At 71.3% G+C, this 114,303-nt stretch carries 98 protein-coding genes, 2 tRNA genes and 4 pseudogenes (2 of these 104 cut by a window edge); 58 read left to right on the top strand and 46 right to left on the bottom strand.

The window, feature by feature from the left end; all coding sequences use genetic code 11:
- Both C1N81_RS23060 and C1N81_RS23055 read left to right on the top strand, forming a co-directional pair.
- Positions 1–388: the end of an amidohydrolase family protein gene (locus tag C1N81_RS23060; RefSeq protein ID WP_394432024.1), read on the top strand. The gene continues 839 nt to the left of window position 1, outside the view; only the last 388 of its 1,227 coding nucleotides appear in the window; its start codon lies beyond the left edge, outside the window; the stop codon is at positions 386–388.
- A 176-nt stretch (positions 389–564) separates the two neighbouring features.
- Positions 565–1,518 carry an FkbM family methyltransferase gene (locus C1N81_RS23055; RefSeq protein ID WP_394432022.1) on the top strand — a complete coding sequence of 318 codons (954 nt, stop codon included), beginning with the start codon at positions 565–567 and terminating at the stop codon, positions 1,516–1,518.
- 35 nt (positions 1,519–1,553) lie between these two features.
- Here C1N81_RS23055 and C1N81_RS23050 read toward each other — a convergent pair whose 3' ends face one another.
- The 4 genes from C1N81_RS23050 to C1N81_RS23035 form a co-directional block, all read right to left on the bottom strand.
- Positions 1,554–2,315: a glycosyltransferase family 2 protein gene (locus C1N81_RS23050; protein WP_394432020.1), complete on the bottom strand. Its 762-nt coding sequence runs from the start codon at positions 2,313–2,315 to the stop codon at positions 1,554–1,556.
- A 136-nt stretch (positions 2,316–2,451) separates the two neighbouring features.
- Positions 2,452–2,525, bottom strand: a tRNA-Pro gene (locus C1N81_RS23045).
- A gap of 52 nt (positions 2,526–2,577) precedes the next feature.
- Positions 2,578–3,327, bottom strand: coding sequence for a Pr6Pr family membrane protein (locus C1N81_RS23040; RefSeq protein ID WP_394432018.1), 750 nt, complete (start codon positions 3,325–3,327; stop codon positions 2,578–2,580).
- A gap of 45 nt (positions 3,328–3,372) precedes the next feature.
- Positions 3,373–4,368 carry a metallophosphoesterase gene (locus tag C1N81_RS23035; RefSeq protein WP_394432015.1) on the bottom strand — a complete coding sequence of 332 codons (996 nt, stop codon included), beginning with the start codon at positions 4,366–4,368 and terminating at the stop codon, positions 3,373–3,375.
- A gap of 77 nt (positions 4,369–4,445) precedes the next feature.
- On the opposite strand from C1N81_RS23035, the gene C1N81_RS23030 reads away from it, so the two are divergent.
- Positions 4,446–4,910 carry a GatB/YqeY domain-containing protein gene (locus C1N81_RS23030; RefSeq protein ID WP_394432012.1) on the top strand — a complete coding sequence of 155 codons (465 nt, stop codon included), beginning with the start codon at positions 4,446–4,448 and terminating at the stop codon, positions 4,908–4,910.
- A 102-nt stretch (positions 4,911–5,012) separates the two neighbouring features.
- Here the strand turns inward: C1N81_RS23030 and C1N81_RS23025 are convergent, their stop codons facing one another.
- Positions 5,013–7,322 carry a transglycosylase domain-containing protein gene (locus C1N81_RS23025; RefSeq protein WP_394432010.1) on the bottom strand — a complete coding sequence of 770 codons (2,310 nt, stop codon included), beginning with the start codon at positions 7,320–7,322 and terminating at the stop codon, positions 5,013–5,015.
- A gap of 515 nt (positions 7,323–7,837) precedes the next feature.
- On the opposite strand from C1N81_RS23025, the gene C1N81_RS23020 reads away from it, so the two are divergent.
- Positions 7,838–8,182 (top strand): WhiB family transcriptional regulator, encoded by a 345-nt coding sequence (locus C1N81_RS23020; RefSeq protein WP_394432008.1) that lies wholly within the window; start codon positions 7,838–7,840, stop codon positions 8,180–8,182.
- Positions 8,183–8,213: 31 nt separating this feature from the next.
- Here the strand turns inward: C1N81_RS23020 and C1N81_RS23015 are convergent, their stop codons facing one another.
- Complete coding sequence (locus tag C1N81_RS23015; protein WP_394432006.1) at positions 8,214–9,560, bottom strand: ArsA family ATPase; 1,347 nt, start codon at positions 9,558–9,560, stop codon at positions 8,214–8,216.
- Complete coding sequence (locus tag C1N81_RS23010; RefSeq protein WP_394432004.1) at positions 9,557–10,573, bottom strand: ArsA family ATPase; 1,017 nt, start codon at positions 10,571–10,573, stop codon at positions 9,557–9,559. Before C1N81_RS23010 ends, C1N81_RS23015 begins: the two co-directional genes overlap by 4 nt.
- A gap of 153 nt (positions 10,574–10,726) precedes the next feature.
- On the opposite strand from C1N81_RS23010, the gene C1N81_RS23005 reads away from it, so the two are divergent.
- From C1N81_RS23005 to C1N81_RS22990, 4 genes are all read left to right on the top strand, one after another.
- Entirely contained in the window at positions 10,727–10,891 is a 165-nt protein-coding gene (locus C1N81_RS23005) for a DUF4177 domain-containing protein (protein ID WP_107498797.1), read from the top strand.
- Complete coding sequence (locus C1N81_RS23000; RefSeq protein WP_394432002.1) at positions 10,888–11,355, top strand: RidA family protein; 468 nt, start codon at positions 10,888–10,890, stop codon at positions 11,353–11,355. The genes C1N81_RS23005 and C1N81_RS23000 overlap by 4 nt, the downstream gene beginning before the upstream one ends.
- A gap of 96 nt (positions 11,356–11,451) precedes the next feature.
- Positions 11,452–12,381: an NUDIX hydrolase gene (locus C1N81_RS22995; RefSeq protein ID WP_394432001.1), complete on the top strand. Its 930-nt coding sequence runs from the start codon at positions 11,452–11,454 to the stop codon at positions 12,379–12,381.
- The gene (locus C1N81_RS22990) at positions 12,381–13,226 is read left to right on the top strand and encodes an MBL fold metallo-hydrolase (RefSeq protein ID WP_394431999.1); all 846 of its coding nucleotides are present in this window, start codon (positions 12,381–12,383) and stop codon (positions 13,224–13,226) included. The genes C1N81_RS22995 and C1N81_RS22990 overlap by 1 nt, the downstream gene beginning before the upstream one ends.
- Before the next feature lie 124 nt (positions 13,227–13,350).
- Here the strand turns inward: C1N81_RS22990 and C1N81_RS22985 are convergent, their stop codons facing one another.
- Both C1N81_RS22985 and C1N81_RS22980 read right to left on the bottom strand, forming a co-directional pair.
- Positions 13,351–14,274, bottom strand: a complete 924-nt coding sequence (locus C1N81_RS22985) for a sigma-70 family RNA polymerase sigma factor (RefSeq protein WP_394431997.1) — start codon at positions 14,272–14,274, stop codon at positions 13,351–13,353.
- Positions 14,275–14,390: 116 nt separating this feature from the next.
- Positions 14,391–15,065: a Crp/Fnr family transcriptional regulator gene (locus tag C1N81_RS22980; RefSeq protein ID WP_016642758.1), complete on the bottom strand. Its 675-nt coding sequence runs from the start codon at positions 15,063–15,065 to the stop codon at positions 14,391–14,393.
- A gap of 380 nt (positions 15,066–15,445) precedes the next feature.
- Here C1N81_RS22980 and nth point away from each other — a divergent pair, with 380 nt between their 5' ends.
- The 3 genes from nth to C1N81_RS22965 all read left to right on the top strand — a co-directional run bounded on the left by nth (position 15,446) and on the right by C1N81_RS22965 (position 18,612).
- Entirely contained in the window at positions 15,446–16,324 is an 879-nt protein-coding gene (nth, locus tag C1N81_RS22975; protein ID WP_394431994.1) for an endonuclease III, read from the top strand.
- A 302-nt stretch (positions 16,325–16,626) separates the two neighbouring features.
- A complete protein-coding gene (locus C1N81_RS22970; protein WP_394438165.1) occupies positions 16,627–17,283 on the top strand; it encodes an NUDIX hydrolase in 657 nt (218 codons plus the stop codon).
- Positions 17,284–17,412: 129 nt separating this feature from the next.
- Complete coding sequence (locus tag C1N81_RS22965; RefSeq protein WP_394431993.1) at positions 17,413–18,612, top strand: MarP family serine protease; 1,200 nt, start codon at positions 17,413–17,415, stop codon at positions 18,610–18,612.
- 440 nt (positions 18,613–19,052) lie between these two features.
- On the opposite strand, the gene C1N81_RS22960 is transcribed toward C1N81_RS22965, so the two are convergent.
- From C1N81_RS22960 to C1N81_RS22940, 5 genes are all read right to left on the bottom strand, one after another.
- Complete coding sequence (locus tag C1N81_RS22960) at positions 19,053–20,006, bottom strand: alpha/beta fold hydrolase (protein WP_394431991.1); 954 nt, start codon at positions 20,004–20,006, stop codon at positions 19,053–19,055.
- A complete protein-coding gene (locus tag C1N81_RS22955; protein WP_394431988.1) occupies positions 20,003–20,521 on the bottom strand; it encodes a phage holin family protein in 519 nt (172 codons plus the stop codon). The genes C1N81_RS22960 and C1N81_RS22955 overlap by 4 nt, the downstream gene beginning before the upstream one ends.
- Positions 20,522–20,586: 65 nt before the next feature.
- The gene (gene nhaA / locus C1N81_RS22950) at positions 20,587–21,990 is read right to left on the bottom strand and encodes a Na+/H+ antiporter NhaA (protein WP_394431986.1); all 1,404 of its coding nucleotides are present in this window, start codon (positions 21,988–21,990) and stop codon (positions 20,587–20,589) included.
- Between the two features lie 228 nt (positions 21,991–22,218).
- Positions 22,219–24,234: an acetate--CoA ligase gene (gene acs, locus C1N81_RS22945; RefSeq protein ID WP_394431984.1), complete on the bottom strand. Its 2,016-nt coding sequence runs from the start codon at positions 24,232–24,234 to the stop codon at positions 22,219–22,221.
- Between the two features lie 146 nt (positions 24,235–24,380).
- Positions 24,381–26,837 carry a SulP family inorganic anion transporter gene (locus C1N81_RS22940; protein WP_394431982.1) on the bottom strand — a complete coding sequence of 819 codons (2,457 nt, stop codon included), beginning with the start codon at positions 26,835–26,837 and terminating at the stop codon, positions 24,381–24,383.
- A gap of 277 nt (positions 26,838–27,114) precedes the next feature.
- On the opposite strand from C1N81_RS22940, the gene C1N81_RS22935 reads away from it, so the two are divergent.
- The gene (locus C1N81_RS22935) at positions 27,115–28,431 is read left to right on the top strand and encodes a polysaccharide deacetylase family protein (RefSeq protein WP_394431980.1); all 1,317 of its coding nucleotides are present in this window, start codon (positions 27,115–27,117) and stop codon (positions 28,429–28,431) included.
- A gap of 6 nt (positions 28,432–28,437) precedes the next feature.
- On the opposite strand, the gene C1N81_RS22930 is transcribed toward C1N81_RS22935, so the two are convergent.
- Positions 28,438–29,424: an ATP-binding protein gene (locus C1N81_RS22930; RefSeq protein ID WP_394431978.1), complete on the bottom strand. Its 987-nt coding sequence runs from the start codon at positions 29,422–29,424 to the stop codon at positions 28,438–28,440.
- A gap of 101 nt (positions 29,425–29,525) precedes the next feature.
- Here C1N81_RS22930 and C1N81_RS22925 point away from each other — a divergent pair, with 101 nt between their 5' ends.
- The gene (locus tag C1N81_RS22925; RefSeq protein ID WP_394431976.1) at positions 29,526–30,350 is read left to right on the top strand and encodes a Fic family protein; all 825 of its coding nucleotides are present in this window, start codon (positions 29,526–29,528) and stop codon (positions 30,348–30,350) included.
- A 453-nt stretch (positions 30,351–30,803) separates the two neighbouring features.
- Here C1N81_RS22925 and C1N81_RS22920 read toward each other — a convergent pair whose 3' ends face one another.
- Positions 30,804–31,655 (bottom strand): HAD family hydrolase, encoded by an 852-nt coding sequence (locus C1N81_RS22920; protein ID WP_394431974.1) that lies wholly within the window; start codon positions 31,653–31,655, stop codon positions 30,804–30,806.
- Between the two features lie 668 nt (positions 31,656–32,323).
- Here C1N81_RS22920 and ssd point away from each other — a divergent pair.
- The 7 genes from ssd (at position 32,324) to C1N81_RS22885 (ending at position 37,510) form a co-directional block, all read left to right on the top strand.
- Positions 32,324–33,394: a septum site-determining protein Ssd gene (ssd, locus tag C1N81_RS22915; protein ID WP_394438163.1), complete on the top strand. Its 1,071-nt coding sequence runs from the start codon at positions 32,324–32,326 to the stop codon at positions 33,392–33,394.
- 64 nt (positions 33,395–33,458) lie between these two features.
- The gene (locus C1N81_RS22910) at positions 33,459–34,622 is read left to right on the top strand and encodes a TadA family conjugal transfer-associated ATPase (RefSeq protein ID WP_394431972.1); all 1,164 of its coding nucleotides are present in this window, start codon (positions 33,459–33,461) and stop codon (positions 34,620–34,622) included.
- 71 nt (positions 34,623–34,693) lie between these two features.
- Positions 34,694–35,539 (top strand): type II secretion system F family protein, encoded by an 846-nt coding sequence (locus tag C1N81_RS22905; RefSeq protein WP_394438161.1) that lies wholly within the window; start codon positions 34,694–34,696, stop codon positions 35,537–35,539.
- Between the two features lie 418 nt (positions 35,540–35,957).
- On the top strand, positions 35,958–36,410 hold the full coding sequence (locus tag C1N81_RS22900; protein ID WP_394431970.1) for a type II secretion system F family protein: 453 nt from the start codon (positions 35,958–35,960) through the stop codon (positions 36,408–36,410).
- 36 nt (positions 36,411–36,446) lie between these two features.
- Positions 36,447–36,713, top strand: coding sequence for a DUF4244 domain-containing protein (locus C1N81_RS22895; RefSeq protein ID WP_394431967.1), 267 nt, complete (start codon positions 36,447–36,449; stop codon positions 36,711–36,713).
- A 76-nt stretch (positions 36,714–36,789) separates the two neighbouring features.
- The gene (locus C1N81_RS22890; RefSeq protein ID WP_394438158.1) at positions 36,790–37,128 is read left to right on the top strand and encodes a TadE family type IV pilus minor pilin; all 339 of its coding nucleotides are present in this window, start codon (positions 36,790–36,792) and stop codon (positions 37,126–37,128) included.
- A gap of 73 nt (positions 37,129–37,201) precedes the next feature.
- A complete protein-coding gene (locus C1N81_RS22885; protein WP_394431965.1) occupies positions 37,202–37,510 on the top strand; it encodes an Rv3654c family TadE-like protein in 309 nt (102 codons plus the stop codon).
- A gap of 16 nt (positions 37,511–37,526) precedes the next feature.
- Here the strand turns inward: C1N81_RS22885 and C1N81_RS22880 are convergent, their stop codons facing one another.
- Positions 37,527–40,289: a DEAD/DEAH box helicase gene (locus C1N81_RS22880; RefSeq protein ID WP_394431964.1), complete on the bottom strand. Its 2,763-nt coding sequence runs from the start codon at positions 40,287–40,289 to the stop codon at positions 37,527–37,529.
- Positions 40,290–40,371: 82 nt separating this feature from the next.
- Between C1N81_RS22880 and bldG the strand changes: the two genes are divergently transcribed.
- The 6 genes from bldG (at position 40,372) to C1N81_RS22850 (ending at position 46,921) form a co-directional block, all read left to right on the top strand.
- Positions 40,372–40,713, top strand: coding sequence for an anti-sigma factor antagonist BldG (bldG, locus tag C1N81_RS22875; RefSeq protein WP_003975386.1), 342 nt, complete (start codon positions 40,372–40,374; stop codon positions 40,711–40,713).
- Between the two features lie 151 nt (positions 40,714–40,864).
- Positions 40,865–41,299 carry an ATP-binding protein gene (locus C1N81_RS22870; protein ID WP_394431962.1) on the top strand — a complete coding sequence of 145 codons (435 nt, stop codon included), beginning with the start codon at positions 40,865–40,867 and terminating at the stop codon, positions 41,297–41,299.
- Between the two features lie 376 nt (positions 41,300–41,675).
- Positions 41,676–44,078, top strand: coding sequence for a sodium-translocating pyrophosphatase (locus C1N81_RS22865; protein ID WP_394431961.1), 2,403 nt, complete (start codon positions 41,676–41,678; stop codon positions 44,076–44,078).
- 272 nt (positions 44,079–44,350) lie between these two features.
- Entirely contained in the window at positions 44,351–44,935 is a 585-nt protein-coding gene (locus C1N81_RS22860; RefSeq protein ID WP_394431959.1) for a small secreted protein, read from the top strand.
- A 115-nt stretch (positions 44,936–45,050) separates the two neighbouring features.
- Positions 45,051–46,607, top strand: a complete 1,557-nt coding sequence (locus C1N81_RS22855) for a DUF7059 domain-containing protein (protein ID WP_394431957.1) — start codon at positions 45,051–45,053, stop codon at positions 46,605–46,607.
- Positions 46,608–46,723: 116 nt separating this feature from the next.
- Positions 46,724–46,921 (top strand): hypothetical protein, encoded by a 198-nt coding sequence (locus tag C1N81_RS22850; RefSeq protein ID WP_394431956.1) that lies wholly within the window; start codon positions 46,724–46,726, stop codon positions 46,919–46,921.
- Positions 46,922–47,060: 139 nt separating this feature from the next.
- Here C1N81_RS22850 and C1N81_RS22845 read toward each other — a convergent pair whose 3' ends face one another.
- The 3 genes from C1N81_RS22845 to C1N81_RS22835 form a co-directional block, all read right to left on the bottom strand.
- Entirely contained in the window at positions 47,061–47,345 is a 285-nt protein-coding gene (locus tag C1N81_RS22845) for a TM2 domain-containing protein (RefSeq protein WP_324775358.1), read from the bottom strand.
- A gap of 244 nt (positions 47,346–47,589) precedes the next feature.
- The gene (locus tag C1N81_RS22840) at positions 47,590–47,988 is read right to left on the bottom strand and encodes a DUF2752 domain-containing protein (RefSeq protein WP_394431954.1); all 399 of its coding nucleotides are present in this window, start codon (positions 47,986–47,988) and stop codon (positions 47,590–47,592) included.
- Entirely contained in the window at positions 47,988–48,449 is a 462-nt protein-coding gene (locus tag C1N81_RS22835) for a TM2 domain-containing protein (RefSeq protein WP_394431952.1), read from the bottom strand. Before C1N81_RS22835 ends, C1N81_RS22840 begins: the two co-directional genes overlap by 1 nt.
- Positions 48,450–48,864: 415 nt before the next feature.
- On the opposite strand from C1N81_RS22835, the gene topA reads away from it, so the two are divergent.
- Positions 48,865–51,687, top strand: coding sequence for a type I DNA topoisomerase (gene topA / locus C1N81_RS22830; protein WP_394431950.1), 2,823 nt, complete (start codon positions 48,865–48,867; stop codon positions 51,685–51,687).
- Between the two features lie 205 nt (positions 51,688–51,892).
- On the top strand, positions 51,893–55,168 hold the full coding sequence (gene tmk, locus C1N81_RS22825) for a dTMP kinase (RefSeq protein WP_394431948.1): 3,276 nt from the start codon (positions 51,893–51,895) through the stop codon (positions 55,166–55,168).
- Positions 55,169–55,272: 104 nt separating this feature from the next.
- Here tmk and C1N81_RS22820 read toward each other — a convergent pair whose 3' ends face one another.
- Positions 55,273–55,764 carry a GNAT family N-acetyltransferase gene (locus tag C1N81_RS22820; RefSeq protein ID WP_394431946.1) on the bottom strand — a complete coding sequence of 164 codons (492 nt, stop codon included), beginning with the start codon at positions 55,762–55,764 and terminating at the stop codon, positions 55,273–55,275.
- A gap of 81 nt (positions 55,765–55,845) precedes the next feature.
- Here C1N81_RS22820 and C1N81_RS22815 point away from each other — a divergent pair, with 81 nt between their 5' ends.
- The 3 genes from C1N81_RS22815 to C1N81_RS22805 all read left to right on the top strand — a co-directional run bounded on the left by C1N81_RS22815 (position 55,846) and on the right by C1N81_RS22805 (position 59,014).
- On the top strand, positions 55,846–57,051 hold the full coding sequence (locus C1N81_RS22815; protein WP_394431944.1) for a DNA polymerase III subunit delta': 1,206 nt from the start codon (positions 55,846–55,848) through the stop codon (positions 57,049–57,051).
- 195 nt (positions 57,052–57,246) lie between these two features.
- On the top strand, positions 57,247–58,824 hold the full coding sequence (locus C1N81_RS22810; protein WP_394431942.1) for an alpha/beta hydrolase: 1,578 nt from the start codon (positions 57,247–57,249) through the stop codon (positions 58,822–58,824).
- A 116-nt stretch (positions 58,825–58,940) separates the two neighbouring features.
- Positions 58,941–59,014: transfer RNA gene (locus C1N81_RS22805), tRNA-Thr, on the top strand.
- A gap of 115 nt (positions 59,015–59,129) precedes the next feature.
- On the opposite strand, the pseudogene C1N81_RS22800 reads toward C1N81_RS22805, so the two are convergent.
- A pseudogene (locus tag C1N81_RS22800) lies at positions 59,130–60,637 on the bottom strand (tyrosine-type recombinase/integrase).
- A 195-nt stretch (positions 60,638–60,832) separates the two neighbouring features.
- Between C1N81_RS22800 and C1N81_RS22795 the strand changes: the two are divergent.
- The gene (locus C1N81_RS22795; RefSeq protein WP_394431940.1) at positions 60,833–62,128 is read left to right on the top strand and encodes a DNA cytosine methyltransferase; all 1,296 of its coding nucleotides are present in this window, start codon (positions 60,833–60,835) and stop codon (positions 62,126–62,128) included.
- A 43-nt stretch (positions 62,129–62,171) separates the two neighbouring features.
- Here C1N81_RS22795 and C1N81_RS22790 read toward each other — a convergent pair whose 3' ends face one another.
- From C1N81_RS22790 to C1N81_RS22770, 5 genes are all read right to left on the bottom strand, one after another.
- Positions 62,172–62,573, bottom strand: coding sequence for a very short patch repair endonuclease (locus C1N81_RS22790; protein WP_394431938.1), 402 nt, complete (start codon positions 62,571–62,573; stop codon positions 62,172–62,174).
- Between the two features lie 104 nt (positions 62,574–62,677).
- Positions 62,678–63,631 (bottom strand): NaeI family type II restriction endonuclease, encoded by a 954-nt coding sequence (locus C1N81_RS22785; protein ID WP_394431936.1) that lies wholly within the window; start codon positions 63,629–63,631, stop codon positions 62,678–62,680.
- A 286-nt stretch (positions 63,632–63,917) separates the two neighbouring features.
- Positions 63,918–65,738 carry an SNF2-related protein gene (locus C1N81_RS22780; RefSeq protein ID WP_394431934.1) on the bottom strand — a complete coding sequence of 607 codons (1,821 nt, stop codon included), beginning with the start codon at positions 65,736–65,738 and terminating at the stop codon, positions 63,918–63,920.
- Positions 65,739–67,160, bottom strand: coding sequence for a transcriptional regulator (locus C1N81_RS22775; RefSeq protein WP_394431932.1), 1,422 nt, complete (start codon positions 67,158–67,160; stop codon positions 65,739–65,741). It lies immediately after the preceding gene.
- Positions 67,161–67,225: 65 nt separating this feature from the next.
- Positions 67,226–67,906 (bottom strand): hypothetical protein, encoded by a 681-nt coding sequence (locus C1N81_RS22770; RefSeq protein ID WP_394431930.1) that lies wholly within the window; start codon positions 67,904–67,906, stop codon positions 67,226–67,228.
- Positions 67,907–69,085: 1,179 nt separating this feature from the next.
- Between C1N81_RS22770 and C1N81_RS22765 the strand changes: the two genes are divergently transcribed.
- From C1N81_RS22765 to C1N81_RS22755, 3 genes are all read left to right on the top strand, one after another.
- Positions 69,086–69,334, top strand: coding sequence for a hypothetical protein (locus C1N81_RS22765; protein WP_394431929.1), 249 nt, complete (start codon positions 69,086–69,088; stop codon positions 69,332–69,334).
- A gap of 382 nt (positions 69,335–69,716) precedes the next feature.
- Positions 69,717–70,229, top strand: a complete 513-nt coding sequence (locus tag C1N81_RS22760) for a SigE family RNA polymerase sigma factor (protein ID WP_394431927.1) — start codon at positions 69,717–69,719, stop codon at positions 70,227–70,229.
- Between the two features lie 61 nt (positions 70,230–70,290).
- Positions 70,291–71,571 carry a hypothetical protein gene (locus tag C1N81_RS22755; protein WP_394431925.1) on the top strand — a complete coding sequence of 427 codons (1,281 nt, stop codon included), beginning with the start codon at positions 70,291–70,293 and terminating at the stop codon, positions 71,569–71,571.
- A 15-nt stretch (positions 71,572–71,586) separates the two neighbouring features.
- Here C1N81_RS22755 and C1N81_RS22750 read toward each other — a convergent pair whose 3' ends face one another.
- Complete coding sequence (locus C1N81_RS22750; RefSeq protein ID WP_394438156.1) at positions 71,587–73,290, bottom strand: bifunctional 3'-5' exonuclease/DNA polymerase; 1,704 nt, start codon at positions 73,288–73,290, stop codon at positions 71,587–71,589.
- 113 nt (positions 73,291–73,403) lie between these two features.
- Between C1N81_RS22750 and bla the strand changes: the two genes are divergently transcribed.
- The 3 genes and pseudogenes from bla (at position 73,404) to C1N81_RS22735 (ending at position 78,422) form a co-directional block, all read left to right on the top strand.
- Positions 73,404–74,408: a class A beta-lactamase gene (gene bla / locus C1N81_RS22745; RefSeq protein ID WP_394431923.1), complete on the top strand. Its 1,005-nt coding sequence runs from the start codon at positions 73,404–73,406 to the stop codon at positions 74,406–74,408.
- A pseudogene (locus C1N81_RS22740) lies at positions 74,405–75,515 on the top strand (DUF2786 domain-containing protein). The gene bla and the pseudogene C1N81_RS22740 overlap by 4 nt, the downstream one beginning before the upstream one ends.
- A gap of 708 nt (positions 75,516–76,223) precedes the next feature.
- Positions 76,224–78,422 carry an FUSC family protein gene (locus C1N81_RS22735; RefSeq protein WP_394431921.1) on the top strand — a complete coding sequence of 733 codons (2,199 nt, stop codon included), beginning with the start codon at positions 76,224–76,226 and terminating at the stop codon, positions 78,420–78,422.
- 56 nt (positions 78,423–78,478) lie between these two features.
- On the opposite strand, the gene C1N81_RS22730 is transcribed toward C1N81_RS22735, so the two are convergent.
- Positions 78,479–78,973 (bottom strand): hypothetical protein, encoded by a 495-nt coding sequence (locus C1N81_RS22730; protein WP_394431919.1) that lies wholly within the window; start codon positions 78,971–78,973, stop codon positions 78,479–78,481.
- 143 nt (positions 78,974–79,116) lie between these two features.
- Between C1N81_RS22730 and rpmG the strand changes: the two genes are divergently transcribed.
- Both rpmG and C1N81_RS22720 read left to right on the top strand, forming a co-directional pair.
- Positions 79,117–79,281, top strand: a complete 165-nt coding sequence (rpmG, locus tag C1N81_RS22725) for a 50S ribosomal protein L33 (RefSeq protein ID WP_324770702.1) — start codon at positions 79,117–79,119, stop codon at positions 79,279–79,281.
- Between the two features lie 2 nt (positions 79,282–79,283).
- Positions 79,284–79,532 (top strand): type B 50S ribosomal protein L31, encoded by a 249-nt coding sequence (locus C1N81_RS22720; protein WP_394431917.1) that lies wholly within the window; start codon positions 79,284–79,286, stop codon positions 79,530–79,532.
- Positions 79,533–79,570: 38 nt separating this feature from the next.
- On the opposite strand, the gene C1N81_RS22715 is transcribed toward C1N81_RS22720, so the two are convergent.
- Entirely contained in the window at positions 79,571–81,037 is a 1,467-nt protein-coding gene (locus tag C1N81_RS22715; RefSeq protein WP_394431915.1) for an aldehyde dehydrogenase family protein, read from the bottom strand.
- A 113-nt stretch (positions 81,038–81,150) separates the two neighbouring features.
- The gene (locus C1N81_RS22710; protein ID WP_394431913.1) at positions 81,151–82,017 is read right to left on the bottom strand and encodes a helix-turn-helix domain-containing protein; all 867 of its coding nucleotides are present in this window, start codon (positions 82,015–82,017) and stop codon (positions 81,151–81,153) included.
- Positions 82,018–82,271: 254 nt separating this feature from the next.
- Between C1N81_RS22710 and C1N81_RS22705 the strand changes: the two genes are divergently transcribed.
- Positions 82,272–82,754, top strand: coding sequence for an ATP-binding protein (locus C1N81_RS22705; protein WP_394431911.1), 483 nt, complete (start codon positions 82,272–82,274; stop codon positions 82,752–82,754).
- Between the two features lie 13 nt (positions 82,755–82,767).
- Here C1N81_RS22705 and C1N81_RS22700 read toward each other — a convergent pair whose 3' ends face one another.
- Positions 82,768–83,010, bottom strand: coding sequence for a DUF397 domain-containing protein (locus C1N81_RS22700; RefSeq protein WP_394431909.1), 243 nt, complete (start codon positions 83,008–83,010; stop codon positions 82,768–82,770).
- A 230-nt stretch (positions 83,011–83,240) separates the two neighbouring features.
- Here C1N81_RS22700 and C1N81_RS22695 point away from each other — a divergent pair, with 230 nt between their 5' ends.
- Positions 83,241–83,777, top strand: a complete 537-nt coding sequence (locus tag C1N81_RS22695) for a DinB family protein (RefSeq protein WP_394431907.1) — start codon at positions 83,241–83,243, stop codon at positions 83,775–83,777.
- Positions 83,778–83,803: 26 nt separating this feature from the next.
- A complete protein-coding gene (locus C1N81_RS22690; RefSeq protein ID WP_394431905.1) occupies positions 83,804–84,421 on the top strand; it encodes a PadR family transcriptional regulator in 618 nt (205 codons plus the stop codon).
- Positions 84,422–84,473: 52 nt separating this feature from the next.
- Here C1N81_RS22690 and C1N81_RS22685 read toward each other — a convergent pair whose 3' ends face one another.
- Positions 84,474–85,892: a glutamate decarboxylase gene (locus tag C1N81_RS22685; RefSeq protein ID WP_394431903.1), complete on the bottom strand. Its 1,419-nt coding sequence runs from the start codon at positions 85,890–85,892 to the stop codon at positions 84,474–84,476.
- A 46-nt stretch (positions 85,893–85,938) separates the two neighbouring features.
- A complete protein-coding gene (locus C1N81_RS22680; RefSeq protein ID WP_394431901.1) occupies positions 85,939–87,258 on the bottom strand; it encodes an ion channel protein in 1,320 nt (439 codons plus the stop codon).
- Positions 87,259–87,395: 137 nt separating this feature from the next.
- Here C1N81_RS22680 and C1N81_RS22675 point away from each other — a divergent pair, with 137 nt between their 5' ends.
- Positions 87,396–87,848, top strand: coding sequence for a MerR family transcriptional regulator (locus C1N81_RS22675; protein ID WP_394431899.1), 453 nt, complete (start codon positions 87,396–87,398; stop codon positions 87,846–87,848).
- Positions 87,849–88,007: 159 nt separating this feature from the next.
- A pseudogene (locus C1N81_RS22670) lies at positions 88,008–88,667 on the top strand (DedA family protein); the annotation flags it as partial.
- Positions 88,668–88,720: 53 nt separating this feature from the next.
- Here C1N81_RS22670 and C1N81_RS22665 read toward each other — a convergent pair.
- On the bottom strand, positions 88,721–90,379 hold the full coding sequence (locus C1N81_RS22665; protein ID WP_394431897.1) for a threonine/serine exporter family protein: 1,659 nt from the start codon (positions 90,377–90,379) through the stop codon (positions 88,721–88,723).
- A 169-nt stretch (positions 90,380–90,548) separates the two neighbouring features.
- Positions 90,549–91,040 (bottom strand): inorganic diphosphatase, encoded by a 492-nt coding sequence (locus C1N81_RS22660; protein ID WP_111662754.1) that lies wholly within the window; start codon positions 91,038–91,040, stop codon positions 90,549–90,551.
- A gap of 177 nt (positions 91,041–91,217) precedes the next feature.
- On the opposite strand from C1N81_RS22660, the gene dacB reads away from it, so the two are divergent.
- The 6 genes from dacB to folE all read left to right on the top strand — a co-directional run bounded on the left by dacB (position 91,218) and on the right by folE (position 98,683).
- Positions 91,218–92,717: a D-alanyl-D-alanine carboxypeptidase/D-alanyl-D-alanine endopeptidase gene (gene dacB / locus C1N81_RS22655; RefSeq protein ID WP_394431895.1), complete on the top strand. Its 1,500-nt coding sequence runs from the start codon at positions 91,218–91,220 to the stop codon at positions 92,715–92,717.
- A 55-nt stretch (positions 92,718–92,772) separates the two neighbouring features.
- Positions 92,773–93,918, top strand: coding sequence for a zinc-dependent metalloprotease (locus tag C1N81_RS22650; protein ID WP_394431894.1), 1,146 nt, complete (start codon positions 92,773–92,775; stop codon positions 93,916–93,918).
- Between the two features lie 198 nt (positions 93,919–94,116).
- Positions 94,117–95,142, top strand: a complete 1,026-nt coding sequence (gene tilS / locus C1N81_RS22645; protein ID WP_394431892.1) for a tRNA lysidine(34) synthetase TilS — start codon at positions 94,117–94,119, stop codon at positions 95,140–95,142.
- 44 nt (positions 95,143–95,186) lie between these two features.
- Positions 95,187–95,747 (top strand): hypoxanthine phosphoribosyltransferase, encoded by a 561-nt coding sequence (gene hpt, locus C1N81_RS22640; RefSeq protein ID WP_043244364.1) that lies wholly within the window; start codon positions 95,187–95,189, stop codon positions 95,745–95,747.
- Positions 95,748–95,942: 195 nt separating this feature from the next.
- Entirely contained in the window at positions 95,943–97,958 is a 2,016-nt protein-coding gene (gene ftsH, locus C1N81_RS22635; protein WP_394431889.1) for an ATP-dependent zinc metalloprotease FtsH, read from the top strand.
- Between the two features lie 119 nt (positions 97,959–98,077).
- Complete coding sequence (gene folE, locus C1N81_RS22630; protein WP_394431887.1) at positions 98,078–98,683, top strand: GTP cyclohydrolase I FolE; 606 nt, start codon at positions 98,078–98,080, stop codon at positions 98,681–98,683.
- A gap of 43 nt (positions 98,684–98,726) precedes the next feature.
- Here folE and C1N81_RS22625 read toward each other — a convergent pair whose 3' ends face one another.
- From C1N81_RS22625 to C1N81_RS22595, 7 genes and pseudogenes are all read right to left on the bottom strand, one after another.
- Entirely contained in the window at positions 98,727–99,209 is a 483-nt protein-coding gene (locus C1N81_RS22625) for a DUF3180 domain-containing protein (protein WP_394431885.1), read from the bottom strand.
- Between the two features lie 66 nt (positions 99,210–99,275).
- On the bottom strand, positions 99,276–99,875 hold the full coding sequence (folK, locus tag C1N81_RS22620; protein WP_394431883.1) for a 2-amino-4-hydroxy-6-hydroxymethyldihydropteridine diphosphokinase: 600 nt from the start codon (positions 99,873–99,875) through the stop codon (positions 99,276–99,278).
- The gene (gene folB / locus C1N81_RS22615; RefSeq protein ID WP_394431881.1) at positions 99,872–100,231 is read right to left on the bottom strand and encodes a dihydroneopterin aldolase; all 360 of its coding nucleotides are present in this window, start codon (positions 100,229–100,231) and stop codon (positions 99,872–99,874) included. Before folB ends, folK begins: the two co-directional genes overlap by 4 nt.
- 211 nt (positions 100,232–100,442) lie before the next feature.
- The gene (locus C1N81_RS22610; RefSeq protein ID WP_394431879.1) at positions 100,443–101,000 is read right to left on the bottom strand and encodes a nuclear transport factor 2 family protein; all 558 of its coding nucleotides are present in this window, start codon (positions 100,998–101,000) and stop codon (positions 100,443–100,445) included.
- Positions 100,997–101,860, bottom strand: coding sequence for a dihydropteroate synthase (gene folP, locus C1N81_RS22605; RefSeq protein ID WP_394431877.1), 864 nt, complete (start codon positions 101,858–101,860; stop codon positions 100,997–100,999). The genes C1N81_RS22610 and folP overlap by 4 nt, the downstream gene beginning before the upstream one ends.
- 184 nt (positions 101,861–102,044) lie before the next feature.
- A pseudogene (locus tag C1N81_RS22600) lies at positions 102,045–103,262 on the bottom strand (phosphatidylglycerol lysyltransferase domain-containing protein); the annotation flags it as partial.
- A 156-nt stretch (positions 103,263–103,418) separates the two neighbouring features.
- Positions 103,419–104,588 (bottom strand): ABC transporter ATP-binding protein, encoded by a 1,170-nt coding sequence (locus C1N81_RS22595; protein ID WP_394431875.1) that lies wholly within the window; start codon positions 104,586–104,588, stop codon positions 103,419–103,421.
- Between the two features lie 196 nt (positions 104,589–104,784).
- Between C1N81_RS22595 and C1N81_RS22590 the strand changes: the two genes are divergently transcribed.
- The 4 genes from C1N81_RS22590 (at position 104,785) to C1N81_RS22575 (ending at position 108,323) form a co-directional block, all read left to right on the top strand.
- Positions 104,785–105,543 carry an ABC transporter permease gene (locus tag C1N81_RS22590; protein WP_394431873.1) on the top strand — a complete coding sequence of 253 codons (759 nt, stop codon included), beginning with the start codon at positions 104,785–104,787 and terminating at the stop codon, positions 105,541–105,543.
- Positions 105,540–106,208: an ABC transporter permease gene (locus C1N81_RS22585; protein WP_394431871.1), complete on the top strand. Its 669-nt coding sequence runs from the start codon at positions 105,540–105,542 to the stop codon at positions 106,206–106,208. Before C1N81_RS22590 ends, C1N81_RS22585 begins: the two co-directional genes overlap by 4 nt.
- Before the next feature lie 17 nt (positions 106,209–106,225).
- Positions 106,226–107,194, top strand: a complete 969-nt coding sequence (locus C1N81_RS22580) for an ABC transporter substrate-binding protein (RefSeq protein ID WP_394431869.1) — start codon at positions 106,226–106,228, stop codon at positions 107,192–107,194.
- A 148-nt stretch (positions 107,195–107,342) separates the two neighbouring features.
- Positions 107,343–108,323, top strand: coding sequence for a coiled-coil domain-containing protein (locus C1N81_RS22575; RefSeq protein WP_394431867.1), 981 nt, complete (start codon positions 107,343–107,345; stop codon positions 108,321–108,323).
- A gap of 78 nt (positions 108,324–108,401) precedes the next feature.
- Here C1N81_RS22575 and C1N81_RS22570 read toward each other — a convergent pair whose 3' ends face one another.
- On the bottom strand, positions 108,402–109,751 hold the full coding sequence (locus tag C1N81_RS22570; protein ID WP_394431866.1) for a PH domain-containing protein: 1,350 nt from the start codon (positions 109,749–109,751) through the stop codon (positions 108,402–108,404).
- The gene (locus C1N81_RS22565; RefSeq protein ID WP_394431864.1) at positions 109,748–110,338 is read right to left on the bottom strand and encodes a PH domain-containing protein; all 591 of its coding nucleotides are present in this window, start codon (positions 110,336–110,338) and stop codon (positions 109,748–109,750) included. The genes C1N81_RS22570 and C1N81_RS22565 overlap by 4 nt, the downstream gene beginning before the upstream one ends.
- A 31-nt stretch (positions 110,339–110,369) precedes the next feature.
- On the opposite strand from C1N81_RS22565, the gene C1N81_RS22560 reads away from it, so the two are divergent.
- Positions 110,370–111,521 (top strand): NADH-quinone oxidoreductase subunit D, encoded by a 1,152-nt coding sequence (locus tag C1N81_RS22560; RefSeq protein WP_394431862.1) that lies wholly within the window; start codon positions 110,370–110,372, stop codon positions 111,519–111,521.
- On the opposite strand, the gene C1N81_RS22555 is transcribed toward C1N81_RS22560, so the two are convergent.
- Positions 111,486–112,472: an SAM-dependent methyltransferase gene (locus C1N81_RS22555; RefSeq protein ID WP_394438154.1), complete on the bottom strand. Its 987-nt coding sequence runs from the start codon at positions 112,470–112,472 to the stop codon at positions 111,486–111,488. The two genes, C1N81_RS22560 and C1N81_RS22555, sit on opposite strands and share 36 nt — an antisense overlap.
- 163 nt (positions 112,473–112,635) lie before the next feature.
- Between C1N81_RS22555 and C1N81_RS22550 the strand changes: the two genes are divergently transcribed.
- Both C1N81_RS22550 and C1N81_RS22545 read left to right on the top strand, forming a co-directional pair.
- Entirely contained in the window at positions 112,636–113,838 is a 1,203-nt protein-coding gene (locus tag C1N81_RS22550; RefSeq protein WP_394431860.1) for a sensor histidine kinase, read from the top strand.
- A gap of 54 nt (positions 113,839–113,892) precedes the next feature.
- Positions 113,893–114,303, top strand: partial view of a response regulator gene (locus C1N81_RS22545; RefSeq protein WP_394431858.1) — the 5' portion only. The gene runs 258 nt beyond the window's last position; the window shows 411 of its 669 coding nt (coding positions 1–411); it begins with the start codon at positions 113,893–113,895; the stop codon falls past the right edge of the window.

Raw genomic sequence — 114,303 nt, 5'->3', positions numbered from 1 at the left:
GTTCCCCCGGCTGAAACTCGCCTACAGCGAGGGGCAGATGGGATGGATCCCGTACGCCCTCGAACGCGCCGACGACGTATGGGAGGAGCACCGCGCCTGGGGCGGCGTGAAGGATCTGATCCCCGAGCCCCCGTCGACGTACTACTACCGGCAGATCTTCTGCTGCTTCTTCCGCGACAAGCACGGGGTCGAGGCCATCGAGACCGTCGGCGTGGACAACGCGACCTTCGAGACCGACTACCCGCACGTCGACTCGACCTGGCCGCACACGAAGCAGGTCGCGGCGGACCACGTCGGCCACCTCCCCGAGGACGTGGCGTACAAGCTCCTGCGGGGCAACGCCATCCGCATGCTGGACCTGCCGTTCGACCGGTCGCCGAGGCCCTGACGGGGAAAGGCGAGCGAGGCGCTGACGGGAAAGGCGAGGCCCTGACGGGAAAGGCGAGGCCCTGACGGGAAAGGCGAGGCCCTGACGGAGAAAGACGAGGCGCTGACAGGGAAGGGAGGCGTGCCGGGGAGCCGGGCGGAAGCTACCGTGACCGGGGCCCCATGGAAGGCGAGTGCATGACGATCACCGTGTCCGACATCGCGACCACCCTCGGCCGGCGCTACGTCCGCCACGCGCCGGGCACGCTGGGCAAGGGCCGCCTCGCGGCCCGGTACCTCAACCTACGCCTGCGGGACATACCGAGGCGGCGGGTGGTCGAGTCCCTCCAGGGGGACCGTTTCGCCCTGGACACGCGGGACTTGATCCAGCGCTACCTCTACCTCTTCGGCGCCTGGGAACCGCACATGACCCGGTGGCTGGAGACCCGCCTGCGCCCCGGCGACGTGTTCGTGGACGTCGGCGCCAACATCGGCGTCTTCTCCGTGCTCGGCTCCCGCCTCGTCGGCAGCGCGGGCCGGGTCGTCTCCATCGAGGCGTCGCCCGCCTTCCACCGCCGCGTCCGGCAGCACGCCCGGCTGAACCACTGCGACAACATCCGCTCCGTCAACACGGCGGTCTCCGACGAGCACAAGAAGCTGACCTTCATCCTGGCCAGCTCGCAGAACATGGGCGCCAACTCGATCGTCCCGTACGACGGGCCCGCCGAGTCCACGTTCGAGATCGAGGCGGTGCCGCTGGCGGAGCTCCTCGCGCCGGACGAGGTGGCCCGGGCCCGCGTCATCAAGATCGATGTGGAGGGCGCGGAGGGAAGCGTCGTCCGCGGTCTGGCACCGCTGCTCGGCGAGTTGCGGCAGGACGTCGAGATCGCCGTGGAGATCACCCCGGAGCGCATGGAGCAGCTCGGCGACCGCGCGGAGGAGCTGCTGGAGACGATGCGCGAACACGACTTCCACGTGTACCGGCTGCCCACCGACTACGCGGCGGCCGGCTACCCGCGCGCGATCCGGCACCCCGTGCCGCCCCGCAGGTGGCGGGGTCCGATCACCGGCGAGACGGAGCTGATCTTCTCGCGCGTCGACGCGGAGGAACTCGTCCCCGGGCCGGGGGCGCGGTCCGGGTCGGGGGCGTAGCCCGGGTCCGGGCCGCGGCCCGGGTCAGCGGCGGTTCAGTCCGGGCTGCCCGGGGAGCGCCACGCGAGGTTCTCCAGGGCCCGCGCCCTGGCCTCCACGACGGCCATCCGCGCGGTCCGCTCGGCCGTGTCCACATGGGCCGCTTGCCCGGTGACCTGCCCTTCCCACTTGCGGTAGAACAGGCCGACCTCGGACGAGAACCAGCCGCGCGCAACGGAGTTGAGGGCCAGGAGCAGCCCCGTGTCCTCCGACGCGGGCAGGGCCATCCAGCCGCCGAGGGCGAGGAGGAGGTCCCGGCGGACGCAGAGGGTCGCGGGGTGGACCTGGGCGCGGTAGTCGTGCGCCGCCCAGTATTCGACGATCTCCCGGCGCTCGACCGGCCCGTCCTCCGGATCTCCGGGGAAGCCCACCGTCGAACCGTCCGGCAGGAGGTCGAGTACGCGCGAGGTGGCCCAGCCGATGCCCGGGTCGGCCTCCAGCGCCGCCAGGTCACGGGCGAGGGCGCCCGGGGCGAGCTGGTCGTCGGCGTCCAGGATCTTGACGTACTCGCCGTCCGCGCGCGCGAGGGCGAGGGTGCGCGCGACGCCGGGGCCCCCGGGCCGGCCCTGCCGGAAGGAGACGCGTGCGTCGTCGGGCACGTGCGGCGCGACCTGGTCGGTGGTCCCGTCCTCCTGGATCAGCCAGCGCCACTCCCAGCCCTCCGGCAGCTCCTGGCCGAGGAGTGATGTGTAGGCGTCGGCCAGGAAGTGCGCCGACGGGGCGTGGACGGCCGTGACGATGACGATGCGCCGGCTCAACGGTTCACCACCTTCCCCTCCTGCCCCTCCTGCCCCGGAACGGGGTTCCTTCCCCAGTATGGGGTTCTTGCCCCCGGAACGGGATCAGGCCCGGCTTCCTCGAAAGGAAACCGGGCCTGACCTGGTGTTTCAGCTGTCGGGGTGGCGGGATTTGAACCCACGACCTCTTCGTCCCGAACGAAGCGCGCTGCCAAGCTGCGCTACACCCCGATGTCGTTGCTCCGCTTCCCTGGCCCGTTCGGACCGGTCGCGGCGACATCGATTACTTTAGCGGACTGCTGGCCTGAGACGAAATCCGGTTTTCGGGGCCCCGGATCTCGGGCCGGAAACGGTCGGCCGTGACGAGGAGCAGGGCCAGGGCGTAGAAGGCCAGACCGAAGATCACGGCGTTGCCGAGGACACCCGCGTAGCCGTGCCGGTCGACGTCCAGGAACGGGTACGGGTACCGCGCCGGTGTGCCCGGCGTCATGATCGCGCCGCGGATCAGGGCGAAGCAGAAGTAGGCGAGGGGGTAGATCATCCAGGTGCCCGCGTGGCGGAGGCGCAACATGCCGGGGCGGGTCAGCAGGAGCCAGTCGAGGACGGCGCCGATGGGCGTGACCGTGTGCAGCAGCTGGGTCGAGACCTGGCGGGCTCCGGTCATCGCGTGATCCGGGTCGTCCGTCATGGAGAAGCCGCTCGCGTCGTTCGTCAGGATGACGTGGTAGACGAGGCCCGTGATGCAGATGAGGAGCAGCGCGCCGCCCGTGAGGAGGGGCGGGAGAGGCCGGTCCGCCGTCCACGCGCGCACCGCGGACAGCGCCATGACCACCGCGAGCACGATGTTCGACTGCACCGTGAAGTAGCTGAGGAGCCGCAGCACGCTGTCGCTGAGCGTCAGGTCGATGATGATGCCCGCCACCGCCGCCAGCGCGACCAGGGCGCGGAAGGCGGCGGCCACGGGGCGCCGGTGTCGGGGGACCACCGCTTCCGCCGGTACCGAGCGGGCGCTGGAGGCACGAGGGTCGATCATCCACCCACCGTAGGACGCGGCCCGCGAACAGGCGCGGAGAGGGCCTCAGCGGCGTTTCGGCCCCGGCACGAGCGTCAGCAGCGTCACCTCGGGCGGGCAGGCGAACCGGACCGGTGTGTAGCGGTTCGCCCCGCAGCCCGCCGAGACGTGCAGGTAGGACGTGTGGCCCTCCGCCGAGTGGGTGGAGAGGCCCTTCACCCGGTCGGTGTCCAGGTCGCAGTTGGTGACGAGGGCGCCGTAGAAGGGGATGCAGAGCTGGCCGCCGTGGGTGTGGCCGGCCAGGACCAGGGGGTAGCCGTCGGCGGTGAACGCGTCCAGGGCCCGCAGGTACGGGGCGTGGACCACGCCCATGGAGAAGTCGGGGCCCGGGAGCGGGCCGCCCGCCACCTCCGCGTAGCGGTCGCGCTTGATGTGCGGGTCGTCGAGGCCGGTGAGGCCGATCTCGACGCCGGCCACCTTCAGGATGCCCCGCGTGTTCGTGAGGTTCAGCCAGCCCGCCTCGTCGAAGCCGTCGCGCAGGTCCGTCCACGGGTTGTGGATGGCGTGGACGACGGGCGCGTTGCCGTTCAGGCCGTGCCTGCCGCGGGTCTTGTTGACCAAGTAGCGGGCCGGGTTGAGGAGTTTGGGGCCGTAGTAGTCGTTCGAGCCGAAGACGTACGCGCCCGGGAACTCCATCAGCGGGCCGAGCGCGTCCAGGACCTCGGGGACGCCCTCCGTGTCCGACAGATTGTCGCCCGTGTTGATCACGAAGTCGGGGCGGAGTCCGGCCAGCGAACGCAGCCAACGCTGCTTCTTGCGCTGCCCGCTGACCATGTGGATGTCGGAGACCTGCAGGACGCGCAGGGGGCGCATGCCCTGCGGCAGGACGGGGACCGTCACCCGTCGGAGCCGGAAGGAGCGGGCCTCGAACCCCGCCGCGTAGGCGACCCCGGCGGCGCCCACCGCCGCGACCCCGGCCGACACCTTCAGAGACGTCTTCAGCGCCCTTTGCAGAGGGGTCCGAAGAACGGGCTGCACAAGAGCTTCGTTTCGCACGCGCATGTGGCCCATCGTCGCAGACCCGCGGGGCCCCCGAAATCGGCGGGCGCCGCACCCCGCGTACCTGCGACAATCAAGGCATGACCACGCTCAAGTCGAAGCTGCAGGACGACCTCAACACCGCGATCAGGGAGCGAGACGAGCTGCGCTCCTCGACGCTGAGGCTGACCCTCTCCGCGATCACGAACCAGGAGGTCGCGGGCAAGGAGAAGCGGGAGCTCTCCGACGACGAGGTGCAGAAGGTGATCGCCAAGGAGGCGAAGAAGCGCCGCGAGGCCGCCGACGCGTTCGAGAAGGGCGGCCGCGCCGAGTCCGCCGCCCGTGAGCTGGCGGAGGGCGAGATCCTCGCCGTGTACCTGCCGCAGCCGCTCAGCGACGCCGAGCTGGAGCAGATCGTCGCCCAGGCCGTCGAGGAGGCGAAGGCGGCGGGCGCCGAGGGGCCGCGCGCCATGGGCCAGGTCATGAAGATCGCCAACCCGAAGATCGCGGGCCGCGCCGAGGGCGGCCGCGTCGCCGCGACGGTCAAGCGACTGCTCGCGGGCTGACCGCCCCCCACAGCCAGAAGGGGCGCCCCCGACTCGGGGGCGCCCCTTCCACATACTCCGGGTGACTGCCGGACCTTCAGCGGCCCAGTGACTGCCGGAACCTCAGCGGCCCCAGCCGCCCCCGTTCCCGTTCCCGCCGTTCCCGTTGTTCCCGCCGATCAGCCCCGGCGGGATGGAGAAGCCGGGCAGCGGGTCGTTGCCGTCGTCGCCACCGGTGCCGCCGGTGGCACCGCCGCCACCGCCACCGCCGCCGTTCCCGCCGTGGCCGCCGCCGCCGTTACCGCCGGGCTTGTCGTCGCCCTGGTTCCCGTCCCCGCCCTTGTCCTTGTCGTGCTTGGGGATGTCGACCTTGGTGAACTTCGGTGCGGGCCGGTTGGCCAGGGCGCCGGTCATGGCGCTGCGCCAGATCGGGCCCGGGGTGTCGGCGCCGAAGACCTTCTCGTGGTAGCGGCCGCCGATGGTGATGTCGGTCATCTCGACGTTCTGCTGCGGGCTGCCGACCCACACCGCGCCCGCGAGGTTCGGCGTGTACCCGACGAACCAGGCGTTCCTACGGGCGTCGGTCGTACCGGTCTTGCCCGCGTTGTCCCGGCCGTCCTGGAGGCCGGCCTCCTTGCCCGTACCGGAGTCGGTCACGCCGCTGAGCAAGGTGTTGATCTTGTCCGCGGTCTCCGTCGACATGGCGCGCGAGCACTTCGTCTTCGGCACGGCGAGCGACTTGCCGTCGGGGCCCTTGACGGAGTTGATGGCGACCGGCGTGCAGTACGTGCCCTCGTTCGCGAACGCGGCGTACGCGGAGGCGATCGTGAGCGGCGACAGACCCGTCGAACCGAGCGTCATCGACGAAGGAGTCTCGTCGACCTTGGTGCCGTTGCCCTGCACCACGCCCAGCTTGTCGGTCATCTTGACGACGGGGCACATCCCGATGTCGCCGACCATCTGCACGAAGTACGTGTTGATGGACTTCTCCATCGCCTCGTTGAGGCGGTAGGGGCCGACCTCGGTCTCGTTCTCGTTCTCGACCTTGTAGTTGCGGTCGTTGATCCACGGCTTCCCGCTGCACGTCTGCACGCTGCTCGGGTACGGCATGTCGTACGGCGCCGGGTACTCCTGGTCGATCGGCGTGCCCTGCTCCAGGGCGGCCGCCGCGAGGAACGGCTTGAACGTCGAACCCGTCGGGAAGCCGTACCCCGACCCGTTGTAGGCCGCGTTGACCGAGTAGTTGAGGACCGTCTCGTTCTTGTCGTTGTCGGTGCCGTACGGCTTCGACTGGCCCATGCCGAGGATCTTGCCGGTGCCCGGCTCGACGAGCGTGACCGCGGTCGCGACCTTGTCCGTCTTGTAGACGTTGCCCTTTATGGCGGCCTGGACCGACGTCTGCGACTGGGGGTCGAGCGTGGTCCGCACGGTGAGTCCGCCGCGGTCCCAGACCTTGGCGCGGGCCTCCTTCGTCTTCCCGAAGACCGGGTCGCTGAGGAAGATCTCGCGGACGTAGTCGCAGAAGAAGGACGCGCCCTTGACCGCCGTGATGCAGCCGTTCTGCGGCTTGCTGACCTTGAGGCCGAGCGGCGTCTTCTTCGCCTTCTCCGCCTCCTCCGGGGAGATGTCGTGCACCTGCGCCATGCGGTTCAGGACCGTGTTGCGCCGCTTCGTCGCCTCGGTCTCGTCGTTGACCGGGTCGTAGCGGCTCGGCGACTGCACGATGCCGGCGAGGAGCGCCGACTCCTGGAGGTTGAGGTCCTTGGCGTGCTTGGAGAAGTAGCGGCGGGCGGCCGCCTCGACGCCGTACGCCTGCTGCCCGAAGTACGTGATGTTCAGGTAGTTGGCGAGGATCTTCTTCTTGCCCAGCTCCTCCTCGACCTGGATCGCGTACTTGAGCTCCTTGACCTTGCGGCCGAGCGTCTGCTGGGTGGCCTGGGCGACCTTCGTCGGGTCGTTGCCCGCTTCCTCGATGAAGACGTTCTTCACGTACTGCTGCGTGAGGGTGGAGGCGCCCTGGGAGACGCCTCCGTCCCGCGCGTTGGCGTTGATGGCGCGCAGGATGCCCTTCGCGTCGACGGCCCCGTGCTCGTAGAAGCGCGAGTCCTCGATGGCGACGAGCGCCTTCTGCATGAAGGGCGAGATCTTGTCGAGGGCGACCACGGTGCGGTCGCGGGAGTAGACGGTGGCGATCTTGCCGCCCTGGTTGTCCAGGATCGTGGTGCGCTGACTCAGCGGCGGCGTCTTCAAGTTGGCGGGGATCTCGTCGAACCCCTCGACGGATCCCTTCGCGGCCAGACCGAGCGCGCCCGCAGCGGGCAGCGCGATCCCGGCGAGCACGGCTCCTGCGAGCACGCTGACACCGAGGAACTTGGCGGCCTGCTGAGTCGGCGACAGTCCGCCGCCGCTACCGGCCGAGCGCTTCTTTCCCATGCGGGCAGCCTACGTGTCGATTCTCCGGACAGGCGTATATGCCTTGGCCTAAGCTGCACTCAACTGTCACAGCAGTGCGGTCTCGTATCAAGACGTGGGACGAACCCGAATCGTTCCCGGCGCGTTCTTGGTGGCCCTCTGTGGTCCTCCGTGGCTCCCGCGGCGGCCCTCCGCGGCTCGCGAGGCGGTCTCCGATATGGCTCTTGTAGTCATTTCCGAGCCCTCGGCGGGCTTGCCGCCGAGGGCTCGTCGGGTGTCCGGAATCGCCTCGTGTGTCAGTTGCCGTCCCTTGTGGCGCGAATGAACTGCCCGGATTTGCCGGGGTTATTACGCATGTCCTTCGGTCACTCCGTCGGGTGATCTGCCGCTTACGCATAGTCCGTTCGGACCATTCAAGATTGGGCCCGAAGGGGGTGTTGCGCTGTGCCCACCTTCCGTAACGTCCTCAACTGGCGGCGGTGAATATGCCGCTGCCGCCGTGGGGGAGCCTCGATTCGGGAGAGGACGGCGCCGGTATGGGCTGGGTAGTCGACTGGAGTGCGCAGGCGGCCTGCCGCACTACCGATCCGGATGAACTGTTCGTTCAAGGAGCAGCGCAGAACCGGGCCAAGGCGGTGTGCACGGGTTGCCCCGTGCGGACCGAGTGCCTGGCGGACGCGTTGGACAATCGCGTCGAATTCGGCGTGTGGGGCGGCATGACGGAGCGGGAGCGCCGCGCACTGCTGCGCAGGCGTCCGACCGTCACCTCATGGCGCCGGCTCCTGGAGACGGCACGGACGGAGTACGAGCGTGGCGCGGGCCTGCTGCCCGCGGAGTTCGAGGACGACGAGACGTACGAGCGGTACGCGGCCGTCGGGTAGCCGACGGCTCGCACCGGGCGGTACGTACGGCTCACACAGCTCCGGCCGGAGTGTTCCCGGCCGCGAGCCGTTCCCCGATGTCCCTGAGGCCCGCCAGATCGTGTACGTCACCGGGCAGCGCCGCGACCTCGGCCACGGCGACCTCGGGATGCAGCGCGGTGAAGCGGTCACGCGTGCGCTGTTCGCGCGCGACGACCTGCATCCGCTCGGCGTGCAGCCGCAACAGACCGGCGGTCAGCTGAGCGGCGGTCGGCTGCCGGGCGGCGGGGTCCTGCGGGGTGTCCGCTGCGGCGGGGGAGCCGGACGCGGAAGCGGTGCCACTGACGTCGGGGGTGCCACTGGCGGGGGCGGTACGACTGGCGGGGGCGGTACGACGCGCGGAAGTAGTACGACCGTCTTCTTTCCCTCCCGACTGATCCACAATGCGGGCCTCGTCAAGATTTTCCGCGGCGGCCAGGGCGCGTTCGGCAGAGAGCGCGTCGGCCCCGCTGCCGTGCACCCGGTTCAGCACGAGACCGGCCAGCGGCATCCGCTCGGCGGCCAGCCGTTCCACGAAGTACGCGGCCTCGCGCAGCGCGTCCCGCTCGGGCGCGGCGACCACGAGGAACGCGGTGCCGGGCGCCTGGAGGAGCTTGTACGTGGCGTCCGCGCGGGTACGGAAGCCGCCGAACATGGTGTCCATCGCGGCGACGAACGTCTGGACGTCGCGCAGGAGTTGACCGCCGAGCACCTTGCCGAGGGCGCCGGTCATCATCGACATCCCGACGTTCAGGAACTTCATGCCCGCGCGCCCGCCGACCTTCGCGGGCGCCATGAGGACCCGGATCAGCTTGCCGTCGAGGAACGAGCCGAGCCGCTTGGGCGCGTCCAGGAAGTCGAGCGCGGAGCGCGACGGCGGCGTGTCGACCACGATCAGGTCCCACTCGTCACGGGAGCGCAGCTGCCCCAGCTTCTCCATCGCCATGTACTCCTGCGTGCCCGCGAAGCCCGCCGAGAGCGACTGGTAGAAGGGGTTGGAGAGGATGGCGCGCGCCCGCTCCTCGTCCGCGTGCGCCTCGACGATCTCGTCGAAGGTCCGCTTCATGTCGAGCATCATGGCGTGCAGTTCGCCGCCCTCGGCCCCGTCGGCGGGGGAGATGTCCTTCACCCGGCGCGGCGTGTTGTCCAGCGAGTCGATGCCCATGGACTGGGCGAGCCGGCGGGCCGGGTCGATGGTGAGCACGACGACCTTGCGGCCGCGCTCGGCGGCGCGCAGGCCGAGCGCGGCGGCGGTCGTCGTCTTGCCGACGCCGCCGCTGCCGCAGCAGACCACGATGCGGGTGCCGGGGTCGTCGAGCAGCGGGTCGATGTCGAGCGTGCCCTCAGGATCCAGCGTCATCGAAGCGGTCCCCCCATGCCCTTGCCACCCTTCCCCGTGCCCTTGGCGTCCTCGGTGATGCCCTGCCGGCGCAGCTCCTTGGCGAGCTCGTACAGGCCCGCCACGTCCAGGCCCTCGGTGAGCAGCGGCAGTTCGTGCAGCGGCAGCCCGGCCTCGGTGAGCAGGGCGCGCTGGGCGCTCTCCAGCGTGTACCGCTCGGCGTACTCCGCGGCCTGGTCGAGCAGCGGCCCCACGAGCTTGTCGGCGCCGCCGAGCCCGGCCGCCGTCAGTGCCCCGGTGACCTCGGGGCGCATCGACGTGTCGCGGCTCAACGCCAGGGCGGGTTCCCCGAGAAGCGCGGGACGCACCATGTTCACCATGATCCGTCCCACCGGGAGGCTCGCCGCGCGCAGTTCGGCGACCCCGTCGAGGGTCTCCTGCACCGGCATCTCCTCCAGGAGGGTCACCAGATGGACGGCGGTCTCACGGGACTTCAGGACCCGCATGACCGCCTGTGCCTGGTTGTGTATCGGGCCGATCTTGGCGAGCCCGGCGACCTCGTCGTTCACGTTGAGGAAGCGGGTGATGCGGCCCGTCGGGGGCGCGTCCATGATCACGTGGTCGTAGGCGTAACGACCCTGCTTGTCCTTGCGGCGCACCGCCTCGCACGCCTTGCCGGTCAGGAGTACGTCCCTGACGCCCGGGGCGATGGTGGTGGCGAAGTCGATCGCGCCCAGCTTCTTCAGGGCGCGGCCGGCGCCGCCCAGCTTGTAGAACATCTGGAGGTAGTCGAGCAGCGCCAGTTCGGGATCGATGGCGAGCGCGTACACCTCCCCGCCGCCCGGGGCGACGGCGATCTTGCGCTCCTCGTAGGGAAGCGCTTCCGTCTCGAAGAGCTGTGCGATGCCTTGCCTGCCCTCCACCTCCACGAGGAGAGTGCGCTTGCCCTCGGTCGCGAGGGCGAGCGCGAGTGCGGCGGCGACCGTGGTCTTTCCGGTACCGCCCTTGCCGCTGACGACCTGGAGCCTGCTCACGTATTCGAGCCTAACCAGAGAGCGCCGCGATCACGCAGGAGCCCGGAGAACGGCCGACACCGATGCCTCGGGACGGCCGACACGGATGCCTCGGGACGGCCTTGGCCGGAGCGGCGAAGAAGGCGGCCCGCCGCGGCGGATACAGTCGGCCCCATGGCTAAGAAGTGGGAATACGCGACCGTGCCGCTCCTCGTGCACGCGACGAAGCAGATCCTCGACACCTGGGGCGAGGACGGCTGGGAGCTGGTGCAGGTCGTGCCGGGCCCGAACAACCCGGAGCAGCTGGTGGCGTACCTGAAGCGGGAGAAGGCGGCGTGAGCGCCGTCGAGGACAAGCTGGCGTCGCTGGGCCTGACCCTGCCGCCCGTGGTTCCGCCGGTCGCGGCGTACCAGCCGGCCGTGCGGTCCGGGAGCTACGTGTACACGGCGGGGCAGCTGCCCATGGTCGACGGCAAGCTGCCGCTGACCGGCAAGGTCGGCGACGAGGTCACCGCGGACCAGGCCAAGGAGCTGGCCCGCACCTGCGCCCTGAACGCGCTGGCCGCGGTGAAGTCCGTCGCCGGTGATCTGGACCGCATCGCGCGCGTGGTGAAGGTCGTCGGGTTCGTCGCCTCCGCCACCGACTTCACCGGGCAGCCCGGTGTCGTCAACGGCGCCAGCGAGCTGCTCGGCGAGGTCCTCGGCGACAAGGGCGTGCACGCGCGCAGCGCCGTCGGCGTGGCCGTCCTGCCGCTGGACGCGCCGGTCGAGGTCGAGATCCAGGTCGAGCTCACCGAGATGTAGCTCCATCGGCCGTGGCGTGGCTCCATGGATCGGTACGGGGTTCCGGTGGACGGGTGGGCTCTCGAACATCTGCCCTCCACCGGATAGCCTCCGGCCATGGCAAACGGGCAGTGGTACCCCCCTGAGTGGCCGGAACGCATCCGCGCCCTCGCCGCCGGCGCGCTGGTGCCCGCGGAGCCCCGGCGCGCCGCGACCGTGCTGCTCCTGCGGGACGCCGCCGACGGCCCCGACGGTGTCGAGGTGCACATGCTGCGCCGCCGTACGTCCATGGCCTTCGCCGCGGGCGCCTACGCCTACCCCGGCGGCGGCGTCGACCCCCGCGACGACGACCGCCAGGTCCGCTGGGCCGGTCCGTCGCGCCAGGAGTGGGCCGCGCGCCTCGGGGTGCCCGAGAAGGACGCCCAGGCGGTCGTCTGCGCCGCCGTGCGCGAGACCTTCGAGGAGGCGGGCGTGCTGCTCGCCGGGGACACCCCGGACACCGTCGTCGACGACACGACGGGCGCCGACTGGGTCGCCGACCGGCAGGCGCTGATCGCCCGGGACGTGTCCTTCGCCGAGTTCCTGCAGCGCCGCGGGCTCGTGCTCCGCTCCGACCTGCTGGGCGCGTGGGCGCGCTGGATCACCCCCGAGTTCGAGCCGCGCCGCTACGACACCTGGTTCTTCGTCGCCGCGCTGCCCGAGGGCCAGCGCACCAGCGACGACTCCTCGGAGGCCGACCGCACCGTGTGGATCCGCCCGCAGGAGGCCCTCGCGGCGTACGACCGGGCGGAGTTGTCGATGATGCCGCCGACCGTCGCGACACTGCGCACTCTTGTGACGTACGCGCGCGTGGACAGCGCGCTCGCCGGTTCGACGGGGCACGACCTGACGCCCGTACTGGCGCGGGCGCGCATGGAGGGCGACGAGCTGGTGCTGTCCTGGCCCGGGCACGAGGAGTTCACCAAACACATCCCGACCGCGCCCGCCGACTCCGGCACGCCGACCGCACCGTCCAGTGCCACCGCTCCGAGCAGGGGAAACAGCTGATGACCGAAGCCGCCGCCCTGCCCGGGCAGCCGCGCGGCGGGGTGCTCTCCGGCCCCGCCACCGCCCGCGCCGTCAACGTCCTTGCGCCCAACGCCTCCGCAATGACGCTCGACGGCACCAACACCTGGATCGTCGCCGAGCCGGACAGCGACCTCGCCGTCGTCATCGACCCGGGCCCGCTGGACGACGCGCACCTGACACAGGTCATCGACATCGCCGACAAGGCGGGCAAGCGCGTAGCGCTGACGCTGCTCACGCACGGGCACCCCGACCACGCCGAGGGCGCGGGCCGGTTCGCCGAGCTGACCGGCACCAAGGTGCGCGCCCTCGACCCGGCGCTCCGCCTGGGCGACGAAGGGCTCGCCGCCGGGGACGTGGTGACGACGGGCGGCCTGGAGCTGCGCGTCGTCCCGACCCCCGGGCACACCGCTGACTCGCTCTGCTTCCACCTCCCCGCCGACCGGGCCGTCCTGACCGGCGACACCATCCTCGGGCGCGGCACCACCGTGGTCGCCCACCCGGACGGCCGCCTGGGCGACTACCTCGACTCGCTGCGCCGCCTGCGCTCCCTGACCGTCGACGACGGCGTGCACACGGTGCTGCCGGGCCACGGCCCCGTCCTGGAGGACGCGCAGGGCGCGGTCGAGTTCTACCTCGCGCACCGCGCCCACCGCCTCGCCCAGGTCGAGACGGCGGTCGAGAACGGCCATGTGACGTCGTCCGACGTCGTCGCCCATGTCTACGCCGACGTGGACCGCTCCCTGTGGCCGGCCGCCGAGCTGTCCGTCCTGGCCCAGCTGGAGTACCTGCGCGAGCACGGGCTCATCCAGAGCAGCGGCGTCTAGAGCTAGACAGCCCAATCCTGGACAAGCCCTAGACAGACCTGTCCAGGACAAGCCCTGGACAGGTCAGCCCTGCCAGGTGGACCACAGGTCAGTTCTGTCCAGGTCAGCTCTGTCCAGGTCAGCCCTAGAGACCGTCCTCGCGCGGCGCCAAGGGCCAGGTGACGCCCATCGCCGCGAGCCGCCGCGGGTCCGCGATGATGTCGACGCCGCTGACCCTGCCGTCCCGGAACGACAGGACGAGGACCGAGACGACCTGGCCGCGGGGCGCCTGCACGATGCCGACGCCGTCGCCCACGTACGCGGCGGACGCCGTGTCCACCAGCGAGCCGAAGTACGTCGCCTGCCCGGCCACCTCCACCGCGCCCCGCACCAGCTTGGACGCCGTGCCGGGACCCGCGTCGACGCGCAGCAGCACGTCCGGGTCGAGGAGCGCGAGCAGCGCCTCGAAGTCCCCCGCGCGCGTGGCGGCGAGCCAGGCGTCGACGACCTCGCGCTGGCGGGCCAGATCGGTCGCCGCGGGCACGACCGAGCCCTGCACGCGGCGCCGGGCGCGGCTCGCCAGCTGCCGGGTCGCCGCCGGTGTGCGCTCGACAATGGGCGCGAGATCCTCGAAGGGCACCGCGAACATGTCGTGCAGGACGAACGCGAGCCGCTCGGCGGGCGCGAGCGTGTCGAGCACGACGAGCAGCGCCAGGCCGACGGAGTCCGCGAGTTCGGCCTCCTGACCCGGGTCGGCGGGCCGTACGACGACATCGGGGACGTGCGTCTCGGCCGTCCCCGGGTCCAGCGGGTCCTCGCGCCGCGACGCGCGCGTGCGCAGCATGTCCAGGCAGATCCGCCCGACGACCGTGGTCAGCCAGCCGCTCAGGTTGCGCACGTCCGCCGTGTCGGCGCGCTGGAGCCGCAGCCAGCCCTCCTGCACCGCGTCCTCGGCCTCGCTGAGCGAACCGAGCATGCGGTACGCGACGGACCGCAGCCGACCGCGCTCGGCCTCGAACCTGGTCGCCAGGTCGGCCGCGGACGGTGGCTGGAACGGGGGTTGCGTCATGCCGGGTTCCCCTCCGGGATGGTCGAGCGCCGATGCGGCGAGGTGCGGGGCCCGCTACGGAAACGGGTCCCGCCACGATGTCGTGGCGGGACCCGTCTGCGTCAGGGCGCGAAGGCCTAGCGCGAACGCTTGGCCAGGCGCTCCACGTCGAGCAGGATCACGGCGCGCGCCTCCAGGCGCAGCCAGCCGCGGCCCGCGAAGTCGGCGAGCGCCTTGTTCACGGTCTCGCGGGAGGCGCCGACCAGCTGGGCCAGCTCCTCCTGCGTGAGGTCGTGCACGACGTGGATGCCCTCCTCGGACTGCACGCCGAAGCGGCGCGACAGGTCGAGCAGCGCGCGGGCGACACGGCCCGGCACGTCGGAGAAGACCAGGTCGGACATCTGGTCGTTGGTCTTGCGCAGCCGCCGGGCGACGGCGCGCAGCAGGGCGGCGGCCACCTCCGGGCGCGCGTTCAGCCAGGGCTGGAGGTCGCCGTGGCCGAGGCCGAGCAGCTTGACCTCGGTCAGCGCGCTGGCGGTCGCGGTGCGCGGGCCGGGGTCGAACAGCGACAGCTCGCCGATCAGCTCACCCGGGCCGAGCACGGCCAGCATGTTCTCGCGGCCGTCGGGGGATGTGCGGTGGAGCTTCACCTTGCCTTCGGTGACCACGTAGAGGCGGTCGCCGGGGTCGCCCTCGTGAAACAGGGCATCGCCGCGCGCGAGGGTCACCTCACTCATGGAGGCGCGGAGCTCCGCGGCCTGCTCGTCATCGAGCGCCGCGAAGAGCGGGGCGCGCCGCAGAACGTCGTCCACGAGTTTCTCTCCTATGTCGCCTGCACTGTGGGGACGGGTGTTTCCCGCCGCCCATTTTGCCGGACGGTCCAAACAGTGTGATCAGTCACTCAGACACAAGTCTGCCGCACCTGCGTCACAACCCGACGGGGAGGGGGCCAATCGGGGGCCGATCGGTGGGCGTCGGGGCGGATGTCGGTGCCGGGCTCTAGGCTGGCCGAGTATCCAAAAAGCCGGGGACGACGCAGGCGGAAGGGGCTGTAAGGGTGGCAGCCGACCGGGATTCCGCTGTGGGCGAACACGGCGGACGGGGCGGGCGCGCTGCCCGCGCGACCCCGCCCGGCGTCCTGCCCGTACCGTCCGGAACGGTTCCGTCCGTGCAGGGAAAGGCCGCATAGCTCATGCCCGCGAAGAAGCGATCCGCCGCGACGACCAGTGCGAGTTCAGGTACGGGGACGGGGACGGGGACGGGTACGGGCGCGGCCGGGTCCGAGTCGCGCACGGCGCTGGTCCGGCGGGCGCGGAAGATCAACCGGGTCCTCGCGGAGACGTACCCGTACGCGCACCCGGAGCTGGACTTCGAGAACCCATACCAGCTGATCCTCGCCACGGTGATGTCCGCCCAGACGACGGACCTGCGGGTCAACCAGACGACTCCGGCGCTGTTCGCGAAGTACCCGACGCCCGCGGACCTCGCGGCGGCCAACCCCGAGGAGGTCGAGGAGCTGATCCGGCCGACCGGCTTCTTCCGGGCCAAGACGAAGTCGATCATGGGGCTTGCCAAGGCCCTGGAGGAGGACTTCGGCGGCGAGGTGCCCGGCCGGCTCGAAGACCTGGTCAAACTGCCCGGCGTGGGCCGCAAGACAGCCTTCGTCGTGCTCGGCAATGCGTTCGGCCGCCCCGGAATCACCGTGGACACGCACTTCGGCCGACTCGTCCGGCGCTGGAAGTGGACCGAGGAGACCGACCCGGACAAGGTCGAGAAGGCGGTCGGCGAGCTCTTCCCGAAGAGCGACTGGACCATGCTGAGCCACCACGTGATCTTCCACGGCCGCCGCATCTGCCACTCCCGCAAACCGGCCTGCGGCGCCTGCCCGGTCGCCCCGCTCTGCCCGGCGTTCGGCGAGGGCGAGACGGACCCGGAGAAGGCGCGGAAGCTCCTGAAGTACGAGAAGGGCGGCTTCCCGGGCCAGCGCCTCAAGCCCCCGCAGTCCTACCTCGACGCGGGCGGCCGGCCGGCCCCGCCGCTGGGCCGCACTCCGGGTGACACGACCGGGTGACACCCGCGGAAGCCGGAACGAATCGGTGACGGCCAGGCGTTGGGCGAGGGACGATCGGGTACGGGGGCGGCGAGATGAAGCACGTGAGCGAGATCGAGGACGCGAGTGACGTGACCGGCGAGGCGACCGGCTCCGACGGCGCGGACCCGGGAGGCGGTGCCCCGCACGGCGGTGACCTTCACGGCAGTGACCTTCACGGCCGTGTCCCGCATGCTGGCGCTCCGCACGGCGGCGCTTCGTATGGTGGCGCCCCGCACGGCGGCGCTTCGTATGGCGGCGCCCCGCACGTCCCTGACGTCACGCTGAGCGTGGACGGTCTGCCCGGCTGGCTCGCCCCCGTCGCCGACGCCCTGCGTACCGTGCGCGGCGAGCAGCTGAGCCGCTTCCTGCCCCCGGCGGACGGCGCGGGGCGGCAGTCCGCCGTGCTCATCCTGTTCGGCGAGGGCCCGCGCGGCCCCGAGCTGCTGCTGATGGAGCGGGCGGGCTCGCTCAGATCCCATGCGGGCCAGCCGTCCTTCCCCGGCGGCGCCCTCGACCCGGAGGACGGGGACCCGAGGACCGAGGGCCCGCTGCGCGCCGCTCTGCGCGAGGCGTGGGAGGAGACGGGGCTGGACCCGAGGGGCGTGCAGCTTTTCGGCGTGCTGCCGCGGCTCTACATCCCGGTCAGCGGCTTCGTGGTGAGCCCGGTCCTCGGCTGGTGGCGGCGGCCGACCCCGGTCACCGCGGTCGACCCGGCGGAGACGGCCCGCGTCTTCACGGTCCCGGTGGCGGATCTCACGGACCCGCGGAACCGGGTGACGACCATTCACCCCAGCGGCCACAGAGGCCCCGCGTTCCTGGTGGAGTCGGCCCTCGTATGGGGTTTCACGGCCGGTGTGATCGACCGGATCCTGCACTTCGCGGGGTGGGAGCGCCCCTGGGACCGAAAGAAGACGGTGCCACTCGACTGGCGCACATGACAGGGTGGCCTCCGTGCCGTGCCGTCCCGGGGACCGCCCCCGGAACCCCGGCGCGGAAGTGGACCCCACGATGACACCCGCGAGGACATCCGCGAGGACATCCGCGATGCGAGGCGAGGCCGGAATTCGGTGAACGTGCTGGACATTCTGCTGCTCGCGGCCGCCGTCTGGTTCGCCATCGTCGGCTACCGGCAGGGCTTCGTCGTCGGCATCCTGTCGGTGATCGGCTTCCTCGGCGGCGGCCTCGTGGCGGTCTACGCGCTGCCCGCCGTCTGGGCCGCCGCCACCAGCGACGCCCAGGTGACGACCACCGCGGCGATCGTGGCCGTGGTCGTCGTGATCGTCTGCGCCTCCGTCGGCCAGGCCTTCACCACACATCTGGGCAACAAGCTGCGCCGCTACATCACCTGGTCACCGGCGCGCGCGCTCGACGCGACGGGCGGCGCCCTGGTCAACGTGGCGGCGATGCTCCTGGTCGCCTGGCTGATAGGTTCCGCGCTCGCCGGTACCGCCCTGCCCACCCTGGGCAGCGAGGTCCGCAGCTCGAAGGTGCTGCTCGGGGTGGCCCGGGTGCTGCCCGCGCAGGCGGACACCTGGTTCGCCGACTTCTCCTCCACGCTCGCGCAGAACGGGTTCCCGCAGGTCTTCAGCCCGTTCGCCAACGAGCCGATCGCCGAGGTCAAGCCGCCCGACCCCGCGCTCGCCCACAGCGCCGCCGCGCGCACGGCCAAGCGCTCCATCGTCAAGGTCGTCGGCCAGGCGCCCAGCTGCGGCAAGGTCGTCGAAGGCACCGGCTTCGTCTTCTCCGACCGCCGTGTGATGACCAACGCGCACGTGGTCGGCGGCGTCGAGGAGCCCACCGTGCAGATCGGCGGCGAGGGCATCAAGTACGACGCGAAGGTCGTCCTCTACGACTGGAAGCGCGACATCGCCGTCCTGGATGTACCGCAGCTCAAGGCGCCCCCGCTGCGCTTCACGCCGACGGACGCGCAGCGCGGCGGCGACGCCATCGTCGCGGGCTTCCCGGAGAACGGCGCGTACGACGTCCGCCCCGCGCGCGTGCGCGGCCGCATCACCGCCGACGGCCCGGACATCTACCACCGTGGCAAGGTGCAGCGCGACGTGTACTCGCTGTACGCGACGGTCCGTCAGGGCAACTCCGGCGGCCCGCTGCTGACCCCCGAGGGCCAGGTGTACGGCGTGGTCTTCGCCAAGTCCCTGGACAACGCGCAGACGGGCTACGCGCTGACCGGCGACGAGATCCGCACCGACATCACGCGCGGCCGCACGGCGGTCCAGCAGGTGGACACGGACGCCTGCGCGCTCTGAGAGCCTGTCCGCAAACCCCGGGGGAAACCTGCGCAGATCCGGGAAAGGTGTCAGCCGCGCCCGCTGTGGCGCAGCCGGGCGGACACCCACCGGGCCCGACGCCGCAGGATGCGCGAGATGCCCAGATGGGGATCGTGCACCGCGTGTCCTTGCGGTGCGCCCCTCTGGGGAGAGCCCAGCGTCATCGCTGGGCGGCGATTGCGTGCTGCGTCACTGTAGTCGTGCGTCCAGCCCATACCCCGACGTCTGCCCGGGCCCCATGGTCGGTAACCGCCTCCACAGCCCCAATTTGGCTTATGCGGCAGGCAATTGGCTGTTCGTAGGACAGGTGTTCCCGTCCGGACACCGGACGCTCACCGTCCGCGCACCGACCGCTCACGCACAGCTCGTGGCGGACCCGCCGAGGGCGCGCGCAGGCGCGTCGAGGGCGCGACGCCGGCTCACCGGTCGGGCTCGGAGTCCTTCAGCCAGTTCACCAGTTCCTTGGAGAACGCGGCCGGGTCCTCCTCGTGCGGGAAGTGGCCGAGCCCGTCGAACAGGCGCCAGCGGTAGGGCGCTTCGACGTACTCGCCGGAGCCCGCGGCGCTGCGGGTGCGCATCACCGGGTCGAGCGAGCCGTGCAGATGCAGCGTCGGGACGCGCACCGGCCGCTTCATGCGCCGGTTGAACTGGATGCCGTCGGGCCGGGCGAGCGAGCGCACCATCCACCGGTACGGCTCGATCGAGCAGTGCGCGGTCGACGGGATGGACATGGCGCGCCGGTACGTCTCGACGGTCTCGTCGTCCGGCTGGCGCGGCCCGGACCAGTCCCGGATCAGGCGTCCGACCATCGCCGCGTCGTCGGCGGCGAGCTGACGCTCCGGCAGCCACGGCCGCTGGAACCCCCAGACGTAGGACCCGGCGGTGGTCTGCTTGAGGTCCGAGAGCATCGCCGAGCGCCAGCGCCGCGGGTGCGGCATCGACGTCACCGCGAGCCGTCGCACCAGCTTCGGCCGCATCACGGCCGCCGTCCAGGCGAGGTAGCCGCCGAGGTCGTGGCCGACGAGCGCCGCGTCGGGTTCGCCGAGCGAGCGCACCACACCGGTGATGTCGAGCGCGAGGTTGGCCGGGTCGTACCCGCGCGGCGTGCGGTCGCTGCCGCCCACACCCCGCAGGTCCATCGCCACGGCCCGGAACCCCGCGTCGGCGAGCGCCACGAGCTGGTGCCGCCAGGTCCACCAGAACTGCGGGAAGCCGTGGAGCAGCAGCACCAGCGGCCCGTCGCCCACCTCCGCGATGTGGAAGCGCGCGCCGTTGGCCGCGACGTCCCGGTGGATCACCTCTTTGGCACCGGGTACGTCGAGACGTACGACTGAGGAAGGCGGTTGGGCCGAAGGAGTGGCGGGGTCCGTCATGAAGACGAGCGTGCCACAGCCTCGATGGCCTCGGGGACACGGTCTCCGGCCGTCACCGGGCGGGGGTGCGGCTTCGCGTTCTGCAGGACGCCCGCGGTCTCCTTGACGGAGGCGGCGACCTTCTGCGGGCCCTTGCTCTTCTTGGCCTTCTTGGCGAAGACCACGCCGATCAGGCCGACCAGACCGGCGACGAGCAGGCTCGCCGCGAAGGAGAGCAGGAAGCACCAGGCGAGGTTCCAGCCGCCGTTGCCGTTGTGCCCGCCCGTCCAGGCGTTGATGCCGTAGGCGAGGGCGAAGCTCAGCATCGGCAGCGAGAAGAGCGCGATCGTCAGCGCCGCGGTGAAGGCGCCGCCGCTCACCGCTCCCTTCTTCACGTCCTGCTTGAGCTGGACTTTCGCCAGGGCGATCTCGTCGTGCACCAGTGCGGACATCTCGGCCGTCGCCGAGGCGAACAGCTGGCCGATGCTGCGCTCGGCGCCGACCGCGCCGACCGTGCTGCCGTCGGGTGCGCTCATCGCGTTCTCCCTGTTCTCCTGTAGGAGCCCTGTGGCTCTGTCGGTTGTGCGGACTTGCTGTCAGATCATGCCGGACGCTCGCCCTCGCCGCCTTCCCCGCCCGTCGCTTCGGCAAGCCGCCGGTGCTCGGCGGCCTTCTTTTCGTGGAGCGCGGCCATCCGCAGGTGGTAGGCCGGGTCGCCCACCTCATAGATGTCGGGGACCCCGTCGAGGTCCTCGTCGCGCTCCTCCGCCTCCCACAGCGCGCGGTACTTCGCGTTGCGGATCTTCAGCAGTACGCCGCTGAGCAAGGCCGCGATCAACGAGCCGAGGAGGACGGCGGCCTTGACCTCGTCGGTGAGCGCGGCGTCGCCCGTGAAGGCCAGTTCGCCGATGAGGAGCGAGACGGTGAAGCCGATGCCGGCGAGCGCGGAGATCGCGAAGAGGTCCGGCCACGTCAGCTCGTCGGAGAGGGACGCCCTGGTGAACCGCGCCGTCAGCCACGTACCGCCGAAGACACCGACGGTCTTGCCGACGACGAGACCGAGGACGACCCCGAGCGTCTCGGGCCTGGCGAACACATCGCCGAGCGCGCCGCCCGACACCGCCACACCCGCGCTGAACAGGGCGAACAGCGGGACCGCCAGGCCGGTGGAGAGCGGGCGCACCAGGTGTTCGATGCGCTCGCCGGGGGACTGTTCCTCCCCGTCGCGGCGCGTGCAGCGCAGCATCAGGCCCATGGCGACGCCCGCGACGGTGGCGTGGACGCCGCTGTTGTACATCAGCCCCCAGATGACGAGCGCGAGCGGCACGTAGACGTACCAGCCGCGGACGCCCGTGCGCAGGAGCACCCAGAAGACGGCGAGACCGAGGAAGGCGCCGGCGAGCGCGGCGAAGTTCAGGTCGCTGGTGAAGAAGACCGCGATGATCAGGATGGCCAGGAGGTCGTCGACGACGGCGAGGGTCAGCAGGAAGGCGCGCAGGGCGCCCGGCAGCGACGTGCCGATGACGGCGAGGACGGCGAGGGCGAACGCGATGTCGGTGGCGGTCGGCACGGCCCAGCCGTCGGTCGAGCCGCCACCGGCCAGGTTGACCAGCGTGTAGACGAGGGCGGGCGCGGCCATGCCGCAGACGGCGGCGACGACGGGGAGCGCGGCGGCCCGTGGATCGCGCAGGTCGCCCGCGACGAGCTCGCGTTTGAGTTCGATGCCCGCGACGAAGAAGAAGATCGCGAGGAGGCCGTCGGCGGCCCAGTGTTCGAGGGAGAGGTGCAGGCCGAGCGTGCCGGGCCCGAGGTGCAGGTCACGCACGGTCTCGTAACTGTGGCTGAGCGCCGGGACGTTCGCCCAGACGAGCGCCGCGACGGCCGCGACAAGGAGCAGGACCCCGCCGACGGTCTCCGCCCGCAGGGCGTCGGCCACGAAGTTCCGCTCGGGCAGGGACAGGTGTCCGAAGGCGGTGCGGTCGTTCTTGCGGGGGGCGGCGCTCACGCGGGGGACCTCCGGTCGGGTACGGCTGATCGACTCGCCGACCAGACTTCCCGGCACACCCTGTGACGTCCTGACGCGTTCTTGACGCGTCCGTCACCCTACCGGGTGAGACCGGGTGGGGACGGGGGCGTGCCTGGTGATCATCGCCATACGTACCGCCACGATACGTGCGAAACGGGCACCCGGCGCGTTCGCCGGATGCCCGCCTCGTACCGTGCTGAGCCGCGATCAGTCCTCGCTGGGCGCCGCCGGCAGCTTGTCCTGGATCAGGTCCATGACGGAGGAGTCGGCGAGCGTGGTGACGTCACCGACCGCCCGGTTCTCCGCCACGTCGCGCAGCAGACGGCGCATGATCTTGCCGGAGCGCGTCTTGGGCAGCTCGGCGACCGGCAGGACCCGCTTGGGCTTGGCGATCGGGCCGAGCGTGGCGCCCACGTGGTTGCGCAGGTCGGCGACGAGCTTGTCGTCCTCGGCGTCCGCGCTGCCGCGCAGGATCACGAAGGCGACGATCGCCTGACCGGTCGTCTCGTCGGCGGCGCCGACGACGGCGGCCTCGGCGACGGCCGGGTGCGAGACGAGCGCCGACTCCACCTCGGTGGTCGAGATGTTGTGGCCGGAGACGAGCATGACGTCGTCGACCCGGCCGAGCAGCCAGACGTCGCCGTCGTCGTCCTTCTTCGCGCCGTCACCGGCGAAGTACTTGCCCTCGAAACGGGACCAGTAGGTGTCGATGAACCGCTGGTCGTCGCCCCAGATGGTGCGCAGCATCGACGGCCACGGCTCGGTCAGGACCAGGTAGCCACCGCCGCCGTTCGGCACCTCGTTGGCCTCGTCGTCGACGACGGTCGCGGAGATGCCGGGCAGGGCGCGCTGGGCGGAGCCCGGCTTGGTCTCGGTGACGCCCGGCAGCGGCGAGATCATGATGGCGCCGGTCTCGGTCTGCCACCAGGTGTCCACGATCGGGCACGTGTCGCCGCCGATGTTCTTGCGGTACCAGACCCACGCCTCGGGGTTGATCGGCTCGCCCACCGAACCCAGCACGCGCAGGCTGCTGAGGTCGAACTTCGCGGGGATGTCGTCGCCCCACTTCATGAACGTACGGATCGCGGTCGGCGCCGTGTAGAGGATCGTGACGCCGTACTTCTGCACGATCTCCCAGAACCGGCCCTGGTGCGGGGTGTCCGGGGTGCCCTCGTAGATGACCTGCGTCGCCCCGTTGGAGAGCGGGCCGTACGTGATGTACGAGTGGCCGGTGACCCAGCCGATGTCGGCCGTGCACCAGTACACGTCCGACTCGGGCTTGAGGTCGAAGACCGCGTGGTGCGTGTAGCTGGCCTGCGTCAGGTAGCCGCCGGAGGTGTGCAGGATGCCCTTGGGCTTACCCGTCGTGCCGGACGTGTAGAGGATGAACAGCGGCTGCTCGGCGTCGAACGCCTGCGGCGCGTGCTCGGCGGACTGGCGGCCGACGACCTCGTGCCACCACTGGTCGCGCCCCTCGGTCCAGGCCACGTCCTGCTTCGTGCGCTGCACGACGAGGACCGTGCTGACGCCCTCGACGCGGGTCAGCGCCTCGTCCACGGCCGGCTTGAGCGCGGAGGGCTTGCCGCGGCGGTAGCCGCCGTCGGAGGTGATGACGACCTTGGCGTCCGCGTCCTCGATGCGCTTGGCGATGGCGTCGGCGGAGAAACCGCCGAAGACCACCGAGTGCGCGGCGCCGATGCGCGCGCACGCCAGCATCGAGATGACCGCCTCGGGGATCATCGGCAGGTAGACGGCGACCCGGTCGCCCTGCTGCACGCCCAGCTCGGTCAGCGCGTTGGCCGCCCTGCTGACCTCGTCCTTCAGCTCGGCGTAGGTGATCGCGCGGCTGTCACCCGGCTCGCCCTCGAAGTGGATCGCGACCCGGTCGCCGTGGCCCGCCTCGACGTGCCGGTCGACGCAGTTGTACGCGACGTTGAGCTTGCCGTCCTTGAACCACTTGGCGAACGGCGGGTTCGACCAGTCCAGCGTCTCGGTCGGCTCGGTGTCCCAGCTCAGGCGGCGGGCCTGCTCGGCCCAGAACCCGAGCCGGTCAGCCTTGGCCTGCTCGTACGCCTCGGCCGTGACGTTGGCGTTCGCCGCCAGCTCGGCGGGCGGCGCAAAACGACGCTCCTCTTTCAAGAGGTTGGCCAGGCTTTCGTTGCTCACGACATCTCCCTTACGGTGCTTCGCCGGGCGACCGTTGTGTCCCAAACCACAGCTCATCAGACGGCGCCCCCTGGTGACAAGGGGGGTCGGCGAATTGGTTTAGACCTGTAGACGGCCCTGGTGGACGAGCGGACGGTTCCCGGCCGAAACGGCCGGGAACCGTCACGCTCTCACCCGTTGCACGCGGAAGGGTGCCCGCGGGTTCAGGCCCGCGTGGCGGGCGTGTCTCTGACGCCGTCGGCGGACGCGTCCGCGACGTGCCCGAAGACCGTGTCGGTCTCCGTCGAGGCGCCGGCGACCTGACCGAAGACGGGGTCGGCCTCCGTGGAGGCGCCCGCGACCTGGCCGAAGACGGGGTCGGTCTCCTCCAGCAGGTACGCCTGTGCCTCGCCCACGTGGAAGTACATGCCGTGCAGCTCCAGCGTGCCCAGGTCGAGGGCGCGGGCCACCGCCTCGTGCGCCCGCAGATGCTCCAACTGCTGGACCACATTGGTCAGACAGAGCTGCTCGACCGCGTCGGCGGGCGCCCGGCCGGCGAGCCGCGCGTCCGGCACACCCTGGTCGGCCAGCCGCTCCAGGCTCGGCACACCGTGCCGCAGCCACCGCTTGAGCGGCGTGAGCGCCCCGGCCCCGGACGGCGGACTGCTCATCAGCGCCTGCATGGCCCCGCACCCGGAGTGGCCGCACACGGTGATCGACTGCACCTTCAGCACGTCGACCGCGTACTCGATGGCCGCCGCGACCGAGTCGTCCCCGCTCTCGGCGCCCGGCAGGGGCACCAGATTGCCCACGTTCCGTACGACGAAGAGGTCGCCCGGGCCGCTCGACGTGATCATCGAGGTGACCAGCCGCGAATCGGCGCAGGTCAGGAAGAGCTGCGTCGGCTGCTGCCCCTCCTTGGCGAGCCGCGCCAGCTCCCCGCGCACCAGCGGCGCGGTGTTGCGCTGGAACGCGCTGAGCCCGCTGGCCAGATGGTGCCCGCCACGCGGCGCGACGGTCTCGGGCGCCGGGTCGGAGGGGCGGTCGCAGTGATGGTTGCGCCACGGCGTCCAGGGCCGGCAGCACGAGTGGCTCGCGCTCGCGGGCTCGGCGATCCGCTGGCCGCCGCGGCCCGCCAGCTCGACCTCGCCGCCCTGCGCGGTGTGCGTCTTCTCCCAGTCCTGCAGCGCCTCGTACGCGGCATGGTCCATGAAGGAGCCGTCCAGCTCGACGACGCATCGCGCCCTGTGCGGGATCTGATGCAGCACCCGGCTGAGCCGGGGCACCGCGAGGAAGGTCAACTGCCCGCGTACGCGCACATGGTGGACACCGCGCGCGTCCTCCTCGTGCGTGATCCGGGTCCGCGTGAGTCGGTGCAGCGCGACGGCGACGGCCACCGCGACGCCGAGCCCCACGCCTTCGAGCACGCCGAAGACGACGACGCCGAGGGTGGTCACCACATACACCAGGACCTCGCGGTGGCGGGTGACCGTACGGATGTGGAGCAGGGACACCATCTTGAGGCCGACCGCCATGACCAGGGCGGCGAGCGCGGCGAGCGGGATCATCTCCAGGGCCGGGACGAGCAGCAGAGTGGCGGCGACGACCCAGACGCCGTGCAGCATCGTGGAGTTGCGGCTCACCGCTCCCGCGTTCACGTTCGCCGTCGAGCGCACCGCCACCCCCGCGACGGGCAGCCCGCCGAGGGCGCCGGACACGATGTTCGCGGCGCCCTGGCCGAGCAGCTCCCGGTCCAGCTTCGAACGCCGCGCCTCGGGCGGCAGTTCGGGCCGCGCGGAGGCCAGCTTGTCGACGGCCACGGCGCCGAGCAGCGACTGCACGCTGCACACCAGGGTGGTCGTCAGCACGGCGGCGGCGATGCCGAGCACCGGCCCGTCCGGCATCCCGGCCAGCGCGTGGCTGCTCCAGGACGGCAGGTCCACCTTGGGGAGCGCCAGACCGCACAGTGCGGTGACCGCGGTGGCGGCGGTGACGGCGACGAGCGCCGCGGGCACCACGCGCGTGAAGCGGCCGATCCGGCCCGGGATGCGCGGCCAGAAGTAGAGGAGAGCGAGCGTGAGGGCGCTGACGCCGAACGCGGCCGGCAGCGCGTCGGCGAACTGGGACGGCAGCGCCGCCACATTGTCGAGCACCGAGCTCTCGGGGGTGCCGCCGAGCACGATGTGCAGCTGGGCGACCGCGATGGTGATGCCGATACCGGCGAGCATGCCGTGGACGACGGCGGGGCTGACGGCGAGCGCCGTGCGGGCCACCCGCAGGCAGCCGAGCCCGAGTTGGGCGATCCCGGCGAGCACGGTGATCGCGCAGGTGGTGCGCCAGCCGTAGCGCTGGATCAGCTCGGCGGTGACGACGGTGAGGCCCGCGGCGGGGCCGCTGACCTGGAGCGGGGCGCCGCCCACCAGACCGGCGACGAGTCCGCCGACCGCGGCGGCGACGAGCCCCGCTTCGAGGGGCGCGCCGGTCGCCAGGGCAATGCCCAGGGACAGGGGAAGGGCGATCAGGAAGACCGCGATGGACGCCGAAAGGTCGGCTCCCGCGATCCGGAAGCGGCGACGCGGCGGTGGTGGGGGACTGTGTGCGTTCCGGGCGCCGGCCGACGGCTTGGCCGTCCGGTCGGGGTCGCCGGGGTCGCTGGGGCGAGTGGGAAGGCAGGCTGTCATGTCCCGTCTCCTTGGCACGTAGCGGCGGGATGAAATGCAACACTCGGTAAACGAACAGTAATGGAGAGTAAAGATTACGGCTGAATTAAACGGGCAAATAGCCTACTTATTCACCTGGAGGAGTGAATAAGAATATTGGTCGGCTTGTCGTACAAATCAGGAGCGAACCTCGTGCGACGTTGACGGCGGCCGCTCGCGCGCAGCGGGCGTGCCCGCGCATGCCCGTCGCGCATGCGCCGTCTCGCAGGCCGACCAAAAGGAAGCAGGTGGGCGGAAGATGGCCGCCACCCAGAGGACCGCCACACAGACAACCTCCCCCCGGCGGTTCACCGCCCTGAGGGTCACCGCGGCCGTCGCCGCGGCCGCGGCGTGCGCCGCGACCCTCGCGGGTTGTGGGCACGACGACTCCGACGCCGCACGCGACCAGGGCGCCCCCGGCGCCAAGAAGGCCGCGCCCGCCGCCGCGCACCGCACCGTCCGGCTGATCGGCGACGGCTCGACCGCGTACACCGGCCGGCAGCCGCACCTGCCGAAGGCCGAGCGCCTCAGACCGGGCCACAGACCCCCGCAGTTCGTGGTCTTCTCCTGGGACGGGGCCGGTGAGGACAGCCAGAAGCTGTTCTCGCACTTCCGCAAGGTCGCCAAGAAGAACAACGCGACGATGACGTACTTCCTCAGCGGCGTCTATCTGCTCCCGGGCGCCAAGAAGGAGCTGTACGACCCGCCGCAGCACGCACCGGGCCGCTCCGACATCGGCTTCAACGACGCCGAGGGGATCCGCGACACCGTCGAGCAGTTGCGCGGCGCCTGGCTCGAGGGCAACGAGATCGGCACCCACTTCAACGGCCACTTCTGCGGCAGCGACGGCGGCGTCGGGCAGTGGTCGGTGGAGGACTGGAAGAGCGAGATCCGCCAGGCCAAGTCCTTCGTGCGCACCTGGAAGACCAACACGGGCACGAAGGCGGCGGCCCCCCTGCCCTTCGACTACGAGAAGGAACTCGTCGGCGCCCGCACCCCCTGCCTCGAAGGGCAGAAGAACTTCATGCGCGCGGGCCGCGAGATGGGGTTCCGCTACGACACCAGCGGCGTCAACGACCAGGTGTGGCCCAGGAAGAAGCACGGCCTGTGGGACCTGTCCATGCAGCTCGTCCCGTTCCGCGGACACTCCTACGAGCAGCTCACCATGGACTACAACTTCATGGTCAACCAGTCCGGCACCGTGCACGGCGACCCGGCCAGGCGCGCGTACTGGGGCGACCAGATGCGCGACAGCCTCGTCGCGGGCTTCGAACGCGCCTACCAGGGCAACCGCGCCCCGCTGATCATCGGCAACCACTTCGAGTCCTGGAACGGCGGCGTCTACATGCGCGCCGTCGAGGAGACGGTCGAGAAGGTCTGCGGCAAACCAGAGGTCCGCTGCGTCTCCTTCCGCCGGCTCGCCGACTGGCTCGACGCCCAGGACCCCAAGACCCTGGAGAAGCTCACCGAACTGAAGGTGGGCGAGGCGCCGAAGCGGGGCTGGCAGTCCTACCTCGACGACTCGCCGGCCCCGGCACCCAAGGGGGCGCCGGGCGCTCCGGCCGGCACGTCGTGACCCCCGTCAGACGGGGGCGGTGACGCTCTCCCGCAGGACGTAACCGGGGTCGATCTGCGCCACCAGGTCGGCCCCGGTCCGCTCATTGCCCCAACTGCGCGCGTTCTTCTCGTGGAAGTGCACCATCTGGCGCGTGTAGCGCTCCCAGTCACGCGCCTCGTACGTGGCGTCGGCGGCGTCCTGAAGGGTCCGCAGGGCGGTCCTGGTGGACTCCTCCAGGAGGTCGAAGCGGGGCGGGCGGCCCTTCTCCATGGCGCGCACCCAGTCGGACTGCCCGACGGTGACGAGCAGGTCGTCGCCCACCTCGGAGCGCAGGAAGTCGAGGTCGGCGTCGTCGTCCCCGCGCACCTTGTTGCCCACGACCTTCAGGGCGATGCCGTAGTCCTGCGCGTACTGCTTGTACTGGCGGTAGACGGAGACCCCCTTCCGCGTCGGCTCGGCGACGAGGAACGTCATGTCGAAGCGGGTGAACATGCCCGAGGCGAAGGAGTCGGAACCGGCGGTCATGTCGACCACCACGTACTCGTCACGCCCGTCGACGAGGTGGTTCAGGCACAGCTCCACCGCTCCGGTCTTGGAGTGGTAGCAGGCGACACCGAGATCGGCCTCGGTGAAGGGTCCGGTGACCATCAAACGCACGGCGCCGCCGTCGAGTTCCACCGGCCGCGCGCAAGCGTCGTACACCGGATTGTTCTCGCCGACGCGAAGCAGGCGCGAGCCCTGCCCGGGCGGCGTCGTCTTGATCATCGTCTCGGCCGAGGCGATCCGCGGGTTCGATCCGCGCAGGTAGTCCTTGATGAGCGGCAGCCGCGCGCCCATGGCGGGCAGCTCGGCGGCCACGTCGTCGTCGAGACCGAGCGCGGCGCCGAGGTGCTGGTTGATGTCGGCGTCGACGGCGACGACCGCGGACCCGGTGGTGGCGAGGTGCCGGATGAACAGCGAGGACAGCGTGGTCTTCCCGCTGCCGCCCTTCCCTACGAAAGCGATCTTCATGTTCACCTAGCGTAGTGGAGCAAACGCACAGAGTGTCGAGTGCGCGTGAAGAAGACCACTCCATCGTGGGGCGCGGGCCCGGGGCCCGTAGGGTCGTACTCATGAGTACGTCAGCCGATCCCCTTGCCGCCCTCGGCACGCTCCCCGGCGTGAGCGACGCCGTGGACTCTGTGCGCAAGGCCGTGGACCGGGTCTACGGGCACCGGGTCATGCGGCGCCGCAGCAACGAGGTCACCTCCGAGGCCGCACTGCGCGGCGCGCGCGGCAGCGCGGCGCTCTCCGGCGCCGACTGGGCGCTCGAAGAAGTGCGCAGGCGCACCGACTTCAGCGGCGCGGACGGCGATCCCGAGGCGCCCACGGTCGGCGCCGCCCTGCGGCTCACCGCCGAGGCCGGACAGCTCCTGTCCATCTGGCGCCAGTCGCCGCTCCGGGTCCTCGCGCGGCTGCACCTGGTGGCCGCCGCCGACCGGGGGGACGCGGTCGGCCGCCCGCGCATGGCGGGCGAGCCCGTCGACGAGCCGCTCATCGACCTTCCGCTGCCCGGCGCCGACGAGGTGGCGGGCCGCCTGGAGGGCCTCTCCCAGCTGATCATCAGCGGCAGCTCCGCGCCCGCCTTGGTGAGCGCCGCAGTGGTGCACGGCGAACTCCTCGCCTTGCGCCCCTTCGCGTCGCACAACGGCCTGGTCGCCCGTGCCGCCGAACGCATCGTCCTGATCGGCAGCGGCCTCGACCCGAAGTCGATCTGCCCGGCCGAGGTCGGCCACGCGGAGCTGGGGCGTGCGGCGTACGCGGCCGCGCTGGAGGGCTATGTCTCCGGTACGCCGGAAGGGATGGCCGCGTGGATCGCCCACTGCGGCAAGTCGGTCGAGCTGGGCGTCAGGGAGTCGACGGCGGTCTGCGAGGCGCTGCAGCGGGGTGCGGCCTGAGGTCAAGGGCCAAACCTGGGTGCGGCCTGCGACATGGCGTGCTGCGGCCCGAGATACGGCGTGCTGCGGCCTGGCGCGGGGAAATTGCGGCAGCGGTAATTGCGCCTGAAAAGGGTTGCGGCGGTACGAGTTCTCGTACCGCCGCTGGCATGACGCGCCGGGTTACCAAGCGTCCTCGATATGTGCCCATCAGGTCGGGACTTTGCCCGTCACCTGGTGCGGCTGGCCCGTAATCGACGGGTCGACGTCGCGTGGGTGCCCTGTGGTCATGCTTCGGTCCGTGGGGCCTTGGTTGCGGTTAAAAGGTGATCCTCTCGGATGTCCCTGGTCTCGCGGGCCGTTGACTCCTTTGTACTCCTCCCCTCGGGGAAGCGGAAGCCCTGGCCGCACTTCTTTACTTATGGGGACGGAAAGGGACTTTTCCGTCAGCTCTTTTCGGGCGCCCCCGCGGCCCTACCGGGAGGCGGCTAGCGCCCGGCGCCGACTGGCGTACCAGACAAGGCCCGCCGTGGCCGCCGCCGCGCCCACCGCGGCCGCCGCGACCAGGGCGGGGCGCGAGGGGGTGGAGAAGTTCGGCAGCCGCTGCTTGAGCCTGACCGGCTTGTGGAAATCGAGAATCGGCCACGCGCGCGTGAGCGCCTCGCGCCGCAGCGCCCGGTCCGGGTTGACCGCGTAGGGATGGCCCACGGAACTCAGCATCGGCACGTCCGTCGCCGAGTCGCTGTACGCGTAGCAGCGCGCCAGGTCGTACCCCTCGGTCCTGGCCAGGTCCTTGATCGCCTCGGCCTTGGTGGGCCCGTAGGCGTAGTACTCCACCTCGCCGGTGAAGCAGCCGTCGTCGCCGACCACCATGCGCGTGGCCACCACCCGGTCCGCGCCGAGCAGTTCCCCGATCGGCTCGACGACCTCCGCGCCCGACGTGGAGACGATGACGACGTCACGCCCCGCGGCGTGGTGCTCCTCGATCAGGGAGGCCGCCTCGTCGTAGATGATCGGGTCGATCAGGTCGTGCAGCGTCTCGGCGACGATCTCTTTCACCTGTTCGCGGTTCCATCCGCGGCACAGTGCCGAGAGGTACGCGCGCATCCGCTCCATCTGGTCGTGATCGGCGCCGCCGGCGAGGAAGACGAACTGCGCGTACGCGGTGCGCAGCACGGCCCTGCGGTTGATCAGCCCGCCTTGGTAGAACGACTTGCTGAAGGTGAGCGTGCTCGACTTAGCGATGACCGTCTTGTCCAGGTCAAAGAAGGCCGCTGTGCGCGGCATGGAGTGGGTCAAGGACTGGATTTCCACGAGTTTGAGCATAGGCGCCCACCATTCGGCGTAAGCTGTGGCGCGTGGGTTTGCTTGAGAACGCTCTCGGGTACACCATGGAAGTCACGGATCGTTCGCGACCGTGCTAACCCCGGTCTGGCTCCTCCCCCCCGAGTCAGACTGTGGGGACGACCCCCGCTCTCCCCCCCGGCGGGGGTCGTCGCATGTCCGGACCCGTTTTCGGGTCCATTTTTTTTGCCCTCGACTCCCTCATGACGCCTCGGGTCACAGGCCGTGAGCTGCGACGAGGCGGTCACTTTGGGTGACTGTGGAGCGACGTCGGAGCGCCCCCGGAGGCGGTCTCGAGGGCGGCCCTGTGGAAGTTCTGCCTCAACTTCACTGTGTCACTGGTATGGGTGAAGGGGATATTCACAACCCTTCTCGCGTCCACAGTTATTGACCAAGATCCCCACGATTTCGGGGATCGCTGCACGGTGATTCCGCAGGCGAAGTTCGGCATCGGTGTTCATGGCCGGTTCGTTATGGCAGACCTGTGCCGGGCGGCTGGTATTCGACGCTTCGGTTCCGGACTTCGCGGCAGCCGGTTCGGCCCGCAGTTCCCGTATGCGTACGGCGGATGCGGGTGCGCACCGGCGGGCCGGACGGGTCGTGCGAGTGCGGATGTGCGGGGAGAAGGGGGCCGGATCGTGGCGGAAACCATGACATGTGAGGTGCGGGGCGTACGGCGCACCCCGTTGATCGTGACGGAGGACGTGGAGCTCCTGGACGACCTGTTGCGGCTGTGCGCCGCGGCGGGCGTACGGCCCGAGGTCGGGCCCGGGGCACCCGCGACGCGGGGCAGCTGGGACGCGGCACCCCTGGTGCTTGTCGGGGACGACGCGGCGAGGCGGCTGCGCGGCCTGGCGCGACGGCGCGGGGTCGTGCTTGTAGGGCGCGATCAGGACGACCCGGGGGTGTGGCAGCGGGCCGTGGAGATCGGCGCCGACCACGTGCTGATGCTGCCCGACGGCGAGCAGTGGCTGATGGACCGGATCGCCGACGTCGCCGAAGGCGTGGGGCGGCCCGCGGTGACCGTCGGAGTGATCGGCGGCCGGGGCGGCGCCGGTGCCTCGACGCTGGCGTGCGCGCTCGCGGTGGAAGCCGCTCGCGCCGGGCGCCGCACGCTCCTGGTCGACGCGGACCCACTGGGCGGTGGGCTCGACGTCCTGCTCGGCGGGGAGGCGGTGGACGGCCTGCGCTGGCCGGCCTTCAGCCAGTCGAGGGGCCGCGTCGGCAGCACCGCGCTCGAGGAGTCACTGCCACGACTGCACGATGTGCGGCTGCTCAGCTGGGACCGCGGTGACCTGGCCTCGGTGCCGCCCGAGGCGGTACGGGCGGTGCTCGCGGCGGGCCGCCGCAGAGGCGGCGCCGTCGTGGTGGACCTGCCGCGCCGCGTCGACGCCGGATCAGTGGAGGCGCTGGCCCAGCTCGACCTGTGCCTTCTCGTGGTGCCACCGGAGCTGCGGGCCGTCGCGGCGGCCCGCCGGGTCGCGAGGGCGGTCGGGATGGTGCTGCGGGACCTGCGGGTCGTGACGGCACCGGCCTCCGGCCCCGCTGCCGGTCCGGGTGTGATGGACGGGGACGAGGTGGCTCGCTTGCTGGGGTTGCCGCTGGCGGGCGAACTGCCGCACCAGGGCCGGGCGGTGGACACACCCACCGGCGGACCGCTGGGACGGTTCTGCGCGGAGTTCTGGGAGCGGATGCCGGTGGGGTCGGAGGAAGGGGTGTGACGAGGGTGCGGCGGATGCGGGGCCGGTCATGGGTGCGGTACGCGGCAGGGGCGAGGGGATGGCGATGAGCGCGGTGGTGGGGGCGCGGATGCTGGACGGCGTACGCCAGTGGCTCGCGGAGAACGGGGCGGAGGCGACACCCGCCCGGGTCGCCGAGGCGCTGCGGGCACAGGGGCGAATCCTGGGCGACGCGGAAGTGCTGGGCGCGGCAGGGCGGTTGCGGTCGGAGTTGGTGGGCGCCGGGCCGTTGGAGCCGCTGCTCGCGGATCCGTCCGTGACGGACGTCCTGGTGTCGGCGCCGGACCAGGTCTGGGTCGACCGCGGCGGCGGCCTGGAGCCGACAAAGGTGGCGTTCGAGAACGCCGCCTCCGTACGGCGGCTGGCGCAGCGGCTCGCCGCGGTGGCGGGGCGGCGCCTCGACGATGCCCGCCCGTGGGTGGACGCGCGAATGCCGGACGGAACCCGGCTGCACGCGGTGCTGCCACCGGTCGCGGTGGGCTGCACCTGTCTGTCGCTGCGGGTCGTACGCCCCCGTGCCTTCACGCTGGACGAGCTGATGGCGGCCGGAACCGTGCCGCCGGGCGGCGACCGGGTGCTGCGGGCACTGCTGGACGCCCGCCTCTCGTACCTGATCAGCGGCGGGACGGGCAGCGGCAAGACGACGTTGCTGAGCGCGCTGCTCGGCCTGGTCGGGCCGCATGAGCGCATCGTGCTGGCCGAGGACTCCGCCGAGCTGCGCCCGGACCATCCGCACGTGGTGCGGCTCGAGGCACGGCCCGCCAACCAGGAGGGCGCGGGCGCGGTCGATCTCGCGGATCTGGTGCGTCAGGCGTTGCGGATGCGCCCCGACCGGCTGGTCGTCGGCGAGGTGCGCGGCCCGGAGGTCGTCTCGCTGCTCGCCGCGCTGAACACCGGCCACGAGGGCGGCTCAGGAACGGTGCACGCCAACGCGGCGAGCGATGTCCCGGCCCGCCTGGAGGCGCTGGGGATGGCGGCCGGCCTCGACCGAGCGGCGTTGCACAGCCAGTTGGCGGCGGCAGTGTCCGTGGTGCTGCACCTCGTACGGGACAGGAGCGGGCGGCGCCGGATCGCGCAGGTCCGCGTACTCGAGCGGGGCGCGGACGGCTGGGTGCGGGCCGTACCGGCGCTGGAGTGGGGCGAGCGGGGCTTCGTGCCGGGAGAGGGCTGGAGGCGGCTGGGCGAGGTGCTGGGGGTGCGAGCGCCGTGACAGAGCAGGCGATCGGGGCGTGGACGCGGGGCGGGGGGCTGATGTCGGCCGGGGTGTTCGTACTGGGGGTGATGGCGTTGTCCGGAGCGGTCATGGGGTGGTGGGCCGACGGGCCGTGGCGGGGCGCGGAGGCGCGGCGGGCCGGGGTGGTCCTGGGCGTCGGACCGGGGGAAGCACCGTGCCCGAGGCCCGCGTGGCGGCGGGTGGTCGAGGGGTGGTGGAGCCGGAGCCGGGCCCGCCCTGAGTGGGGGTGCGTCGCGGTCGGGCTGGTCATCGGACTCGCCGGGGCCTCGGTGGTGCCGCTCGTGCTGGGGCTCTGCGCCGTGCCCGGTGTGGCGCGGGCGCGGCGGGCCAGGGAGGCCCGACGAGAACGGGACCGGCGCGGGGACGCGGTGATCCGGCTGTGCGGGCTGATGGCGGGCGAGGTGCGGGCGGGGAAGCAGCCCGCGGAGGCGCTGGTCGTGGCCGTACAGGAATCCGCGGCGTTGTCCGACGCCGGTGGCAGCGGGGCCGTGGTCGCGGCGGCGCGGTTCGGCGGGGACGTGTCCGGCGCGCTGCGGGAGGCGGCGGACCGGCCCGGGTCGGAGGGGCTGCACGGGCTCGCGGCGTGCTGGCGGGTGGCGGTGGACCGGGGCGCGGGGCTGGCGGCGGGGCTCGATCGTCTGGCGGGCGCGCTGCGGGCGGAGCGGGACCAACGGGCGGATTTGCGAGCGCAGTTGGCAGGCCCCTGGTCGACGGTGGTGATGCTCGCCGCGCTCCCGGCGCTCGGCCTGCTCCTCGGCTCGGCCCTGGGCGCCCACCCGCTGCGGGTGCTGCTGCATACGGGAGCCGGGGTCGGGTGCCTGGTCGTGGGAGGGGCGCTGGAGGCGGCCGGGATGTGGTGGGCGGTGCGGATCGTGCGGGGTGCGGAGGCGTGAGCCACGAGGGGTGGACGGAGTCGGGAGGTGCGGGGCGATGGAAGTTGTCCACAGGCTGGGGGTAGTGCTGTGCGTTGCGCTGCTGGTCGCGTCGCTGGTGAGTGAGGTCGCGGCGCGGCGCCGTGAGAGGGCGATACGGGGACGGGTCCGGCTCGTGTGCGCGGTCCCCGAGGCGGGGCGGAGGGGGCGCTCGGTCGGGGTGCCTGTGGTGGTCCGGGGTTGGGTGCTGGTGGCAGGAGCGGTGAGTGCTGGGTGGGTGTGCGTAGGGGGCGCGGCCGGGTTGGTGGTCGGTGGGGTCGCGGGTGTGGGGGTGCGGCGGTGGTGGCGAGGCAGGGCAGCCTCGTTCGGTTCCGGTGGTGCCGGTGCCGGTGCCGGTGCCGGTCTCGGTCTGCGTGGGCCTGGCTCGATGAAGGTCCGGGTGCGGGACGAGGCAGAGCGGCAACTGCCCCTGATGGCCGACCTGCTGGCGGCGTGCCTCGCTGCTGGTGCGGAGCCGGTGGGAGCCGCGCGGGCCATCGGGGAGTCGGTGGGCGGGCCGGTCGGGCAGGCGATGGCGCGGGGTGCCGCGCAAGTCCGGCTTGGAGGCGAACCGGCGGCGGCATGGCGGGAGCTGACGGCCATACCCGGTGCCGGGGCGCTGGTCCGGCTGTTGGAGCGCGCCGGGGAGTCCGGAGCACCGGCTGCGGGGCCGGTCGCACGCTTCGCCGCGGAGTGCAGAGCCGAGCGCGGGCGCAGGGCGACGGCGGTGGCCCGACGGGCGGCTGTGCTGATCACGGCGCCGGTGGGGTTGTGCTTCCTCCCCGCGTTCCTCGTCATCGGGGTGGTGCCCGTGGTGATCGGCCTGGCGGAAGGGGTGATGGGTGGTCGATGAGGCCCGTGCGGTCGTACGGGCGAGAGGTCAACAAGGATGTGGCGAACGGGGGTTGTGGTTGTGATGCGGAACAAGGCGAGTGCGGCACGGACGGTGTACGGGTGGGTGCGGGCGGGAGCGTTGCGCCGGTACCGGGCGGTTCGGTCGGTGCGGCGGGATGCGGGCATGGTCAGCGCCGAGTACGCGGTGGGGTTGATCGCGGCGGTGGGGTTCGCCGGGCTGCTGTACCAGGTGGTGACGAGCGATGTCGTGCGGTCGGCGTTGCAGTCCCTGGTGGCGAAGGCGCTCCATGGGTCGTTCTGAGGCGATGCGGTCCGAGGTGACGCGGTCCAAGGTGACGCGGTCCGAGGTGCTGCGTCGGCGCCGGCGCGACCGGGGCATGGTGACGGCCGAGGCGGCTGTGGTGCTGCCGGTGCTGGTGGCGTTCACGATGGGGCTGGTCTGGGCGCTGCTGGCGGCGTCGGCGCAGATCCGGTGTGTGGACGCGGCGCGGACCGGGGCCAGGGCGGTCGCCCGCCAGGAGCCCCGGGACGCCGCAATGGCCGTCGCGCGGGAGGCGGCGCCGGACGGGGCGCGGGTCGAGGTGAGCCGGGAGGGCGAGCTGGTCCGGGTGACGGTGCGGGTGCGCTCCACCGGGCCGGGGCCGCTCGGAGTGGACCTGAGCGCGCAGGCCGTGGCGGCGGCGGAGGAGACGGTGCCGACGGCGGGGGAGGAGTGACGTGAGGGGGAGACAGAGCGGCAGGCCCGTGCGGAGGCGTTCGGATCGCGGTTCGGCCACGGTGTGGGTGGCCATGGCGCTGGCCGCGATCGGGATCGTCTTCGGGGGCCTCCTGGCCATGAGCCACGCGATCGAGGCCCGGCACCGGGCGGGCGGCGCGGCGGATCTGGCGGCACTGGCGGCGGCGGACCACTGGACGGAGGGAGGCGAGACGGCATGCGCGCTGGCGAAGAGGGTCGCCCGGGCCCAGGGCGCCGGGGTCGCGCGGTGCGTGGTGTCCGGCCAGATCGCAGAGGTGACGGCGACGTCGGGCACGGACCCGTTCGCAGCGCGGGTCAGATCCAGGGCGGGCCCTGCGGGTCCGGTTGCGGCGGGGAGGTGAGCGCGGCGGGGCCGGGTCAGCGGGTGGTTCCGGGGCTAGACCCGCCCGGCACCCCCGCGGACGCTTCCGGCACCTCCGCAGAGGCCCCCGGCACCTGCGCAGACGCCCCCGCAGACGCCCCCGGCACCCCCGCAGACGCTCCGGGCGCCGCCCCGCGTGCCGCCGCCCCCTGGGCCGTACCGCCCGGCGCCGCCCCGCCAGGCGGCGTCCCGCCCGGCGCCGTTCCCCCCGCCGCCGCGCTCGCGGCGCTCGTCGCGCCCGGCGCCGCCCCGCCAGCCCCGGAACCCTGTCCGGCGTCCGCGCCAGCCCCGGACCCCTGTCCGGCGTCCGAGGGCGCCGCCCCCTTCAGGAGTACCGAGAGCAACCGCACCGCACCCCGCTTGTGCAGCGGATCGTTGCCGTTGCCGCACTTGGGGGACTGGATGCAGGAGGGGCAGCCGGCCTCGCATTCGCAGGAGGCGATCGCTTCGCGGGTGGCGGTCAGCCATTCCTCGGCCGTGTGGAAGGCGCGTTCGGCGAAGCCCGCGCCGCCGGGGTGACCGTCGTAGACGAAGACCGTGGGGAGGAGCGTGTCGGGGTGCAGGGGGATGGAGACGCCGCCGATGTCCCAGCGGTCGCAGGTGGCGAAGAGGGGGAGCAGGCCGATGGAGGCGTGTTCGGCGGCGTGCAGGGCGCCGCCGAGGATCTCGGGGTTGATGCGGGCGGCGTCGAGCTGGTCCTCGGTGACCGTCCACCAGACGGCGCGGGTCCGCAGGGTGCGGGGAGGGAGGTCGAGTTTGGTCTCGCCGAGGACCTCGCCGGTGATGAGGCGGCGGCGGAGGTAGCCGACGACCTGGTTGGTGACCTCGACGGAGCCGTAGCAGAGGCGGCCCTCGCCCCAGGGCACCTCGACGTCCGTCTCCAGGATGGAGATGGCCGTGGTGTCGCGGGCGGTCGTGGAGTAGGTGGGGTTGCCGGGCTCGACGAGGGCTACGTCGTCGTCCAGGTCGAGGTGCTTGACCACGTACGTACGGCCCTGGTGGAGGTGGACCGCGCCGTCGTGGACGGTGGTGTGGGCGGAGGCGGCGTCGACCGTGCCGAGGAGCCGGCCCGTGGCGGCTTCGACGATCTGGACGGGGTTGCCGCCCGCGCCGCGGATGTCGGCGAGGTCGGCGGCGGACTCGCGGCGCGTCCAGTGCCAGGCCTTGACCCGGCGGCGGAGCAGTTTCGCCGCTTCGAGCTGCGGGAGGAGTTCGGTCGTCGCCGGGCCGAACAGTTCCAGGTCGGTCTCGGTCAGGGGGAGTTCCGCCGCCGCGGCGCACAGGTGCGGGGCGAGGACGTAGGGGTTGTCGGGGTCGAGGACCGTCGATTCGACCGGCTGGTCGAAGAGGGCCTCGGGGTGGTGGACGAGATAGGTGTCCAGCGGGTCGTCGCGGGCGACGAGGACCGCGAGCGCGCCTTGGCCGGAGCGCCCGGCGCGGCCCGCCTGCTGCCACAGGGAGGCACGGGTGCCGGGGTAGCCGGAGATGAGGACGGCGTCGAGGCCGGAGACGTCGATGCCGAGTTCGAGGGCGGTGGTGGCGGCGAGACCGAGGAGTTCACCGGAGTGGAGCGCGGCCTCCAGGGCGCGGCGCTCCTCGGAGAGGTAGCCGCCCCGGTAGGCGGCCACGCGGCGGGCCAGGGAGCGGTCGACCTCGGCGAGGCGTTCCTGGGCGATCACCGAGATCAGCTCGGCGCCACGCCGGGACCGTACGAAGGCGACCGAGCGGACGCCCTGCACGGTCAGGTCGGTGAGGAGGTCCGCGGTCTCGGCGGTGGCGGTGCGGCGCACCGGCGCGCCCTTCTCGCCCTGCATCTCGGTGAGCGGAGGCTCCCAGAGGGCGAAGACGAGCTCGCCGCGCGGGGAGGCGTCGTCGGCGACCTCGACGACCGGCAGGCCCGTCAGACGCCCCGCGGCGACGGCCGGGTCGGCGGCGGTGGCCGAGGCGAGGAGGAAGACCGGGGACGAGCCGTAGCGGGCGCAGAGGCGGCGCAGGCGGCGCAGCACCTGGGCGACGTGCGAGCCGAAGACGCCGCGGTAGGTGTGGCACTCGTCGATGACGACGTACTTGAGCGCCTTCAGGAAGGAGGACCAGCGGGCGTGGGAGGGCAATATCCCGCGGTGCAGCATGTCGGGGTTGGTCAGGACGTAGTTGCCGTACTGCCGCACCCATTCGCGCTCTTCGAACGGGGTGTCGCCGTCGTAGACCGCGGGGCGTATCGCGGAGCCCAGTGGTTGTGAAAGTTCCTTCACAGAGCGGCACTGGTCCGCGGCGAGCGCCTTCGTCGGGGCGAGGTACAGGGCGGTCGCGCCGCGCCCGTTCGGCGCCTCGGAGCCGTCGAGCAGTGTCGACAGGACGGGGGTGAGGTAGGCCAGGGATTTGCCCGACGCCGTGCCTGTGGCGACGATCACCGACTCGCCGTCCAGGGCGTGCTCCGCGGCGCGCGCCTGGTGGGCCCACGGGTGTTCGATCCCCGCCGCCTGGACAGCGGCGATGACCTCGGATCGGATCCGGTCGGGCCAGACTGCATGACGACCTGGGCGACGGGGCAAGTGCTCCGTATGAGTGATGCGCGCAGCCCTGTTCGGCCCCGAGGCGAGCCGCTCCAGAACCGCCCCGGGAGAGGGGCGCGAGGCAGCGGACGGCTGGGGAAGATCGGGTCGGTGTTTCTTGGCCATCGGCATCGAGTGTGTCACTGGCGTGACGGACAATGCTTCCAAGGCGTCGTGCACGCCTGCCGGTAAGTGATTGAATGCCATCGCGGCTGGCGAACCGTCCCGGGGGATCAAGCCGAGGTATCCCCAAGGGGCGACCGCTCGATAGCAAGGTGCTGGAGGATCCGTGGACCTGTCCCTGTCGACCCGTACCGTCGGCGATCGTACGGTCGTCGAGGTCGGTGGCGAAATCGATGTATATACCGCGCCCAAGCTGCGCGAGCAGCTGGTCGAGCTGGTGAACGACGGCAGTTTCCATCTTGTCGTCGACATGGAGGGCGTGGACTTCCTCGACTCCACCGGGCTCGGCGTGCTGGTCGGCGGTCTCAAGCGGGTGCGTGCCCATGAGGGCTCACTGCGCCTGGTCTGCAACCAGGAGCGCATTCTGAAGATCTTCCGGATCACGGGCCTGACCAAGGTGTTCCCGATCCACACCTCGGTCGAGGAAGCCGTAGCGGCGACCGACTGAGCGGAATGAGCAGGCGGATCCGCCGGATCGCGCCGCCCGCCGGGTCCCCGACCCGTCGGCGCGGCCGGTCCCGCGGAGCCGGTAGATGGTGGGGATCGGCCCTTGGCCGGCCCGGTCCCCGAGAGCACGCCCGTACGTCCGAGGGGGATGCATGGCCACCGTCGAACTCCGCTTCAGCCCTCTGCCCGAGCACGTCAGGACCGCCCGTCTGGTGGCGGCCGCTGTGGCGCGCAGGGCGGGTGTGGACGAGGCGGTCCTCGACGAGGTCAGGCTCGCCGTCGGAGAGGCGTGTTCCCGCGCCGTGGGGCTGCACCGGAGCAGTGACATCACGGCGCCGGTGCGGGTGGCGCTGATCGAGGAGGAGAAGCAGTTCTCCATCGAGGTCGGTGACGAGGCGCCCCGTACGGTTTCCGTGCCCGCCGCGCCCGGCGTCGCCGGCAGCGGCGACGAACTGGAGGCCGAGGGCGAGGACGAGATGGGCCTCGCCGTCATCAGCGGGCTCGTGGACGACGTGGAGGTCACCGCGGACGAGTCCGGAGGTCTCCTTCGGATGACGTGGCCCACCACGCCGTTGACGCTCCCCTAGTGGTTCCGTAGCGGTTAGCGGTTCCGTAGCGGTCCCGAAGCGGCCGCCCCGCGAGGCCCGGCCCCGCGAGGCCCTGCTCACCACCCCGGTGAACAGGGCTTTTTTCATGCCCTCTTTTCCGTGCGCCGCACATTCGATCACCGATAGATCACCGATAGAGATCTTAGATTTCCTCTGTGATCTTTGATAATGCCTCAAGGGTGTTATCCCCATACCCAGCGCGTATGGCCCGGAATGTGTTTCTCGATCATTGGCCGGGTAGGCAGAACACGGCAGAAGAAGAACATCGGCGGTTGCGGCGTACTGTTTTGATCAGGTTCCGCTCCCTACAATCCGTCCACAATCTTGAGCTCAGCCCAAGCGTCAAGGAGGACGAATGGCGGAGCCCTCAACCATCGCAGCCGCAGTCCTGACGGACGACAACCGTCTGATCGTGATCGTCATCGCCGTCGTCGCGCTCGCGGCGCTCGCCGTCGCCGGAGTCCTGGTGCGCCAGGTGCTCTCGGCCGGTGAGGGAACGGATTCCATGAAGAAGATCGCGGCCGCGGTCCAGGAAGGCGCGAACGCCTATCTGGGCCGGCAACTGCGTACCCTCGGCGTATTCGCCGGTGTGGTCTTCTTCCTGCTCATGCTGCTTCCCGCGGACGACTGGAATCAGCGTGCCGGGCGCTCGATCTTTTTCTTGATCGGCGCTTTGTTCTCGGCGATCACCGGCTATATCGGAATGTGGCTCGCGGTGCGCAGCAATGTGCGTGTCGCCGCCGCGGCCCGGGAAGCGACACCGGCGGAAGGCGAGCCGGAAAAGGATCTCACCGCTGTCTCGCACAAAGCCATGAAGATCGCTTTCCGCACGGGCGGCGTCGTCGGCATGTTCACGGTGGGGCTCGGTCTGCTCGGCGCCTCCTGTGTCGTCCTCGTCTACGCGGCCGACGCGCCCAAGGTCCTGGAGGGATTCGGGCTCGGCGCCGCGCTGATCGCGATGTTCATGCGTGTCGGCGGCGGCATCTTCACCAAGGCCGCCGACGTCGGCGCCGACCTTGTCGGCAAGGTCGAGCAGGGCATCCCGGAGGACGACCCGCGCAATGCGGCGACCATCGCCGACAACGTGGGGGACAACGTAGGGGACTGCGCCGGCATGGCCGCCGACCTCTTCGAGTCCTATGCCGTCACGCTCGTCGCCGCGCTGATCCTCGGCAAGGCGGCCTTCGGCGACGCCGGACTCGCGTTCCCGCTGATCGTGCCCGCGATCGGGGTCGTCACGGCGATGATCGGCATCTTCGCCGTCGCGCCACGCCGGGCCGACCGCAGCGGGATGACCGCCATCAACCGCGGCTTCTTCATCTCCGCGGTGATCTCCCTCGCCCTCGTGGCCGTCGCCGTCTTCGTCTACCTGCCGGGCAGGTACGCGGAGCTCGACGGGGTCACCGACGCCGCGATCCGCGTCAAGGACGGCGACCCGCGGATCCTCGCCGTCGTCGCCGTGGCCATCGGCATCGTCCTCGCCGCGCTCATCCAGCAGCTCACCGGCTACTTCACCGAGACGACCCGGCGCCCGGTCAGGGACATCGGCAAGACGTCGCTGACCGGCCCCGCCACCGTCGTCCTCGCGGGCATCTCCATCGGGCTCGAATCGGCGGTCTACACGGCGGTGCTGATCGGGCTCGGCGTGTACGGGGCGTTCCTGCTCGGCGGCACGTCGATCATGCTCGCCCTGTTCGCGGTCGCGCTCGCGGGCACCGGGCTGCTCACCACCGTCGGCGTCATCGTCGCCATGGACACCTTCGGGCCTGTCTCCGACAACGCGCAGGGCATCGCCGAGATGTCCGGCGACGTACAGGGCTCGGGCGCGCAGGTGCTCACCGACCTGGACGCCGTCGGCAACACGACGAAGGCCATCACCAAGGGCATCGCCATCGCCACCGCCGTGCTCGCGGCCTCGGCGCTCTTCGGCTCCTACCGCGACGCGATCCTCACCGCCGCGCGGGACGTGGGGGAGAAGGTCGGCGACGGCGGGCCGATGAACCTCGTCATGGACATCTCGCAACCCAACAACCTGGTCGGCCTCATCGCCGGGGCCGCCGTCGTGTTCCTCTTCTCCGGACTCGCCATCAACGCCGTCTCCCGGTCGGCCGGTTCGGTGGTCTACGAGGTGCGCAGGCAGTTCCGCGAGCGCCCCGGGATCATGGACTACACGGAGCAGCCGGAGTACGGGCGCGTCGTCGACATCTGCACCAAGGACGCGCTCAGGGAGCTGGCCACGCCCGGGCTGCTCGCCGTCATGGCGCCCATCGCGATCGGCTTCACGCTGGGCGTCGGCGCGCTCGGCGCCTATCTCGCCGGGGCCATCGGCACCGGCACGCTGATGGCGGTCTTCCTCGCCAACTCGGGCGGCGCCTGGGACAACGCGAAGAAGCTCGTCGAGGACGGGCACCACGGCGGCAAGGGCAGCGAGGCGCACGCGGCGACGGTGATCGGCGACACGGTCGGCGACCCGTTCAAGGACACGGCGGGGCCCGCCATCAACCCGCTGCTCAAGGTGATGAACCTCGTCGCGCTGCTCATCGCGCCCGCGGTCGTCAAGTTCAGCTACGGGGACGACGCGAGCGTGCCGGTGCGGGTCGTGATCGCCGTCGTGGCGCTCGGCGTCATCGTCGGCGCGGTCTACGCCTCCAAGCGGCGCGGCATCGCGGTCGGCGACGACGAGGACGGGAACGGCGAGCAGGGACCGGGGCGCGTGCCGAAGCCGGCCGATCCGGCCGTGGCACCGTCCCGTACGTAACACGCGTTCCGGTCGAGCGCGGGCGCCACGAATCGTGGGGCATGTGCAACGAGTGGGCGGGCACGGGTTCTTGACACCCTGTCCGCCCACAGCCGTGACCGGTGTCGTGTCCGATGCCGTGTCCAGTGACTCGTCCAGTTCCTTCGGCGATTTCTCCGTGAGCCTTATCTCCCTTGGTGCAAATGGCTGCTAAAGGTAAATAAAGCGGTCATATAGTGCGTCTGAAGAGCGAGAGGCGTGTGCTCGGCGTGTAAGTTCCGGGGCCGAGAGCCATGGAAGGGACCGATCCGGTGAACAAGAAGCTCGCAGCCGCACTGTCCGGCGGTGCGGTACTGGTACTGGCCTTGTCGGGTTGCGGCGACGACAGCAACGACAAGCTGAACTCCTGGGCCAAGCAGGTCTGCGACGCGGTCCAGCCGCAGGCCAAGAAGATCGAGTCGGCCAACGCCGCGATCCAGCAGCAGACCTCGGACAACAGCTCGCCCGCCGACGTCCAGAAGACGGACTCCAAGGCGTTCCAGGACATGTCCGACGCGTACAAGGCGATCGGCGACGCCGTCGACAAGGCGGGCGCTCCGAACGTCGACGGCGGCGAGAAGAAGCAGCAGAACGCCGTCCAGGAGCTGGACAAGATCTCCACCTCGTACGCCGACCTGAAGAAGCAGGTCGACAAGTTGGACACCGGCGACCAGGGCAAGTTCGCCGAGGGGCTCAAGAGCGTCGCCGGTGAGCTGAGCAAGCTGAGCCAGTCCGGGAGCGACGCCCTGAAGAAGCTCGAGGAGGGCGACGTCGGCAAGGCGATGTCCGAGCAGGAGAGCTGCAAGAGCGCGTCCGTGACGCCTTCTGCCTCTTCCTAGTCGCGACTGGCCCCGGGCCGACCCCGGTCGGCCCGGGGCCCGACTGGTCACGACCGCTCACGACTGGCCCCGGGTGGGGGCGGTGCCGTGGACCTCGAAGCGTCACAATGGACGCGTGAGTTCTCCCGCCACCCCCACCCTGCCCGCCGCCGACCGTGACGACGTCGCCGCCTCGCTGCGCGCCGCCCTGATCGCCGCCGAGTTCACCGCCGACGGGCTGCTCGAGCTGCTCGGGGCGCCCGCCTACGCGGCGCTCGCCCGCAGCGAGACCGTGCCCGCCCTGCGCGCCACCCGGGGGGAGACGCCCCTGGAGACGCTCGTCCGGCTCTTCCTGCTGCAGCAGCCCGCTGCGCGCGAACGCGTCGCCGCCGTGCTGCCCCTGGAGGCGTGCCTGGAGAGCGGCTGGCTGCGCGAGGGCGGCCAGGACCACGGCACCGTCGTCGCGACCGTCGACGTACGGCCCTACGGCGGGCCCGACGGCGAGGACTGGTTCATCGTCTCCGACCTCGGCTGCGCCGTCGGCGGCGCGGGCGGTATCGGCAGCACTGACGAGGGCGTCGTCCTCGGTGTCGGAGGGGCGTCCACCACGCTCGCCGGGATCACCGTCCGTACGCCCGTCGCGTCCGCCCTCGACCTCGGCACCGGCTCCGGGATCCAGGCGCTGCACGCGGCCCGGCACGCCACCCGCGTCACCGCGACCGACCTCAACCCGCGCGCCCTCCACATCACCGCGCTCACCCTCGCACTGTCCGGGGTGCCCGCCGCCGACCTGCGCGAAGGGTCGCTGTACGAGCCCGTGGGCGACGCCGCCTACGACCTGATCGTGTCGAACCCGCCCTTCGTCATCTCGCCCGGCGCACGCCTCACCTACCGCGACGGCGGCATGGGCGGGGACGATCTGTGCCGCTCGCTCGTCCAAGGGGCGGGGGAGCACCTCAACGACGGGGGATACGCCCAGTTCCTCGCCAACTGGCAGCACGTCGAGGGCGAGGAGTGGACCGAGCGGCTGCGCTCCTGGGTGCCGCGCGGCTGCGACGCCTGGATCGTGCAGCGCGAGGTGCAGGACATCACGCAGTACGCCGAGCTGTGGCTGCGCGACGCCGGCGACCACCGCGCCGACCCGGCCGCGTACGCCGCCCGCTACGACGCCTGGCTCGACGAGTTCGAGGCCCGCAAGGTGACGGCCGTCGGGTTCGGCTGGATCACCCTGCGCAAGACGGCCGCCGCCGAGCCGTCGATCGTCGTCGAGGAGTGGCCGCACCCCGTCGAGCAGCCGCTCGGCGACACCGTGCGCGCCCACTTCGAGCGGCTCGACTGGCTGCGCACCCACGACGACGCGGCGCTGCTCGAATCCTCCTTCATGCTCGCCGGGGAAGTCGTCCAGGAACAGGTCGGGCTGCCGGGCGCCGAGGACCCGGAGCATGTCGTGCTCCGGCAGGGGCGCGGGATGCGCAGGGCCACGAAGGTCGACACGGTCGGCGCCGGGTTCGCGGGCGTCTGCGACGGGACGCTCAGCGCCGGGCGGATCCTCGACGCCATCGCCCAACTGGTCGGCGAGGAGCAGGTGTTGCTGCGCGACCGTACTCCCGCGCAGATCCGCACCCTGGTCGAGCAGGGCTTCCTGGAGCCGGCCGGTGTCCCCGGCGGCCCCGGCCCCGGACAGGCCGGATAGCTCCTCTTCGCCTTGTGCTGCCCGGGAGTTCACCCCGGGTTCCCCCGCCCGTGCCAGCGTCACGGACCGGGCGGCGGGGGCCGCCCCGGCGTTCGGGGAGTCCGGGAGGCAAGGCGATGGAGAGTGCACCTGCGGTGTTCGCGGGGACGGTGTTCGCGCTGTTCGGCGCGGGCCTGGTGCTGTGGACGGGCGCGCGTACGGCACACCGCCGGCCCGTGGTGTACGGCGCCCGCCCGGTGACGGCGGCGGCGGTCACCGGCGCGGCCGGCCTGCTGTGCCTGGCGCTGTCGGCGTGGTGTTTCGGCCAGGTGTGAGGGCGGCGGCCGCCGTTATACGTATGACCCGTCCCAAGCCCCCCACCACCAAACCCCGTTATACGTAGAACGACGACGCCCGCCTCCGGAAAAACCCGGGGCGGGCGTCGTCGTACACGTACGCGTACGGCTCCGCGCGTCAGCGCAGCACGCGGCCCTGCGCGTCCGTGCGGTCGTTGCTCGTGAGGAAGAGGATGCCGTCGATGAAGCCCCACAGGCCGCCCGCGCCGCAGGTGAGGACGGAGACGACGAGCTGCCAGACACCGATCTTGGTGTCGCCCACGTAGAAGCGCCCGATGCCGAACGAGCCGAGGAAGATGCCGAGGAGGCCGGCGACCATCTTCTGCTTGTCGGAGTACGGGCGGCCCTGCGGGTCGACACCGAACGGGGCCTCGGGCGTGGCGCCGGGGAAGGGCTGGGACATGGGAGTTGCTCCTAGGGACGCGAAAAGCGGCACGGCGAGGCCGGGCCTGTGAGCGGAAGGTTCCGAGAGCGACGCACCGGTGGGGACACGGCGTGGCCTCGGAAGTCCGAAGCGTAAAGGTGGACATGCGGGTGCCACGGGGTCGGGGCACCGATCGTGGCGCGTTCGTGACCTTGCGCGGGTGGAGATGGCGCGCTAGGGGAGTCGCTGACGGCCTGTCAGGAGCCGTTGCGGGCCCAGCTCGTCAGAGCACGTTGCGCAGCACGGTCCAGACGGCCGCCACGCCGAGCAGGGCCAGTTGCGTGCGCGGGCTCGCCGAGGGCCGCCAGCGGCGTCCGCGCAGCCCCTCGTAGAGCCAGCGGCCCAGGACGTACAGGACGAACGGGGTCGCGGTGAGCAGCAGGGCGTTGTCGTGCCAGGCCGTCGCGAGGTGGCCGTGCAGCACGTCGTAGGCCATGCGCGTACCGCCGCAGCCGGGGCAGAGCAGCCCGGTGAGCGCCCGGAACGGGCAGCCAGGCAGCCAGTGGCCCGGTTCGTGTGGATTCGTGCCGTAGAGGTACGCGGCCCCGGCGGCCCCGGCGGCGAGCACCGCGAGGGGTGCCGCGGCCGGGGCGCGGGGTGCGGTGTCCTGACGGGGCGCCACTATGACCGCAGGATGCGGCCCTGCGCGTCGGTCGTGTTGCTGCCGGCGAGCATGACGATGCCGTCGATGAAGCCCCACAGGCCGCCGATGCCGCAGGTCAGGACGCCGACGAGGAGCTGGCCGACGGCCAGGCCCGTGTGCCCGGTGTAGAAGCGGCCGACGCCGAAGGTGCCGAGGAAGATGTTGAGCAGGCCGGCCGTCAGCTTCGACTTGTCCGAGTACGGGCGGCCGTAAGGGTCGTAGCCGTACGGCGCCATCGGGTCGTAGGGCGCGGGCATGCCGGGCTGCGGCTGGGGCGGGTAGCCGCCGCCGGCCGGGGCCGAGCCCGGGTAGGGGTAGCCGTAGGAGGGCTGGCCGCCCGGCGGGGGGCCCTGCGGGGGCTGCTGCGGGTAGCCGTACGGGTTCGCGCCGCCGGGTTGGTCCTGCGGGGGCTGCTGGCCGTAGGGGTTGCTGTCGGACATCGGGACTGCTCCTGGGTAGGGATGCCGGTGGGGACGGACCGGGGGCCTCCCGTGGTCATCCATGGCTCCACAGCGTCCATGGGCTCCCCCCAGCCATCCGCCATCTTGTCAGGAGCAGATAAGGGAGGGGAGCGAGGGAGCGGGAATAGCAGCGGGACGGGGACGGTCGTGACAGGAACGTGGCGCTCGGGGGCCGCGCGCAGTGATCTTGTGATTACGCGGAGCCAGGACCGCGGCTACCCGGAGGCGGGGCTTCCGCTCCCCGGTCCGGGGGCAGGATCACGAGGAGTCGGGTTACCGTTCCGAGTGGCTGCTGCGCGCTTTTCCCGTTTGACACACCGGCGGGAGGTACCGTCACACTCCGCAGCAGTGTCATAAAAGCAGCCACAACCACCAACCGGAGAGAAGAGCGAAGTTGTCCCCGACCAGCGAGACCGCACAGGGCGGCCGCCGACTCGTCATCGTCGAGTCGCCCGCCAAGGCGAAGACGATCAAGGGCTATCTCGGTCCTGGGTACGTCGTCGAAGCGAGCGTCGGGCACATCCGCGACCTCCCCAACGGCGCGGCCGAGGTCCCCGAGAAGTACACCGGTGAGGTGCGCCGTCTCGGCGTGGACGTCGAGCACGACTTCCAGCCCGTCTATGTCGTCAACAGCGACAAGAAGGCGCAGGTCAAGAAGCTCAAGGACCTGCTGAAGGACTCCGACGAGCTCTTCCTCGCCACCGATGAGGACCGCGAGGGCGAGGCCATCGCGTGGCACCTCCTGGAGGTCCTGAAGCCCAAGGTCCCCGTCCACCGGATGGTCTTCCACGAGATCACCAAGGACGCGATCCGCAGCGCCGTCGCCAACCCGCGCGAGCTGAACAAGCGCATGGTCGACGCCCAGGAGACCCGCCGCATCCTCGACCGTCTGTACGGCTACGAGGTCTCGCCGGTCCTGTGGAAGAAGGTCATGCCGCGCCTGTCGGCGGGCCGCGTGCAGTCCGTCGCGACCCGGCTCGTCGTCGAACGGGAGCGCGAGCGCATCGCCTTCCGCTCCGCCGAGTACTGGGATCTCACCGGCACCTTCGCGACCGGCCGCGCCGGTGACCCGTCCGACCCGTCGTCCCTCGTCGCGCGCCTCAGCGCCGTCGACGGCAAGCGCATCGCGCAGGGCCGCGACTTCGACTCCGTGGGCCGCCTGAAGTCGGACACCCTGCACCTGGACGAGGCGAACGCCCGCGCGCTGGCCGCCGCCCTGCAGGACACGTCGTTCGCCGTCCGCTCCGTCGAGTCCAAGCCGTACCGCCGCTCGCCGTACGCCCCGTTCCGTACGACGACGCTGCAGCAGGAGGCCTCGCGCAAGCTCGGCTTCGGTGCGAAGGCGACCATGCAGGTGGCGCAGAAGCTGTACGAGAACGGCTTCATCACCTATATGCGTACGGACTCCACGACGCTGTCGGACACGGCGGTCGCGGCGGCTCGTTCGCAGGTCACGCAGTTGTACGGCGCCGACTACCTGCCGGACAGGCCGCGCACGTACGCCGGCAAGGTGAAGAACGCGCAGGAGGCGCACGAGGCGATCCGCCCCTCGGGCGACCGTTTCCGCACGCCCGCCGAGACCGGTCTGACCGGCGACCAGTTCAAGCTGTACGAGCTGATCTGGAAGCGGACCGTCGCCTCCCAGATGAAGGACGCGGTCGGCAACTCGGTCACCGTGAAGATCGCGGGCCGCTCGAGCGACGGCCGTGACGCCGAGTTCAGCGCGTCCGGCAAGACGATCACCTTCCACGGCTTCCTCAAGGCCTACGTCGAGGGCGCCGACGACCCGAACGCGGAGCTGGACGACCGCGAGCGGCGCCTGCCGCAGGTCTCCCAGGGCGACCCGCTGACCGCCGAGGAGCTGACGGTCGACGGCCACGCGACCAAGCCGCCGGCCCGCTACACCGAGGCATCGCTCGTCAAGGAGCTGGAAGAGCGCGAGATCGGCCGCCCGTCGACGTACGCGTCGATCATCGGCACGATCCTCGATCGCGGCTATGTCTTCAAGAAGGGGACCGCCCTGGTCCCGTCCTTCCTGTCGTTCGCCGTCGTGAACCTCCTGGAGAAGCACTTCGGGCGCCTCGTCGACTACGACTTCACGGCCAAGATGGAGGACGACCTCGACCGCATCGCGCGCGGTGAGGCCCAGTCCGTGCCGTGGCTGAAGCGTTTCTACTTCGGCGAGGGCGACGGTTCCGGATCGGCCGCGGAAGCGGGCAACGGGGACGGCGACCACCTCGGCGGCCTCAAGGAGCTCGTCACGGACCTGGGCGCGATCGACGCCCGCGAGGTCTCGTCCTTCCCGGTCGGGAACGACATCGTGCTGCGCGTCGGCCGCTACGGCCCCTACGTCGAGCGCGGTGAGCGCGACGCCGAGAACCACCAGCGCGCCGACGTGCCCGAGGACCTCGCCCCCGACGAGCTGTCCGTGGAGTACGCCGAGGAACTGCTCGCCAAGCCGAGCGGCGACTTCGAGCTGGGCACCGACCCGGTCAGCGGCCACCAGATCATCGCCAAGGACGGCCGTTACGGCCCCTACGTCACCGAGGTGCTCCCCGAGGGCACCCCGAAGACCGGCAAGAACGCGGTGAAGCCGCGGACCGCCTCGCTCTTCAAGACCATGTCGCTCGACACGGTCACGCTCGACGACGCCCTGAAGCTGATGTCGCTCCCGCGCGTGGTGGGCGCCGACGCCGAGGGCGTCGAGATCACCGCGCAGAACGGGCGGTACGGGCCGTACCTCAAGAAGGGCACGGACTCGCGCTCCCTGCAGAGCGAGGACCAGCTCTTCACGATCACGCTCGAAGAGGCGCTGGCGATCTACGCACAGCCCAAGCAGCGCGGGCGCGCGGCCGCCAAGCCGCCGCTCAAGGAGCTGGGCGAGGACCCGGTCAGCGGGAAGCCCGTCGTCGTGAAGGACGGCCGCTTCGGCGCGTACGTCACCGACGGCGAGACGAACGCCACACTGCGCTCCGGTGACTCCGTGGAGCAGATCACGCCCGAGCGCGGCTACGAGCTGCTCGCGGAGAAGCGCGCCAAGGGCCCGGCCAAGAAGACGGCGAAGAAGGCCGCCAAGAAGGCACCGGCCAAGAAGACGGCCACGAAGAAGACCGCTGCCAAGAAGACGGCCGCGGCCAAGACGACGACCGCCGCCGCGAAGAAGACGGCCGCCAAGAAGTCGCCAGCGAAGAAGGCGGCTTCGGCGCCGGTCGAGTAGCCGGTACGTATAGCCAGGGCCAGTACTTACAGCCAGTACGTGGAAGCAGTACGTACGGGCAGTACGTACGGGCAGTACGTACGGGCAGTACGGCCAGGTCGTACGCCGCTTATATGGAGGGGACGCCTCCGGGACTCGTGCCCGGGGGCGTCCGTTTGTTCGGGTGGGCCTCCGGAGTGTCGGCGCTCCCCGATAGGCTGGACGAATGACCCCTGCCGAGCAGCCAACGGCCCCCCACGCGGCCCCAGACGACGCCCTGGTAGCGGACTCCCGAGAGCGCGCAGTCCGCGCCCTCCTGCGCGAACCCCAGTTGAAGCGACTGTGGTCCGCGCAGCTGGTCGGAGGGGTCGGTGATGTGCTCGGGCTGCTTGTGCTCGTGGTGCTCGCGCTCCAGGCGGCGATCTCGCAAGGGTCGTTCGGCGGCGGGTACCGGGGCGTGGCCCTCGCCGTCGCCGCGGTGTTCGGGGCGCGCATCCTCTCCACCCTCCTCTTCGGCGCCGTCCTGCTCGGACCGCTGACCTCGCTCACGACGCCGGGCGGCCCGCTCGACCGGCGCTGGACCATGGTCGGCGCCGACGGGCTCCGGGCGGCCCTGCTGATCGTCGCCCCCCTGTGGATCGACTGGACGCCGGACAACGCGCTGGCGCTGCTCCTCGTGACCGCCTTCGTCGCCGGTGTCGCCGAGCGGTTCTGGACGGTCGCCAAGGAGAGCGCGGCACCGGCCCTGCTGCCCGCGCCGCCGATCGAGGGCGCGGCTGTACGGCCGTTGCCGGACCACATGGACGCCCTGCGCCGCCTGTCGCTGCGCACCGGCTTCGTCGCGATCCCGCTCGCCGCCGCCGTCCTCGTCCTCATCACCCTCGTGCAGAACCTGATCGGCGCGGGCGTCGACTGGTTCGCGCAGCACCAGGTCGCGCTCGCCTCGTACGTGGGCGCGGGCCTCTTCGCCGCCGCCCTGTCCGTCGTCTACTTCCTCGAACTGCCCGGCGTGCAGACCCCGCGCGCGCGGTCGCCGCTCGAAGGGCTGCGCCGCCCCAAGACCGCCGGCACCGTCGACAAGGGCCGCACGAACGCGATCCCGCTGCTCGTCCTCGCCTGCGCCGCCGTCGCCGGAGCCATCGCGGCCGCCGTCGCCGTCGCCGTCCTGCACGCCAAGGACCTGGGCGGCGGCCCCGTCACCTTCGGCCTGCTCGTGCTCGGCCTGACCGGCGGCACCGTCGTCGGCATCCGCACCGCGCCGACCGTGCTGCCCGCGCTGTCCCGGCGCCGCCTGCTCGCCCTCGCCATCGCCCTCACCGGCATCGCGCTGCTCGCCGCAGGACTCGTCCCGGACGTGACCACCGTCCTCCTGGTCGTCACCATCGCCGGGGCGACCGCGGGCATCGCCGCGAACACCGGGCACACCCTGCTCGACCAGGAGAGCGAGGAGTACCGGCGCGCCCGCGTCACCGAGCACCTCCAGGCCGTCGTACGGGTCAGCGTCGCGCTCGGCGCTCTCCTCGCGCCGCTGCTCGCCGCGCTCATCGGCCCGCACCGCCTGGAGAACGGCAAGTTCGTCTTCGCGCACGGCGGCGCCGCGTTCACGCTGATGCTGGTCGGCGCGCTGCTGCTGCCCGTCGCCGCGCTCGTCCTCGCCAAGACCGACGACCGCAGCGGCGTCCCGCTCCGCCACGACCTGAGGGACGCGCTCCTCGGCGGCAACGACCCGGTGGCGGCCCCCGCCGCCTCCGGCTTCTTCATCGCCCTGGAGGGCGGCGACGGCGCCGGAAAGTCGACGCAGGCCGAGGCGCTCGCCGAGTGGATCCGCGGCAAGGGCCACGAGGTCGTCGTCACGCGCGAGCCGGGCGCGACGCCCGTCGGCAAGCGGCTGCGCTCGATCCTGCTCGACGTCTCCTCCGCCGGGCTCTCGCACCGCGCCGAGGCGCTCCTCTACGCCGCCGACCGCGCCGAGCACGTCGACACCGTCGTACGGCCCGCCCTGGAGCGCGGCGCCGTCGTCATCTCCGACCGCTACATCGACTCCTCCGTCGCCTACCAGGGCGCGGGCCGCGACCTGTCGCCGACCGAGGTCGCCCGCATCAACCGGTGGGCCACCAGCGGGCTCGTGCCGCACCTGACCGTGCTGCTCGACGTGGACCCGCAGGCCGCCCGCGAGCGGTTCACCGAGGCGCCCGACCGCCTGGAGTCGGAGCCGGTGGAGTTCCACGCGCGCGTGCGCTCCGGTTTCCTCACCCTCGCCGCCGGTGACCCCGGCCGCTACCTCGTGGTCGACGGGGGCCAGGAGCCGGAGGCCGTCACCACTGTGATCCGCCACCGTCTCGACACCCTCCTGCCGCTCTCCGAGGCCGAGATCAAGGCACGGGAAGAAGCCCGCAAGGCCGCCGAGGAAGAAGCGCGGCGCAAGGCCGAGGAAGAGGCGGCGCGCAAGGCCGAGGAAGAGCGGATCGAGCGCGAGCGCCAGGAGCAGCTCGCCAAGCTCCGCGCCGAGGAGGAGGAGCGCAAGCGCCGCGAGCTGGAGGAGGCGCAGCGCATCGAGGCCGAGCGCCAGGCCGAGGAGGCCAGGCAGCGCGCCGAGGAAGCGCGCAAGAAGGCCGAGGCCGAGAAGGCGCGCCTCCTTGCCGAGGAGAAGGCCCGCGCCGCCGAGGAGGAGCGCCGCCGCAAGCAGGCCGAGGAGGAGGCCCGGCTGCGGGCCGAGGCCGAGGAGCGGCGCCTGGAGAAGCAGCGCAAGGCCGAGGAGGCGTTGCTGCGCGCGGAGGAGGCGCGACGGCTCGCGGCGCAGGCGGCTCAGGCCGCGCAGGCTGCTCAGGCGGCGCAGGCTCCTCGGGCGAGTGCGCCGGCTCCGGCCGGGTCCGCGTCGACCGGGTCCGCGTCGACCGGGTCTGCCTCGACCGGTGCCGCTGATCTCCGTAAGGGCGAGCCGTCCAAGCCTTCCAAGCCGTCCAAGCCGTCCGCGGCGCCCGAGTCGGACAACGAGCGGACGATCCAGACCCCGATCGTGCGGCCACAGGAGCAGTCCGACGCCGAGGAGACGGCGGTCCTGCCGCCCGTACGGGAGCCCGTACGGGAAGAGTTCAGGGAGCCGGTGCAGGAGCCGGTCCGCGATGCCGAGGAGACCGCCGTGCTCCCGCCCGTCCGGGACGCCGAGGAGACGGCCCAGCTGCCGCGCCCGGCGGCCGGGGCGGCCGACGAGACGGCCGTGCTGCCGCGGGTCCCGGACCCCGCGGAGGGCCGGGTGCCGCAGGGGTACTTCCGCGACGAGCGGCCCGCGTCGGCGCCGGAGAGCGCCGCCGACCGTACGGCCGAGCTGCCGCAGATCGACGAGCAGGGCCGGCCGCGCCGCCGCCCCCGCCCGGACTGGGCGGAGGAGACCCCGCTGGACGACCTGCCGACCCTCGCCGACGAGCTGCTCGGCGGCCGGGACGACGAGGACGACGCCCCCACCGAGGACGGTGACGGGGGCCGCAAGCGGCGCCGCCGCTGACCGCGAGGTACGACGAGGCCGAGTCTCAGGCCCGGTGACGGGCGAGGGGCTCGGGCTGTGGTCGAGGAGGACGGGGCTCGGGCTGTGGCCGCGGAGGATGGGGCTCAGGCTGTGGTCGAGGAGGATTCGGCCAGCCTGAGCTCCACCCAGTCCACGGTGTCCCCGTCGAGGCGGTAGCGGTCGACCTCGACGGTGAATCCGGCGCGTTCGGCGAAGCGCAGCCCCGCCGCGTTCGAGGTCAGCACGACCGTCTCGATGTGCCCGGCGCCGAGCGCGCGGGCCTTGGCGAGGCCGCGCTCGTACTGAGCCCTGCCGTATCCGCGCCCCCGGTGCTCGGGCAGGACGCGCGCGATGACCGTGGCCACCCCGTCCTTCGGGGTGCGCACGGTGGAGCAGCCGACGAGGACGTCCCCGGCGTAGACGACCTCCAGGACGTTGCGTCCGGCGCGTTCGCGCACGTCGTCGAGGGAGAGGTACGCCGAGTCGGCGGGGACGACCGTGTTGTGCGCGTGCTGCCAGTCGGCGACGAGGGTGCCGTCGTCGCCCGCGCCGCCGGTCAGGGTCTCGAAGCGGAGATCACCAGGAAGATCGGTCATGCGCGTAGCCAAGCGGGTGCGGGGGGTGTTGTCAGTGGCGCCCGGCACAATGGCGGGAGCAAGAGAAAGGGCGGTGTCCCCATGGCCGTATGGGACGACCTGGTGGGTCAGGAGCGCGTGGTCGCGGAGCTGGGCGCGGCCGCGCGGGACGCGGACGCGCTGGTGACCGCCGCCGGCGTCGGCGCGCCCCCGCCCGAGGCGTCCAAGATGACGCACGCCTGGCTGTTCACCGGTCCGCCGGGCGCGGGCCGGGTCACCGCGGCGCGGGCCTTCGCGGCGGCGCTGCAATGCGTGTCGCCGGACAGGGCGCTCGGCGGCGCCCCCGGCTGCGGATTCTGCGACGGCTGCCACACCGCGCTGCTCGGCACGCACGCGGACGTCACGACCGTGGCAGCGGTCGGCACCCAGATCCTCGCCGAGGACATGCGCGACACCGTCCGCAAGTCGTACACGTCTCCGGCGACGGGCCGCTGGCAGGTGATCCTCGTCGAGGACGCCGAGCGGCTGAACGAGAAATCGGCGAACGCCGTCCTCAAGGCCGTCGAGGAGCCCGCCCCGCGCACGGTGTGGCTGCTCTGCGCGCCCTCGGTGGAGGACGTGCTGCCGACGATCCGCTCCCGCTGCCGCCTCCTCACTTTGAGCACGCCCGCCGTGGACGCCGTCGCCGACATGCTCGTACGGCGTGACGGGATCGAGCCGGCCGTCGCCGCGAGCGCCGCCCGCGCCACCCAGGGCCACATCGACCGGGCCCGGCGCCTGGCCACCGACCCGCGCGCGCGGGAGCGCAGAGCCGCCGTGCTGAAGGTGCCGCTGCGCGTCGAGGACGTCGGCGGCTGCCTCAAGGCGGCGCAGGAGCTGGTCGACGCGGCGGCGGAGGACTCCAAGCAGCTCGCGGAGGAGGTCGACACCAAGGAGACCGAGGAGCTGAAGGCCGCCCTAGGCGCACAGAGCGGCGGCCGTATGCCGCGCGGCACGGCAGGGGTCATGAAGGACCTGGAGGACAAGCAGAAGCGCCGCAGAACGCGTTCGCAGCGCGACTCCCTCGACCTCGCCCTCACCGAACTGACCGGCGTCTACCGCGACGTCCTCGCGCTCCAGCTCGGCTCCCGCGTGGCGCTCGCCAACACGGAGATCCAGGACACCTTGGAGCGTCTGGCGCGGGGCACGTCACCGGAGTCGACGCTCCGCCGCATAGAGGCGATCGGGGAGTGCCGCACCGCCCTGGACCGCAATGTGGCGCCGCTGCTCGCGGTGGAGGCGATGACGCTGGCGCTGCGGGCGGGTTAGGACGGATGGGCCGGGCCGGCCCAAGCTGCGGGGCCCGTCCCAAGCTGCGGGGCCGTCCCAGGCGGCGGGGCCCGTTCCGGGTATGGGGCTCGTCCGCACTACAGGGCCGTTCCGAGTTTGGGGCTCGTTCGCACTACAGGGCCGTGTCGAGCTACGGAAAGTGACGTGACCCGCGCGGAGCGTTACGCTCGCCGGATGTACACCAGGCGCCACCCCTCCACCGCCCGCCGCCGAGCCGCCCTGATCGCCGCCGCCGCGGGACTGCTGCTGGTCGGCATCCCGGCCTGCTCGCCGAAGAGTTCGCAGGCCGCGGGGGGCACGCTCGCCGCGCTGCCCAGCTCCGACGAGGCCCGGCTGAGCACCTACTACGACCAGAACCTGAAGTGGCGCAAGTGCGGCGCGCCCGGGTTCGAGTGCGCGACGCTCAAGGCGCCGCTCGACTATGAGAAGCCGTCCGCGGGCGACATCGACCTCGCCGTCTCCCGCAAGAAGGCCACCGGCTCAGGCAAGCGGCTGGGCTCGCTCCTGGTCAACCCGGGCGGTCCGGGCGGCTCCGCGGTCGGCTACCTTCAGGCGTACGCGGGCATCGGCTACCCCGAGAAGGTCCGGGCCCGCTACGACATGGTCGCCGTCGACCCGCGCGGCGTCGCCCGCAGCGCGCCCGTCACCTGCCTCGACGGCAAGCAGATGGACACCTACACGCAGACCGACGTGACCCCGGACGACGCCGGGGAGCAGAAGCAACTCTCGGCCGCCTTCGACACGTTCGCGAAGGGCTGCGAGACGAAGGACCGGGCGTCGCGGCGCGTGCTGCCGCACGTCTCCACCGTCGAGGCGGCCCGCGACATGGACCTGGTCCGCGCCGCCGTCGGCGACGAGAAGCTGAACTATGTGGGCGCCTCCTACGGCACCTTCCTCGGCGCCACGTACGCGGGCCTGTACCCGGAGCGCGTCGGGCGGCTCGTTCTCGACGGGGCCATGGACCCGTCCCTGCCCGCCCGCGAACTGAACCGGCAGCAGACCGCCGGCTTCGAGACCGCGTTCCAGTCCTTCGCGAAGGACTGCGTGGCCCGCTCCGGCTGCCCCCTCGGCACGGGCACCCAGAAGGCGGCGGGACAGCGGCTGAAGTCCTTCTTCGACCGGCTCGACGCCGCCCCCATCGGCACCGGCGACCCCGACGGCCGCAAGCTCGGCGAGTCCCTCGCCACGACCGGCGTGATCGCCGCCATGTACGACGAGGGGGCCTGGCCGCAACTGCGCGAGGCGCTCACCGCCGCCATGACCAAGAAGGACGGCGCGGGCCTGCTCGCCCTCTCCGACAGCTATTACGAGCGCGACCCGGACGGCGAGTACGCCAACCTCATGTTCGCCAACGCGGCCGTGAACTGCCTCGACCAGCCCCCCGCCTTCACCTCGACGAAGGAGGTCGAGGAGGCGCTGCCCGCGTTCGAGAAGGCGTCCCCGGTCTTCGGCGCGGGCCTCGCCTGGTCCGCCCTGAACTGCGCGTCCTGGCCGGTCCGGCCCACGGGCGAGGCGCACCGCATCACCGCGGACGGCGCCGCCCCCATCGTGGTCGTCGGCACCACCCGTGACCCGGCCACCCCCTACCCCTGGGCCAAGGCCCTCGCCGCCCAGCTCTCCTCCGGCCACCTCCTCACCTACGACGGCGACGGCCACACGGCGTACGGCCGCGGCAGCGACTGCATCGACCGCGCGATCGACACCTACCTGCTGTCCGGCACCCCTCCGAAGGACGGAAAGCGCTGCTCGTGACGGGTGGGCCCGGCCGCCGTCGGGAGGCCCCGCGGCCATAAAAGGGTGGGCGGAGCACCCCTGGGAAGCGTGTAGGATTGGCGATGTTGCTGACGCACTCCCGTGCGCGCGGCGGCGCCGCCTTAGCTCAGATGGCCAGAGCAACGCACTCGTAATGCGTAGGTCTCGGGTTCGAATCCCGAAGGCGGCTCAGAAAAACCCCAGGTCACATAGCCCGTGGCCTGGGGTTTTCTGTTGCTGGGGGCATGGTGGGTCACACGGCCGGGTTGCCGTCATGTCGCCTAGTGAGCGGAGCCACTCGGGACCTACTTTGTGGGCTTGCGGCGTGTGGCCTTCTTGGCTGCCTTGGCCTGGGCTTTCGCCTTGTCCCTCTTCGGCTTGCCGCCGCCCTTGCTGCCCTTGCCGACGTGGGGGAGGACGCTCTGGTAGATGTCCCGCGTGATGCGGGTGTCGCTACGCCCAAGGGTGTCCGACACGATGTTGATGTTGATGTCGATGTCGGCGGCGAGCATGAGGGTGGCCGCGCCGTGGCGCAGATCGTGCAGGCGGATCGGCGGGAGACCGGAGGCGGCGACGAGGTCGGTCACCTTGCCGGGGTGGAGCCAGGAGCCGTCTTCCTGGGTGAAGACGTGGCCGGTCTCGACCCAGGCTGTGCCCCATTCTTCGCGGGCCGTTTCCTGCCGTTCGCGGTGGTGCTTCAGGACGTCGACGGTGTCGTCGTCGAGGGCGGCCACGCGGGAGCCGCTGTCGGTCTTGGGGTCGGACGCTTCCACCTCCCAGCCGTCCTGGACGAGTTATGAGGAGACGGTGAGGAAGTGGGTGTCGAGGTTCGTCCCGACCACGGCTGGCCGCACGCCTCGCCTCGGCGCAGGCCGCGAAACGCGATCAGGTGCCACATCGCGTACAGCCGGTCCTCGGCGACGAACTCGAGGAAGGCACCGGTCTGTTCCGGCGTCCAGACCATCACGGGCGACGGTTTCTCGCCCGTCTGTTCCCACTTGGCGACCCGCTCGTCCGTCCACACGAGCGCCTTCGGCTTGCGCACGGGGTCGATCTCGACATGGGCGGCCGGGTTGAACGTAATGATCTGCTGCCCGATCGCGTCGTTCAGGGCGGCCCGGAGGGTGGCCTTTACGTGCAGCCGCGTGGCAGGGCCGGTGACGCGCCGAAAGGGCGGCATCTCGTCGATCGCGGCTTTCATGGCCTTGTGACGAGCCTGGTTCCCGACGCCCTTCCACGGCACCGTCGCCAGCTCGTCGAGAGCGGCTCGCCGCTGGGTGTTGTCCTCCAGGATCTGGGCGTTCGCCTCGCGAATGTCGGTGAACATCTCGCTGAGGTGGCTGACGCGCAGCCGGTCCAGGCGCCGGCTGCCGATGCGCGGCCTCAGATGGACGCGGATATTGGTCTCGTAGCGTTTGAGGCCGGACTTGCGTATGCGCGTGCCGGCCAACCACCGGTCGAGCCATTCGGCGACGGTCAGGTTGCCTATGAGGTCCTGACCGGAGTTGAGGCGCCGCCGCGTCTCCTCGACCTCGGGCAGAGACGACCGCTCTCGACTGACCTCGGCCAGCATCCCGGCGATGAGTTCGGTGCCCTCGGGGGCGTCCGAGTCGGCGAGCCCGAGGAGGGCGCGTACGTAATCGAGGTCGGCCTGGGCTGCCTTGACACTCGCGTACCCGCCACGGGCGAAGGAGCGGCGGCTGCCGTCCTCGCGGGGTGAGAGCTCCAGGCGTACGGAGTAGGGCTTTGCCTGCCGATGAGTCGTTCGTCGCTTTTCGTGGAGCGGGGCCTGTGGATAACCGCGCGGGCTGATGCCGGCGAACTAATATAGGCCACCTCGCTGACCGCGTTCGCGGTCAACTCAGCTGTTCTTGCCCCGACCCAGTGGACTTGGTGCGATCTTGCTGGGATGTTCGTGAGCGGAGACGGACTCGCTAACGTGTTCGAGTCCGGTACGTCGCGAGTGCAGCCGAGCGCGCGGCGGGCGGTGCGCACGTATGGAGGACGAATGGCCAAGCTTCAGGTCGCGGAGATCTGCGCAGGTGCTGGCGGGCAGGCTCTGGGGTTGGAGCGCGCCGGATTCGAGCACGCTGTTGCCGTGGAGCTCGATCCAAGGGCCGCGGAAACCCTGAAAAGCAACATGCCGGGCTGCGATGTACGCACTGGGGACGTGGCCGACCGGTCGGTTTGGGACCCTGAGGAGTTCTGTACCAAGCACGGCACCCCCGACCTGATTGCCGGGGGCGTGCCCTGCCCGCCCTTCACTATTGCAGGCAAGCAGCTTGGCGCCGCTGACGAGCGAGACCTGTTCGCTTGGGCTGTCGGTCTCGCTGAGAGGGTGCGGCCCAAGGCCCTCCTCCTGGAGAACGTGCGAGGGCTCAGCGCGAACCGTTTCGCCGCCTACCGACAGAACGTCCTGGACACGCTGCAAGACGCTGGCTACGTAGCGCAGTGGGAGCTCTTCCACGCTGCGGACTTCGGCGTACCGCAGCTACGCCCGCGGTTCGTCCTTGTGGCGCTCCAGCGCGAGTACGCACCCTATTTTGCCTGGCCGAAGCCTCTAGAAGGCGAGCGTCCGAAGGTCGGCGAGACGCTCTACGACCTCATGGCTGCCCGCGGCTGGAAGGGCGCTGAGAAGTGGGCTGAGAGTGCTAACGACATTGCGCCGACCATCGTCGGTGGTTCCAAAAAGCATGGCGGGGCGGACCTGGGGCCTACCCGTGCCAAGGCGGCCTGGGCCAAGCTCGGGGTCGATGCTCATGGTGTGGCGGACGAAGCGCCCGGCGAGGACTGGGAGCCTGCCGAGGGGAAGCCTGGGCCGAAGCTCACGGTAGAGATGGTCTCCCGCATCCAGGGATGGAAGCCTGAGGACAAGTGGGTCTTCGCAGGGAGGAAGACCAGCCAGTACCGTCAGGTCGGGAACGCCTTCCCTCCGCCTGTGGCTGAGGCCATCGGCCGGTCTATCGCCCGCGCGCTGAACAAGAAGGGTGCCCCGGCGGCGTTGGTCGAGGACACCGAGACGGTGCACGATCCTGTGTACAAACTGCTCCGCGCGGAGGCCGAGAAGCAGAGGTTCATCGGTATCACCCAGATCATCGGCCGCTTGGAGAAGGCGGGCAAGCGGCTGTCTGAACCCGAGGTCGAGCGGCACATTGCGCATCTCGAAAGGGACTTCGAGATCCGGAGGGAGCAGCGTTCCGGCGGCACGTACGCGTACAGCCTCGGCGAATTCAAGGCGTTCGTCGGCCAGGAGGGGCACCAGCGACACGAGCTCTTCTCGCTGAACCAGGCGAAGATCAGCTGACCCCCAAGGGCGTGTTCGAAGGCGGGCGCTGTGTCCGCCGGGCCTAATGGGACCGCTGCGACCCGACTGCCGCCTGCCGCCGAGACTTCACCGCGTCAATAACGGTCTCGGCGCATGCCTCGGAATCGAGGTGCTCCCGGAAGCGCACCACGAGCCAGCCCTCGTCCGCCAGGCGCTGGTCGGTGTCCCGGTTGCGCTGAACATTCCGCCCGGTCTTGTCTTCCCAATACGGACGGTTGGTCTTCGGCATGACGAAGTGGTCAGGGCAGCCGTGCCAAAAACATCCGTCGATGAAGACAGCTACCTTTACGGGGCGGAAGACCATGTCGGCTGTGCGCCGCATCTTCGGCAAGGGCTTGGCCGCTACCCGGTAGCGCAGCCCCGCTGCGTGGACGAGTGACCGCAGTAGTAGTTCCGGAGCCGTGCCGCGGCTCCGGTTGCCCATGCTGCGTCGGTTTGCGGCTGACGAAGCCCACGACCCCTCGGGTGGGACCCACGGTCCCGCCCGAGTACCCGACTCCGGTACTGCGCCGGGTTCGTTGCGTCCGTTCATATTTCCGGCAGTCTCGGTACTGTCTCTTCTGGGTCGTCGGCCATGGCCAGGACCCACTCCTGTCCGTCCAGCTCTACTGTCGGGACCCCTACGTGGTGGGCCCGTGCAGGGGTCAGGCTGGCACTGACAGATTCACCGGGGCCCGGAACCGGCAGCCCCAAGGCTTCGGCGATGCGCCCGTGGCGGGTGTAGTGACCCAAGATCACTATTCCGTGGCGCTGGAGCCTGGAGCGCGATCCGCCGTTGTAGCGGACGCGCTTCATGTAGTCCTCCTGCATAGCCACCGTAGCAACGACGTTGCGGCTGACCCGGCGCCCTTGCGCCCGCATGAACAGCTCGTCCACGCGGCGCTGGCCACTCTTGTGGGAGAAGACAGCGGTGATGTCCTCCTCGGAGAGGCGCAGCAGCATGTTCTCCTGGAGGGGCGCGTCGCGGAACAGCCATCGCACTGCGCCCCGCCCGGCCGCGTTCAATGTCTTCTTGGCGTCGCGGTTGCCGCCGTTGTTGAGCCGTTCGGGCAACGTCCGAACGAGTCCCACTGACCATTTGGACTGCTCGTCGCTGGCCCAGACAACGAGCAGCAGGTGCCCGTGGGCTTCGGGCGGGATCATCCACTGGCCGAGGGTCTGGGAGTACTTGCAGTCGACGTCTGACCCGGCGATCGAGTAGTCCATGCTGGCGCCATCCGCGAAGCCGAACTCGCGCTGCACATTGATCTCGATCAGGGTTCCCAAGTGGGCCTTCTCGGTCTTGAAGAGCTGGTCCCAGCGGAAGCGCCCTGTGTGCTGGCCGTCCAGCAACATGTCGATGCTGCGGCGGACCGCGCCAGCGAACCGGCTGCCGTCCGGGTCCGCGCGTAGAATCTCCTCTGCCACCGCCTCCAAGGCCGGGTCATCGCCCTCATCGACTGGCCACAGGGGCGTCTGCACGCTGATCGTTTCGCCGTCCACAGCGGGACTCTATCGGCGGAGGATGTGCCGGGGCAGCCGGTTGCGGGGCGGTGCTGGCGGACTGCTGGGCGTGATACGCGAACCAGCAGAACTCTTGGTCGGTGGTGAGGAGCAGGTCGTACTCCCTCTCGGCCTCCTCGCGGAAGCAGGATTCGATGCAGGCAGCCGCCTTCTCGCTTTCAGCGACGGAGATGGACGCATCGTGCTGCAGCGGGAAGCGGTCGCCATCGAGCGGCTCCTCAGCGAGGGCACGCTTTGACGGCTATCGGAAGGCTGGCAGCGTCCCCTAAGCCGGGCGCCGCCTCAGATAGTCCAGCAGTGCCTGGACATCGGCTGAGTTCATCCCTGCGGCCATCGGGGCCTCGTCCTCCGGGTCAGCGAGCTGCTGCACCTCGGGGTCGTCGAGGATGCTGCCCATGAACTCCAGCTTCTCTGCGAGCCGCATGGAGACGACATCATCGACACTTTCCGCAGCAGTGAGGACGGTGACCCGCGTCTCCGTGTCTGGGGAGAGGCCAAGACGATGGATGCGGTCCAGGCTCTGGAGGAACCGGCCTGCCTGGAAGTCGCGGTCGACGTACACGGCGTCATGGCAGACCTGATGGAGGCTGATGCCCTCGCCCAGGGTCGCCGGGTTGGAGATGAGGACGCTGCAATCCGGATCCTCGCGGAAGCGGCGCAGTTCCTCCTCCCGGTCCGGAGTGCCCCCGTGCACTGCGGCGGGCTGGAACGGTGCGAGCAGCGTCTGCAACGACGTGATGCTCCGGACGAAGCCAGTCCACACCAGGGTCTTCCTGCCGGCCGCGGCATTGGCGGAGACGATGGACAACGTCTCCGTGTACTTGGGCGGAAGTTCGTAGTCCGGGAGCTTCCGGAGGAGGGCCGCAAGCGAGTCCCCCTCCGGGACATCCAAGGGCGGGACACGGAAGCTCAGCGGCTCGTAGCGGGTCGAGCCGCCGACAAGGAGCGCTGGGCTTGTCGCGGCCATGAGCAGACGCAGGATTGCCTTGCCGAATGCCTCGAAATCGCCTCGGTCGGCAGCTGCGCGCGGAGAGAACTTGCCGATCAAGGCGTCGTAGATCTCACGGTGCAACGGAGGCATCCTGAGTGGGCGGACGCGCAAGTCGACAGGCGGAAGCCCCAGCTCCGCCTTCGTCGTCCGGGTGTAGAGGGGGCGCAGCACCTGGCTTGCGTGGGCTAGGTCGCCACCGTCTACCGCCTGGGTGACCACGCGTCGTCCGTGGCCAGGCCAGACGAAGGACAGCAGGTTCTCCAGGTCCTTCGCCCCGTTCGGCGCCGGAGTACCGCTGAGGATCATGCGCACGCGGCTGAGCGGCCCCAGCGCCATGCAGGCAGCCCCGTAGACACCCGCTCCGCCGAGCTTCATACGGTGCGCCTCGTCGAGGATGAGCATGGTCGGGGCCGCTTTCAGCCACTGCGACAGCCCGGCCAGTGCCCGGTCCAACCGCTCGTAATTGACCAGGAGGACGTCTGCTAGTGGGGGCACCGACTTGCCGAGCACCTGTACGTCCAGGGGCGAGGAGAAGCACTCCCGCGCCTCCAGTTGCCACGCCTCGTAAGCCGACTTCGGGCTGACCACCAGGATGCGGTTGACCGTTCCCTGCTCTCGCAGGGCCGCGAACACGGCCAGAGAGACGCGGGTCTTGCCGGCGCCGGGCACGCTGAAGTTGGCCCCGTGGCCGACCGAGAGCAGCTGGGCGATGTCCCGGAGCTGGAAGGGGGTGAGCGCTCCCGTCCAGGAGTCGCCCAGCAGAGCTGGCACCTCTTCCGGGGAGGCGCTCTCCTCGTCCGGCGCGCCGTTGAGCAGGCGATCCGCCGTCACGGCAGTATCGAGCATCTCGCTGACAATGCGGCGGAAGTCGTCCTCCCAGACGACGCTCTCGGGCTGCGGCCATTCGGCTAGGGAGCCGATACTGGCCAGGAAGCTGTCCAGGGGGACAGCGGCGGACAGCCGGTCGGTCATCCGGCCGCTGGGGAAGCTGGCGATCATCTGCCCCAACTCACCGCGCCACTCGGGCACGGTCCTGAGCGCCGCTTGGGTGCGCGTGGTATCGAAGCCGATCACCAGGCTGGGCTGGCTGCCCACTCAGCGTGCCTTCTCTGTGGCTTCGAGGAGCCAGGACAAGCCGTCGCCAGGCTCACCGACCGTCCGTCGGGCTTCGATAGCCAGCTTCTCGAGCCTCTTCCGCAGTTCGACGATGGCATCGTCGAAGGCTTCCTCATCAAGGCTTCGCTGCGATCGGGAGAGGACGAGGTCCGTGACGCATTGCTCGATGCTGCGGTTCGCGTCTGCGAGGCGAGCGGGAGCGGCCTGCTTGCGCTTGGTGATGCGGGCGTCGCGGCCGGCGTTGGTGAGGGCCCGGTCCATCGCTTGGTGCATGAGCCTGACCTCGTCCTGCGCCGCAGCGACTACTTCCGCCGGGGCGGAGCTACCGGCTTGGGTGACGGCCCGAGCGTGGAGGACGACGTCCGTCAGGGCTCTGGCGGCCGAGACAGCCAGGCTGGGGCCTTGTACGGCACGCCCCAGGCCTGGGATTGCTACGCCCCCTTGCGACGGAGCGGGATCGGGGGCCAGGCCGGCTGGCAGGTTCTCCGAGAGGTACGTGTCACGGAACTTGTCATCGATAAAGCGCACGTCCGTCTTAGCGAAGCCCATGAGCATGGCGGCCAGGCGGTTCTCCACGAGCAGATCGGCCCGCTCGGGGTTGACGCTGTACTGCTTCTCGTAGGCGCGGTGCAGCTCGCGGAACTTCTCCGCGTGCTCCTCGAACGCGACGAGTGACAGCCGCTCGCCGGAGGTTGCACTGCGCTTGATCAACTGGCGGATGATGGACAGCACCCACTGGTCCTGCCGGACTCGCGCAGCCGTAGTGCGGAAGGTGGTTGCGATCGCCGCGAGCGGGGTGCCCTGATCGACCAGCTCTTCCACGGCGAGGAGCCGGTTGATGTAGGAATAGTCCCGCCGGTGCTCCTTGCGCAGCTGCAGCGAGAGCTCGACGGCGGCCACGTCCTGCCAGTCGCAGGAAGAGGGCAGCACAGCCACGCGCATGGGGTGGTTCGGACCGTGTAGTTCCAGGAGCGCGGCACGCCGGGTGTTGCCGTTGACGAGGACGCCCTCGTGGGTGATCAGCCCCGGCTCGGTCTGTCCGAACTCCTTGAGACTCGCGGTGAGCTCGTCGAACGCGGGATCGGTCTTTGCTGGATCGGCGGGAACCACCTGCAGCAGACGCCCCAGGTACCGCTGAGCATCCGTGTTCCACGGGTCCGTTTCGAGGAGCTCGGACTTCTTGGGATCGTGATCGGCCTGCGCTCGGATCCGGTGGGTGGCCGGGTTGTAGTAGAGGTCGCCGACCTGCATCTCGACCACTTCGAGATGCTCCGGCTTGCCCCGCCACTCGACGGTGAACGTCTCGCGGGTGCCTCCACCGGTCGCGCTCTCCGCCAGCCGGGCCGCAACGGTGGCCCGGTTCTCCTCAGCCCTGGGCGGCAGCCCGTAATCCTTGGCCATGTCCGCTGTCCTCGCTCCTGCCTCTGCTCGTCCTGCTTCTAATGCCCTCCGCGCCTGCCGGATGCTCAGTCGACGCCCAGCTCTTTGCGCAAATGGGCGCGCGACTCCTCGGGCAGGGACCGGTAGTCGCTCCAGAGCTGCTCCAGTCGGCTGAACTGGCGCTCGTCGGCTTCCACCCAGCCGGACAGTACATTGCGCTCAATGGAGCTGAGCCCGGCAGCCTCCTGAAGCACTCGGTCCAGGTCCGCGACCAGTTCCCTGCCGCCGATGCGGCACCGCTTGCACTCGGTGACCAGCTCAGTGGCCTTCGACCCGCCGGGCTTCAGGACCTCGCGCCGTGCGATGTCCAGCTGGGCCGCTTCGTACGTGCCGGCGTAGGTCTCACCGGGAACGATCCCGCAGGAGCGGCACATGTTGCCGTCCCGCTGGAGAACCTCGCGGCGACGCCCGGCGCCGATCGCCGTCGTACCGGTCTTCCGGGTGGCTCGGCCGGGCTCCCACACCGGATCGCCGCGCTTCACGAAACGCTGCTCGTGGGAGTCGAGGTCCGCGTCCTCCCTGTTCGTGTCGATTCGCCACCCGAAGTCGCGGAGATCACGCATGCGCCGATCCACCTGGGACACCCCGGGAAAGGCGTCGCGCAGCGCCTCCTTGGTGAAGGGCCGCCCCTCGCCGACCTCCGACACGAGCCAGAGGGCGACCCGCTTCATCGTTCCGAGGCTGTCATCGCGCCACGACGGCGTCATAGCGCCTCCATTTCATGCCGTACTTCCGGTGCGGCCCTGAAGACGCATCACGGGCCACGATTCCTGCTCAGTATTAGCACAAGTGGCGTCGCCCGTTCCAGTGGTTTCGGATCTTTACGTTTTCGGCAGAGTAAAGATCCGTTTTGCCCCTTAAATGGTCATTTTGAACACATTTAAGCCGCTGTCATAAATACATCCGCGTAATAATGCCGGACGGCTCTGCGGCGCAGAAAGGAAGGGGTAGGGTTCTGGTGATCACGTAAACCCTGGTGATCTCCGGCGAGCGAGAGGCTCCTTTGCGTGCCGTCACTTGGATCGATCAAAAACTCCTGTGTGGACGAGGCCACGGAGGGGGTGAAGGCTTTCGCGCTCGCTTTCCAGGAGGTGCTGCCCCGGTTTCTCCCCGGAGCGACCATGGCCGAGAAGGCGCAGGCTCTCGGTGTCTCCCCTTCCCTGCTCTCGCACTGGCTGCATGGGAGGAGGCTGCCCCGCCCCGAGGTCCTTTCGGCCTTGAGGCAGCCGGTGCGATCTGCGCAGATCGCCGGGACGGACCGTCTGGGCGAGGACCTCGCGCGCGTGGAGCGCCTCTTGCTGATGGCGCGGTGCTCGCCTTGCGCCGACTGCGCGAGCGCATGCTCATGTGGTGGCGGGCGCGCGGGGCGGGACCGGCGCAACGGTGGAGGCGGCCAGCCCGCCGAGGGGGACCGGCGCAACAGCACGGCTGCCGACAAGCCGGAATGCAGTATTCCGGATTCCCTTGCCGCACTTCCCCTGGCGGCCCGGACCGCCCTCTTGTGGAACCTTGGGGCGACCCTTCCCGAGGGTGAGTGCGGCTCCCTGGTGTCAAAGCTGAGTCGAAATCGGATGAATCCTGAAATGGAGGTACTTCTGAGGTCGGCCGAGTCTGCGGGCCGGGATGCCGTAAAGATCGCGCTCGCCGCTCTTGGGTGTGATTAGGATTGAATGAAGCGGCGCAGGTGCATTTGTCGACCACTGGAGGGGCTACTCTGTGACTGTCGAATCGCCGGGCTCTCGTAGCCGGGCATTCGATGGCGGCTGTCGCGCGCCGCCGCACCAATAAAGGCAGGAGAGGTCGGACGAAAGGCTTCCCAACCGCGCCCAACCTCCCCTGAAGGAAACGCCCTACTTCGAATCAAAGACGAGAAGGAGTTCCCTCCCGTGAATTATACGGCCTGCCTGGCCAAGGGTGCCAGGAAGATCAAGGCTGTCTGGACGCGCCGCGTCGAGGCGATCCAGACGCGCCAGGGCGGTTCCGGCGGGTTCACCGCCTGGTGCTCGTGGCGCAAGATCCTGAGTCGGCTGCGCTTCCTCCGCTGGGCGCTCACCGTCCAGGCTCTCAAGGGTGCCGCCTACGCCGGCGGCGCCATCGCGATCCAGATCATCGCTGCGCGGTTCTTCATCCGCTGACGCCGCCGACCCGCCGGCAGCAGGCCCCGGGGTCCTGTGCCGCGTGAGCATGGCGTGAGCGGACTGTGCGGCAGCAGGCGGCATCCAGCGATGCGGTTGAGGGTGCTGCCTGCTCGCGACCTGAGGAAACAGCACCTGCCGGCACGTGTCGGCAGGTGCTGTCACGATCCCACCAGCCCTCGTAATGCGTAGGTCTCGGGTTCGAATCCCGAAGGCGGCTCACCTTGGAACCCCAGGTCGGATCGATTCCGACCTGGGGTTTTCTTGTGGCGTGGGCGCGGTGACGGCGGCGAGCCCAGGCCGCCCGGAACCGCGTGCAACATTTCCCCGGGGCCACCGCATTGATCAGGTGTAGGTGGGGCGACGGGGGAGGACGCCGGGGATGAGACGGTCGCTGGAGGGTGCGTTCCGTGAGTTCGCGGAGGCCCGCACGGGTCAGCTGTTCCGTTCCGGGTGCCTGCTGACCAGCGGGGACACGCATCTCGCGGAGGATCTCGTGCAGGAGACCCTCGGCCGGATGTACGTGGCCTGGGGGCGGCCTGCGGTCCGGCAGGGCAACCCGGCGGCGTACGCGCAGACCGTGCTCGTACGGGCCTTTCTGGCGCACCAGCGGAGACGGTCGGCGGGGGAGCGTCCCTCGGACAATCTCCCGGAGACCGAGGCGGCCGGGGGCAGTGACCCGTCGCTGCGGCTGACGCTGCTCGACGCGCTGCGCCGGTTGCCGCCCAAGGACCGGGCGGTGGTCGTCCTGCGCTACTGGGAGGACCGCTCCATCGAGGAGACCGCGGACGCGCTGCACCTCAGCTCGGCCGCGGTGCGCACACGCAGCAGCCGGGCGCTGGCCAGGCTTCGTGAGCAACTCGGCGGTTCCGTGGCCGAGTTCGTCGCCTCCTAGAACCGATGCGCCTACGGGCGCGACCGCAGACCGTACGTACTGGCAGAGGGGAGTGGTCGAGGTGTCCGCAGCGGGCGACGGCCAGGGCAAGGGGTTCGAGGACGAGCTCTCGGTGGCGCTGCGGCGCACCGGGGAAGGGTTCGCCGCTGAGGGGCGGACGCTGGTGGAGGGCGGGATGCTGCGCGGCCGTCGCAGGGTGCGGCGCAGACGGGTCGGCGCGGTCACCGGGAGCGTGGCGGCGCTGGCCGTCGTCGGGCTCGGCTCGTCGTACGCCGCCGGGGCCTTCGGGACCGGTCCCGATGACGCCATGAGCAGCGTGGCGTCCTCGAGTCCCTCGTCCCAGCGGAGCGCCGAGAGCAAGGGCACCGCGCATGGTGACGGGCCGCAGCTCAGCGCCGACCAGGTCGTCGCCGTCCTCGAAGGGCTGCTGCCCGAGGGGAAGGTGAGCGAGCGGGACGGGCGCGGCACCGCCGACCACCCGTACGCGCGGCTCGTGTACGACGACGGTCACGGCAAGAGCGCCCTCAGCGTCGGCGTCGGTGCCATCGACCCGGACGGGGCCTCCGCCGACGAGCAACTCACCTGCCCGGACAAGGCGTTCGTGCCGTACGACTCGTGCACGGACCGGAAGATGCCCGACGGGTCCCGGCTGCTGCTCTTCCGCGGCTACGAGTATCCGGACAAGCGGGCCGACACCAAGTTGTGGCGCGCCGTCTACATGTCCCCCGAGGGATACACCGTCGACGCCGGTGAGTGGAACGCCGCCGCGGAGAAGGACGCCCCGGTGAGCCGCCCCGAACCCGCGCTCAGCATCGAGCAGTTGAAGGCGCTCGTCACCTCGTCAAAGTGGGGGCCCGTGATGAAGGCGATCGGCGAGGCCCAGCCCGAGAAGGCCGCGCCACCGGTGGCGGAGGGGCCCGGCAAGGCCGCGGTCCTCGCCGGGCTGACGTCGCTGCTGCCGAAGCGGCTGAAGGCCACCGGCTCGGGCGGCCAGGACGGCGGGTACGCGTACGTGGTCGTCGACGACGGCAAGGGCGCGTCGTTCGTGCAGGTCAATGTCCAGTCCGGGATGCAGGACGTAGCGGGCGACCTGTTCGGATCCGGGGGCGAGACGCTGCCGGACGGCACGCGCGTGGCGACGCAGGAGGGTGCCGGCGACGACAAGGGCGGCTCCGGGATTGTCATGTGGACCGCCGACACGATGCGCCCGGACGGGTTCCGGGTCGTGGTCTCCGCGTTCAACGCGGCGTCGCAGGAGACGGATGCGACCCGCCCGAGCCCGGCCTTGACGCTCGCCGAACTGAAGAAGATCGCGCTTTCGAAGAAGTGGCGGCAGTCGTGAGCGGCCCGCCGGTGCCTACTTGGCGTCGGCGTAGCACTCCACCACCGCCACCGTGAACGGGAACCGCACCGGCGTCTCGCCGAAGGTGAGGCGCCCCGCGAGGTCCGAGGCGGCCCGGATCGCCTCGCACACCGTGGGCGCCTCGTCCTCGGGGCAGTGCACGATCACCTCGTCGTGCTGGAAGAAGACCAGCTCGGCCGTCATCCCCGCGAGGGTCCGCCGCAAGGCGGCGAGCAGCAGCAACGCCCAGTCGGCGGCGCTGCCCTGCACCACGAAGTTGCGGGTGAAGCGGCCGCGGGCGCGCGAGTTCGAGGACGCGTAGCCGTAGCCGTACCCCTGTGCCGGGCCGGTGCCGTCGGTGTCCGGCTCGCCCGGCGCGTCCTGCGGCAGGCCCGCCTCCTCCGCCTCGGCCGCGCCCACGACAGGCGGGCAGGTGCGGCCCAGCCACGTGCGCACCAGCCGGCCCTCCTCACCGGCGCGGGCGGCGTCGTCCACGTACGCGACCGCCCTCGGGAAGCGGCGGCGCAGCAGGGCGAGGTTCTTCAGGCCGTCGCCCGCCGTCTGCCCGTATATGGCGCCGAGTACGGCGATCTTGGCCCGTCCGCGGTCACCGGAGAACGTCCGGTCCGAGATCGACTGGTACAGGTCGCTGTCCTGTCCCGCGACCTCCATGAACACCGGGTCGCGGGAGATCGCGGCGAGCACCCGCGGCTCCATCTGCGCCGCGTCGGCGACCACGAGCCGCCAGCCGGGGTCGGCCACGACCGCGCGGCGGATGACCTTCGGGATCTGCAGCGCCCCGCCGCCGTTCGTCGTCCAGCGGCCCGAGACCGTGCCGCCCGGCAGGTACTCGGGTCTGAACCGGCCCTCCCGCACCCAGTCCTGCAGCCAGGACCAGCCGTGCGCGGTGTAGATCCGGTACAGCTTCTTGTACTCCAGGAGCGGGCGCACGGCCGGGTGGTCGATGTTCCTGATCTCCCAGCGCCGGGTCGAGGACACCTTGATCCCGGCCTCGGCGAACGCCTTCACCACGTCGGCGGGCAGTTCGGGCCGCACCCGTCTGCCGAACGCCGCCGACACCTCGTCCGCCAGCTCCGCGAGACGGCGGGGCTCGCCGCCGCCCGCGTACCGCTCGCCGAGCAGCTCGTGCAGCAGCTCCCGGTGCACGTCGGCGCGCCACGGAAGACCCGCCGCGCGCATCTCGGCGGCGATCAGCATGCCCGCCGACTCCGACGCGGTGAGCAGCCGCATCCGGTCCGGCAGGGCCGTCGCCGCGTGTCTGCGCTGCTGTTCCGCGTACACGTCGACGAGATCGGCCAGGGGGACGTCGACGGGCGGGCGCGGCTCGAAGAGCGAGGACTGGGAACCGGGCTCGGCGACCCGGGGCGGCGGGTCCGGCGGCACCGGCAGGGAGCGGAGTCTGGCGAGCGCGGCGGCGGCCGAACGGGGCTCGCCGTGCCGCCCCTCGTGCGCGAGCAGCAGGTTCTCGGCGGCCTCGATGTCGTAGCAGCGCTCGACCACGACGCCCGCGGCGAGCAGGCGCGGGTACACCGCGTGCGTGTCCCGCCACACCCAGCGGGCCACGTCCGGTCTGGACCGCACCGCCTCCACCAGGTCGGGCTCCCTGGCGAGGGGCGCGGCGGGCAGCCCGTCCCCGTCCAGCGGCACGACGTCGGCGCCGCCGTGCTCGGTGGGGGCCAGAGCCCAGCGCTCCTTCACATGGCCGAGTGTCACACCCGGCACTGACAATTCACGGCACAAACTGTTTCACTCGGCATCCCGGGACGACAGGTTCCGGTCACGTACCGCCGCGACGTAGAGGACGCAAACACGTGCGCATCAGCCGCCGCACCCTGCTGACCACCGGCTCCGCCCTGGGCGCGACCGCCCTCATCGGAACCACGAACGCGCGGGCCGCGACCGCACGAACCGTGCCAGTGCAGGCCGTGCCAGCGCAGGCCCTGCACGCGCAGGCCCTGCACGCGCAGGCCGTGCAAGCGCAAGCCGCGACCGCACAGGCCTTGAACGCCCAGGTCGCCGCCGGGGCCGGCCGACGGCTCGCCGCCCTGGAGCGCGAGCACGGCGCCCGCCTCGGCGTGTTCGCCCTCAACGTGCGCACCGGCGCCGCCCTCACCCACCGCGCCGACGAACGCTTCCCGCTCTGCTCCACCTTCAAGACCCTCGCCGTCGCCGCCGTCCTGCGCGATCTCGACCACGACGGCACCTACCTCGCCCGCCGCGTCCGCTACACCCAGGCCGACATCGACCGGGCGGGCGGCGCCCCCGTCACCGGCAGGCCCGAGAACCTCGCGCACGGGATGACCGTCGCCGAGCTGTGCGGCGCCGCGATCTCCTTCAGCGACAACACCGCCGCCAACCTCCTCCTGCAACGGCTCGGCGGCCCCACCGCCGTCACCCGCTTCGCCCGCTCGCTCGGCGACCGCGTCACCCGGCTCGACCGCATGGAGCCCGAGCTGAACTCGGCCGAACCCGGACGCCGCACCGACACCACCTCACCGCGCGCCATCGGCACGACGTACGGGCGTCTCGTCCTCGGCCGCGCCCTGGAGCGCGGCGACCGGGCGCGGCTCGCGCAGTGGCTGCTCGCGAACACCACCAGCGACAAGCGGTTCCGCGCCGGGCTGCCGGACGAGTGGGTCGTCGCCGACAAGACCGGGACGGGCTCGTACGGGACGGCCAACGACGTCGGCATCGCGTGGGCCCCGTCCGGCGACCCGGTCCTGCTCTCCGTGCTGACCACCAAGCCCGCGCAGGACGCGTCGCCCGACGACCTGCTCGTGGCGCGGGCCGCCGAGATCATGGCGTCCGTGGCATGAGCACGGGCTCCACCGTCGAACGCGCCTTCAGCGCCGCGCTGTTCACCGCCGACGACGCCGTCGACCTCGACACCGGGGCGTCCCTCCTCGCGGCCGACCCGTCCGCCGACCAGGAACTCGCTCTGCGCGGGCGGGAATTCGTCCGGCGGGCCTGGGAACGCGGCTGGCAGCCCGCCGACGTCATCCGCATGGTCGTCCGCGAACTGTCCCCCGAACACGCGGGGCCCGCCGCCCGGCTCATCCGGGCCGAGACCGGGCGGTACGAGGCGCTGCCGCCGCGCTGGGCCGAGCAGATCGACGCACTGCCGGATGACGATGTGCCGCGCCGGGACCGGTTCTCCGGCGCCACGCTCGCCCTTGAGCTGTACCGGCTCCTCGTGCGGCTGCCCGCCATCGAGGCGGTCGGGCCCGTGCCGGGGGAGTCCGTCACGGTGCCCGTCGCCGGGGAGCCGCGGGCGCTCGCCCGGATCCGGGCGCTGCTCGCCAAGGCCGAGGCGACCGGATATCCGCCGGAGGCCGAGGCGCTGTCGGCCAAGGCGCAGGAACTCATGGCCCGGCACTCGGTCGACGAGGCGGTGCTCGCCTCCCGTACGCAGGCGAAGGACGCGCCCGGGGCCCGGCGCGTCGGGGTCGACGCGCCCTACGAGACGGCCAAGGCGGTCCTCCTCGACTCCGTCGCCTCCGCCAACCGGTGCTGGGCCGTGTGGAACAGCGCGTTCGGGTTCTCGACGGTGGTCGGATTCGAGCCGGATCTCGACGCGGTGGAGGTGCTGTACACGTCGCTGCTCGTACAGGCGTCCGCGGCCATGACGCGGGCGGAGGCGGAGCAGCGGGCCGGGGGGCGCAAGCGGACGAAGACCTTTCGGCAGTCCTTCCTCGCCGCGTACGCCCATCGCATCGGGGACCGGCTGTCCGCTGTCGCGGAGGGGGTCGTGGGGGAGCGGGGAATTGCTGCCGGTGCTCGCGGCGCGGGATGTGGCTGTCGCCGGGCGGGCGGAAGAGATGTTTCCGTCGACGGTGACGACCCGGATGCGGGGGGTTTCTGACAAGGCGGGGTGGGTCGAGGGGGCCGCGGCGGCCTCGCGGGCGCGATTGCCCGGGTCTTAGCGGGGCGGAGTCTTTCGGCGCGGGTCCGCCGTGCTGGTCGCGCAATTCCCCGCGCCCCTGAGTCGGTCGCCGTAGGCGGTGCGTTTTCGTCGGCGGGTGCGGCCCGTCCCCCATTGCTCGCGCAGTTCCCCGCGCCCCTGGGCCGCGCACTTCGTGCGGCGGTCCCCCCGATCGCGGGTGCGGGTTCGTCGTGGCCGGTCGCGCAGTTCCCCGCGCCCCTGAGCCGGTCGCCGTGGGCGGTGCGTTTTCGTCGGCGGGTGCGGCCCGTCCCCCATTGCTCGCGCAGTTCCCCGCGCCCCTGAGCCGGTCGGCGTGGGCGGTGCGCTTTCGTTGGCGGGTGCGGCCCGTTCCCTCCTTGCTCGCGCAGTTCCCCGCGCCCCTGGGACGCGCACTTCGTGCGGCGGTCCCCCCGATCGCGGGTGCGGGTTCGTCGTGGCCGGTCGCGCAGTTCCCCGCGCCCCTGGAGCATGCGGCTGCGCCGCAGCCCCATCGGATGGAATGGCGCACGAAGTGCGCATTCCAGGGGGGCGGGGAACTGCGCGAGCAACCACGACGAAGCCGGGACCCGGAAACGAGGGCTTGCGCTCGTGGCGCTGAGGGGCGCGGGGAACCGCGCGACCAGCCACGACGAAGCCGGGACCCGGAAACGTAGGCTCGTGATCGCGGCGTGGGCGTCCGGGATGGGCGGAATGAACCTATTCTTACGGAGTGAGTTGGTTCCGGGCGTTGAAGGACGCCACCCGCTCGGGCCTGACCGTGGAGCGGAAACGGCTGGAGCCGCTGGTCGCGCTGCGCGGCGCGGCCGGCCTCGCGATCGTGATCGCCGTCAGCCTGACCCTGTTCGGCCCGGCGGCAGCCGCCGGCTCGGCGTTCGGCGGCTTCCAGGCGGCGATCGCCACGTTCCAGCGCAGCTGGCGGCCCCGGCCGGAGCTGGCGCTGGCCTCGGGGGCGAGCCTCGGCGTGTCCACGTTCCTCGGCTACCTCACCGGCTCCCACCTCGTACTCTTCCTCCCCCTCCTCGCCCTCTGGACCTTCCTCGCGGGTCTCTCCTGGGCCGCGGGACCGACCACCGGCATCATCGCGTCGTCGAACGTGGCGATGATGCTGGTCACCATCACCCTGCCGACGACGATCGCGGAGGCGGCGGGCCACGCCGCGATCATGGCCTTCGGCGGCCTGGTCCAGGCGGCGCTGGTGATCCTCTTCCCCGTACGCCGCTGGGGAGCGCACCGCGACGCACTCGCCGACGCGCTGGCCGCCGAGGCGGACTACGCGCGCCGCCTGCGCCACGACCCGGTCGCCGAGTTCGACCCGGCCCCGCTGATGCTGGCCCGCAACGCCGCCGCGCTCACCCCCCGCCAGGCCCGCACCCGCCCCGCGCAGCTGCGCGGCACGCGGGGTGTCGCCGAACGCATCCGCCCGGTCCTGGCGTCGCTCGCGGACCCGGCGGTCGGCGTCCCCGCCGAGGGGCCCGAACGCGACAAGGTCCGCGAACTCCTGGCCGCCGCCGCTTCGATCCTGGACGCGGCCGCGCGCGCCATCCGGCACGGCACGCCGGTGGACATCCCGCCGGGCGCGATCGCCGCGTTCCGCAGCCCCGACGTCGACCATGTCCTGTCCGGCCCCGCGAAACGGGCGGCGACCCGCCTGGGCTCCCTCCTGCGCGACGTGGTGGAGACGGCGGGTGGCGCCCCGCCCGCGGAGGCGCCGGGCACGCGGGCCACGACCCTGCGCGACCGCCTGCTCCCCGGCCGCCGCCCGGGAGCCACACCGCTGCCCGCGTCAGCGTCAGCGCCAGCGCCCGCGGCCCCGGACCCCGGTCGCCCTCTGCGCCGCCCCTCCCTCTTCCAGTTGCTCCCCGTCGCCGTGCGGGCGATGCGGCGGGAGGCGCGGCCCGGGTCGCCGATCCTGCGGCACGCCACCCGGATCTGCGCGGTGGCGGTCGCCGGGTACCTGATCGGCGGCGCGCTTCCGCTGGGGCACGGGTACTGGGCGCCGATGTCCGCCGTGATGGTCATGCGGCCGGACTTCTCGCAGACGTACTCCCGTGCCGTGGCCCGGTTCTGCGGCACCCTGGTCGGGGTCGCCGTGGCCACCGGCGTCGTGCAGCTCGCGCATCCGGACACCGAACTGTCCGCCGCGCTCGCGGTCCTGTGCGCGGCCCTGATGTACCTGCTCATGCGCACGGGCCAGCTGGTGTCGCAGGTGTGCGTCTCCGCGTACGTGGTGTTCCTGCTGGGCATGGGCGGCGAGGCGTGGGGCCAGACGGTTCCGGAACGGCTGGTGCTGACGGTCGTCGGCGGTCTCCTGGCCATGCTGTCCTACGCGCTCTACCCGGCCTGGGAGACGCCGCGCCTGCGCACCCGTCTCGCGGACTGGCTCGTGGCGCTCGGGGAGTACGCGGCCGTCGTCGTCGACCACTACGCGCATCCGGCGGGCAAGGCGTGCCCGGACGTCCGTGAGGCGCTGCTGAAGGCGCGGGACGCGCACATCGCCTGGCAGGAGGCCGTCGACCGGGCCAGGACCGAACCCGTACGCCATCGCGGTCTGTCGAACGCCGCCGCCGACGACGCCGCGCACGCCCTGCACCGCCTGGGCCGCGTCGCCATGCTGATGGAGGCCCACCTTCCCGAGCGCGACGCCACCCCGGTACCGGCGGCGGCCGCCCTCGCCGACGCCCTGCGCGCCGCGACCCGCGACGGCGCGCGCGCCCTTCGCGAGCGCCGCGTCCCCGACTGGGAGCCGGTCCGCGCGGCCCTCGACGCCTGGGACGGCGAGGGCGTCCCCGACCGGGTCGTCCGGCGCGGTGCGGGCATGGTCCTGGAGGCGCTCCAGGAGTTCTCCGACGCGCTCGACACGGACGACCCGCCCATGACCGTCAAGCCCGACGAGAGGCCCGGGGACTGAGCCGTCGCGCGCGGGTTCAGCCCGTCGGCAGGCCGCTGGGCAGCCCTCGCGCGGGTTCAGCCCGTCGGCAGGCCGCTGGGCAGCCCCGTCGGCAGCTTTCCGTCCGTCGACTTCGTGAAGGTGTCCTCGGTGCCGTCCTTCCAGGAGACCTTCATCGTCGAGCCGTCGTTGGACGCGATCGTCCCCTTGGCCCGGTCGGTGCTGCCGTCCGCGCAGGTCAGGTCGATGACCGGCTTGCCGGTGCCGGACACGGTGCCGTTGCACAGGTGTCCGTCGCCGGTGCTCAGGGCCACCTGTCCGTCGCCCACCACGAGGACGACGGCCTTGCCGTCCGTCGTGGCGCTCCAGATGCCCTCTGTGCTCCCGGCGCTCCCGGCGGTCCCGGCCGAGCCGGAGGGCGCGCCGGACGACGCGCCGCCGTCGGGCGCCGCCGAGGACGTCGCCGCGCCCTCGTCCTTGCCGCCGTCACCGTCGTCGCTGCTGCAGCCCGTCACGGCCAGCGCCGCCACGGCCACCGCGACGCCCGCCACGATCCGCTTCCTGATGCGCACACCATCCCCCTATGTCCCTGCCGTCGACCTGGATCGCGGCCGAAGTTACCAGCCGTCAACCGGCGCGGTCGGCGTGACGCATCTCTCAGCCCGTCGGGCCTCCAGCCTATTGAAAATGGCTCCCATTTTCATATACTGCCTGCATGGCACGAAACGAACTCCGCCCAGTGATCAAGCTCAGGTCGACAGCGGGGACCGGTTACACCTACGTGACCCGCAAGAACCGCAGGAACGACCCCGACCGGGTCACCCTGCGCAAGTACGACCCCGTCGCCGGCCGCCACGTCGACTTCCGAGAGGAGCGCTGACCATGAACAACGCCATCCACCCCGCCTACGGCCCGGTCGTGTTCCGCGACCGCGCCGCGAACCACGCCTTCCTCACCCGCTCGACCATGACGAGCGAGCGGACGATCGAGTGGGAGGACGGGAACACCTATCCCGTCGTCGACGTCGAGATCTCCGACGTCAGCCACCCCTTCTACACGGGCAACCAGCGCGTCCTGGACACCGCGGGCCGCGTCGAGCGCTTCGAGCGCCGCTACGGGTCCGCCTCGTAAGGTCCGCTCCAGCTCGTAAGGTCCGCCCTGGGGCTGCCCTAGAAGGGGAAGCGGCTCCGGCCGTGCTGGACGGAGATCCACTTCCGCGTCGTGAAGGACTCCACGGTCGCCTCCCCGTTGAGGCGGCCGAGTCCTGAGCGCTTCTCGCCGCCGAAGGCGACGAGCGGCTCGTCGTGCACGGTGCCGTCGTTGACGTGGATCATGCCGGTGTCGATGCGGTGGGCGAAGGCCACGCCCCGCTCGATGTCACCGGTGTGCACGGCCCCGCTCAGCCCGTACGGGGAGTCGTTCGCGATCCGCACCGCTTCCTCGTCCCCGTCGAACGGGATGAGGAGCGCGACGGGGCCGAAGATCTCCTGGCGCAGCACGGGGGAGTCGGCGGGCAGCCCGGTCAGGACCACCGGCTCGACCAGGTTCCCGTCGACGCCGCCGCGCAGCAGCACCGTCGCCCCCTCCCGCACCGCCTGCTCGACGATGCCCGAGACCGCTTCGGCCTGCGTCGAGTTGATGAGCGGGCCGATGACGGTGTCCGGGTCGCGCGGGTCGCCCGCCTTGAGCGTCGCCACCTTCGCGACGAACTTCTCCGTGAACTCCGCCTCGACCCTGCTGTCCACGAGGATGCGGTTCGCGGCCATGCAGACCTGGCCCTGGTGCACGTACCGGCTGAAGACGGCCGCGTCGACCGCGTAGTCGAGGTCGGCGTCGTCGAGGACGGTCAGGGCGCTGTTGCCGCCGAGTTCGAGGACCGCGTGCTTGAACTGCGCGGCGCACACCGTCGCCACGTGCCGGCCGACCGCGTCCGAGCCGGTGAAGGAGATGACCTTCGGCACCGGGTGCGTGAGGAGCGCGTCGCCGATCTCGGCGATGTCGGTGATCACGACGTTCAGCAAGCCCGGAGGCAGGCCCGCGTCCTCGAAGAGCTTCGCGACGAGCGCGCCGCCCACGATCGGCGTGCACTGGTGCGGCTTGAGCACGACACCGTTGCCGAGCGCCAGCGCGGGCGCCACCGACTTCAGCGACAGCAGGAACGGGAAGTTGAACGGGGAGATCACCCCGACCACCCCGACCGGCACCCGGTAGACGCGGTTCTCCTTGCCGTCCTCGGGGGAGGGGATGACGTGGCCGTGCGGGCGCACCGCCAGCTGGACCGCCTCGCGCAGGACCTCCTTCGCGAGGTGCAGCTCGAACCCGGCCTTGACGCGCGTCCCGCCGAGCTCGTCGGTGATCGCCTCGGCGATCTGGGCCTCGCGCTCCTCCAGGAGGCGCAGGGCCCGCTCGAAGACGGCGCGGCGCGCGTACGCGTTGGTCCGCGCCCACTCCTTCTGCGCCCGCTCGGCCGCCCGGTACGCCTCGTCGACCTCCTCGACGGAGGCGACGGTGATGGAGGCGAGCTTGTCCCCGGTGTACGGGTTGAGGTCGAGGATGTCCCACGAGCCGCGTCCGGTGCGCCACGAACCGTCGATGTACTGCCGGTCGAGATCCGTGAAGTACGCGTGTGACGTCATGGCCGAGACCCCTCGCTGCTGCGCCGGACACCTGATGGCACGTCATCGTAGGACGGTCACCTGTCAAGTGTGGGTGAAGTCTGCACAACTTCGGTGCGCAACTGCCGTACGGATCAGGCGAATTCAGTCGCGATGCGCTCAAGGAGCTTCAAACTCTCCTCCGGGGAGGGGCTCTCCTCCCGCAGCCTCTGCATCGCCGTCTCGTACTGCGCCACGTCCTCGGCCTTGTCCAGGTAGAGGGCGCTGGTGAGCTGTTCGAGGAAGACGACGTCCGAGAGATCGGACTCGGGGAACGTGAGGAGCGTGAAGGTGCCGGACTCGCCGGCGTGCCAGCCGTGGCTGAACGGCACGACCTGGAGCGTGACGTGGTCGAGGCGTGCGACCTCGGCCAGATGGTCCAGCTGCTCGCGCATCACCTCGGGCCCGCCGTGCACCCGGCGCAGCGCGGCCTCGTCGAGGATCACGTGCAGCTCCGGCGCGCGCTCCGCGACCAGCACCTTCTGCCGCGCGAGCCGCAGGGCGACGCGTCGTTCGACGTCCTCGCGGGAGGCGCCGCTCATGCCGCGCTCGACGACCGCGTGCGCGTACGCCTCGGTCTGCAGCAGGCCGTGCACGAACTGGGCCTCGTATCCGCGGATCACCGACGCGGCGCCCTCCAGGCCCACGTAGGTCTGGAACCAGCCGGGCAGCACGTCCGAGTAACTGTGCCACCAGCCCGCGACGTTGGCCTCCTTCGCGAGGGAGAGCAGTGCTCCGCGCTCGGCCTCGTCGGTCACCCCGTACAGGGTCAGCAGGTCCTCGACGTCCCTGGCCTTGAAACTCACCCGTCCCAACTCCAAGCGACTGATCTTGGATTCGGAGGCGCGGATCGAGTATCCGGCGGCCTCGCGGGTGATGCCGCGCGATTCCCTCAGGCGCCTCAGTTGCGAGCCCAACAGAATGCGCCGCACCACCGAGCCGCTCGGGTCCCCAGCGGTCACGTCTCTGCCTCCCCATCGGTTCAAGTGCCGAAGTCTGCCATTAAACGCGGCTGCCTGTATGCGTTCGGTTACAGAAACGGAGAGAACGCGAAAGACCTGCGTAAGAAGTCGTAGGGAGAAATGAGCAAGAAGTGGTACGGGAGGGTTCAAGTCTGGCACGTGCACGTGCATCTGCCCTTGCATCCGCAGTACGCATTCGGAACGATGGTCGCCACCACCGCTCGCTACCAACGCGAATCTGGGGAGTGCCTCGCATGGGGACGGACGGATCGACCATGCTCGCGCCTTTACGGCAGGGGCTTCCCCCCATCGACCCCTCGGCCGTCTCCAGTGCCGCCTCCTGCGCACTGCCCGCACGGCTCGAAGCGGTGCGCTGCGCACGGCAGTTCACCCGTGCGACGCTGACCGAGTGGGACGTCCCCGAGCGCTTCGAGGACATCTGTCTGGTCGTCTCCGAACTCGTCACCAACGCCCTGCGGCACGCCCTGCCCGGCGAGGTGCCGGACGACCAGGAGCCGCCCGTACGCCTGCATCTGATGCGCTGGGCGACGCGTGTGGTGTGTGCGGTGCGCGACCCCAGCGACGACACCCCCGCGACCGGCGAGCCGCAGGACGACTTCTCCGCCGAGTCCGGGCGCGGGCTCTTCCTCGTCGAGTCCTTCAGCGACAGCTGGGGCTGGCATCCGCTGGCCGGCGCGCTCAGCGGCAAGGTGGTCTGGGCGCTGTTCCGGGTCTGACGGCCGCCCCGTGTCAGGCGCCGGCCACGAGATGGTCGAACTCGCCGTCCTTCACGCCCAGCAGCATCGCCTCGATCTCGGCGGGCGTGTAGACGAGGGCGGGGCCCTCCGGGTAGTTGGAGTTGCGCACGGCCACGCGGCCGCCGGGCAGCTTGGCGAACTCCACGCAGGAGCCCTGCGAGTTGCTGTGCCTGCTCTTCTGCCAGACCACTCCGTGCAGATCCGTGGCCGCCATGCCGTTGTACACGTGGTGCACGGTTCGCTCCCCGGTGGTGATCAGCTGTCCCAACTGTGCGAGAGCATAGCTGCGTTCACGTGCTAATGCATGAGCAGATGCACGTGCACGCGGGGTGGTCCGACGGTTACAGGTCACTCTGCATCTGCCCCCGCCGGAGCCACCCATGCAAGCGCTCCCCATAGCGGTCAAGATCTGACCTACATCCCTCCTACCGTTCTCCTGTCACCCCGACACGAGAGGCGGCCGTCATGGTCATGCACGTGAACCCCGAAGCCCCCGGCGACGAGCGCGGAGCCCTCCTCGCCTTCATCGCCGAACAGCGCGGCGGCGTCCGCCGGGCCCTGCTCGGCCTCACCCACGCACAAGCCACCGCCACCCCGAGCGCCAGCGAGCTGTCCCTCGCCGGGCTCCTCAAGCACGTCGCCGAGGTCGAACAGGGCTGGATCGCGCGGGCCCAGCAGATCGCGCCCGACATCCAGCGGTCCGAGGAGAACTGGGGCGACAGCTTCCGCCTCGTCGGCGACGAGACGGTCGAGCAGACCCTCGACTACTACGAGGATGTCGCCCGCCGCACCGAGGAGTTCTTCCGCGCCGCGCCCAGCCTGGACGCCACGTTCCCGCTCCCGCCCGACCCGTGGTTCTTCGGCTGCCCCGCCGTCTCCGTGCGCTGGCTCGGCCTGCACCTGATCCGCGAGACGGCCCGGCACGCGGGGCACGCCGACATCATCCGCGAGTCCCTGGACGGCAGGACCGCCTTCGAACTGGTCGCCCTCGCGCAGGGCTGAGCGGCGGAGGGCCATACGCTGGCCGTATGTCAGCGATCCGCCTCCTGGTCCTCGGAGCCGTGCGCCAGCACGGGCGCGCGCACGGCTACCAGGTGCGCAGCGACCTGGAGTACTGGGGCGCGCACGAGTGGTCGAACGCCAAGCCGGGCTCGATCTACCACGCCCTCAAGCAGATGGCGAAGGAAGGACTGCTCGTCGCGCACGAGACGGCACCGTCCACGGCCGGCGGCCCGCCGCGCACCGAGTACGAGATCACCGGGCCGGGCACCGAGGAGTACCTCGGCCTGCTCCGGGAGGCGCTCACCTCGGGCGACCAGCGGCCCGACAGCCTCACCGCCGCGCTCGGCTTCATGGTCGACCTGCCGCGCCCGGAGGCGGTCGCGCTGCTCAAGGAGCGGGTGCGCCGCATCGAGGAGTGGCGGACCTCGGTCACCGAGTACTACACGCCCGAGGGCGGCCCCGGGCAGCTCGGCCACATCGGCGAGATCATGAACTACTGGACGCACGCGGCCGACGCCGGGGCGGAGTGGACCCGCGCCCTGATCGGCCGCGTCGAGGGCGGCGCCTACACGTTCGCGGGCGAGGGCGAGCCGTTCGTGGGCGTCCTCGCGGACGGCCAGGAGAACCCGTACGCCCGTTCGTGATGCGCGTGATCCGCGTGACGCGCCTTCAGCGGTGGAGGCGGGTGACGCGCCTTCAGTGGTGGAAGCTCGTCGCCGCTCCCCGGTCGTCCGTGAACGGGTGCGACTGGCGGCGCAGCTCGGGCAGGAGCCGGTTCAGGTCCTCGATCAGGAGCTGCGCGAGATCCGCCGAGAAGCCGTTGCGGCAGACGATCCGCAGCACCGCCAGGTCCTCGCGGTGCGCGGGAAACGTGTAGGCGGGGACCAGCCAGCCGCGCTCCCGCAGCCGCCGCGAGACGTCGAACACGTCGAAGGCGGTCACGTCCGGCGCCGTCGTGAACGCGAAGACGGGCAGTTCGTCGCCGCGCGTGACGAGGCGGAAGTCGCCCAGCGCCTCGATCCGCTCGGCCAGGCCGCGCGCCACGTCGCGGGACGCCTGCTGGACCGCGCGGTAGCCCTCTCGGCCGAGCCGCAGGAACGTGTAGTACTGGGCGACGACCTGGGCGCCGGGCCGCGAGAAGTTGAGGGCGAACGTCGGCATGTCGCCGCCCAGGTAGTTCACGCGGAAGACCAGCTCCTCGGGGAGCGCCTCCGCCGTGCGCCACAGGGCCCAGCCGACGCCCGGGTAGACCAGGCCGTACTTGTGGCCCGAGGTGTTGATGGACGCCACGCGCGGCAGCCGGAAGTCCCACTCCAGGTCCGGGTCGAGGAACGGGGCCACCATCGCGCCCGACGCCCCGTCCACGTGCACCGGGACGTCGAGCCCGGTCCGCTCCTGGAGGGCGTCGAGCGCCGCGCACAGGTCGGCGATCGGCTCGTACGACCCGTCGAAGGTGGAGCCGAGGATGCCGACGACGCCGATCGTGTTCTCGTCGCACAGCGCGGCGGCGGCCGCCGGGTCCAGGTGGAAGCGGTCGCCCTCCATCGGCACCTGCCGCGCCTCGACCTCCCAGAAGTTGCAGAACTTCTCCCAGCAGACCTGCACGTTCACGCCCATGACGAGGTTGGGCCGGGCCTCCTTGGAGGGGTAGCGGTCCGCGTTCTTCCGGGCCCAGCGCCGCTTGAGCGCCATCCCCGCGAGCATGCACGCCTCGCTGGACCCGGTCGTCGAACAGCCGACGGCGGCCGACGGGTCCGGCGCGTTCCACAGGTCGGCGAGCATGGCCACGCAGCGCTGCTCCAGCTCGGCGGTGCGCGGGTACTCGTCCTTGTCGATCATGTTCTTGTCCCGGCACTCGGCCATCAGGACCCCGGCCTGCGGCTCCATCCACGTCGTGACGAAGGTGGCGAGGTTGAGGCGGGCGTTGCCGTCGAGCATCAGCTCGTCGTGCACGAGCTGGTACGCGGTCATGGGCGCGAGCGGCTGGTCCGGCAGGCGGTGCTTGGGCGGTGCCTCGACCATCCCGGCCGTCGGATCGGCCTCGCCGAAGATCGGGTTGACGGAGAGGTGTGGTTCGCCGGGTTTGTCGGACGGGCTCCGGTGCAGCGGAGACATGCCATCAACTCCTGTACGGGGCGGGTTTCCAGGACGGGCAGGGGTGTCAGCGCAACGACTTTCCGTCCTCCGAGAGTTGCATCTGCGCCCGCCCGGTCACCAGGAGCCAAGCGGGCAAAGAGGCCACGCACATGAGGGCAAGGATCGCCGGTGACGCGACGAGGACGGCGGCCGTGAAGAGGCTGACCCAGCCCTGCCGGGTGATGGCGAGCAGCATCCCGAGAACGCCCGCCGCGACCCCGACCGACACCTGGACGCCGGGCACGAGCGCGTGCGCGCACAGCCCGAACGCGGCGCCGACGAACACCGCGGGGAAGATCCGCCCGCCCCGGAACCCGCAGGACGCGGCGATCAGCAGCGCGGCCAGCTTCACCACGGTCATCACCGCGAACTGCCCCGCCGACCAGCCCTCCGGGTCCGCCGCCAGCTCGCCGACCTCTCCCAGGCCCTTGAACAGCGTCAGATGCCCGCCGAGCGCGCCGAGGAGGCCGAGGACGAGCCCGCCGAGCGGCAGCGTCAGCAGGGGGTGCCGAAGCCGCGCGAAGGCGCCGTGGACGTAGGGGAAGGCGAGGACCGCGAGCATGCCGAGGACGGCGGCGGCGCAGGCCACGACGATCGCGGCGAGCAGATCGCCCCAGCCCGGCCGGTCGAAGTGCGGCAGGCCGAGGTCGAAGGAGGGCGAGGCGACGAGCGTCGTGGTCAGCGCGCCCGCGGCGGCGGCGAGGAGCGGCCCGAAGAGGTTGTCCCAGAGCGAGCCCTTGATCGGCATCGGCTTGCCGGCCAGCGCCTCGGAGACGACGAGCGCGGCGGCGACCGGGGTGCCGAACAGGGCGCCGAGCGTCGCGGCCGAGGCGAGCGACACCCACAGCGCGCCCGGCGCCCCGGGCGCCACCTTGCGGCCGAGCCAGAACGCCAGGGCGACATTGGTGGCGATGATCGGGTTCTCCGGGCCGAGGCTGGGCCCGCCCGCGAGCATCAGCGCCGTGGCCACGACGAGGCCCGGCAGCACGTACGGCGGCAGCGGCTCCTCCCCGCCGAGGCCGAGCGTCGCCGGGTCGGGGCCCGCGTGCCCGGGGGCCTTCCACACGACGAGCCCGACGAGGACGCCGGTGGCCGTCAGCATGACGATGATCCAGAGCGCGGAGTACCGGCCGACGCCGAGCGCGTCGGGCAGGTCGCTCCAGAGCACGTCCTGGAGTTTCTCGGCGGCCCCGCTCACGGCGAGGAGCAGCAGACTGCATCCGATGCCGACCACGAGCGCGGGCGCGACGAGGGGCAGCAGGGTGCGAGCGGAGACGGCGGGCTGGGCGGCCGGAGGCGGCGCGGCGACGGCTTCAGGGCTCACGGCGACACTGTATGCGGACATTAAGCGCATAACACCCGGAGTGCGGGTCAAGCTTGCACCTCACGCGGCGTGCGGACCCAGGCTTGCGACCACGGACGCCGGCGGGAACGCGGACGCCGGCAAGAACGCGACGACGACAGGCCCCAGGGAGGTCCGCGATGAGCTACCCGGTGGGCCAGGTGGCCGGCTTCCCGCTGGAGGAGGTGCGGACCCTGCTCGACGACCCGGCGACGGACCCGCGCGAGCACCTGCGCCGCTGGCACGCGGTCCTCGTCGCCCGTATCGAACGTCTGCGGAAGAGTGCCATGGCGTGTTCGACGGCGTCGGCCAAGCGGCTCCGGGCCGAGGCCGACGACTGGGGCGCGCGCTACGCGGCCCTTGTCGCCTCCGGCGCCCCCGCTACGGGCGAGGCGGCCATGGATCTGGCCGAGGAGCACCGCGCCCACATCACGGGCTGGTTCTTCGAGTGCCCGTACGCGACGCACGTCTGTTTCGGTGACATGTACGTGGCCGACCAGCGGTTCAGGGCGTACTACGACGCCATCGGCGAGGGCGTCGCGGAGCACCTGCGGGACGCGATCCACGCGAACGCCGCGAAGCGGGGTGGCTGACCGACAGGTTTGCCACAGTTGGGGCACAGTGCATCCTGAAGGGGCCACTGGAACCTGGCGCAGGCGATCGGCGTTGATAACTTTGCATCACCATTGCCTTGCCTGAACCTCGTGCAGTTCCGTTCTGTTTCCCAAGCCCCCCAGGAGCCCGGACCCGTGATGACGCTTGCGCTCGGACCAAGCTGGCTGGACCCGGACTATCTGCTGAACACGTTCGGCATCTGGGGTCTGCTGCTGATCGTGTTCGCCGAGTCGGGTCTGCTGATCGGCTTCTTCCTGCCGGGCGACTCGCTGCTGTTCACCACGGGTCTGCTGATCACCGCGGGCACCCTGGACTTCCCGCTGTGGGGCGCGGTGGCGCTGATCTGCGTCGCCGCGATCCTCGGCGACCAGGCGGGCTACCTCTTCGGCAAGAAGGTCGGCCCGTCGCTGTTCCGGCGCCCCGACTCCAAGCTGTTCAAGCAGGAGAACGTGCAGAAGGCGCACGAGTTCTTCGAGAAGCACGGGCCGAAGTCGCTGGTCCTGGCCCGCTTCGTGCCGATCGTCCGCACGTTCACGCCGATCATCGCCGGTGTCTCCGGCATGAAGTACCGCTCGTTCATCACGTACAACGTGATCGGCGGCGTCCTGTGGGGCGCGGGCGTGACGCTGCTCGGCTCCTGGCTGGGCAACATCGAGTTCGTGCACAAGAACATCGAGGCGATCCTGATCCTGATCGTCCTGATCTCCGTGGTGCCGATCGCGATCGAGTTCCTGCGGGCGCGGAGCAAGTCCAAGAAGGCGGCCCAAGAGGATCCGGGCCCGGCCGGTGACCCGGCTCAGGCCCCGGTCCAGGCCCAGCGCGGCCGCCACGCCAAGCGGTAGAGCCCGTTCTAGAAGCCGCGCGTCCGCTTGGCCGCGCGGCGGTTCTCCGCCCCCGGCGAGCGCAGGAAGAGCCGGGAGATCTCGCCACCGAGGTTCACCCCGATGGCGATGGCCAGGGCGAGCGCGGCCGCCTTGGACAGCGAGATGAGCCCGTGGTTCACGTCGTTGTGCGCGATCGCGAGCAGCCCGAAGTACGTGGCCGAACCGGGCAGCAGAGGGCCGATCGCGGCGGTCACGTAGGGCAGCGCGGACGCGAACCGGTAGCGCGAGAAAAGCTGGCCGAACAGGCCGACGAGCCCGGCCGCGACGGCGGTGGAGGCGACCGGTGAGATGCCGCCCGCGTCGTGCATCGCCCCGTAGATCACCCATGCGACCCCGCCGTTGAGTGTCACGGCGAGCACGGTAGAACGTTCCTGCTGGAGCAGCACCGCGAACGCCAGGGACAGCGCCATCGACGCGGCGATCTGCCAGTACGGCCGCTGGACGGGGTGCAGCGCCGCCTCGGCGTTGAGCGGCGCGTGCAGCTGCACGGCCACGTACAGCATGATCAGTACGCCGATGACGATGCCGACGAAGAAGTACATGACTTCGAGCAGGCGCGCGGAAGCCGTGATGTAGAAGCCGGTCAGGCCGTCCTGCACGCCCGCCACGAGCGCCCGTCCCGGCAGCAGGGCGAAGAGTCCACCGGTGATCACCGCCGACGCCTTCACATCCACATGGGCGAGCGTGAGCACCAGACCGATCGCGGCGGGCGGCATCGCGGCCACCGTGAACTGGTAGAACTCCGGGAATCCGCGCCCCGCGCACAGCCATGCGAGGCGGTCGCCCAGCATGGCGCCGATCGCCGCGGCGAGGAACACCACGAGATCACCGCCGACGAGGATCGAGGCGGACCCGGCGAGCAGCCCGTTCGCCCCGGTCAGCGCCCAGCCGGGGTAGGGGTGGCGGTTGCGGCGGATCTCCGCGAGGCGCCGGTACGCCTCTTCGAGCGTGACGTCGATCTCGTCGTCGCTGATGTCGTCGACGAGCCGGAACACCGCGGCGAGCCGGTTGTAGTCGGTGCCGCGGCGGCGCACGGTGCGCGACGCGGTCACCGGGTCGTCGACCAGCGAGGGCTGGAAGGTGATCGAGAGCAGGGTGAACGTCACCGTCGGCTCGCACCGGTCGAGCCCGTAGGAGCGGCACACGGCGAACATCGCCGCCTCCACGTCCTCGGCGCCCTCACCGCCCGCGAGCAGCAGCTCCCCGATACGCAGGGTCAGGTCGAGCACGCGCGGCACGGCCGGTCCCGCGTCGTCCTGCTTCTGCGCCGCCTCCGGTGCGGGCCGCTCGGCGACCGGCATCCGCAGCATCGTGCGCATCCGGTCCTGCCAGGGCGCCTCCCTGGTCAGCTTGACCATGGGGATGCCGTGCGCCGGGGTGAACGCGGGCGGCGACTGGCGCGAGCTGTAGGTCTTCGGCGGGGTGAAGGCGGAGCCCTCCGCGTCGGACGGCTCGGGCGCCTGCACGCTGAGCCCTTGGGGGAGCGAGAACTCCGAGGTGGTCGACGACTCCTCGTCCACCGGCGCAGGCGCGGACACCACCCCGATGGGCTGCGTGAACTGGCTGCGGGCCTCGTCGGACTGCGGCTTGCCGTCCTCCAGGGCCTCCGTCTCCCGGTCCGTCACCTCTGTGGCACCTCTGTCGTTCCTCGCCCGACGTACGTCCACCTACGCACGTCTACGTACTAAGCGTCTGCCTCCCGTACGCCTCAGTATGCGCACTCGTACACGAACGGGCCGCCCGACCCCGGCTGAGGTCGTGCGGCCCGCAGGTGAACCCTGGGTCGATGAGGGGTCAGTGACCGCCCTGGTCCTGGGCGCGCTTGTACGAGCGCTCGATCTCGGCCTCGGCCTCGGTACGGCCCACCCAGTCGGCGCCCTCGACGGACTTGCCGGGCTCCAGGTCCTTGTAGACCTCGAAGAAGTGCTGGATCTCCAGGCGGTCGAACTCGGAGACGTGGTGGATGTCGCGCAGGTGCTCCATCCGCGGGTCCGTCGCCGGGACGCACAGCAGCTTGTCGTCGCCGCCGGCCTCGTCCGTCATCCGGAACATGCCGATCGCGCGGCACTTGATGAGGCAGCCCGGGAAGGTCGGCTCGTCCAGGATGACCAGGGCGTCCAGCGGGTCGCCGTCCTCGCCGAGGGTGTTCTCGACGAATCCGTAGTCCGTCGGGTAGGCGGTCGAGGTGAAGAGACGACGGTCCAGACGGATCCGACCGGTCTCGTGGTCGACCTCGTACTTGTTCCGCGAACCCTTCGGAATCTCGATCGTGACGTCGAACTCCACCGGTGGCTCCTCCATGATCAACACATACGACTGGTGATACTGCTGCTCCCGGGGGACAACCCCCGGACCCCCGGCCGACCCGGTGGCCGAAGCCGCCTTGAAGTGATCACCCGGCGAGGGGGTGGTGATTAAGTGTCCCTCACGCAGGTGTGTGATCGCGAAAGGGGCTGGTCCGCGGTGCCGGAGCCGAAGGCTTCGCAGCTCTTGACGAGCGCGGCGAAGACCGCTGCCACAGCGGTGGTACGAGCGAGGACCAGGCACGTCGCGGCGGGCGCGACGGCGGTGGGCCTTGCCCTCGCCGCCGTCGTGGTGGCCACGACCGGTCCCTGGGACGCTTCCGGCCAGCGTAAGGCCGAGGCGGACCGGGCGGTCTTCCAGGCGGCCGGGGGTGGCGCAGATCACGGCGCCGCCGGTGCCAGGCCCGGCCTGCCGCCCGTCGCCCCCAGCGCCCCCGCGGTCCTGGCCGCGCCCGGCGCGACGGTGCCCGGGCCGACCCCGGGCGCCCTGGCCGACGTCCTCGACCCGCTCCTGAGGGACCCCGCGCTCGGCACGCACCGCACGGCCGCGGTCGTCGACGCCGCCACCGGCAAACGGCTGTACGGCAAGTCCGCGGGCGACGCCCTCACCCCGGCGTCCACGACCAAGCTGGCCACCGCGGTCGCGGCCCTGTCGGCGGCGGGCCCCGATCACCGCATTGCGACCCGTACGGTCCTCGACAAGGCGGCCAAGAAGCTCGTCCTGGTCGGCGGAGGGGACCCCACCCTGACGGCCCGTCAGAAGAATCCTTACGGCGCCGCCAGCCTGCGCACTCTCGCCGACAAAACGGCCGCCTCGCTCAAGGCGACCGGCACCACCGAGATCACCCTCACCTACGACACCTCCCTCTACTCCGGGCCCACGACCCACCCCATCGGCCCCAACGAGAACCTCGCCCAGGTCACCGCCCTCATGGCCGACGAGGCCCGCACCGACGACTCCTTCAGCGGCCCCGCCACGCGCGCGGTGGACCCCGCCGCTTCGGCGGCCCGCACCTTCTCCGACCTGCTGCGCGAACGCGGGATCAGGACCAAGGGCGGCGACCCGCGCGCGGGCAAGGCGCCCGACACGGCCGAGGACGTCGCCAAGGTGGCCTCGCCCCCGCTGTCCGCCCTGGTCGAACGCATGCTGACGCACAGCGACAACGACATCGCCGAGGCCCTCGCCCGGCAGGCCGCCATCGCCGCGGGGGAGAGCCACGACTTCGAGGGCGGCGGCAAGGCCGTCAAGAAGCAGCTCGGCAAGCTCGGCCTCCCGCTCGACGGCGCCCGCTTCGCCGACGGCAGCGGCCTCGACCGCGCCGACAAGATCTCCGCCGACCTGCTCACCACCCTGCTCGCCAAAGCCGCCGAACCCGGCCGCCCCGAACTGCGCTCCGTGCTCACCGGACTGCCCGTCGCGGGCTTCACCGGCACCCTCAGCAGCCGCTACGCGGACGAGGCCGACGCCTCCGGCACCGGTCTCGTCCGCGCCAAGACCGGCACCCTGACCGGCGTCAACACCCTCGCCGGCACGGTCGTCGACGCCGACGGACGCCTCCTCGTCTTCGCCTTCATGACCCAGGACGCGCCCGGCCCCCAGTCCGCCCAGGCGGGCCTCGACCGCCTCGCCTCCTCGGTCGCCGACTGCGGCTGCCGCTGAACACAGCCCCGCGCAACCCCCTCCGTGTGCGGAGGGGGTCACGTACCGTTGACGCATGACGAGCATCGGCGGCGCTGCCAGTTCAGGGATGGTCGACTGGAACCTCGCGGTGGCCACCGCGACCCGACTCGTACGACCAGGCCCGGAAGTCAGCCGCGACGAGGCACGGGCCATCGTCGCGGAGCTGCGCCGGCACGCCAAGGCATCCGAGGAGCACGTACGCGCGTACACGCGCATGGCCACCGAGGACACGCACGACACCCCCGTCCTCGTCGTGGACCGGCCCGGCTGGGTGCGCGCCAATGTCGAGGGTTTCCGCGAGATCCTCAAGCCCCTCCTCGACAAGATGCAGGAGCGCCGCTCGGGCGCGGGCGGCGCCGTGCTCGGCGCGGTCGGCGGCAAGGTCACCGGCGTCGAACTCGGCATGCTCCTGTCGTTCATGTCCTCCCGGGTCCTCGGCCAGTACGAGACGTTCGCCCCGCCCTCCCGCGACCTGCCCGCCTCGCCGACCGGCGGCGGCCGCCTCCTCCTCGTGGCGCCGAACATCGTCCACGTGGAGCGCGAGCTGGACGTCGACCCGCACGACTTCCGGCTCTGGGTCTGCCTCCACGAGGAGACGCACCGCACCCAGTTCACCGCCGTGCCCTGGCTCCGCGACCACCTGGAAGGCGAGATCCAGTCGTTCCTCGCCGAGACCGAGGTCGACCCCTCCACCTTCCTGGAGCGCATCAGGGAAGCCGCCCAGTCCCTCGCCGGCGGCCGCCCCGAGGGCGAGGAGGACGACGGCGGACGCTCCCTCGTCGAACTGGTCCAGTCCCCGGCCCAGCGCGAGATCCTCGCCCGCCTCACCGCCGTCATGTCCCTCCTCGAAGGGCACGCGGACTTCGTGATGGACGGCGTCGGCCCCGCCGTCGTGCCGACCGTCGGCGAGATCCGCGAGAAGTTCCAGCAACGCAGGCAGAAGGGCGCCTCACGGCTCGACCTCGCCCTGCGCAAGCTCCTCGGCCTCGACGCCAAGCTGCGCCAGTACCGCGACGGCGAGCGGTTCGTGCGCGCCGTCGTCGACGAGGTCGGCATGGACGGCTTCAACCGCGTCTGGACCTCGCCCAACACGCTCCCCACCAAGGCGGAGATCGCCAAACCCGCCGACTGGGTCGCGCGGGTGCACAACAAGGCGGACGGAGCTCACGACGCACCGTAGGCGGCGTCCGTTATTGCTCAGGATCACCCATCCGAGGGACCGTGGCCCCTGGGTAGGCGTGCGATGCTCAGGGAATGGCTCGGCTCTGTCACCATCAAGGCACTCTGCGTGACCGAATCCATCGGAAAACCGTTGAGCGACTGAGCCAGCTCTCTTTCTGGCGCCCACCTCCCAGACACGGAATGAAGGGAACCGGACATGGGTCCCCATCCTGCGGTCGCGGCGATACGCCTGGCGGTCCGCCGCGTACTCCACGACATCCTCAGCGCACAACCGAACCCCCCGGGCGATGAGCGGCCCCACGGCCCCCTCGTGCTCGTCGCCTGCTCCGGCGGCGCCGACTCCATGGCGCTCGCCTCCGCCCTCGCCTTCGAAGCGCCCAAACTCGGCATCCGCGCCGGTGGCATCACCGTCGACCACGGTCTGCAGCCCGGCTCCGACTCCCGGGCCGAGGATGTCGTCCTGCGTCTGACCGCCCTCGGCCTGAACCCCGCCGAGTCCGTCGCCGTCCAGGTCGGCCGCGAAGGCGGCCCCGAAGCCGCCGCCCGCGACGCCCGCTACGCCGCCCTCGACGCCGCCGCCCAGCGCCACGGCGCCGCCGCCGTCCTGCTCGGCCACACCCGTGACGACCAGGCCGAGACCGTCCTCCTCGGCCTCGCCCGCGGCTCCGGCATCCGCTCCCTGTCCGGCATGGCACCCGTCTCCGGCGGACCGGGCGCCGAAGGCCGCTACCGGCGCCCCTTCCTCCAGCTCGACCGGCAGACCGCCCGCAAGGCCTGCCTCGTCCAGCACCTGCCCGTCTGGGACGACCCGCACAACACGGACCCCGCCTACACCCGCTCCCGGCTGCGCCACGAAGGACTGCCCGCCCTGGAGAAGGCGCTCGGCAAGGGCGTCGTCGAGGCCCTCGCCCGTACGGCCCAGCTCTCCCGGGACGACGCCGACGCCCTCGACACCTGGGCGAGGGAGGCCGCGGACTCCGTACGGGACGCGGCAGGGCTCCTCGAATGCGCCAAGCTCTACGCGCTGCCGCCCGCCGTACGCCGCCGCATCCTGCGCAGAGCCGCCATCGAGGCGGGCGCCCCGGCCGGCGCGCTCTTCGCCCGTCACATCGAGGAAGTCGACCGTCTGATCACCGGCTGGCGCGGCCAGGGAGAGATCAACCTCCCGGGCAAAGTCCTCGCTCAGCGGCAGGGTGGCAGACTGGTCATCCGGCAAGGCTGACACCGCGGCTCACGTCGCGGCGGCCGGTGGGACGACCGAAAGTGATGCGGGTGGACGCGAAAGACATGGGCACCGACCTCAAGTCGGTGCTCATCACCAAGGAAGAGATCGACGCGAAGCTGGCCGAACTGGCCGCCAAGGTCGACGCGGAATACGCGGGCAAGGACCTGCTGATCGTCGGGGTCCTCAAGGGCGCCGTCATGGTCATGGCGGACCTGGCTCGCGCCCTGTCCACCCCCGTCACGATGGACTGGATGGCGGTGTCCTCCTACGGCGCGGGCACCCAGTCCTCCGGCGTCGTGCGGATCCTCAAGGACCTCGACACTGACATCAAGGGCAAGCACGTCCTGATCGTCGAGGACATCATCGACTCCGGACTGACCCTGTCCTGGCTCCTCACCAACCTCGGCTCGCGCGAGCCCGCCTCCCTCGAGGTCTGCACGCTGCTGCGCAAGCCGGAAGCGGCCAAGGTCGCTATCGACGTGAAGTGGGTCGGCTTCGACATCCCGAACGAGTTCGTCGTCGGCTACGGCCTGGACTACGCGGAGAAGTACCGCAACCTGCCGTTCGTCGGCACGCTGGCGCCGCACGTCTACGGCGGCTGAGCACCCGCGAGACGGCTGGGAACCCTTCTGGGCTCCCCGCCGTTGGAGCATGCGAAGGGTCGTTTGTCGGTCGTCCCCTGCGGCGTCGGGTGACAATGCTGGGGTACCGTCCGAAGAACAGTTCTTCAAACAGCTTCAAACAGCCTTATCAAACTCACTATGGCAGGAGGGACGGGGCGTCATCGCTCCGTATGGATGGACGTGAAGCGATACTTCCGTGGGCCGGTCATGTGGATCGTGCTGGCCGTCCTTGCCGTGGTCGTGTTGATGCAGGTCGTCGGTTCGTCCGGCGGCTACAAGACGGTGGACACCGGCCAGGTCATTCAGGCCATCAACGACAACAAGGTGGAGTCGGCCAAACTCACCACCGGCGATGAAAGCACCATCAAGGTCGAGCTGAAGGACGGCCAGAAGGTCGAGGACTCCAGCAAGATCCAGGCCAGCTACATCGGCGACCAGGGCGTCGACGTGGCCAAGAGTCTGCAGGCCAAGTTCGAGGACAAGCAGATCCCCGACGGGTACACCGTTTCCCCGTCGAAGCAGAACCCCTTCGTGGGCATCCTGCTCTCCCTGCTGCCGTTCGTCCTCATCGTCGTCGTCTTCCTGTTCCTGATGAATCAGATGCAGGGCGGCGGCTCCCGGGTCATGCAGTTCGGGAAGTCCAAGGCCAAGCTCATCACCAAGGACACCCCGAAGACGACGTTCGCCGACGTCGCCGGTTCGGACGAGGCCGTCGAGGAGCTCCACGAGATCAAGGAGTTCCTCCAGGAACCGGCCAAGTTCCAGGCCGTCGGCGCCAAGATCCCCAAGGGCGTGCTGCTCTACGGCCCGCCCGGAACCGGCAAGACGCTCCTCGCGCGCGCCGTCGCCGGTGAGGCCGGGGTCCCGTTCTACTCGATCTCCGGTTCCGACTTCGTCGAGATGTTCGTCGGTGTCGGCGCCTCCCGCGTCCGTGACCTCTTCGAGCAGGCCAAGGCGAACGCCCCGGCGATCGTCTTCGTCGACGAGATCGACGCGGTCGGCCGCCACCGCGGCGCAGGCCTCGGCGGCGGTCACGACGAGCGCGAGCAGACGCTCAACCAGCTGCTCGTCGAGATGGACGGCTTCGACGTGAAGGGCGGCGTCATCCTGATCGCCGCCACCAACCGGCCCGACATCCTCGACCCCGCGCTGCTGCGCCCCGGCCGCTTCGACCGGCAGATCGCCGTCGACCGCCCGGACATGCAGGGCCGCCTCGAGATCCTCAAGGTGCACCAGAAGGGCAAGCCCGTCGCGCCCGACGTCGACCTGTCGGCCGTCGCGCGCCGCACCCCCGGCTTCACCGGTGCCGATCTGTCGAACGTGCTGAACGAGGCCGCGCTGCTCACGGCCCGCTCGGACCAGAAGCTGATCGACAACAAGATGCTGGACGAGGCGATCGACCGCGTGGTCGCGGGCCCGCAGAAGCGGACCCGGATCATGTCGGACAAGGAGAAGAAGATCACCGCGTACCACGAGGGCGGACACGCCCTGGTCGCGGCGGCCTCCCCGAACTCCGACCCGGTCCACAAGATCACGATCCTCTCCAGAGGCCGTGCCCTCGGCTACACGATGGTGCTCCCGGACGAGGACAAGTACTCGACCACGCGCAACGAGATGCTCGACCAGCTCGCCTACATGCTGGGCGGCCGCGCGGCCGAGGAGCTCGTCTTCCACGACCCGACCACGGGTGCCGCGAACGACATCGAGAAGGCCACCGGTACGGCCCGCGCGATGGTCACGCAGTACGGCATGACCGAGCGGCTCGGCGCGATCAAGTTCGGCGGTGACAACACGGAGCCGTTCCTGGGCCGTGAGATGGGTCACCAGCGCGACTACTCGGAAGAGGTCGCCGCGCTCGTCGACGAAGAGGTCAAGAAGCTCATCGAGACCGCGCACAACGAGGCGTGGGAGATCCTCGTCGAGAACCGCGACGTCCTGGACAACCTGGTCCTCGCGCTGCTCGAGAAGGAGACGCTGAACAAGGAGGAGATCGCCGAGATCTTCACCCCGATCGTGAAGCGTCCGGCCCGCCCCGCGTGGACCGGCTCCTCCCGCCGCACCCCCTCGACCCGGCCGCCGGTGCTCTCCCCCAAGGAGCTCTCACTGACGAACGGGGCGAACGGATCGGCGCCCGCCATCGAGACCACCACCCCGGTGGACACGGTGAAGGAAGACCGCCCCGAGAGCTGACCCGAGGCGACCCGGGTCGACTCACGGCCCGGAATGAATGCCGCGTCCCCCACGCTTTACGGTGTGGGGGACGCGGCATTTGTGGTGCCGCACCTGCACATACGAGGAAGAGGCACCAGATGACCGACCCGGTGACGCTGGACGGCGAGGGCACCATCGGCGAGTTCGACGAGAAGCGCGCCGAGAACGCCGTGCGCGAACTGCTCATCGCCGTCGGTGAGGACCCCGACCGCGAGGGCCTGCGGGAGACCCCGGCCCGGGTGGCGCGCGCGTACAGGGAAATATTCGCGGGGCTGTGGCAGAAGCCCGAGGATGTCCTGACGACGACGTTCGATCTCGGCCATGACGAGATGGTCCTGGTGAAGGACATCGAGGTGCAGTCGAGCTGTGAGCACCATCTGGTCCCGTTCGTGGGCGTCGCCCACGTCGGTTACATCCCGTCGGCCGAAGGCAAGATCACGGGTCTGTCGAAGCTGGCTCGCCTCGTCGATGTGTACGCCCGCCGGCCCCAGGTCCAGGAGCGGCTGACCACGCAGATCGCGGACTCCCTCATGGAGATCCTGGAGCCGCGCGGCGTCATCGTCGTCGTCGAGTGCGAGCACATGTGCATGTCGATGCGGGGCGTGCGCAAGCACGGCGCCAAGACCATCACCTCGGCGGTGCGGGGCCAGCTGCGGGACGCGGCGACCCGTAACGAGGCGATGAGCCTGATCATCGGCCGCTGAGGCTGCTTCTCCGGCGCAGGGCCTGTGCCGTAGGAGGCGCCGGTCAGGCCGCCGGGGCCGTGCCGTCGGTGTCGTCGTCCTCCGGGAGCTTGCAGACGCGCTCCAGGAAGAGGGCCGCCGCTATCACCGCGATACCGGCGACGACCGAGAAGCCGGCGTAGATGGCTTGATCGCGGCGGGCCGGAACCTCCAGCCACTCCAGGAGGAACGCTCCGGTGCCGCCGTACATCCCGGCGACGAGCGCGGCGACCAGCGCACTGGCCTGGCCGAAGACGAGCGCCCTCGCGGCCATCATCGGGTCGACGCCCTTCGCCTCGGGGCGCCGCTCGCGCTGGGCCCTGAGCCGGGAGCGGATGGACAGCGCCGTCGCGAGCAGCACCGCGGCGATCACCGCGAGGACGATCGGCGCGGCCAGCGGCACCTTCGGCAGCGTGCCGAGGGAGTCCCACAGCCGGGCGCCGGCCCAGGACAGCACCCCGGCGGCCAGGAACAGGCCCACCAGGGTCCTGATGCGCAGTTGCTTCATCCCCGTACGTCGCCCCTCATGTGTCCTGGGCCTCGTCTTCTCGGCCTGCCCGCACGACCTTAACGATTACTCGGGCAGCCGGAGTTCCAGGTCGCCGCGCGGCGCCACTCCGTCCCGGGTCACGCCGGTGAGCAGCTCGGCGACCGGGCCGCGCCCCGGCAGCTGGGCGTCCGGCTCCACGTCGTGCCAGGGGGCGAGGACGAAGGCGCGCTCGTGGGCGCGCGGGTGCGGCAGCGTGAGCGTCGGGTCGTCGGAGACCTCGTCGGCGTAGGCGACGATGTCGACGTCGATGGTGCGCGGGCCCCAGCGCTCGTCCCGGACGCGGTGGAACGCCTCCTCGACGGCGTGGGCGCGCTCCAGGAGCGAGGCGGGCGGCAGCGTCGTCTTCAGGACCACCACCGCGTTGAAGTACGAGGGCTGGCTGCCGGGCTCGACGCCCCACGGCTCCGTCTCGTACACCGGCGAGACCGCTTTGATGCGGACGCCGGGCGTGTCCTCCAGGGCGTCGACGGCGCCTTGCAGGGTCTCCAGGCGGTTGCCCAGGTTGGCGCCGAGGGAGAGGACGGCGCGCTTGGGGTTGGAGAGGGTGGTGTCGGCGGCGTCGACCTGTTCCACCACGGAGGTCGGCACCGGTTGGACGGTCGGGTCGAACTGAGTCTGATTCATACTCGGCTCCGGGTGATGGTGACGGTCACGTCGTCGAAGGGCACGGTGATCGGGGCGTCCGGCTTGTGGACGACCACCTCGACCTCCTGCACTCCGTCGTGCTTGAGGCACGTCTGGGCGATGCGCTCCGCGAGCGTCTCGATGAGGTCGACCGGCTCGCCCCCCACGACGGCCACGACCTCCTCCGCCACGATGCCGTAGTGCACGGTCTTCGCCAGGTCGTCGTCGGCCGCGGCCGCCCGGGTGTCCAGTCCGAGCACCAGGTCCACGATGAAGGTCTGGCCCTCTTCGCGTTCCTTGGGGAAGACGCCATGGTGCCCGCGGGCCTTGAGGCCGCGCAGCGCGACACGATCCACGCGAATCACTCCTGCAGTCGTCGGTAGAGGCCGGTCCCGCCGATGTGCGGTCGACGCGATGGCCTCGATCGAATCTACCTGCGAGCACTGACAGCACTCGCCCGCGGGGGCTATGGACAGTGCGGCCCACGGCTGGTAGCCGCCCATACCCAATGAGCCCGGGAACCAACCGCGAGAAGGGATTCAGTGATTCCGCAAGAGCGATAACCACTCAGGCGAGTGGTCCGTCGTCCTCGGGGTTGTCGGTGAGGTCCTCCTCACCGGCGCTGTCGGCGAGGCGCGCGGCGTCCGTCGCGTCGTCCGACTCCGCGAGCACCGGTGAGGCGTGGTGGGACCACAGCTTCCAGCCGTCGCGAGTACGCCGGAACACGTTCGTGGCGACGACGAGCTGGCCGACGAGCGGGCCCAGCTCGTCGCTGTCGGCGGGGGCGGGGCCGCCGCTGAGGATGTTCTCCGTGCAGGTCACCAGGGCCGTGTCGGCGACGACGCTGATCCGTACGTCGGTCAGGAAGAACTGGATGTACTCGGTGTTCGCCATGATCAGCGCGTACGAGCGCAGCACCTCGCCGCGTCCGGTCAGTACCGGCCAGCCCGGGTGGACGCAGCTGATCGAGGTGTCCTCGGCGTCGTCGGGGTCCGCGTCCTCGGCGTACGAGACGTCCTCGGGCGCCAGCCACAGGGACGTCAGCTCCTCGAAGTCGCCGCGCTCCATGGCCTCGTAGTAGGCGCGGTTCGCGTCGTCGACGGCCTGCGTGTCGGTGCTGGTCACCGGGCTCCTTCGACGGCGCGGGCCACCCGGACCGCGTCGGCGGTGGCCCGGACCTCGTGGACGCGCACCGCCCAGGCGCCGGCGTGCGCGGCGATCGCCGAGACGGCGGCGGTGGCGGCGTCGCGCTCGCGCGCGGGCGGCGGGGCACCCTCCTCGCCGGCCAGGACGTGGCCGAGGAACCGCTTGCGGGAGGCCGCGACCAGGATGGGGTGGCCGAGGGCGCGCAGCTCGCCGAGGTGGCCGAGGAGGGCGAGGTCGTGCTCGGGCTCCTTGGAGAAGCCGAGGCCCGGGTCGATCACGAGGTGGTCGGGGGCGACGCCGCCCTCGATGATGGCCGCCACGCGCGCGTGCAGCTCGCCGACGACCTCGGCGACGACGTCCCGGTAGCTGCCGCGGATGGTGGCGCCCTCCAGGAAGCCGCGCCAGTGCATCACCACGAACGGCGCCTTCGCGGCGGCGACGACCGGGATCATCGCCGGGTCGGCGAGACCGCCGCTCACGTCGTTGACCAGGACCGCGCCCGCCGCGAGCGCCTGCTCGGCGACGCTGGCCCGCATGGTGTCCACGGAGACGGTGACGCCCTCGCCCGCGAGGCCGCGCACGACCGGGACGACGCGCTTGAGCTCCTCGTCCTCGTCGACCCGGGTGGCGCCGGGCCGGGTGGACTCGCCGCCGACGTCCACGAGGTCGGCGCCCTGGGCCACCAGGTCGAGGCCGTGCTTGATCGCCGCGGTGGTGTCGAACCAGCGGCCCCCGTCGGAGAAGGAGTCGGGCGTCACATTGACGACGCCCATGACCGCGCAGCGGTCCCAGACGGGGAGGTGGGCTACGTGGCCGCGGTGGACCTGCGACGTGCTCATGGCTTCCAGCCTAGAGCCGGTGTCGGTGGGCCCGCGTCGGGGTGGGCGGCTTCCGTGGGGGCGCGTGCGGTCCGCCGCCGGGTGCGGGTCCCGTCGTGGTTGCTCGCGCGGTTCCCCGCGCCCCTGACCACCTCTAGGCGGCCTGCGCGTCACGTTCCTGGGCTCTGTGGGCGCACGGGCGGGGTTCCCCGGGGGCGAGGTCGCGGATGCGCCGCACCCGGATCTCGTAGCCATGGCGCTCGATCCTTCTGACCGTCCGGCGCACATTGCGCATCGCCCGCCCGGCCAGGGAGAGATCCGCGACCTCCACCACCGCCTCGTCGCCCGGTTCGAGCGCGGTCAGGCCGGTCTCGCGGGTCCACACCTCGCCGCCGGTCTCGGAGCAGCCCATGACGGCGGGGGTCCAGGAGTGGGCCCGCGCCTCGTCCATGAAGTGCTCGATGGCGCCGGGCCAGGCCTCCACGTCACCTACGGGGTCACCGCCCGCGAGCATCACCCCGCAGACCACGCGGTAACAGACGGCCGCCTTGCCGCTCGGAGAGAAAACGACGCCCTTGTCGCGGCGCAGCGCGAAGTGGCCCAGGGAGTCGCGCGGGCCGTGCTTGTCCAGGAGGGCACGCAGTTTCGTCTCGTCCTCCTCGCTGAGGCGCGCGGCCGGCTGCTCGGGGCGGAACGCCAGGTAGACGGTGGTGAGCGCGGTGATCATGCCGAGCGCGCCCAGGGAGAACGCGACCGTGCGCGCTGTGGGGCCCGTGTAGTCGAGCGGCCCCTCGACGCCGAACAGGCCGTACAGGACGTGCTCCAGGCGCTCGGCAAGGCTCGGGCTGCCCACCATGTCGTGCGGGTGGGCGCTGACGATCGCGAGGCCGAGCAGAAGGGAACCGGCGCCCATGAGCACGAAGTTCGTGAGCGCGCGCCAGCGGCTGCGCGGGTCCGGCAGGGCGTCGAACGCGCCGCGATGCCTGGCGAGGAGCCACAGGAGCAGCAGCGGGACGACGACGCCCACGACCGAGTGGCGGTGGACGAACTGCGCGCAGGCGCCGAACGGCAGCAGCACCACGGCCGCCCGCCAGGCCCGCCGCTTGCGGCGCCGCAGTCCGTGCGCGAGCAGGAGCAGCAGGACGCCGCTGCTGAGCGCGAGGGCCGCGGCGAACGGCCCGAGCGTGCCCGGAACGACCCCGGCCGGGGTGTGCGTCCGGCTGTGCCCGAACCGCGGGAGGACGCCTGCGGCGATGTCGAGGAACCCGGCCAGGACGCAGGCCCTGGTGAGCAGGGCCGGAACGGCCTCCGGGCGCGGACCGCGCGCCAGGCGCCGCAGCCGGCCCGGGGGCAGCGCGGAGGTCGCCACGTCCTGCCCCGCGCCGCGCCCCACGCCCTGCTCCGGGCTTTTCCTGACGAACATCGCATTCCCGTGGTTCCGCGAGAAACGTGAACGCGGTGCCAAATCCGGCATCCGCGACTTGCGCCCTCTAGGACGGGATGACAGGGAGCGCGGTTCACTCCCTGTCGCAAAGTCACCGCAAACAGCTATGTGGAGCGCGGCGCGCGGCGGAGGGGCTCACTTGCCGAGCGGGGCCACCGTCTCCAGTTCGACCTCCGCGCGGGAGATGTCCCGCGCGTCCGCCGCCGTGGAACGGCGCAGCGCCTCGTGGAGCTTGGCCGGGGTCAGGACGCCGAGGAAGCGGCCCTCGGACCGGGCGTCGATCACCGCGATCCACCCCGCGTCGTGCTGGAGCATCGTCGCGAACGCCTGCTTGAGCGAGGCGCCGACCGGCAGCCACGCCTCCATGCGGCGGGCGTGGTCGCGCACGGTGCCGCCCGCGCCCCGGTCCGCCGCCGCGCGCGTGTCCTCGCCGGAGATCCAGCCGTGCAGATTGTTGTCGTGGTCCAGGACGACGGCCCAGCGGGCGTCGAGGTCCGTGGGCAGCGGGTCGTCGAGGTGGACGACGGGCGGCTGCTCCAGGTCGCCCTCCTCGATGGGCGTCACGGACAGCCGCTTGAGACCCCGGTCCGCACCGACGAAGTCGGCCACGTACGGGGTCGCGGGGGCGCCCAGGACCGCCGAGGGGGTGTCGAACTGCTCGATGCGGCCCTGCCCGTACACGGCGATGCGGTCGCCGAGGCGGACGGCCTCCTCGATGTCGTGCGTGACGAAGAGGACCGTCTTGCCGAGCGTCTGCTGCAGCCGCAGGAACTCGGTCTGCAGGTGGTCGCGGACGACCGGGTCGACGGCGCCGAACGGCTCGTCCATCAGCAGGACCGGCGGATCGGCGGCCAGGGCACGGGCCACGCCGACCCGCTGGCGCTGCCCGCCCGAGAGCTGCTCCGGATAGCGGTCGCCGAACGTCTTCGGGTCCAGGCCCACCAGGTCGAGCAGTTCGGCGGCGCGCTCGCGGGCGGTGGCGCGCTTGACGCCGAGCAGGTGCGGCACGGTCGCCGTGTTGTCGAGCACCGTCTTGTGGGGGAAGAGGCCCACCTGCTGAATGACGTAGCCGATACGGCGCCGCAACTGGACGGGGTCGATCGCGGATATGTCGTCGCCGTCGAGGAATATCCGGCCCTCGGTGGGCTCGATCAGCCGGTTCACCATTTTCATCGTCGTGGTCTTGCCACAGCCCGAGGGGCCGACGAGGGTGACCAGTTCGCCCTCGTTCACCTCGAAGGACAGGTCGTCGACGGCAGTGGTGCCGTCCGCGTACCGCTTGCTGACGTGCTCGAACCGGATCATGAGACCCCATTCTGCCGCGCCGCGGCGCCGACGGACACGGCCCGGCAAGGCAGTCGTGTGAAGGGAATGTTGCGGGGAGGGGACGGGTATCGGCCATTGTCAGTGCTGCCCGCTAGGGTCGTCGACAGTCGGAAAGGATGCGTGCTGTCGTACGGATCACTGACATACGTTCGGGGAAGCGGGGGAGGTGGGCGGGGTGAGCGAGCAGAACTGCCTGGTGGCCAATGACTGGGTGTGCGGGGAGTATCTGCGCACCCGCGGCCAGGAATTGGTGGACGCGACCGTCCAGCACATCGGGATCACCGTCGCCTCGGTGGTGATCGGCGTCCTGATCGCCTTCCCGCTCGCGCTGCTCGCCCGCCACAAGCGGGCTTTCGCGGGCCCGGTGCTCGGGCTGACGACAGTGGTCTACTCGATTCCCTCGCTGGCGATGTTCTCGCTGCTGCTGCCCCTTTTCGGGCTGTCGGCCTCCCTTGTGGTCACCGGACTCGTCCTGTATTCGCTGACGATTCTCGTGCGCAACATTCTGGCCGGGCTGCAGGCGGTGCCGGACGAGGCCAGAGAGGCCGCGCGCGGCATGGGGTACGGGCCGCTGCGGCTGCTGTGGGAGGTGGAACTGCCGCTGGCGCTGCCCGCGTTGCTCGCGGGCGTGCGCATCGCGACGGTCTCCACGGTGGCGCTGACGACGGTCGGCGCGATCGTCGACTACGGCGGCCTCGGCACGCTGATCCTCGACGGCCTCGACAGTGACTTCAAGGCGCAGGTGCTGACCGCCTCGGTGCTCTGCGTGGTGCTCGCGATCCTCGCGGACCTGCTGCTCCTCGGCGTGCAGCGGTGGCTGACCCCGTGGACGCGGGTGGCGGCCGGCCGGTCCTCGCGCAGGAACCGAATACGGGAAGACGGCGCGGTCCCGGGTCCGGCCTCGGCCCCGGTGGAGCCGGAGAAGGTGGCATGAACGCGATATCGGGGGCATGGGACTGGCTGAGCACGGGCGCCAACTGGCAGGGCGAGAAGGGGGTGTGGCACCGCCTCGCCGAGCATCTGTACTTCAGCGGTGTCGCACTCGCGGTCGCCTGCCTGATCGCGCTGCCGCTCGCCCTCTGGCTCGGGCACATCGGCAAGGGCGGCGCCCTCGCGATCAACGTGTCGAACGTGGGGCGCGCGGTACCGACGCTCGCCGTCCTGGTCCTGCTGACCCTGACCCCGCTGGGCCGCCACGGTGACGCGCCGACGCTGATCGCCCTGGTCCTGTTCGCGGTGCCGCCGCTGCTGACCAACGCGTACGTGGGGATGCGCGAGGTCGACCGCTCGGTGGTGGAGGCGGCGCGCGGCATGGGCATGAGCGGCCGCCAGGTCTTCGCCCGGGTCGAGCTGCCGCTGGCGTACCCGCTGGTGATGACCGGGCTGCGCTCGGCGGCGGTGCAGGTGATCGCGACGGCGACGCTGGCGGCGATGGCCGGCGAGGGCGGTCTCGGCCGGATCATCACGGCCGGGTTCAACCTCCAGGACACGCCCCAGGTGGTCGCGGGAGCCGTGCTTGTGGCCGCGCTCGCGCTGCTGGTGGAAGGCGTGTTCGTGGCGCTGGGACGGGTGCTCGACCCCATGCGGGGCCGGGCGTGAAGGCAACTAGGAGAGCGATGAACAGCAGGACGCGTCGAATGGCTCTGGCCGCCGTGGCGGTCGCGGCGCTGACCGCGGGTGTCACCGCGTGCGGCGGCGACAGCCTGGAGGGCAAGGACGATTCGGGGAGCGCGGGTGACGGCGGCAAGAAGGGCAAGGTCGTCATCGGCGCCGCGAGTTTCACCGAGGCCAAGGTCCTCGGCGAGCTGTACCGGCAGATATTGTCCGACGCCGGGTACGACGCCTCGGTCAAGACGGTCGAGAACCGGGAGATCTACGAGCCGCAGCTCTCCAAGGGCGCCATCGACGTGGTGCCCGAATACGCGGCGACGCTCGCCGAATTCCTCAACCTGAAGAAGAACGGCTCGGACGCGAAGCCCGTCGCCTCCAGCGATGTCGACGCCACGGTCGCGGCGCTGCGCAAGCTCGCCGAGCCGGAGGGGCTGAAGGTTCTCGACCCGGGCGAGGCCGTCGACCAGAACGCGTTCGCGGTGAGCGAGAGCTTCGCGAAGAAGCACAGCCTCAAGACGCTTTCCGATCTCGGGAAGTCGGGCGAGAAGGTCAAGATCGCGGCCGGTGACGAATGCGAGGAGCGGCCGTTCTGCGCGCCGGGCCTGGAGAAGACCTACGGCATCGACGTCACGGGAATCGACCCCAAGGGCGTCGGCACCACGCAGTCCAAGCAGGCCGTGAAGAACGGCACGGATCAGCTGGTCCTGACCACCACGACCGACGCGACGCTGAAGAACTTCGGCCTCGTTCTCCTGGAGGACGACAAGAAGCTGCAGAACGCGGACAACATCATTCCGGTGGTGAACGCGAAGGACGCGGGTGACAAGGGGATATCCGACGTTCTCGGGAAGCTGACGCAGACGCTCACCACGGACGACCTCATCGAGTTGAACCGCAAGGTCGACGCCGAGCGCCAGAAGGAAGCGGATGTCGCGAAGGACTATCTCGAGTCCAAGGACCTCATCGGTAAATGATCTTGAAGGCGCGTCGAAGGCGCGGGAGGGAACGGAACGGGCGGTCAGGGCGTCTTCTGGTGTGAGTCCGGTGCTTTCTGCGCCGCCTGTGCCCGAATTTTGCCGGGCGGGGCTTCAGGATTCGCCTACGCGCGGTAAGTTTCTGGCCATGCCACGTGGACGTCACCGCCATTCCCCACCCCTGCACCGGCTGCTGCCTCCTTCGGTGATCGCCGGTGTACCCCTCGTCTGCGCGGGCGGCGTCTGGCTGTCCGACGATCCGCTCGTGCTCCGCGGGATCACCGCCGCCGCCGCGGCCGCCGCCGTCATCGGCGCCGTGGTCATGCGGCGCTGGGACCGGCTCGCGGGCAAGCAGGTCGCCGAGCTGACCCGGGGCGCCGCCAGCGAGCGCTGGCGGCACGAGGAGGCGGTGGCGGAGCTGGAGGGCGACCTCGAGGAGTCCCGCGAGCTGCGCCTCAAGCTGGAGGCCAAGCTGCGCGCGAAGCGGTCCGAGCTGGCGGGGCTGCGCAACGAGCACGCGGCGCTGCTGCGCCGGTACGCCAACGCCGAGACGGAGCGGGCCAGCGCCCTGGAGGGCCGGCGCCGCCTCGCCATAGAGGCCACCACCCCGGCCAAGGCGCTGCCCGCGGTGGCCGGCGGCCCGACCACCCCGCTCCTGTACCTGCGGGCCAACGCGGCGCTCGACCGCCTCGCCCGCCCCGAGCCCAAGCCGGCTTCGGAGGCCGATTCGCAGGGGAAGCCCCGCGCGGCGTCCGGCCACTACACCGTGCCGGCCGCCGCGGCGGTGGTGCCCGCGGCGCCCGCGCGGAGGGTTCCGCAGGGCGGCTTCGACTTCTTCGGCACGAGCGGCTCCCCGGAGGGCTCCGAGGACGGCCGCGCGGACGGCCCCGCGGCCGGCTCCGCGGACGGCTCCGCCGGTAAGCCGGACGAGGACCTGGCCGACGTCATCGGCGACGAGGCGCTCGCGGAGCAGGAACGGGAGCGCGGACGGGCGCGGGGCCACGAGGCCCCCGAGCCGGACTCCACGGAGACCAAGGACGTCGCGGAGCAGAAAGTCATCGATCTGACCGCTCACGACGAGACCGAGCAGATCGACGTCGGTGACCTGAGGTCGGCGCTGCGGGCCTGAGAGCCCGTGTCATCTCCCCGGCAGCCGGAAACGGCCCGCTGATCGCGCGTGAGGCGCCCTACTTCTCGTAGGGCGCCTTCACTTTTGGCTCATCCACCGGTCGGGACGCGCCTCCCGGCGCCCCGTACGGGACCGGTCCGCCTGGGCGCGCAACAGCTCCGACGCCTCCTGGACGTCCCGCAGGCGGGCCGTCACCGTCTTGTTGGCGCCGGTGTCGAGGTGCAGGTCGGCGACGCGCAGGCACCGTTCCCACGGGCCCTGGGTGACGCGCACGCTCTGCACCTTGGCGTGCGGGACGAGCGAGACGTGGCGGCGCAGCAGCCCATGGCGCGCGGCGAACGCGGTCTCCGTGACGGCGACCCCGTACGCCCGCCACCACAGCGGCACGCACCAGCGGCCGCGCCGGGGCGCGGGCGTGAAGTCGCCGGGCTTGGGGACGGCGACGCCCGGCAGGATCCGCGCGATGACGTCCTCGGCGTGCGCGCGCGGGGCGACGGGCACGAGGACGGAGTTGGCGGAACCGGCGACGTGCAGTTCGACGCGGACCCAGCCGCGCCGCCGCCACAGCAGCGGTTCGACGAGGCGGACGGTCTGCACGCGGCCCGGCGGCACCGTCTCGTGCGCCCGGTCGAGCAGCCCGTGGTCGATGCGGAGCCCGTCCTGGGACTCGCCGACCGTCCAGTCGTACTCGGTGATGAAGCGGCCCGCGCTGTGCGTGAACGCGGCACCCGCCAGCGGCACCCCGGCCGCGATCACCGTCCACAGGTTGTGGGTGAGGAACCAGAGGAAGGCCGGTACGACGAGCGCGGCGAGCAGCATCGCCCAGGGCGCGCCCGTCAGGAGCAGCGCCACCGCGAGCGTGCGCGGGGGCGTGTGCAGAAGCTGGCGCGCGGGCGCCTCGCCCACTTCGTGCGCCGATTCGGGGGCGAAACCGGCCGCCCTTGCGAGCAGTTCGGCGCGCAGGTCGCGCGCCTCCTTCTCGCCCAGGAAGGACAGCTCGTCCTTCTTGTCGGTGCCCACCACGTCGAGCTTCAGCTTGGCGACGCCGAGGAGGCGGGCCATGAGCGGCTGGGTGATGTCGACGGCCTGGAGCCGGTCGAGCCGGATGTGCGCCGTACGGCGGAAGAGCAGGCCCGTACGGATGCGCAGCTCGGTGTCGGTCACCGCGAAATGCGTGAACCACCAGGTGAGGAACCCGTACAGGGCGGCCGCGGGCACCAGGACGGCGAGCCCGATGAACAGGGTGGCCCCGGTCAGGTGGGCGAGCTGGCGCTGGGCCTGGTCCATGTCGTGCACGGCCCAGCCGAGCAGCACGGCGATCGGCGCCCAGGCCCGCCGGAACGGTGTGACGGGGTGCAGCCGCCGCTCCCGCAGGGTGCCGGCCGCGGCCGCGGGTGCCACGTCCCCGGCCCGGGGCGCGCCCGTCACAGCCCCGCCGATCGGGCCTCGCCCAGCTCCGTGAGACGGTCGCGCAGGCGCTCCGCCTCGGACGGGCTCAGGCCGGGGACGGTGGCGTCGGTGGCGGCGGCCGCGGTGTGCAGTTGCAGGCTGGCCAGGCCGAACTTCCGCTCGAGGGGTCCCGAGGTCACCTCGACGAGCTGCATGCGCCCGTACGGCACGATCGTTTCCTCACGCCACAGGACACCGCGGCTGATGAGCAGGTCGTCGGCGCGCTCGGCGTAGCGCCACGAGCGCCAGTTGCGGCCGAGCATCGGCCAGCCCCAGGCGAGCACGGCGAGCGGAAGGAGCGCGAAGGCCGCCCAGGGCGGGCCCGCGGTGAGCGCGAGGAGCACCCCGATGACGATCGCGGTCGGCAGCAGCCAGAGCACGAGCAGCAGTCTGCGCAGCTTCAGCAGCCCTGGTGGCAGCCCCGTCCACACCGGCCCGTCCCCCGGCGCCCCGGACCGCGCCGGGCCACTGCCCGCCAGGCCGACCGCTGGGCTGTCCGCCGGGCCGTCCGCCGGGCCGTCCGCCGGGTCTATGCCGCCTGTGGTCCCCGTCATCCCCGTTTCCATGCGTCCACCCTACGTAGGAGAGACTGTCCGCATGACGCCCACGACTCAGGCCACGGTCGGCATCGGTGGTGCCGCGGAGAGCACGGACATGGTGCTCAACATCGGTCCGCAGCACCCGTCCACCCACGGCGTGCTGCGCCTGCGTCTCGTGCTCGACGGCGAGCGGATCCAGCACGCGGAGCCGGTCATCGGCTATATGCACCGCGGCGCGGAGAAGCTCTTCGAGGCGCGCGACTACCGGCAGATCGTGATGCTGGCCAACCGCCACGACTGGCTGTCCGCGTTCTCCAACGAGCTGGGCGTCGTGCTCGCCGTCGAGCGGATGCTGGGCATGGAGGTCCCCGAGCGGGCCGTCTGGCTGCGGACGCTGCTCGCCGAGCTGAACCGGATCCTCAACCATCTGATGTTCCTGGGTTCGTACCCGCTCGAACTGGGCGGAATCACCCCGGTCTTCCACGCCTTCCGCGAGCGCGAAGAGCTGCAGAACGTCATGGAGGAGGTCTCCGGCGGCCGCATGCACTACATGTTCAACCGGGTCGGCGGCCTCAAGGAGGACCTGCCGCTCGGCTGGACGACACGCGCGCGTGCCGCCGTCGCGGACGTGCGCTCCAGGATGGACGTCTACGACCGTCTCGTCCTCGGCAACGAGATCTTCCGGGGCCGTACGCGCGGCGTCGGAGTCCTGTCCGCGGAGGCCGCGCACTCCTACGGGGTCAGCGGCCCGATCGCCCGCGCGTCCGGCGTCGACTTCGACCTGCGCCGCGACGAGCCGTACCTCGCCTATGGGGAGCTCCAGGACACCCTGAAGGTCGTCACGCGGCAGGAAGGCGACTGCCTCGCGCGCTTCGAGTGCCTCCTCGAACAGTCCCACGTCGCCCTCGATCTCGCCGACGCCTGCCTCGACCGGCTCGCCGAACTCCCGCCGGGCCCGGTCAACCAGCGCCTCCCGAAGGTTCTGAAGGCGCCCGAGGGCCACACGTACGCGTGGACGGAGAACCCGCTCGGCATCAACGGCTACTACCTCGTCAGCAAGGGCGAGAAGACGCCGTACCGGCTCAAGCTGCGCTCCGCCTCGTACAACAACATCCAGGCGCTCGCCGAACTGCTGCCCGGGACGCTGGTCGCCGACATGGTGGCGATCCTCGGGTCACTGTTCTTCGTCGTCGGCGACATCGACAAGTAGGCCGGCCGCCGGTTCCGGGACGTGCACGGGTTCGAGCAGCCAGCCGAAGTCGCCGAGCCCGCCCCGGGCCGTCAGCTCCGCCGCCTCTCCCGCCCGCGTAAGGGCCCGGACGTACGCCGCCGGGTCCTCGGACGCCAGAGTCAGCGGCGGGCGCCCTGAGGCGACGCCCAGGGCGCGCAGGGCCGTCCGCTGTGAGACGACGCGGGCCCCGGGCGTCACCGCGCACGCGTCGAGCGCCACGTGTGCCGTGATGTCGCAGGAGCCGTCCGGCACCGGAGCGGTCTCGCGGCCGTCCCGGAACCCCGTGAGCGTGCCGAACGGCGGGCGTGCCCCGCGCGCGTGGGCGTAGTCGACGGCGACCGCGAGGCCGCGCTCCAGCGAGCGGACGGCCGCCTCCCACGCCTCGTCGCGCGCCAGGCCGACCTCGGCGCGCGTTCCCGGCTCGGCGGGCAGCGGCCACCAGGCGTCCAGCCAGCGCCGCGTGGCGTCGTCCAGGGGCGCGGTGCCCAGGTGCTCCCCGCCGTCCTGCCGTACGAGGACGAGCCGGGCCGTGCCGTCCTCGTCCGCCTCGACGACGTCCAGGGGCACGTTGTCGAGCCACTCGTTGGCGAAGAGGAGGCCGGTGATCCCGGCGGGCGGTTCGGGGCGCCACTCGATCCGCCGATCGAGACCGGCGGGGCGGTCGGCCTTCTCCACCGCGCAGGCACGCACGCGTGCGGCCACCTTTTCCGGAAGCGCGGCAAGGACGCCCGTGACGAGTTCGCCGCGCCCGGCCGCCATGTCGACGAAGGTCAGCTCGTCCGGTTCGCCGAGCGCCGCGTCGACCCGGCACAGCAACGCGGCCACCGCGCCCGCGAACAAGGGCGACGCGTGGACCGACGTACGGAAGTGCCCGGCGGGCCCCTCGGGCCTGCGGTAGAAGCCGTACGGGCCGTACAGCGCCTCGTCCATGGCGGCGCGCCAGCCGCGTCCCGCGCCCTCTTGTGCGTTGCTCACGCCCGAAGGCTAAGCGCAGGGGGCGCATGCGCCTCCACCTTGCGGAGTACGCGCGCCCGGTCCGGATCGGCCCTCCGGTTGACCCCGGCACCCCTCGGGCCTGCCTACTCTGGGTTACGTGCAGCGCCTCTACGACTTCCTCCGCAGACACCCGACGTGGGTCGACGGCTTCTGGGCCGTGATCCTGCTCGGGATCTCGGTGGCGAGCGGCACCACCGCGAACGGCTCGCCGCCGCGCGGGAACGAGGCGGTGTCGATCGGCTGTGCCGTCGTGCTCTCCCTGGTCGTGGCCTTGCGCCGGCGTATGCCGGAGAAGATGCTCGTGCTCGCGATCGTCGCGGGCCTCGCCCAGCTGGTCTTCGACGCGCGGACCAACCCGTCCGACTTCGCCATGCTGGTGATCATCTACACGGTCGCCGTGAGCGGCGCCCGCTGGGCCTCCCGGCTCGCGCTGATCGGCGGCCTGTGCGCGGCGCCGCTCGCCGAGCTGCGCTGGCCCACGATGTCCTCCAGCGGCGCCGGGCACATCGCGGTGACCGTCTTCCAGATGGTGCCCTTCGCCCTGGCCTGGGTGCTCGGCGACTCGTTGCGCACCCGCCGCGCCTATCTGGCGCAGCTGGAGGAGCGCGCGAACCGCCTGGAGAAGGAGCGCGAGGCGCAGTCGAAGGTCGCGGTTGCCGCCGAACGGGCGCGGATCGCCCGCGAGTTGCACGACGTCGTCGCGCACAACGTGTCGGTGATGGTGGTGCAGGCCGACGGCGCCGCCTACGTCCTCGACCAGGCGCCGGACCAGGCCAGGAAGGCCCTGGAGACCATCTCGGGCACGGGCCGCCAGGCGCTCGCCGAGATGCGCCGGCTGCTCGGCGTGCTGCGCACCGGTGAGCACGAGGAGGGCGGCGAATATGTGCCGCAGCCCGACGTCGAGCAGATCGAGGACCTCGTCGAGCAGGTCCGCACGGCGGGCCTCCCGGTCGACTTCAAGGTGGAGGGCACCCCGCGCCCGCTGCCCAGCGGCGTCGAGCTGACCGCCTACCGCATCGTGCAGGAGGCGCTCACCAACACCCGCAAGCACGGCGGCCCGAACGCGGGCGCGAGCGTCCGCCTCGTCTACTTCGACGACGGTCTCGGCCTGCTCGTGGAGGACGACGGCAAGGGCGCCCCGCACGAGCTGTACGAGGACGGCGGCGCCGACGGCCGCGGCCACGGCCTCATCGGTATGCGGGAGCGCATCGGTATGGTCGGCGGCACGCTGGACGCGGGCCCGCGCCCCGGCGGTGGGTTCCGTATCAGCGCCCTGCTGCCTTTGAAGCCCGCCCATTGACACGTACAAGCAACCCGACCCCACAAGTCGCCACGAGATGTGAGGACCCGCCCGATGTCGATCAAGGTCATGCTCGTCGACGACCAGGTGCTGCTGCGCACCGGCTTCCGGATGGTCCTTGCCGCGCAGCCGGACATGGAGGTCGTCGCCGAGGCGGGCGACGGCGTCGAGGCGCTGGAGGTGCTGCGCGCGACGGCGGTGGACGTGGTCCTCATGGACGTCCGTATGCCGAAGCTCGACGGCGTGGAGACGACGCGGCGGATCTGCGCGGACCCGAACCCGCCGAAGGTGCTGATCCTCACCACGTTCGACCTCGACGAGTACGCCTTCTCCGGCCTCAAGGCGGGCGCCTCCGGCTTCATGCTCAAGGACGTGCCGCCGGGCGAGCTGCTCACCGCGATCCGCTCCGTGCACAGCGGCGACGCGGTCGTCGCCCCGTCGACGACGCGCCGCCTGCTCGACCGG

Source organism: Streptomyces sp. SGAir0957, assembly GCF_043523415.1.
Note: the sequence above shows the minus strand (reverse complement) of the source record. Positions and strands in the feature narration are given on the sequence as shown.

Coding starts and splice junctions, on each gene's coding strand:
- C1N81_RS22820 (WP_394431946.1), bottom strand. CDS start 55,764: ATGACCGATCTTCCTGGTGATCTCCGCTTCGAGACCCTGACCGGCGGC.
- C1N81_RS22555 (WP_394438154.1), bottom strand. CDS start 112,472: ATGGACGAGGCGCTGTACGGCCCGTACGGCTTCTACCGCAGGCCCGAG.
- C1N81_RS22565 (WP_394431864.1), bottom strand. CDS start 110,338: ATGGAAACGGGGATGACGGGGACCACAGGCGGCATAGACCCGGCGGAC.
- C1N81_RS22850 (WP_394431956.1), top strand. CDS start 46,724: ATGGAGAGTGCACCTGCGGTGTTCGCGGGGACGGTGTTCGCGCTGTTC.
- rpmG (WP_324770702.1), top strand. CDS start 79,117: ATGGCACGAAACGAACTCCGCCCAGTGATCAAGCTCAGGTCGACAGCG.
- C1N81_RS22705 (WP_394431911.1), top strand. CDS start 82,272: ATGGGGACGGACGGATCGACCATGCTCGCGCCTTTACGGCAGGGGCTT.
- acs (WP_394431984.1), bottom strand. CDS start 24,234: ATGAGCTGTGGTTTGGGACACAACGGTCGCCCGGCGAAGCACCGTAAG.
- tmk (WP_394431948.1), top strand. CDS start 51,893: ATGACCCCTGCCGAGCAGCCAACGGCCCCCCACGCGGCCCCAGACGAC.
- C1N81_RS22680 (WP_394431901.1), bottom strand. CDS start 87,258: ATGTCCGCATACAGTGTCGCCGTGAGCCCTGAAGCCGTCGCCGCGCCG.
- C1N81_RS22775 (WP_394431932.1), bottom strand. CDS start 67,160: ATGGCCAAGGATTACGGGCTGCCGCCCAGGGCTGAGGAGAACCGGGCC.
- C1N81_RS22580 (WP_394431869.1), top strand. CDS start 106,226: ATGAACAGCAGGACGCGTCGAATGGCTCTGGCCGCCGTGGCGGTCGCG.
- C1N81_RS22675 (WP_394431899.1), top strand. CDS start 87,396: ATGAGCTACCCGGTGGGCCAGGTGGCCGGCTTCCCGCTGGAGGAGGTG.
- C1N81_RS22885 (WP_394431965.1), top strand. CDS start 37,202: ATGGCGCTGGCCGCGATCGGGATCGTCTTCGGGGGCCTCCTGGCCATG.
- C1N81_RS22770 (WP_394431930.1), bottom strand. CDS start 67,906: ATGACGCCGTCGTGGCGCGATGACAGCCTCGGAACGATGAAGCGGGTC.
- C1N81_RS22815 (WP_394431944.1), top strand. CDS start 55,846: ATGGCCGTATGGGACGACCTGGTGGGTCAGGAGCGCGTGGTCGCGGAG.
- C1N81_RS22715 (WP_394431915.1), bottom strand. CDS start 81,037: ATGACGTCACACGCGTACTTCACGGATCTCGACCGGCAGTACATCGAC.
- C1N81_RS23005 (WP_107498797.1), top strand. CDS start 10,727: ATGGCTAAGAAGTGGGAATACGCGACCGTGCCGCTCCTCGTGCACGCG.
- C1N81_RS22990 (WP_394431999.1), top strand. CDS start 12,381: ATGACCGAAGCCGCCGCCCTGCCCGGGCAGCCGCGCGGCGGGGTGCTC.
- C1N81_RS22955 (WP_394431988.1), bottom strand. CDS start 20,521: ATGAGCGCACCCGACGGCAGCACGGTCGGCGCGGTCGGCGCCGAGCGC.
- C1N81_RS22940 (WP_394431982.1), bottom strand. CDS start 26,837: ATGACAGCCTGCCTTCCCACTCGCCCCAGCGACCCCGGCGACCCCGAC.
- C1N81_RS22925 (WP_394431976.1), top strand. CDS start 29,526: ATGAGTACGTCAGCCGATCCCCTTGCCGCCCTCGGCACGCTCCCCGGC.
- C1N81_RS22960 (WP_394431991.1), bottom strand. CDS start 20,006: ATGACGGACCCCGCCACTCCTTCGGCCCAACCGCCTTCCTCAGTCGTA.
- C1N81_RS22585 (WP_394431871.1), top strand. CDS start 105,540: ATGAACGCGATATCGGGGGCATGGGACTGGCTGAGCACGGGCGCCAAC.
- C1N81_RS22895 (WP_394431967.1), top strand. CDS start 36,447: ATGTGGCGAACGGGGGTTGTGGTTGTGATGCGGAACAAGGCGAGTGCG.
- C1N81_RS23035 (WP_394432015.1), bottom strand. CDS start 4,368: ATGCGCGTGCGAAACGAAGCTCTTGTGCAGCCCGTTCTTCGGACCCCT.
- C1N81_RS23030 (WP_394432012.1), top strand. CDS start 4,446: ATGACCACGCTCAAGTCGAAGCTGCAGGACGACCTCAACACCGCGATC.
- folE (WP_394431887.1), top strand. CDS start 98,078: ATGACCGACCCGGTGACGCTGGACGGCGAGGGCACCATCGGCGAGTTC.
- C1N81_RS22880 (WP_394431964.1), bottom strand. CDS start 40,289: ATGGCATTCAATCACTTACCGGCAGGCGTGCACGACGCCTTGGAAGCA.
- C1N81_RS22920 (WP_394431974.1), bottom strand. CDS start 31,655: ATGCTCAAACTCGTGGAAATCCAGTCCTTGACCCACTCCATGCCGCGC.
- C1N81_RS22860 (WP_394431959.1), top strand. CDS start 44,351: ATGGAAGGGACCGATCCGGTGAACAAGAAGCTCGCAGCCGCACTGTCC.
- C1N81_RS23025 (WP_394432010.1), bottom strand. CDS start 7,322: ATGGGAAAGAAGCGCTCGGCCGGTAGCGGCGGCGGACTGTCGCCGACT.
- C1N81_RS22650 (WP_394431894.1), top strand. CDS start 92,773: ATGACGAGCATCGGCGGCGCTGCCAGTTCAGGGATGGTCGACTGGAAC.
- C1N81_RS22790 (WP_394431938.1), bottom strand. CDS start 62,573: ATGGGCAACCGGAGCCGCGGCACGGCTCCGGAACTACTACTGCGGTCA.
- hpt (WP_043244364.1), top strand. CDS start 95,187: ATGCGGGTGGACGCGAAAGACATGGGCACCGACCTCAAGTCGGTGCTC.
- C1N81_RS22690 (WP_394431905.1), top strand. CDS start 83,804: ATGTCAGCGATCCGCCTCCTGGTCCTCGGAGCCGTGCGCCAGCACGGG.
- ftsH (WP_394431889.1), top strand. CDS start 95,943: ATGGACGTGAAGCGATACTTCCGTGGGCCGGTCATGTGGATCGTGCTG.
- C1N81_RS22595 (WP_394431875.1), bottom strand. CDS start 104,588: ATGATCCGGTTCGAGCACGTCAGCAAGCGGTACGCGGACGGCACCACT.
- C1N81_RS22835 (WP_394431952.1), bottom strand. CDS start 48,449: ATGTCCGACAGCAACCCCTACGGCCAGCAGCCCCCGCAGGACCAACCC.
- C1N81_RS22575 (WP_394431867.1), top strand. CDS start 107,343: ATGCCACGTGGACGTCACCGCCATTCCCCACCCCTGCACCGGCTGCTG.
- C1N81_RS23015 (WP_394432006.1), bottom strand. CDS start 9,560: ATGACGCTGGATCCTGAGGGCACGCTCGACATCGACCCGCTGCTCGAC.
- C1N81_RS22870 (WP_394431962.1), top strand. CDS start 40,865: ATGGCCACCGTCGAACTCCGCTTCAGCCCTCTGCCCGAGCACGTCAGG.
- ssd (WP_394438163.1), top strand. CDS start 32,324: ATGACATGTGAGGTGCGGGGCGTACGGCGCACCCCGTTGATCGTGACG.
- tilS (WP_394431892.1), top strand. CDS start 94,117: ATGGGTCCCCATCCTGCGGTCGCGGCGATACGCCTGGCGGTCCGCCGC.
- C1N81_RS22935 (WP_394431980.1), top strand. CDS start 27,115: ATGGCCGCCACCCAGAGGACCGCCACACAGACAACCTCCCCCCGGCGG.
- C1N81_RS22865 (WP_394431961.1), top strand. CDS start 41,676: ATGGCGGAGCCCTCAACCATCGCAGCCGCAGTCCTGACGGACGACAAC.
- C1N81_RS22685 (WP_394431903.1), bottom strand. CDS start 85,892: ATGTCTCCGCTGCACCGGAGCCCGTCCGACAAACCCGGCGAACCACAC.
- C1N81_RS23055 (WP_394432022.1), top strand. CDS start 565: ATGACGATCACCGTGTCCGACATCGCGACCACCCTCGGCCGGCGCTAC.
- C1N81_RS22890 (WP_394438158.1), top strand. CDS start 36,790: ATGGTGACGGCCGAGGCGGCTGTGGTGCTGCCGGTGCTGGTGGCGTTC.
- C1N81_RS23020 (WP_394432008.1), top strand. CDS start 7,838: ATGGGCTGGGTAGTCGACTGGAGTGCGCAGGCGGCCTGCCGCACTACC.
- C1N81_RS22795 (WP_394431940.1), top strand. CDS start 60,833: ATGGCCAAGCTTCAGGTCGCGGAGATCTGCGCAGGTGCTGGCGGGCAG.
- C1N81_RS22930 (WP_394431978.1), bottom strand. CDS start 29,424: ATGAAGATCGCTTTCGTAGGGAAGGGCGGCAGCGGGAAGACCACGCTG.
- C1N81_RS22910 (WP_394431972.1), top strand. CDS start 33,459: ATGAGCGCGGTGGTGGGGGCGCGGATGCTGGACGGCGTACGCCAGTGG.
- folP (WP_394431877.1), bottom strand. CDS start 101,860: ATGAGCACGTCGCAGGTCCACCGCGGCCACGTAGCCCACCTCCCCGTC.
- C1N81_RS22760 (WP_394431927.1), top strand. CDS start 69,717: ATGAGACGGTCGCTGGAGGGTGCGTTCCGTGAGTTCGCGGAGGCCCGC.
- C1N81_RS22985 (WP_394431997.1), bottom strand. CDS start 14,274: ATGACGCAACCCCCGTTCCAGCCACCGTCCGCGGCCGACCTGGCGACC.
- C1N81_RS22995 (WP_394432001.1), top strand. CDS start 11,452: ATGGCAAACGGGCAGTGGTACCCCCCTGAGTGGCCGGAACGCATCCGC.
- folK (WP_394431883.1), bottom strand. CDS start 99,875: ATGAATCAGACTCAGTTCGACCCGACCGTCCAACCGGTGCCGACCTCC.
- C1N81_RS22560 (WP_394431862.1), top strand. CDS start 110,370: ATGACGCCCACGACTCAGGCCACGGTCGGCATCGGTGGTGCCGCGGAG.
- C1N81_RS22810 (WP_394431942.1), top strand. CDS start 57,247: ATGTACACCAGGCGCCACCCCTCCACCGCCCGCCGCCGAGCCGCCCTG.
- C1N81_RS22845 (WP_324775358.1), bottom strand. CDS start 47,345: ATGTCCCAGCCCTTCCCCGGCGCCACGCCCGAGGCCCCGTTCGGTGTC.
- C1N81_RS23040 (WP_394432018.1), bottom strand. CDS start 3,327: ATGATCGACCCTCGTGCCTCCAGCGCCCGCTCGGTACCGGCGGAAGCG.
- C1N81_RS22625 (WP_394431885.1), bottom strand. CDS start 99,209: ATGAAGCAACTGCGCATCAGGACCCTGGTGGGCCTGTTCCTGGCCGCC.
- C1N81_RS22905 (WP_394438161.1), top strand. CDS start 34,694: ATGGCGTTGTCCGGAGCGGTCATGGGGTGGTGGGCCGACGGGCCGTGG.
- C1N81_RS22695 (WP_394431907.1), top strand. CDS start 83,241: ATGGTCATGCACGTGAACCCCGAAGCCCCCGGCGACGAGCGCGGAGCC.
- C1N81_RS22720 (WP_394431917.1), top strand. CDS start 79,284: ATGAACAACGCCATCCACCCCGCCTACGGCCCGGTCGTGTTCCGCGAC.
- nth (WP_394431994.1), top strand. CDS start 15,446: ATGCCCGCGAAGAAGCGATCCGCCGCGACGACCAGTGCGAGTTCAGGT.